General features: G+C 72.1%; 108 protein-coding genes (2 of these 108 running past the window's edge). 53 read left to right on the top strand and 55 right to left on the bottom strand.

What is annotated here, in order from left to right:
* The 5 genes from A3862_RS22050 to A3862_RS22030 all read left to right on the top strand — a co-directional run.
* Positions 1-1,150 carry the 3' portion of a geranylgeranyl diphosphate reductase gene (locus A3862_RS22050; protein ID WP_043353930.1) on the top strand. The gene continues 77 nt to the left of window position 1, outside the view, so the window shows 1,150 of its 1,227 coding nt (coding positions 78-1,227); the start codon falls outside the window, past its left edge; the stop codon is at positions 1,148-1,150.
* The gene (locus tag A3862_RS22045; RefSeq protein WP_043757065.1) at positions 1,147-1,641 is read left to right on the top strand and encodes a TspO/MBR family protein; all 495 of its coding nucleotides are present in this window, start codon (positions 1,147-1,149) and stop codon (positions 1,639-1,641) included. The genes A3862_RS22050 and A3862_RS22045 overlap by 4 nt, the downstream gene beginning before the upstream one ends.
* Positions 1,641-1,994, top strand: a complete 354-nt coding sequence (locus A3862_RS22040) for a hypothetical protein (RefSeq protein WP_043353938.1) — start codon at positions 1,641-1,643, stop codon at positions 1,992-1,994. The genes A3862_RS22045 and A3862_RS22040 overlap by 1 nt, the downstream gene beginning before the upstream one ends.
* 31 nt (positions 1,995-2,025) lie before the next feature.
* Positions 2,026-3,618 carry a c-type cytochrome gene (locus tag A3862_RS22035; protein WP_043353934.1) on the top strand — a complete coding sequence of 531 codons (1,593 nt, stop codon included), beginning with the start codon at positions 2,026-2,028 and terminating at the stop codon, positions 3,616-3,618.
* A gap of 131 nt (positions 3,619-3,749) precedes the next feature.
* Entirely contained in the window at positions 3,750-3,923 is a 174-nt protein-coding gene (locus A3862_RS22030) for a YqaE/Pmp3 family membrane protein (protein WP_012318839.1), read from the top strand.
* Between the two features lie 4 nt (positions 3,924-3,927).
* Here A3862_RS22030 and A3862_RS22025 read toward each other — a convergent pair whose 3' ends face one another.
* Complete coding sequence (locus A3862_RS22025) at positions 3,928-5,445, bottom strand: L,D-transpeptidase family protein (protein ID WP_043383066.1); 1,518 nt, start codon at positions 5,443-5,445, stop codon at positions 3,928-3,930.
* A 161-nt stretch (positions 5,446-5,606) separates the two neighbouring features.
* Positions 5,607-6,770, bottom strand: coding sequence for an MFS transporter (locus A3862_RS22020; RefSeq protein ID WP_043757069.1), 1,164 nt, complete (start codon positions 6,768-6,770; stop codon positions 5,607-5,609).
* A gap of 274 nt (positions 6,771-7,044) precedes the next feature.
* On the opposite strand from A3862_RS22020, the gene A3862_RS22015 reads away from it, so the two are divergent.
* Complete coding sequence (locus A3862_RS22015) at positions 7,045-7,965, top strand: LysR family transcriptional regulator (protein WP_043761120.1); 921 nt, start codon at positions 7,045-7,047, stop codon at positions 7,963-7,965.
* A gap of 78 nt (positions 7,966-8,043) precedes the next feature.
* On the opposite strand, the gene A3862_RS22010 is transcribed toward A3862_RS22015, so the two are convergent.
* The 4 genes from A3862_RS22010 to A3862_RS21995 form a co-directional block, all read right to left on the bottom strand.
* Positions 8,044-8,775, bottom strand: coding sequence for a DUF1796 family putative cysteine peptidase (locus A3862_RS22010; RefSeq protein ID WP_043757072.1), 732 nt, complete (start codon positions 8,773-8,775; stop codon positions 8,044-8,046).
* On the bottom strand, positions 8,772-9,734 hold the full coding sequence (locus A3862_RS22005) for an acetyl-CoA carboxylase carboxyltransferase subunit alpha (RefSeq protein ID WP_043757075.1): 963 nt from the start codon (positions 9,732-9,734) through the stop codon (positions 8,772-8,774). The genes A3862_RS22010 and A3862_RS22005 overlap by 4 nt, the downstream gene beginning before the upstream one ends.
* Positions 9,735-9,891: 157 nt before the next feature.
* Positions 9,892-11,265, bottom strand: coding sequence for a PleD family two-component system response regulator (locus tag A3862_RS22000; protein ID WP_043383055.1), 1,374 nt, complete (start codon positions 11,263-11,265; stop codon positions 9,892-9,894).
* Positions 11,266-11,437: 172 nt separating this feature from the next.
* Complete coding sequence (locus A3862_RS21995) at positions 11,438-11,806, bottom strand: response regulator (RefSeq protein ID WP_043353956.1); 369 nt, start codon at positions 11,804-11,806, stop codon at positions 11,438-11,440.
* 80 nt (positions 11,807-11,886) lie between these two features.
* On the opposite strand from A3862_RS21995, the gene A3862_RS21990 reads away from it, so the two are divergent.
* A complete protein-coding gene (locus A3862_RS21990; protein WP_043353976.1) occupies positions 11,887-12,183 on the top strand; it encodes a DUF3572 domain-containing protein in 297 nt (98 codons plus the stop codon).
* A 296-nt stretch (positions 12,184-12,479) separates the two neighbouring features.
* On the opposite strand, the gene A3862_RS21985 is transcribed toward A3862_RS21990, so the two are convergent.
* Together A3862_RS21985 and A3862_RS21980 are read right to left on the bottom strand one after the other, a co-directional pair.
* Positions 12,480-13,391 (bottom strand): cell envelope integrity EipB family protein, encoded by a 912-nt coding sequence (locus tag A3862_RS21985; protein WP_043353960.1) that lies wholly within the window; start codon positions 13,389-13,391, stop codon positions 12,480-12,482.
* Between the two features lie 108 nt (positions 13,392-13,499).
* Positions 13,500-15,365: an ABC transporter ATP-binding protein gene (locus A3862_RS21980; protein WP_043383052.1), complete on the bottom strand. Its 1,866-nt coding sequence runs from the start codon at positions 15,363-15,365 to the stop codon at positions 13,500-13,502.
* Between the two features lie 380 nt (positions 15,366-15,745).
* On the opposite strand from A3862_RS21980, the gene A3862_RS32525 reads away from it, so the two are divergent.
* Positions 15,746-16,042 carry a helix-hairpin-helix domain-containing protein gene (locus A3862_RS32525; protein ID WP_244538785.1) on the top strand — a complete coding sequence of 99 codons (297 nt, stop codon included), beginning with the start codon at positions 15,746-15,748 and terminating at the stop codon, positions 16,040-16,042.
* Positions 16,043-16,270: 228 nt separating this feature from the next.
* On the opposite strand, the gene trpB is transcribed toward A3862_RS32525, so the two are convergent.
* Positions 16,271-17,512, bottom strand: coding sequence for a tryptophan synthase subunit beta (trpB, locus tag A3862_RS21970; RefSeq protein ID WP_043353967.1), 1,242 nt, complete (start codon positions 17,510-17,512; stop codon positions 16,271-16,273).
* Positions 17,513-17,654: 142 nt separating this feature from the next.
* Here trpB and msrA point away from each other — a divergent pair, with 142 nt between their 5' ends.
* A complete protein-coding gene (msrA, locus tag A3862_RS21965; protein WP_043757081.1) occupies positions 17,655-18,371 on the top strand; it encodes a peptide-methionine (S)-S-oxide reductase MsrA in 717 nt (238 codons plus the stop codon).
* A gap of 22 nt (positions 18,372-18,393) precedes the next feature.
* Here the strand turns inward: msrA and A3862_RS21960 are convergent, their stop codons facing one another.
* Together A3862_RS21960 and A3862_RS21955 are read right to left on the bottom strand one after the other, a co-directional pair.
* Positions 18,394-19,338 (bottom strand): prephenate/arogenate dehydrogenase family protein, encoded by a 945-nt coding sequence (locus tag A3862_RS21960; protein ID WP_043353972.1) that lies wholly within the window; start codon positions 19,336-19,338, stop codon positions 18,394-18,396.
* Positions 19,331-20,458, bottom strand: coding sequence for a pyridoxal phosphate-dependent aminotransferase (locus tag A3862_RS21955; RefSeq protein ID WP_043383046.1), 1,128 nt, complete (start codon positions 20,456-20,458; stop codon positions 19,331-19,333). The genes A3862_RS21960 and A3862_RS21955 overlap by 8 nt, the downstream gene beginning before the upstream one ends.
* A 480-nt stretch (positions 20,459-20,938) precedes the next feature.
* Here A3862_RS21955 and A3862_RS21950 point away from each other — a divergent pair, with 480 nt between their 5' ends.
* The 8 genes from A3862_RS21950 (at position 20,939) to cysC (ending at position 26,508) form a co-directional block, all read left to right on the top strand.
* On the top strand, positions 20,939-21,235 hold the full coding sequence (locus A3862_RS21950) for a hypothetical protein (RefSeq protein WP_043355896.1): 297 nt from the start codon (positions 20,939-20,941) through the stop codon (positions 21,233-21,235).
* Between the two features lie 158 nt (positions 21,236-21,393).
* The gene (locus tag A3862_RS31620) at positions 21,394-21,561 is read left to right on the top strand and encodes a hypothetical protein (protein WP_164706390.1); all 168 of its coding nucleotides are present in this window, start codon (positions 21,394-21,396) and stop codon (positions 21,559-21,561) included.
* A gap of 91 nt (positions 21,562-21,652) precedes the next feature.
* Positions 21,653-21,823 carry a hypothetical protein gene (locus A3862_RS21940; protein ID WP_236961430.1) on the top strand — a complete coding sequence of 57 codons (171 nt, stop codon included), beginning with the start codon at positions 21,653-21,655 and terminating at the stop codon, positions 21,821-21,823.
* Between the two features lie 125 nt (positions 21,824-21,948).
* Positions 21,949-22,110 (top strand): hypothetical protein, encoded by a 162-nt coding sequence (locus A3862_RS31615; protein WP_158498448.1) that lies wholly within the window; start codon positions 21,949-21,951, stop codon positions 22,108-22,110.
* Between the two features lie 157 nt (positions 22,111-22,267).
* Complete coding sequence (metX, locus tag A3862_RS21935) at positions 22,268-23,473, top strand: homoserine O-acetyltransferase MetX (protein ID WP_043355903.1); 1,206 nt, start codon at positions 22,268-22,270, stop codon at positions 23,471-23,473.
* A gap of 98 nt (positions 23,474-23,571) precedes the next feature.
* Positions 23,572-24,270: a methionine biosynthesis protein MetW gene (gene metW / locus A3862_RS21930; protein WP_043355923.1), complete on the top strand. Its 699-nt coding sequence runs from the start codon at positions 23,572-23,574 to the stop codon at positions 24,268-24,270.
* A gap of 386 nt (positions 24,271-24,656) precedes the next feature.
* Positions 24,657-25,778, top strand: a complete 1,122-nt coding sequence (locus tag A3862_RS21925) for a hypothetical protein (protein ID WP_043383043.1) — start codon at positions 24,657-24,659, stop codon at positions 25,776-25,778.
* A gap of 82 nt (positions 25,779-25,860) precedes the next feature.
* Positions 25,861-26,508 (top strand): adenylyl-sulfate kinase, encoded by a 648-nt coding sequence (gene cysC, locus A3862_RS21920; protein WP_043383157.1) that lies wholly within the window; start codon positions 25,861-25,863, stop codon positions 26,506-26,508.
* Between the two features lie 138 nt (positions 26,509-26,646).
* On the opposite strand, the gene A3862_RS21915 is transcribed toward cysC, so the two are convergent.
* The 3 genes from A3862_RS21915 to A3862_RS21905 are packed head-to-tail and all read right to left on the bottom strand — an operon-like array spanning position 26,647 to position 29,000.
* Positions 26,647-27,990 carry a sensor histidine kinase gene (locus A3862_RS21915; protein ID WP_043757087.1) on the bottom strand — a complete coding sequence of 448 codons (1,344 nt, stop codon included), beginning with the start codon at positions 27,988-27,990 and terminating at the stop codon, positions 26,647-26,649.
* Positions 27,987-28,655: a response regulator transcription factor gene (locus tag A3862_RS21910; RefSeq protein ID WP_043355909.1), complete on the bottom strand. Its 669-nt coding sequence runs from the start codon at positions 28,653-28,655 to the stop codon at positions 27,987-27,989. The genes A3862_RS21915 and A3862_RS21910 overlap by 4 nt, the downstream gene beginning before the upstream one ends.
* Positions 28,656-28,667: 12 nt before the next feature.
* Positions 28,668-29,000, bottom strand: a complete 333-nt coding sequence (locus tag A3862_RS21905) for a PepSY domain-containing protein (RefSeq protein ID WP_043757091.1) — start codon at positions 28,998-29,000, stop codon at positions 28,668-28,670.
* Positions 29,001-29,114: 114 nt separating this feature from the next.
* Here A3862_RS21905 and A3862_RS21900 point away from each other — a divergent pair, with 114 nt between their 5' ends.
* Together A3862_RS21900 and A3862_RS21895 are read left to right on the top strand one after the other, a co-directional pair.
* Entirely contained in the window at positions 29,115-29,705 is a 591-nt protein-coding gene (locus A3862_RS21900; RefSeq protein WP_043757094.1) for a thermonuclease family protein, read from the top strand.
* A 155-nt stretch (positions 29,706-29,860) separates the two neighbouring features.
* Entirely contained in the window at positions 29,861-30,109 is a 249-nt protein-coding gene (locus A3862_RS21895) for a hypothetical protein (RefSeq protein WP_043757099.1), read from the top strand.
* Positions 30,110-30,320: 211 nt separating this feature from the next.
* Here the strand turns inward: A3862_RS21895 and A3862_RS21885 are convergent, their stop codons facing one another.
* Both A3862_RS21885 and A3862_RS21880 read right to left on the bottom strand, forming a co-directional pair.
* Positions 30,321-31,307: a catalase family peroxidase gene (locus A3862_RS21885; RefSeq protein ID WP_043757105.1), complete on the bottom strand. Its 987-nt coding sequence runs from the start codon at positions 31,305-31,307 to the stop codon at positions 30,321-30,323.
* A gap of 284 nt (positions 31,308-31,591) precedes the next feature.
* Positions 31,592-33,937, bottom strand: a complete 2,346-nt coding sequence (locus A3862_RS21880) for a lytic transglycosylase domain-containing protein (protein WP_043383026.1) — start codon at positions 33,935-33,937, stop codon at positions 31,592-31,594.
* Positions 33,938-34,137: 200 nt separating this feature from the next.
* Here A3862_RS21880 and dapA point away from each other — a divergent pair, with 200 nt between their 5' ends.
* The 3 genes from dapA (at position 34,138) to A3862_RS21865 (ending at position 36,253) form a co-directional block, all read left to right on the top strand.
* Complete coding sequence (gene dapA, locus A3862_RS21875) at positions 34,138-35,037, top strand: 4-hydroxy-tetrahydrodipicolinate synthase (protein ID WP_043383024.1); 900 nt, start codon at positions 34,138-34,140, stop codon at positions 35,035-35,037.
* Between the two features lie 11 nt (positions 35,038-35,048).
* The gene (gene smpB, locus A3862_RS21870; protein WP_043355930.1) at positions 35,049-35,522 is read left to right on the top strand and encodes an SsrA-binding protein SmpB; all 474 of its coding nucleotides are present in this window, start codon (positions 35,049-35,051) and stop codon (positions 35,520-35,522) included.
* Between the two features lie 161 nt (positions 35,523-35,683).
* Positions 35,684-36,253 carry a peroxiredoxin gene (locus A3862_RS21865; protein WP_043757109.1) on the top strand — a complete coding sequence of 190 codons (570 nt, stop codon included), beginning with the start codon at positions 35,684-35,686 and terminating at the stop codon, positions 36,251-36,253.
* Positions 36,254-36,257: 4 nt separating this feature from the next.
* Here the strand turns inward: A3862_RS21865 and A3862_RS21860 are convergent, their stop codons facing one another.
* From A3862_RS21860 to rpoZ, 3 genes are all read right to left on the bottom strand, one after another.
* Positions 36,258-36,896 (bottom strand): LabA-like NYN domain-containing protein, encoded by a 639-nt coding sequence (locus A3862_RS21860; RefSeq protein WP_043383019.1) that lies wholly within the window; start codon positions 36,894-36,896, stop codon positions 36,258-36,260.
* Between the two features lie 354 nt (positions 36,897-37,250).
* On the bottom strand, positions 37,251-39,506 hold the full coding sequence (locus A3862_RS21855) for a RelA/SpoT family protein (RefSeq protein WP_043355937.1): 2,256 nt from the start codon (positions 39,504-39,506) through the stop codon (positions 37,251-37,253).
* A gap of 202 nt (positions 39,507-39,708) precedes the next feature.
* Entirely contained in the window at positions 39,709-40,119 is a 411-nt protein-coding gene (rpoZ, locus tag A3862_RS21850) for a DNA-directed RNA polymerase subunit omega (RefSeq protein ID WP_010685409.1), read from the bottom strand.
* Between the two features lie 294 nt (positions 40,120-40,413).
* Between rpoZ and fabD the strand changes: the two genes are divergently transcribed.
* The 5 genes from fabD (at position 40,414) to A3862_RS31180 (ending at position 45,384) form a co-directional block, all read left to right on the top strand.
* A complete protein-coding gene (gene fabD, locus A3862_RS21845) occupies positions 40,414-41,358 on the top strand; it encodes an ACP S-malonyltransferase (protein ID WP_043355941.1) in 945 nt (314 codons plus the stop codon).
* A 17-nt stretch (positions 41,359-41,375) separates the two neighbouring features.
* On the top strand, positions 41,376-42,113 hold the full coding sequence (gene fabG / locus A3862_RS21840) for a 3-oxoacyl-[acyl-carrier-protein] reductase (protein ID WP_043355943.1): 738 nt from the start codon (positions 41,376-41,378) through the stop codon (positions 42,111-42,113).
* A gap of 332 nt (positions 42,114-42,445) precedes the next feature.
* Complete coding sequence (locus tag A3862_RS21835; protein ID WP_007559070.1) at positions 42,446-42,685, top strand: acyl carrier protein; 240 nt, start codon at positions 42,446-42,448, stop codon at positions 42,683-42,685.
* Positions 42,686-42,868: 183 nt separating this feature from the next.
* Positions 42,869-44,128, top strand: coding sequence for a beta-ketoacyl-ACP synthase II (fabF, locus tag A3862_RS21830; RefSeq protein WP_111473994.1), 1,260 nt, complete (start codon positions 42,869-42,871; stop codon positions 44,126-44,128).
* A 179-nt stretch (positions 44,129-44,307) separates the two neighbouring features.
* Entirely contained in the window at positions 44,308-45,384 is a 1,077-nt protein-coding gene (locus tag A3862_RS31180) for a DUF7946 domain-containing protein (protein ID WP_124263009.1), read from the top strand.
* 18 nt (positions 45,385-45,402) lie between these two features.
* Here the strand turns inward: A3862_RS31180 and A3862_RS21825 are convergent, their stop codons facing one another.
* The 4 genes from A3862_RS21825 to A3862_RS21810 all read right to left on the bottom strand — a co-directional run bounded on the left by A3862_RS21825 (position 45,403) and on the right by A3862_RS21810 (position 48,894).
* The gene (locus A3862_RS21825) at positions 45,403-46,113 is read right to left on the bottom strand and encodes a YidB family protein (protein ID WP_111473993.1); all 711 of its coding nucleotides are present in this window, start codon (positions 46,111-46,113) and stop codon (positions 45,403-45,405) included.
* A 74-nt stretch (positions 46,114-46,187) separates the two neighbouring features.
* Positions 46,188-46,388, bottom strand: a complete 201-nt coding sequence (locus A3862_RS21820; RefSeq protein WP_043355950.1) for a hypothetical protein — start codon at positions 46,386-46,388, stop codon at positions 46,188-46,190.
* A gap of 84 nt (positions 46,389-46,472) precedes the next feature.
* Complete coding sequence (locus A3862_RS21815) at positions 46,473-46,742, bottom strand: hypothetical protein (protein ID WP_043757120.1); 270 nt, start codon at positions 46,740-46,742, stop codon at positions 46,473-46,475.
* An 85-nt stretch (positions 46,743-46,827) separates the two neighbouring features.
* Entirely contained in the window at positions 46,828-48,894 is a 2,067-nt protein-coding gene (locus A3862_RS21810; RefSeq protein ID WP_111473992.1) for a hypothetical protein, read from the bottom strand.
* A 212-nt stretch (positions 48,895-49,106) separates the two neighbouring features.
* On the opposite strand from A3862_RS21810, the gene A3862_RS21805 reads away from it, so the two are divergent.
* The 3 genes from A3862_RS21805 to A3862_RS21795 all read left to right on the top strand — a co-directional run bounded on the left by A3862_RS21805 (position 49,107) and on the right by A3862_RS21795 (position 50,971).
* Positions 49,107-50,141: a hypothetical protein gene (locus A3862_RS21805; protein WP_111473991.1), complete on the top strand. Its 1,035-nt coding sequence runs from the start codon at positions 49,107-49,109 to the stop codon at positions 50,139-50,141.
* 79 nt (positions 50,142-50,220) lie between these two features.
* Positions 50,221-50,469 (top strand): hypothetical protein, encoded by a 249-nt coding sequence (locus A3862_RS21800; protein WP_043353533.1) that lies wholly within the window; start codon positions 50,221-50,223, stop codon positions 50,467-50,469.
* 148 nt (positions 50,470-50,617) lie between these two features.
* A complete protein-coding gene (locus A3862_RS21795; protein ID WP_043757128.1) occupies positions 50,618-50,971 on the top strand; it encodes a hypothetical protein in 354 nt (117 codons plus the stop codon).
* Between the two features lie 29 nt (positions 50,972-51,000).
* Here A3862_RS21795 and A3862_RS21790 read toward each other — a convergent pair whose 3' ends face one another.
* Positions 51,001-51,228, bottom strand: a complete 228-nt coding sequence (locus A3862_RS21790) for a hypothetical protein (protein ID WP_043382998.1) — start codon at positions 51,226-51,228, stop codon at positions 51,001-51,003.
* 385 nt (positions 51,229-51,613) lie between these two features.
* Between A3862_RS21790 and A3862_RS21785 the strand changes: the two genes are divergently transcribed.
* The gene (locus A3862_RS21785) at positions 51,614-51,865 is read left to right on the top strand and encodes a hypothetical protein (protein WP_043382995.1); all 252 of its coding nucleotides are present in this window, start codon (positions 51,614-51,616) and stop codon (positions 51,863-51,865) included.
* Positions 51,866-51,916: 51 nt separating this feature from the next.
* Here A3862_RS21785 and A3862_RS21780 read toward each other — a convergent pair whose 3' ends face one another.
* Entirely contained in the window at positions 51,917-52,258 is a 342-nt protein-coding gene (locus tag A3862_RS21780) for a hypothetical protein (RefSeq protein ID WP_236961428.1), read from the bottom strand.
* 380 nt (positions 52,259-52,638) lie between these two features.
* Here A3862_RS21780 and A3862_RS21775 point away from each other — a divergent pair, with 380 nt between their 5' ends.
* Positions 52,639-52,857: a hypothetical protein gene (locus tag A3862_RS21775; protein ID WP_210274712.1), complete on the top strand. Its 219-nt coding sequence runs from the start codon at positions 52,639-52,641 to the stop codon at positions 52,855-52,857.
* A 112-nt stretch (positions 52,858-52,969) separates the two neighbouring features.
* Here A3862_RS21775 and A3862_RS21770 read toward each other — a convergent pair whose 3' ends face one another.
* The 5 genes from A3862_RS21770 to A3862_RS21750 all read right to left on the bottom strand — a co-directional run bounded on the left by A3862_RS21770 (position 52,970) and on the right by A3862_RS21750 (position 55,449).
* A complete protein-coding gene (locus A3862_RS21770) occupies positions 52,970-53,269 on the bottom strand; it encodes a PilZ domain-containing protein (RefSeq protein ID WP_043353543.1) in 300 nt (99 codons plus the stop codon).
* 253 nt (positions 53,270-53,522) lie between these two features.
* Positions 53,523-53,705, bottom strand: coding sequence for a hypothetical protein (locus A3862_RS21765; RefSeq protein WP_043353544.1), 183 nt, complete (start codon positions 53,703-53,705; stop codon positions 53,523-53,525).
* A 260-nt stretch (positions 53,706-53,965) separates the two neighbouring features.
* Positions 53,966-54,340 carry a hypothetical protein gene (locus A3862_RS21760; protein ID WP_111473990.1) on the bottom strand — a complete coding sequence of 125 codons (375 nt, stop codon included), beginning with the start codon at positions 54,338-54,340 and terminating at the stop codon, positions 53,966-53,968.
* Positions 54,341-54,466: 126 nt separating this feature from the next.
* Positions 54,467-54,742 (bottom strand): hypothetical protein, encoded by a 276-nt coding sequence (locus tag A3862_RS21755; protein WP_043353563.1) that lies wholly within the window; start codon positions 54,740-54,742, stop codon positions 54,467-54,469.
* A 239-nt stretch (positions 54,743-54,981) separates the two neighbouring features.
* Positions 54,982-55,449: a MucR family transcriptional regulator gene (locus A3862_RS21750; RefSeq protein WP_043353547.1), complete on the bottom strand. Its 468-nt coding sequence runs from the start codon at positions 55,447-55,449 to the stop codon at positions 54,982-54,984.
* A 325-nt stretch (positions 55,450-55,774) separates the two neighbouring features.
* On the opposite strand from A3862_RS21750, the gene A3862_RS21745 reads away from it, so the two are divergent.
* The 5 genes from A3862_RS21745 to A3862_RS21725 all read left to right on the top strand — a co-directional run bounded on the left by A3862_RS21745 (position 55,775) and on the right by A3862_RS21725 (position 57,335).
* Positions 55,775-55,975: a hypothetical protein gene (locus A3862_RS21745; protein ID WP_425285088.1), complete on the top strand. Its 201-nt coding sequence runs from the start codon at positions 55,775-55,777 to the stop codon at positions 55,973-55,975.
* Between the two features lie 34 nt (positions 55,976-56,009).
* On the top strand, positions 56,010-56,195 hold the full coding sequence (locus tag A3862_RS21740) for a hypothetical protein (protein ID WP_043353550.1): 186 nt from the start codon (positions 56,010-56,012) through the stop codon (positions 56,193-56,195).
* A 50-nt stretch (positions 56,196-56,245) separates the two neighbouring features.
* Entirely contained in the window at positions 56,246-56,500 is a 255-nt protein-coding gene (locus tag A3862_RS21735; RefSeq protein WP_043353551.1) for a hypothetical protein, read from the top strand.
* A gap of 117 nt (positions 56,501-56,617) precedes the next feature.
* On the top strand, positions 56,618-56,851 hold the full coding sequence (locus tag A3862_RS21730) for a DUF6894 family protein (RefSeq protein WP_043353552.1): 234 nt from the start codon (positions 56,618-56,620) through the stop codon (positions 56,849-56,851).
* A 58-nt stretch (positions 56,852-56,909) separates the two neighbouring features.
* Positions 56,910-57,335, top strand: coding sequence for a hypothetical protein (locus A3862_RS21725; protein ID WP_043353555.1), 426 nt, complete (start codon positions 56,910-56,912; stop codon positions 57,333-57,335).
* A 242-nt stretch (positions 57,336-57,577) separates the two neighbouring features.
* Here the strand turns inward: A3862_RS21725 and A3862_RS21720 are convergent, their stop codons facing one another.
* Positions 57,578-58,588 carry a sensor domain-containing diguanylate cyclase gene (locus A3862_RS21720; RefSeq protein ID WP_111473989.1) on the bottom strand — a complete coding sequence of 337 codons (1,011 nt, stop codon included), beginning with the start codon at positions 58,586-58,588 and terminating at the stop codon, positions 57,578-57,580.
* 302 nt (positions 58,589-58,890) lie between these two features.
* The gene (gene thrS / locus A3862_RS21715) at positions 58,891-60,918 is read right to left on the bottom strand and encodes a threonine--tRNA ligase (protein WP_111473988.1); all 2,028 of its coding nucleotides are present in this window, start codon (positions 60,916-60,918) and stop codon (positions 58,891-58,893) included.
* 418 nt (positions 60,919-61,336) lie between these two features.
* Here thrS and A3862_RS21710 point away from each other — a divergent pair, with 418 nt between their 5' ends.
* Entirely contained in the window at positions 61,337-62,242 is a 906-nt protein-coding gene (locus tag A3862_RS21710; protein WP_043757143.1) for an NAD(P)-dependent oxidoreductase, read from the top strand.
* A 132-nt stretch (positions 62,243-62,374) separates the two neighbouring features.
* Here A3862_RS21710 and A3862_RS21705 read toward each other — a convergent pair whose 3' ends face one another.
* From A3862_RS21705 to A3862_RS21695, 3 genes are all read right to left on the bottom strand, one after another.
* Positions 62,375-62,611, bottom strand: a complete 237-nt coding sequence (locus A3862_RS21705; protein ID WP_043382977.1) for a DUF6894 family protein — start codon at positions 62,609-62,611, stop codon at positions 62,375-62,377.
* 72 nt (positions 62,612-62,683) lie between these two features.
* Positions 62,684-64,603 carry an ABCB family ABC transporter ATP-binding protein/permease gene (locus A3862_RS21700; RefSeq protein ID WP_043757145.1) on the bottom strand — a complete coding sequence of 640 codons (1,920 nt, stop codon included), beginning with the start codon at positions 64,601-64,603 and terminating at the stop codon, positions 62,684-62,686.
* Between the two features lie 85 nt (positions 64,604-64,688).
* On the bottom strand, positions 64,689-64,883 hold the full coding sequence (locus tag A3862_RS21695; protein ID WP_043383150.1) for a DUF1127 domain-containing protein: 195 nt from the start codon (positions 64,881-64,883) through the stop codon (positions 64,689-64,691).
* Positions 64,884-64,987: 104 nt separating this feature from the next.
* Here A3862_RS21695 and A3862_RS21690 point away from each other — a divergent pair, with 104 nt between their 5' ends.
* A complete protein-coding gene (locus A3862_RS21690) occupies positions 64,988-66,322 on the top strand; it encodes an aminotransferase-like domain-containing protein (RefSeq protein WP_043761123.1) in 1,335 nt (444 codons plus the stop codon).
* 299 nt (positions 66,323-66,621) lie between these two features.
* Here the strand turns inward: A3862_RS21690 and A3862_RS21685 are convergent, their stop codons facing one another.
* On the bottom strand, positions 66,622-68,148 hold the full coding sequence (locus A3862_RS21685) for a LysM peptidoglycan-binding domain-containing protein (RefSeq protein ID WP_111473987.1): 1,527 nt from the start codon (positions 68,146-68,148) through the stop codon (positions 66,622-66,624).
* Positions 68,149-68,368: 220 nt separating this feature from the next.
* Here A3862_RS21685 and A3862_RS21680 point away from each other — a divergent pair, with 220 nt between their 5' ends.
* The 3 genes from A3862_RS21680 to A3862_RS21670 all read left to right on the top strand — a co-directional run bounded on the left by A3862_RS21680 (position 68,369) and on the right by A3862_RS21670 (position 74,413).
* The gene (locus A3862_RS21680; protein WP_043347456.1) at positions 68,369-68,965 is read left to right on the top strand and encodes a TIGR00730 family Rossman fold protein; all 597 of its coding nucleotides are present in this window, start codon (positions 68,369-68,371) and stop codon (positions 68,963-68,965) included.
* A 56-nt stretch (positions 68,966-69,021) separates the two neighbouring features.
* Positions 69,022-70,788, top strand: coding sequence for a methanol/ethanol family PQQ-dependent dehydrogenase (locus tag A3862_RS21675; RefSeq protein ID WP_043347454.1), 1,767 nt, complete (start codon positions 69,022-69,024; stop codon positions 70,786-70,788).
* 409 nt (positions 70,789-71,197) lie between these two features.
* Complete coding sequence (locus A3862_RS21670; RefSeq protein WP_043757147.1) at positions 71,198-74,413, top strand: autotransporter domain-containing protein; 3,216 nt, start codon at positions 71,198-71,200, stop codon at positions 74,411-74,413.
* Here A3862_RS21670 and A3862_RS21665 read toward each other — a convergent pair.
* Positions 74,397-75,317: a LysR family transcriptional regulator gene (locus A3862_RS21665; protein ID WP_043757148.1), complete on the bottom strand. Its 921-nt coding sequence runs from the start codon at positions 75,315-75,317 to the stop codon at positions 74,397-74,399. The two genes, A3862_RS21670 and A3862_RS21665, sit on opposite strands and share 17 nt — an antisense overlap.
* A 92-nt stretch (positions 75,318-75,409) precedes the next feature.
* Between A3862_RS21665 and A3862_RS21660 the strand changes: the two genes are divergently transcribed.
* Positions 75,410-76,279, top strand: a complete 870-nt coding sequence (locus tag A3862_RS21660) for an aldo/keto reductase family oxidoreductase (protein ID WP_043757149.1) — start codon at positions 75,410-75,412, stop codon at positions 76,277-76,279.
* Between the two features lie 157 nt (positions 76,280-76,436).
* Here A3862_RS21660 and A3862_RS21650 read toward each other — a convergent pair whose 3' ends face one another.
* From A3862_RS21650 to A3862_RS21620, 7 genes are all read right to left on the bottom strand, one after another.
* On the bottom strand, positions 76,437-77,666 hold the full coding sequence (locus A3862_RS21650; RefSeq protein ID WP_043347444.1) for an ABC transporter substrate-binding protein: 1,230 nt from the start codon (positions 77,664-77,666) through the stop codon (positions 76,437-76,439).
* 245 nt (positions 77,667-77,911) lie between these two features.
* Positions 77,912-78,799, bottom strand: a complete 888-nt coding sequence (locus tag A3862_RS21645) for a 3-keto-5-aminohexanoate cleavage protein (protein ID WP_043757151.1) — start codon at positions 78,797-78,799, stop codon at positions 77,912-77,914.
* A 16-nt stretch (positions 78,800-78,815) separates the two neighbouring features.
* Complete coding sequence (locus A3862_RS21640) at positions 78,816-79,574, bottom strand: SDR family NAD(P)-dependent oxidoreductase (RefSeq protein WP_043347437.1); 759 nt, start codon at positions 79,572-79,574, stop codon at positions 78,816-78,818.
* The gene (locus tag A3862_RS21635; RefSeq protein WP_043757154.1) at positions 79,571-80,521 is read right to left on the bottom strand and encodes a 3-hydroxyacyl-CoA dehydrogenase family protein; all 951 of its coding nucleotides are present in this window, start codon (positions 80,519-80,521) and stop codon (positions 79,571-79,573) included. The genes A3862_RS21640 and A3862_RS21635 overlap by 4 nt, the downstream gene beginning before the upstream one ends.
* Positions 80,522-80,583: 62 nt before the next feature.
* Positions 80,584-81,435, bottom strand: a complete 852-nt coding sequence (locus A3862_RS21630; protein ID WP_043757156.1) for an AAA family ATPase — start codon at positions 81,433-81,435, stop codon at positions 80,584-80,586.
* 231 nt (positions 81,436-81,666) lie between these two features.
* The gene (locus A3862_RS21625) at positions 81,667-82,308 is read right to left on the bottom strand and encodes a hypothetical protein (RefSeq protein WP_043347422.1); all 642 of its coding nucleotides are present in this window, start codon (positions 82,306-82,308) and stop codon (positions 81,667-81,669) included.
* On the bottom strand, positions 82,305-83,564 hold the full coding sequence (locus A3862_RS21620; RefSeq protein WP_043347420.1) for a hypothetical protein: 1,260 nt from the start codon (positions 83,562-83,564) through the stop codon (positions 82,305-82,307). The genes A3862_RS21625 and A3862_RS21620 overlap by 4 nt, the downstream gene beginning before the upstream one ends.
* Positions 83,565-83,878: 314 nt before the next feature.
* Here A3862_RS21620 and A3862_RS21615 point away from each other — a divergent pair, with 314 nt between their 5' ends.
* Positions 83,879-85,723, top strand: coding sequence for a cation:proton antiporter domain-containing protein (locus A3862_RS21615; protein WP_043347418.1), 1,845 nt, complete (start codon positions 83,879-83,881; stop codon positions 85,721-85,723).
* A gap of 751 nt (positions 85,724-86,474) precedes the next feature.
* Entirely contained in the window at positions 86,475-87,449 is a 975-nt protein-coding gene (locus A3862_RS21610) for a helix-turn-helix domain-containing protein (protein ID WP_236962128.1), read from the top strand.
* Between the two features lie 32 nt (positions 87,450-87,481).
* On the opposite strand, the gene A3862_RS21605 is transcribed toward A3862_RS21610, so the two are convergent.
* Positions 87,482-87,889 carry a hypothetical protein gene (locus A3862_RS21605; protein ID WP_043347415.1) on the bottom strand — a complete coding sequence of 136 codons (408 nt, stop codon included), beginning with the start codon at positions 87,887-87,889 and terminating at the stop codon, positions 87,482-87,484.
* Between the two features lie 335 nt (positions 87,890-88,224).
* On the opposite strand from A3862_RS21605, the gene A3862_RS21600 reads away from it, so the two are divergent.
* A complete protein-coding gene (locus A3862_RS21600; RefSeq protein WP_043757158.1) occupies positions 88,225-89,400 on the top strand; it encodes a vWA domain-containing protein in 1,176 nt (391 codons plus the stop codon).
* 219 nt (positions 89,401-89,619) lie between these two features.
* On the opposite strand, the gene A3862_RS21590 is transcribed toward A3862_RS21600, so the two are convergent.
* Complete coding sequence (locus A3862_RS21590) at positions 89,620-89,940, bottom strand: 2Fe-2S iron-sulfur cluster-binding protein (RefSeq protein ID WP_043347410.1); 321 nt, start codon at positions 89,938-89,940, stop codon at positions 89,620-89,622.
* Positions 89,941-90,074: 134 nt separating this feature from the next.
* Positions 90,075-90,395: an Hpt domain-containing protein gene (locus A3862_RS21585; RefSeq protein ID WP_043347408.1), complete on the bottom strand. Its 321-nt coding sequence runs from the start codon at positions 90,393-90,395 to the stop codon at positions 90,075-90,077.
* A gap of 290 nt (positions 90,396-90,685) precedes the next feature.
* On the opposite strand from A3862_RS21585, the gene A3862_RS21580 reads away from it, so the two are divergent.
* Positions 90,686-98,155 carry a hypothetical protein gene (locus A3862_RS21580; protein ID WP_111473986.1) on the top strand — a complete coding sequence of 2,490 codons (7,470 nt, stop codon included), beginning with the start codon at positions 90,686-90,688 and terminating at the stop codon, positions 98,153-98,155.
* A 216-nt stretch (positions 98,156-98,371) separates the two neighbouring features.
* On the opposite strand, the gene A3862_RS21575 is transcribed toward A3862_RS21580, so the two are convergent.
* The gene (locus A3862_RS21575; protein ID WP_053608474.1) at positions 98,372-98,812 is read right to left on the bottom strand and encodes a DUF1489 family protein; all 441 of its coding nucleotides are present in this window, start codon (positions 98,810-98,812) and stop codon (positions 98,372-98,374) included.
* Positions 98,813-98,960: 148 nt separating this feature from the next.
* Positions 98,961-100,088, bottom strand: a complete 1,128-nt coding sequence (locus A3862_RS21570; RefSeq protein WP_043757162.1) for a hypothetical protein — start codon at positions 100,086-100,088, stop codon at positions 98,961-98,963.
* A 137-nt stretch (positions 100,089-100,225) separates the two neighbouring features.
* Here A3862_RS21570 and A3862_RS21565 point away from each other — a divergent pair, with 137 nt between their 5' ends.
* The 5 genes from A3862_RS21565 to A3862_RS21545 all read left to right on the top strand — a co-directional run bounded on the left by A3862_RS21565 (position 100,226) and on the right by A3862_RS21545 (position 105,293).
* The gene (locus tag A3862_RS21565; protein ID WP_043757163.1) at positions 100,226-101,401 is read left to right on the top strand and encodes an MFS transporter; all 1,176 of its coding nucleotides are present in this window, start codon (positions 100,226-100,228) and stop codon (positions 101,399-101,401) included.
* A 48-nt stretch (positions 101,402-101,449) separates the two neighbouring features.
* Entirely contained in the window at positions 101,450-102,604 is a 1,155-nt protein-coding gene (locus A3862_RS21560) for an ABC transporter permease (RefSeq protein ID WP_043355836.1), read from the top strand.
* Between the two features lie 10 nt (positions 102,605-102,614).
* Complete coding sequence (locus A3862_RS21555) at positions 102,615-103,400, top strand: ABC transporter ATP-binding protein (protein WP_170861809.1); 786 nt, start codon at positions 102,615-102,617, stop codon at positions 103,398-103,400.
* Positions 103,401-103,507: 107 nt separating this feature from the next.
* Complete coding sequence (locus A3862_RS21550; protein ID WP_043355838.1) at positions 103,508-104,590, top strand: MlaD family protein; 1,083 nt, start codon at positions 103,508-103,510, stop codon at positions 104,588-104,590.
* A 121-nt stretch (positions 104,591-104,711) separates the two neighbouring features.
* Positions 104,712-105,293, top strand: a complete 582-nt coding sequence (locus A3862_RS21545; protein ID WP_043382003.1) for an ABC-type transport auxiliary lipoprotein family protein — start codon at positions 104,712-104,714, stop codon at positions 105,291-105,293.
* Between the two features lie 7 nt (positions 105,294-105,300).
* Here A3862_RS21545 and A3862_RS21540 read toward each other — a convergent pair whose 3' ends face one another.
* From A3862_RS21540 to thiE, 3 genes are all read right to left on the bottom strand, one after another.
* Positions 105,301-105,927, bottom strand: coding sequence for a helix-turn-helix domain-containing protein (locus tag A3862_RS21540; RefSeq protein WP_043355842.1), 627 nt, complete (start codon positions 105,925-105,927; stop codon positions 105,301-105,303).
* A 124-nt stretch (positions 105,928-106,051) separates the two neighbouring features.
* A complete protein-coding gene (thiD, locus tag A3862_RS21535) occupies positions 106,052-106,867 on the bottom strand; it encodes a bifunctional hydroxymethylpyrimidine kinase/phosphomethylpyrimidine kinase (protein ID WP_043757169.1) in 816 nt (271 codons plus the stop codon).
* The gene (gene thiE, locus A3862_RS21530; RefSeq protein WP_111473985.1) at positions 106,864-107,574 is read right to left on the bottom strand and encodes a thiamine phosphate synthase; all 711 of its coding nucleotides are present in this window, start codon (positions 107,572-107,574) and stop codon (positions 106,864-106,866) included. The genes thiD and thiE overlap by 4 nt, the downstream gene beginning before the upstream one ends.
* Before the next feature lie 199 nt (positions 107,575-107,773).
* Here thiE and A3862_RS21525 point away from each other — a divergent pair, with 199 nt between their 5' ends.
* The gene (locus A3862_RS21525) at positions 107,774-108,769 is read left to right on the top strand and encodes an NUDIX hydrolase (RefSeq protein WP_043355850.1); all 996 of its coding nucleotides are present in this window, start codon (positions 107,774-107,776) and stop codon (positions 108,767-108,769) included.
* Between the two features lie 421 nt (positions 108,770-109,190).
* Here A3862_RS21525 and A3862_RS21515 read toward each other — a convergent pair whose 3' ends face one another.
* The 3 genes from A3862_RS21515 to A3862_RS21505 form a co-directional block, all read right to left on the bottom strand.
* Positions 109,191-109,472, bottom strand: a complete 282-nt coding sequence (locus A3862_RS21515; protein WP_051976039.1) for a DUF333 domain-containing protein — start codon at positions 109,470-109,472, stop codon at positions 109,191-109,193.
* 14 nt (positions 109,473-109,486) lie between these two features.
* Entirely contained in the window at positions 109,487-110,305 is an 819-nt protein-coding gene (panB, locus tag A3862_RS21510) for a 3-methyl-2-oxobutanoate hydroxymethyltransferase (RefSeq protein WP_043355852.1), read from the bottom strand.
* Positions 110,306-110,485: 180 nt separating this feature from the next.
* Positions 110,486-110,759 carry the final stretch of a rhodanese-like domain-containing protein gene (locus A3862_RS21505; protein ID WP_043355854.1) on the bottom strand. 323 nt of this gene lie beyond the right edge of the window, so 274 of the gene's 597 nt are visible here — the last part of the coding sequence; the start codon falls outside the window, past its right edge — the gene reads right to left on this strand; the stop codon is at positions 110,486-110,488.

Raw genomic sequence — 110,759 nt, 5'->3', positions numbered from 1 at the left:
CACGGCGGCCACCGACCTGGCCCGGGCCGGCCACGCGGTTCTGCTCCTCGACAAGCCCGGCCGGATCAAGCCCTGCGGCGGCGCGATCCCGCCGCGGCTGATCCGCGATTTCGCGATCCCCGATGCGCTCCTCGTCGCCAAGATCCGGTCCGCCCGGATGGTGGCGCCGAGCGGCAAGGCCGTCGACATGCCGGTGGGCGAGGGCTTCGTCGGCATGGTCGACCGCGAGCATTTCGACCCGTGGCTGCGCGCCCGCGCGGAAGAGGCCGGCGCCGACCTGCGCGACGCCGCCTACGACCGGATCACCCGGCCCGACGACGGGGTGCCGCTCGTCCACTTCACTACCGGGACCGGCGCGGATCTCGCCCGCCACGCCGTCCGGGCCCGCCTCGTCATCGGCGCCGACGGCGCCTGCTCGCCGGTCGGCCGGGCGGAGGTGCCGGGCCACGCCAAGATGCGGCAGGTCTTCGCCTATCACGAGATCCTGCGGGTGCCGGAGGCCGGCACCCCCGGGGCCGAGGCCGTCGAGGCGACCCGCTGCGACGTCTACTACCAGGGCCGCCACTCGCCGGATTTCTACAGCTGGATCTTCCCCCATGGGGATACGCTCAGCATCGGCACCGGCAGCGCCAGGAAGGGCTTCTCGCTCCGCTCCTCGATCCGGGCCCTGCGCGCGGCGACCGGCCTCGACCACGCCGAGACCGTCCGCCGCGAGGGCGCGCCGCTGCCGCTGAAGCCCCTGAAGCGCTGGGACAACGGCCGGGACGTGCTGCTCGCGGGCGACGCCGCGGGCGTCGTGGCGCCGGCCTCAGGCGAGGGCATCTACTACGCGATGCTCGGCGGCCGGCTCTCGGCCGAGGCCGCCGCCGCCTTCCTGCGGACCGGGGACGCGCGCGCCCTGGCCGGGGCGCGCAAGGCCTTCATGAAGCTGCACGGGCGCGTGTTCTGGATCCTCGGGATGATGCAGTGGGTCTGGTACCGCAGCGACGGGCTGCGCGAGCGCTTCGTCTCGATCTGCCGGGACAAGGACGTCCAGCAGCTCACCTGGGACAGCTACATGAACAAGGAGCTGGTCCGGGCGAAGCCCGCCGCCCACGCGCGGATCTTCTTCAAGGATCTCGCCCACCTGTTCCGCTGGGTCTCCCCGTGAGCCTCGCCGTCGACCTGGGGCCGCCGACGGTGGCCGCCGCCGCCGCCGTGCTGGTGGCCGTGGCCGGCGGCCTCGCGACCACCACGGACGGCTGGTACCGGCGCCTGCGGGTCCCGGCCTGGAAGCCGCCGGACTGGGCCTTCGGCCCGGTCTGGACGGTGATCTTCGCGCTCACCACCACCGCCGGTGTGCTCGCCTGGAACGGCGACGCCGATCCCGCCGCGCGGGGTGTCCTCCTGGCCGCCTACGCGGTGAACGGGGTTCTCAACATCGCCTGGAGCGTGCTGTTCTTCCGGTTCCGGCGGCCCGACTGGGCGCTGGCCGAGGTGGCGGCCCTGTGGCTGTCCATCGCCGTGCTGATGCTGGTCACCGGCCGGGTCAGCCTCGGCGCCGGGCTGATGAACCTGCCCTACCTCGCCTGGGTCAGCGTCGCCGCCTGCCTGAACCTGCGGATCGTGCGCCTCAACGCGCCCTTCGGGCAGCCGGCGTGATGGAGGGTCTGCTGGCCCCCCTGTTCGCCTCGGGCCGGATCGTCGACGGCATCCTCCTGCTGGTCGCCGGGGAGGCGCTCGTCCTCGCGTGGCTCGTCCGCCGCCGGGGCGGCCCGCCGCTGCCGTCCCTTCTGGCGAACCTCGCCTCCGGGGCCGCCCTGATGCTGGCCCTGCGGGCGGCGCTGGTGGGCGCCGGCTGGATCGCGGTCGCCGCCTGGATGCTCGCCGGGCTCGTCGCCCATCTCGCCGATCTCGGCCTGCGGTTCCGGACGGCCACGGCACAACGCCGCAGCCCGGCGCCGGCCGGAACAACGCCGCGAACGGCCGCGTTCACGCGCGGCACACGAATCTGAATTACTCTAAGTTCGGGATGGGAGACGCGGCATGCAGCGCACGAGAGCCCTCTCCTCCGGCCGCGTGTCGGCCCCGATCCTGGCGAGCCTGTTCCTGGCCGCGCCGGCGCTGGCGCAGGACGGGTCGGCCGACCAGATCGAGCGGGGCAAGTACCTCGTGACCATGGGCGATTGCGCGGCCTGCCACACGGCGCCGGGCGGCAAGTACCTCGCCGGCAACTATGCCCTGAACATGCCCTTCGGCGTGATCATGACCCCCAACCTCACCCCCGACAAGGAGACCGGGCTCGGCGACTACACCTATGCCGACTTCGAGAAATCGTTCCGGCAGGGCTACAGCAAGCATGTCGGCTACCTGTACCCGGCCTTCCCCTTCGCTTGGTACACCAAGGTCACCGACGAGGACACGAAGGCGATCTGGGCCTACCTGCAATCGCTCCCGCCGGTGAGCGAGAAGCGGCAGGAGAGCCAGATCCCGTTCCCGTTCAGCGTCCGCACGGCGCTGGTGACGTGGCGCACCGCCTTCTTCACCGAGGAGCGCTTCAAGCCCGACCCGAACGCCAGCGCCGAGGTGAATCGCGGCGGCTATCTCGTGGAGGGGCTCGGCCACTGCGCCATGTGCCACAACGAGAACAAGCTCGTCGGCAATTCGAGCTTCGCCGGGCGCTTCGGCGGCGGCGTGATCGACGGCTGGTACGCCCCCAACATCACGCCCGACGGGCATCAGGGCATCGGCGCCTGGACCGACGAGCAGGTGGTGACCTATCTCAAGACCGGCACCGCCCCGGGCAACCGGCCGGGCGTCGCCGCCGGGCCGATGCGCCAGACCATCATGGAATCCCTCTCCAAGGTGAAGGAGGAGGATCTGAAGGCGATGGTCGCCTACCTGCGCACGGTCCCGGCCAAGCAGACCTACAAGCCGAAGGATCTCGCCGCCTTCGACACCGCCGACGCGCCGGGCGCCTCGACCTACCTGACCTACTGCTCCTCCTGCCACCAGCCCGACGGCAAGGGCATCGAGGGCGCGGTGCCGGCGCTCGCCGGCAACACCTCGGTCCAGTCCGAAGGGCCCGAGACGGTGCTGCGGGTGATCTATGGCGGGCTCGCGGCCCAGAGCGGCCTCGCCCCGATGGTGGCGATCGGCCAGCAGATGACCGACGTCGAGGTGAGGAACGTCACCGACTACATCCGCAACTCCTGGGGCAACAAGGCGCCGGTGGTGACCGGCGACAAGGCCTCCGAGGCGCGCGCCGCCACCAAGACCATGCTGGCCGGCACCGCCCCCTGCGCGGAGATCGAGCAGGACAAGCTCAAGGCCGCCTTCGACAAGATCGGCATCCAAGAGAGCCTGAAGGGGTTGAAGCAGCAGGACTTCGTCCCGACGCTCGTCCGGCTGGTGCAGCAGGTGAAGGCGGAGCCCACGGGGGTCACGGACGACGACATCGTCAACGGCCTGACCACGGCGTTCTGCAAAGTCGGCCGCGACGACCCGCAATACGGCAACCCGAGCTGGCCCGCGGTGATCGGCACCTTCGCCAACGTCGCCTACAGCCAGGTGAAGCATCCGGAGAAGCAGGCGGCCAACGTGCCGTCCGCGACAACGCCGCCGCCGGCGAAGAACTGAGGCGCCACGCCTCAGGCCGCCGCTCCGGGCTCCGATACGGGGCACCGGAGCGGCGCGAACAGTCCCGGGAACGGAGAGGCGCGCCCGTCGTTTGAGCGAGGATCCCTCAGGAACCTCGTCCGGGAGTGTCCGTGTCCAGCCTCGTCCGCATCCTGCTCGCGATCTTCTTTCCGCCGATCGCGGTTCTCGTCACCACGGGCTTCGGCCTGCAGTTCCTGCTGAACATCCTGCTGTGGATCCTCGGCTGGCTGCCCGGCACGGTCCACGCCCTGTGGCTGATGAACCGCGACCGGCCGCTGGTCTGAGCCGTCAGGGCTTCCGGCCCTCGGGCTCGCCCTTCCGGAGGGCGGGCTTCGCCTCGACCTTGCCCTCCGCCTTCGCCTCGGCCTTGCCGTCGATCTTGCCCTCGACCTTGGCGGTCTTCACCGCGTGGGCCTTGGCGGCCTTCGGCGCGACCTTCTCGGCGGCGTGGGCGAGCTTCACCGGCTCCGGCACCACCGCGGCGTCGACCGCCGGGGTCGGGGGTGCCGCCGGGGCCGGCTTGTCCTTGGCGAAGAGCTGGCCGAACAGCTTCTGGTAGCTGCTTGGGTCGCCGTCCGCGTCGGCGACCGCGATCCGCGCGGGCTTCTCGGGCAGCGCCGCCGTGGTCTCGACCTGCGCGTTGGGATCGGCGCGGTTCGCCATGAGCGTCGTGACCGCCGGCTTCGCGGGCTCCCGCCCGCGCCCCTTGCCGTCGGCCTTCGCGGCCCGGGCGGGGGCCGCCGGCTCGGCGCCGGCCAGCATCACCGGCTGGCCCTTCGGCGTGACCTCGATCTCCTGCGGGCCCGCCGCCAGGGTCTCGGGCCGGCTCACGTCGCCGAGATTGTGCCGTCCGTATTCCTTGGCGTCGTAAGGCAGGACCGTCTCGGTCCCGCCGAGGCTCGCGAAGGCGCTCGTGTTCTGCGGGCGGAAGACCGGGTTCTGGCCGCCGTCCTGGTAGACGACCCGCACCGCCGGCGTGCCCTTGGCGACGAGGTCGGCGACCGCGCGGGCGTCGTGCGCGCTCTTCTCCGCCACCAGCGGGTCGACATGGGGCTTGCACGAGCCGGCCGCCGCGTCGGCCCCGCCGAACACGTATTTGGTCCCGCACTGGCCGACCTTCGGCTCCTCGTGCAGGGCCTCGAAATAGTCGGACCCTTCCTTGAGGTTCTGCCAGAAGGCGATGTTCGGGTCGTTGCGGAACTTGGCCATGTTCTCGGCCGTCATCCGGAACGGATAGGACTGGAACTGGAAGCTGCGCTGGCCGCCGATGAACGCCTCGCGGGCGACGGCGTAGATCTCCGCGATGGTGGCGTCGGTCATGGCGAAGCAGCCCGCCGACGAGCAGGTGCCGTGCACCATCAGGTACTTGCCGGTGCGCCCGTTGGCCCGGTCGACGGCATTGGGGAAGCCGGTATCGAACGAGAGATAGTACGAGGAATTCGGGTTCATCAGGCCCGGGGTGATCGTATAGAAGCCCTCCGGCGCCTGCCGGTCGCCCTCGCGGGTCTTGGGGCCGAGCTGGCCGGACCAGCGGCAGATCGGGTAGGTCTTCAGCAGGGCGTAACGGCCGTCGCCGCCCCGCTTCCAGATCTCCATCTCCGCTTCCTTCTTGAAGGTGCGGATCAGGATCGGGTCGGATTGCTGCATCCCCTTGGATTGCATCAGGGCGACCGTCTGGGGGGCGACCGGCGCGAGGCTGCGCGCGCTCGGGCCGTTGATTCCGGAGCCGTCCTGGCAGGCGGCGAGCGACAGGGCCAGCAGGGACGCTGCCGCCAGCAGTCGCGCGGTCGCGAGACGCGCCGTCATGGGGAACCTCGATCGTCTTACGCGCGCCCGCGGGCCTTGCTGGCCGCGTCGGGTGCCACTCCCCAACCCAATAGGCTCGTTAAGCTTGCGCCTTCCTTACCGCAAGGACGCGGGTGCAACACTGGATTGTTATCCGGTGTGGAGAGCCTGCGGCGCAGGCCCTATCCACAGGCGGCCGGGACCGCGGCGGGGCGACCCAGCCAGAGCACGAGGACGAGGCCGGCCAGCGCCAGGGCGGCGCCGGCCAGGGACACCGCCGGGTAGCCGAGCCCGGCATCGATCGTGGCGCCGCCGACGGCAGCCCCGACCGCGTTGCCGAGGTTGAAGGCGCCGATATTCATGGCCGAGGCGAGGCTGGGCGCGTCCGCCGCCTGCGCCATCACCCGCATCTGGAGCGGGGCCACGCTGGCGAAGCTCGCGACACCCCAGAGGACGATCAGCAACGCCGCGGCGGCCGCCCCGTGCATGCCCCAGGCGAACAGCACGAGGACGACGAGCTGCGCCGCCAGCGCGCCGATGATCGTGCCGTCCACCGAGCGGTCCGCGAGCCGGCCGCCGAGCCAGTTGCCCACGGTCAGGCCGAGCCCGAACAGGACCAGCATCGCGGTGACGAACGGCGCCGTCGCGCCGGTCTCGGTCCGCAGGATCGGCGCGATGTAGGTGAACACCGTGAACATCGCGCTGAACCCCACCATGGTCAGCGCCAGGGCCGCCAGGACGGGGCCGCGGCCGAGGACGCGCAGCTCGGACCACAGGTCGGCGCCCGGTTCGGCCTTCAGCTCCGGCAGGGCGAGCCGCAGCGCCAGCATGGCGACGGCGCCGATCGCGGCGATCCCCCAGAAGGCCGCGCGCCAGCCGAGCATCGCCCCGGTCCAGGCGGCGAGCGGCACGCCGCCGATCGTCGCGATGGCGAGGCCCGAGAACATGGCCGCCACCGCGGCGGCGCGGCGCTCCGGCGGCACGAGGCCGGCGGCCACCACCGCGCCGACGCCGAAGAAGGCCCCGTGGTTCAGCGCAGTGACGAGCCGGCCGGCGACCAGCATGGCGTAGCTGTCGGCGAGGGCCGCCATCAGGTTGCCGAGGGTGAAGATCGCCATCAGCCCGACCAGCAGGCGCCGCCGGGGCAGGCGCGCGGTGGCGAGGGTCACGAGCGGCGCGCCGATCACTACGCCCAGCGCGTAGGCGCTGACGACGAGGCCCGCCGCCGGGATCGATACGTTCAGGTCGGCGGCGATCAGGGGCAGCATGCCCATGGGGGTGAACTCGGTCACGCCGATGCCGAAGGCGCCGACCGCGAGGGCCAGCAGGGGTGGGTTGAGCGCCATGGGGTCCGCATCTCCGTTCGTTCCGGGGAGGCAGGTGGCGGATTCGTCTCCAGGGCAGTAGTACCCGCTCGGGACCAGGATCTGTGCGCCGACGGCACGAATGTGGGCTTGCCGACGGCTCGGCGACGGGGGCATCCTGCGCGGCTCTCCCGAACACGCCCTCATCGTGAGGTGCCCGCGCCGGCGGGCGTCGGAGGGGCGCTCCGGCACCCCAGGATGAGGGCCTCGGGTCGGAGCGCCCGGGATCGGCTTCGGGCATCGCGGGACGGGCATGATGCTGCGCGACAAGGTCGACCGGGCGGGCGAGATGGCGGTGTTCGTGGCGGTGGCGGAGGCCGGCAGCCTGTCGGGGGCGGCGCGCCGGCTCGGGCTGACGCCCTCCGCGGTCAGCCGGATCGTCGCCCGGACCGAGGCGCGGCTCGGCGCGCAGCTCCTCGTGCGGACGACCCGGACCCTCCGGCTCACCGCCGAGGGCGAGACCTACGGGCGCGCCGCGCGCCGCATCCTGGCGGATCTCGACGAGACCGAAGCCGCGCTCGCCGACCGGGGCTGCCCGCGCGGGCGGGTCCGGGTCAGCGCCGCCACCGCCCATGGCCGGCTCGTGATCGTGCCGCTGCTCGCCGCCTTCGTCGAGCGCCATCCCGGCATCACGGTGGAGATCGACCTCAGCGACGAACTCGCCGACGTGCTCGGCGGCCGGGCCGACGTGGCGATCCGGTTCGGCCCGCTCGCCGACAGCCCGCTCACCGCCCGGCGGCTCGGGGAGACCGGCCGGACGGTGGTGGCCTCGCCGGCCTACCTCGCCCGGGCCGGCACGCCGCGGCGGCCCGCCGACCTCGCCGGCCACAACTGCCTGGATTTCAGCTTCCGCCGCTCCGAGCCCGGATGGCCGTTCCGCATCGACGGGCACGACAGCGTCCTGCCGGTGGGCGGCAACGTCGCCGCCAACAACGGCGAGACCCTGGTCCAGCTCGCCCTGCAGGGCACCGGCATCACCCGGGTCGGCAACTTCCACATCGCCGAGGATCTCGCCGCCGGCCGGCTGGTGCCGCTGCTGGAGCCGTTCAACCCGCAGGACCGCGAGGCGATCCACGCGGTGTTCGTGGGCGGCCCCGCCATGCCGGCCCGGGTGCGCGTGCTGGTGGATTTCCTGGCGGAGCGGATGCGCGGGGTCGCCTTCGGCGCTCACCCGTGAGGCAATTGCCTCGCGCCCGTCCGCGTCGGCGCGATCGTCGCCCTGTCGCGCGCCACGCAGTTCGGGCTTGGCGCCCGCTCAGCCGAACAGCGCCGGCCGCCGCGCCGCCTCGGCCCGGATGATCTCCACCAAGGCCGCGTCGTCGGCCGGGTCGGCCAGCCGCAGGCCGACGGGCTCCGAGGGCGTGTGCACGGTGAGCCAGCGCAGGGATGTCCGCAGGTCGACCGCCTCGGCGACCGCCATGCGCGGATGCCCGGTCTCCAGCTGCAGGAAGGTCAGGTGGTTGCGGCTGGCGCGCTGCCCGAGCAGGTCGTCGATCGCCTCGACCACGTCCCGGGGCGTGTGGAGATGGGTCATCATCCAGAGGCGGTTGTCGGTGCCCGGCGTGTCGAGGGCCCGGCGCAGCCGCCGCACGCCCTCGGCGAGGAAGGCGTAATCCGCCTCGCTCGTCGCCGGGTCGTGGTGGTTGAACACGCATTCGAGGCCGTGCCGCTCCCGGTAGAGGCGGTGGCGCCCCCGCCAGATGCCGGGGCCGCGCCGCTCGAATTCCGGGATGCTCTCCAGCTGGCTCCGGTCGACGAGCGCGGAGAAATCGTCGGCGAGGCAGTCCCGGGCCATGCCGGGCATGGAGAAGATCCAGTCGAGGGGCCCCGACCATTGGCGCAGGTCGAGCGTCTTGAGGACGTGCGCCATCTGGCAGTTGCAGCCGAGGGAGATATGGTTGTGCCGGTCCGGCTCCCGCGCGTCGCGCCGCCCCAGCAGCCGGCCGAGCGCGCCGAACAGCCCCCCCGACGCCCCGGGCTCGCTCACAGGGTCCGGCCGATCGCCAGGAACTTCTCCGCGCGCCGGTCGCGGATCTCGACGGCCGTCAGGCCGTCGAACTGGGCGAGGGCGTCGGCGACGGCGTCGCCCGCGGCCCGGATCGCCGCCTCGCGGTCGCGATGCGCCCCGCCGGTGGCCTCCGGGATGATCCCGTCGATGACGCCGAGGCGCAGCAGGTCCTGGGCGGTGATCTTCATGGCGGTGGCGGCGTCGGCGGCGCGGCCCTGGTCGCGCCACAGGATCGAGGCGGCGCCCTCCGGCGAGATCACCCCGTAGATCGCGTGCTCCAGCATGAGGACCCGGTTGGCGGTGGCGAGCGCGATGGCGCCGCCCGAGCCGCCCTCCCCGATCACCACGGCGACGTTGGGCACGCCCAGCGCGAGGCAGGCCTCGGTGGAGCGGGCGATGGCCTCGGCCTGGCCGCGCTCCTCCGCCTCGATGCCCGGATAGGCGCCGGCGGTGTCGACGAAGGCGAGGACCGGCAGGCCGAACCGGTCGGCGGTCTCCATGAGCCGGACCGCCTTGCGGTAGCCCTCGGGGCGGGCCATCCCGAAATTGTGGCGCAGCCGCGCCTCGGTGGTGGCGCCCTTCTCCTGGCCGAGCACCAGGACCGGCCGTCCGCGGAACCGCCCGAACCCGCCCAGGATCGCCTCGTCCTCGCCGAAGTTCCGGTCGCCGGCCAGCGGGGTGAACTCGGTGATCAGCCCGTCGCAATAGTCCACGAAGTGCGGCCGCTGCGGGTGGCGCGCCACCTGGGTCTTCTGCCAGGGGGTGAGGTTCGCGTAGATCTCCGCCAGCGCCTGGCCGGCCTTGGCCTCGAGCCGGCCGACCTCCTCGGCGATGGAGACCGCGCCGTCGCGCGCGCTCACGGCGCGCAGTTCCTCGAGCTTGGCCTCCAGCTCGGCCACCGGCTTCTCGAAGTCGAGGTAGGTGCGCGTCACCGCCATCGTATCACAGATCTTCCCGGGGTCCGCCGCGCGGGGGCGGCGGGCGCGAGGTGTTGGCGATGGCGGGAGTGGTGTCAACCGGCCTGTTGCCGGACCGGGCCGCCGGCCGGCGGTCCGGGCCCTCGGCCGGCGGCCCGGACAGGCCGCGGCCGGAGTGTCAGGCTGCCTGCGACTCGACCCGGTTCCGTCCGGCCGCCTTGGCCCGGTAGAGGGCGAGGTCGGCGCGCCGGAGCATGTCGGCGGCGCAGAGATCCTCGCCGCGGCGCACGGCGACTCCGATCGAGACGGTCACGGGCACCGTCCGGGTAGCCCCCAGCACCGAGAACGGCACCGCCTCGACCCGCTCGCGGATGCGCTCGGCGATGCCCTGGGCCTCGCCGAGCCCCGCCTCCGGCAGGATCACCACCACCTCCTCGCCGCCGTAGCGCGCCACGATGTCGATGGGCCGGGTGTGCTGGCGGACCCGCTCGGCGAAGCCGCGCAGCACCTCGTCGCCGGCCTCGTGGCCGAAGCTGTCGTTGATGCCCTTGAAGTGGTCGATGTCGAGGATGAGCACGGAGAGCTGGGCCCGGCGGGCGGCCTCGTCGCCGAACAGCGTGCCGAGATGGTTGTCGAGATAGCGCCGGTTGTGCAGGCCGGTGAGCGCGTCGATCACGGCCATCTGGAGCGAGGCCTGCATCGCCCCCCGGAGCGCCTCGGTGAAGCGCTTGCGCTTCACCTGGGTGCGGACCCGGGCCATCAGCTCGTTGCGGTCGACCGGGCGCATCAGGAAGTCGTGCACGCCGAAATCGAGGCCGCGGACGACCCGGGCGCGGTCGTGCTCCTCCGCCAGCATGATCAGCGGCATCGTCCGGGTCCGATCCAGCGACCGGAGCTGGCTGCACAGGCGCAGGCCGTCGAAGCCCGCCAGATCGAGGCTGACCAGGGCGAGATCGAAGGGCGCCTCGGCGGCGAGGTGCAGGGCCGCCTGCGGATCGGGCTCGACCGTGACGACGTGGTGCTGGCGCAGGGCCCCGGCGAGGCGCTCGGCCGATCCGGGGCGGTCCTCGATGAGCAGGATCCGGGCATCGAGGCCGGTCTCGGCGGTGGCCAGCGCCAGGGGATCGCCGATCCCGAATTCGCGCGAGGCGAGCGCGCGCTGGCGCAGCTCGTCGGTCACCGCCTTGAGGCGCACGAGGCTGCGCACCCGGCTGAACAGGGCGGTGTCGTCCACGGGCTTGGTCAGGAAGTCGTCGGCCCCGGCGTCGAGGCCGCGCAGGCGGTCCGCGGGCTGGTCGAGGGCCGTGACCATCACCACCGGGATATGGGCCGTGAGCGGGTTGTTCTTGAGGTGCCGGCAGACCTCGAACCCGTCCATGCCGGGCATCATCACGTCGAGCAGGACGAGGTCGCAGAGGCCCTTCTCGCAGATCGCGATCGCGTCCCGGCCATTCATGGCCGCGAGCGTGTCGAAATATTCCAGGCCGAGCTTCGTCTCCAGAAGCCTGACGTTCGGGAACAGATCATCGACGATCAGGACACGGGCCGACATGCTTCCTCGTAGGGGCGCGGTGGAGCGGCCCGGACCGGGCACCGTGTGCCGTGGCGCGCGCCGCCGGTCAGCCGCAGGGGCCTGGGCGGATACGACAGGACGGACGGTTGAACCGGTCACCCGACCCGGACGGATCGGGTGACCGGTTCAACGGCGCGCCTCGCCGGCGTGGTCACGGCTCAAGATAGGCCCGAACCGTTGCCAAAAACTTCGCAACCGAGATCGGCTTCGACAGGTAGGCCTCGCAGCCGCCCTCGCGGATCCGCTCCTCGTCGCCCTTCATGGCGAAGGCCGTGATGGCGATGACCGGAATGCCCTTGAGGTCGTCATCCTCCTTGAGCCATTTCGTCACCTCGAGCCCGGAGACCTCGGGGAGCTGGATGTCCATGAGGATCAGGTCGGGATGATGGGCGCGGGCCAGTTCGATCGCCTCGATGCCGTGGGCGGTCTTCAGGGTCGCGTAGCCGTTCGCCTCCAGCAGGTCGTTGAACAGCTTCATGTTCAACTCGTTGTCCTCGACGATCAGCACCGTCTTCTTCATGATCCGATGTCCCGGTGCGCGCCGATCATGATTAGTGGGCGGTGAAGCCCCTCCGTCACCTTTGTAGCGTTCACATGTTGATGAATGGCAAACCTCTTCAAGGGGATGAGTCCGCCGAACGGCTCGCCCTGGACGTTCTGTTGTGGATCGCGGGGGACGAGGACCGGCTCCTGCCCTTCCTGGCGGCGAGCGGATTGAGCCCCGACACGCTGCGCGAAAGCGCCCGGGAGCCGGCTTTCCTGGTGGGCGTCCTCGACCACGTGATGGGCGACGAGAACGTCCTCGTCGCCTGCGCGAACGGTCTCGGCGTCAAGCCGGAGCGGATCGCCGCGGCGTGGCAGCGGCTGTCGCCGCGGCCGGATGACGAATGGGCGTGAGGCCTCCGGCGCGACGCGGACCGCTGCGCGCGTCCCGCCCGCGGATCCCGGGCTTGCCGGCGATCCGCGCCCGGCCTGCCCCTGGCCCAGCCCCATGAGCTCCATGAGCCCCATGAGGGACGGGGCCCGGGTGCTGGTCTCTCACGCGGTGGATGGCAGGCGGACGACGTGGGGATCGGCGAGCCCGCGCACAGGGGGGCCGCGACCCAACGCGCGACCCGCCCCCCGATCGGATCGGCGGGCCCGGGAGCCCGGGAGCATGGTCGGAACGGTGCGCGGCCTCTGCCCAACGGCGCTCAGGGCGTGCAGCCCTTCCCCGCGTCCTTGTCGCTCCGCCCCGCCTTGGCGTCGATGTCGAGGGCGGTCATGTCGCCCAGGATGGCGAAATCGCCGTAATCGAGCTTGAGCGCGCCGCTGACGCCGTTCTCGTACAGGTCGAAGCCGAGGGTGTAGATCGGCGTGCGCTCCCCGGCGCCCTCGGTGTAGTAGCTCAGGCGGACCGGCCAGTGCGGCATGCCGGCGAGCGAACCGTCGCGCAGCGGCTTGTCCCGGTCGGAGCCCGCGGCCGAAGCCGGGCCGGTCTCCGTGTGGCCGATCACCGCGAAGGTGTCGTAGATCTTCTTGCCGTCGTCCGAGCCGTCGTAGACCTTGACCGAGAGGGTCGACTGGCCGGCCCGCGCCGCCGCGATCAGGCGGCGCATGTGCTCGCTCGGGAACAGGACCGGCCCCTCCACGGTGAACGGCTTCGGGCCGCCCTTCAGTTTCACCGTGAGGGCGTCGCCCTGCTCGGAGGCGGTCCCGTCCACCGGGGCGGCGGCCTTGTTGTTGGTCAGCGTCGTCGTCTTGAACCGGAACTCGCGCCCCTGCCCGCCCTCGAAGGTGGTGCTGCGCATGTCCGACAGGCGCGTGCCGGTCTCGCCGGAGGACAGTTCCGTCACCTGGCGGGTCAGCATCGTGTAGCCCCGGCAGGCATCCCCCCGGAAGTCGATGACGATGCGCCCGCGGGCGCTCTCCACCGAGCGGGTGCCTCCGCCCTCGGCCAGCGACAGGTCGTAGACCGCCCGATGGTTGGCCAGGACGATCTCGGGCGACGGGGTCGCCGCCTCGGGCTTGGCCGCCGGTTCGGGCCCGGCGGGCGGGGCCGCCTGGGCGTTCCCGGCGCAGACGAGAAGGCCGGCCGTCAGCAGTCGGAAGAGGCGCAGGCGCATGGACAACCTCGATTCGGTCCGCCGCAGATAGCAGGCTCAGGGAATCGGGCAATGCTTGGGCCGGGCCGCGGGGGCGTCCCGAGGGCCTCGCCCCCGCTTCCGGCTCCCCTACCGGTAGCCCTCAGCCTGCAGGGTGAACAGCTCGGCGTAGCGGCCGCGCCGCTCCATCAGGGCGGCGTGGCCGCCCTCCTCCAGGACCCGGCCGCCCTCCAGGACGAGGATGCGGTCGGCCATGCGCACGGTGGAGAAGCGGTGCGAGATCAGCACCGCCGTCCGCCCGGCCGACAATTCCCGGAACCGCGCGAAGACGTCGTGCTCGGCCCTCGCGTCGAGGGCCGCGGTCGGCTCGTCCAGGATCAGGATCTCGGCCTCGCGCATGTAGGCCCGGGACAGCGCGACCTTCTGCCACTCGCCCCCGGAGAGGTCGAGGCCGCCGGCGAAGCGCTTGCCCAGGGGCTGGGCGTAGCCCTCGGGCAGGCGCTCGATCACCGGCGCCGCCAGCCCCCGGGCCGCCGCGGCCGCGATGCGCTCCGCATCCCCGGCGGCCTCGATCCGGCCGACCGCGACGTTCTCGCCCGCCGTGAGGTCGAAGCGGACGAAGTCCTGGAAGATCGCCCCGATCCGCGCCCGCAGCTCGTCGAGGTCGTACGCGGTGAGCGGCACCCCGTCGAGGAGCACCCGGCCCTCGTGCGGGTCGTAGAGCCGGGTCATCAGCTTGACGATCGTGGTCTTGCCGGCGCCGTTGCCGCCGACCAGCGCCACCGTCTCCCCGGCGCGGATCGCGAAGGAGAGGTGGCGCAGCGCCCAGGCCTGCGTGCCCGGATAGCGGTAGCCGACATCCTCGAAGACCAGCCCCTCCCGGATCGGGCGCGGCACCGGCACGGCCTGCGCGGGCGAGCGGATCTGCGGGCGGATCGCGAAGAAGGAGTAGAAGTCGTCGAGGTACTGCGCCTGGCCGGTGATCTGGGTCAGCCCGAGGAGCAGTCCCTCCAGGCCGCCGCGCAGGCGCTGGAAGGCGCCGGCCAGGAAGGCGAGATCGCCCACCGAGAAGGTGCCCGCCACCGTCCGCCAGACGATCACCGCGTAGGCGGCGTAGTAGGCGAGCGTCCCGAGGCTCGCGAAGGCGAAGCCCCAGCCGGCCCGGGCGACGGCGAGGCTGCGGTTCTCGGCGAGCAGTCGGCGCGCCGCCGTCCCGTAGAGGCCGGTCAGGTAGTCCGAGAGGCCGAAGAGCTTGATCTCCTTGGCGGTCTCGACGCTGGCGCCGAGGTAGCGCAGGTAGTCGATCCGGCGGCGCTCCGGGCTGCGGATCCAGGCGAGGCGGTAGCCGGCCTTGGTGAAATGCCACTCGTTGAGGACCGCCGGGACCAGGGCGGCGGCGATCAGCACCACGAGCCAGGGCGTGAAGGCCGCGACGCCGATCGCCAGGGTCGCGAGGGTCAGGAGCCCCTGCAACTGGCCGAACACCGTCCCGATGAGCCCGGTGCGGCCGCTGACCTGCCGGCGCGCCCGCTCCAGCCGGTCCTGCTGGGCGCTGTCCTCGAACTGCGCGAGATCGAGGGCGGCGGCGTGCGCCATCAGCCGCAGGGAGGCGGCGTTGGCGTAGAGGTCGCCGATCAGGGTCTCGGTGAGGTTCGCGAGACGGCCGGTGAGGTCCGAGACCAGGGCGAGGCCGAATTCGGCCGCCACCAGCCCGGCGAGCCGGGCCCGGCCGGGATCGGCCAGCCAGTCCGCCAGCCCCGCCCCTGGCGCCGGCCGGGCATGCTCGGCCACGATCCCGTCGAGGATCAGCTTGGCGAGATACAGCATCAGGACCGGCAGGCAGGCCGCCACGAGGCGCAGCGACAGGCTCGCCGCGAGCAGGCGCGGGCTGGCGGCGGCGATCTCCCGGAACAGGGTCGGCAGGTAGCGCAGGGCGCCCAGGCGCTCCCCGAGCCGCTCGCCTAGGCGTGCGCCGAGCCTCGTCCGCGCGCTCATCCCCTGGGGATTGCTCACCGGATTTCGGACGTGGATTGGACGACGCGCAAAGACAGCATTAACTGTAGATGCATATAGTTTTAATCCTCGTCGAGTGGTGCGTGCTCAGCGGTCCTGCAATCCTCAGAATTTCGGTCCTCCTCATCATTGCCGGCATACTCGCGGCGGTGGTGCAGGTCCTGTTGCCGGGCCCGGCGCCCGGACCGGTATCCCCGCCTGCGCCCTCGGCACCGGCGGTTCCCGAACCCTCGACGGCCCCGCCGCCCGCGCCGGCTCCCGCCCCGTCCGCGGCGGTCGAGCCCGCGCCTTCGCAGCCCGCGCCTGCGCAGCCCGGCAAGGCCCCGGCGCCCGCCGCGCCGTTACAGATGCCGTCCGACGCGATGGCGGTTCCCGCCGACCCTCCGGCCCCGCAGGCGGCGCCTCAACCGCAGGGCGAGGACGCGGCCGGTCAGGCCGAGGTCGAGCGGGCGGAGGACAGCGCCGGGCCCCGGGCCCTGGCCGTGGTCGATCTCAACACGGCCTCCGTGGCGGATCTCAACCGCCTGCGCGGCGGCGGCGCCATCGGCCGGGCGATCGTCGCCAAGCGGCCCTACACCGCGGTGGAGCAGCTGCTGTCGAAGCGGGTGCTCAGCCGGTCGGTCTACGAGAAGATCAAGGATCAGGTGACGGTGCGGTGAGGCGGCCGCGGCCGGCCCGGTGTCACGTGGTGTCGTCCGGGCTCGCCCCTGTCCCGGGCGCGTGCGACGCCAGCGGATGGCGGCCCGGGATCCCGCGCCGGACGTCGCGAAGCGTCCGCCCGAAACGCGCAGGCCCGTTCCGCCGCGCTTCGTCTGCCGGATCCCGGATCGCGGTCCACGGCGTTCCGGGCGTCCGGGAAGAGGGGTGCGTCCCGGAGACGCCGGCCCTCAGAGCGTCGTCCCGAAGATCTCCGCCACCTGCGGGATGTCCTTGTCGCCGCGACCGCAGAGATTGATCACCATCAGGTGTTCGGCCGGGCGCTGCGGCGCCAGTTCCAGAACCTTGGACAGGGCGTGGGCCGGCTCAAGGGCCGGGATGATGCCCTCCAGCATCGAGCAGAGCTTGAACGCCTCGAGGGCTTCGGTGTCCGTCGCCGAGATGTAGGTGACGCGACCCGTCTCGTGCAGCCACGCGTGCTCGGGCCCGATGCCGGGATAGTCCAGCCCGGCCGAGATCGAGTGCGCGTCGGCGATCTGTCCGTCCGCATCCATCAGCAGGTAGGTGCGGTTGCCGTGCAGCACGCCCGGCTTGCCGCCGGTGAGCGAGGCCGCGTGCAGGCCGGAATGAACCCCGTGGCCGGCCGCCTCGACCCCGAAGATCTCGACCTCGCGGTCGTCCAGGAACGGGTGGAACAGGCCCATGGCGTTGGAGCCGCCGCCGATGCAGGCGACCAGCGAATCCGGGAGGCGGCCCTCCTGGGCGATCATCTGCTCCCGGGTCTCACGCCCGATCACCGACTGGAAGTCGCGCACCATGGCCGGATAGGGGTGCGGCCCGGCGACGGTCCCGATGCAGTAGAACGTGTCGGCGACGTTGGTGACCCAGTCGCGCAGGGCCTCGTTCATGGCATCCTTGAGGGTCCGGGTGCCGGATTCCACCGGGATCACCTCGGCACCGAGCATCTTCATGCGGAAGACGTTGGGCGCCTGCCGGGCGACGTCGACCGCGCCCATGTAGACGACGCACTTGAGGCCGAAGCGCGCGCAGAGCGTCGCGGTGGCGACGCCGTGCTGGCCCGCGCCGGTCTCGGCGATGATCCGCGGCTTGCCCATGCGCCGGGCCAGCAGGATCTGGCCCAGCACGTTGTTCACCTTGTGGGAGCCGGTATGGTTCAGCTCCTCACGCTTGAAATAGACCTTGGCCCCCTGCCCGGCCGGAGCCTTGGCGCGCAGGTGCTCGGTCAGCCGCTCGGCATAGTAGAGCGGGCTCGGCCGGCCGATATAGTGGGTGCCGTAGCTCGCCATGTCGGCCGCGAAGGCCGGATCGACCTTGGCGGCCTCGTAGGCGGCTTCCAGCTCCAGGATCAGCGGCATCAGCGTCTCGGCGACGAAACGGCCGCCGAAGATGCCGAAGCGGCCGCGCTCGTCGGGACCGGTGCGGAAGGAGTTGGGCTCGGGGGCGATGGTCACGGGACGGGTCCTGCGGTCGCTGGGGTCGATCTGTTGCGGGTGCGTAGACCCATGCGGGCGCGGCTGCAATGCGGCGTCCCGCCCGCGTAACCGGTTCGGGCCACGGGGCGAACACCCTGTTGGTTTCCGGCAGGAGGATAGAATGGCACATCGCGATCGAATCCGCACGCTCCTCGGGGCCGCCCTCGGGCTCGGACTCGCAGGGGCCGTCCTGCTCCCCCGGCTTCCGGCCTTCGCCGAGGAAGCGCCCCGGCGCCTGCCGGAGGCCGCGACCCGCTCCGCCGAGCCGCCGGGGCCGCGCGTCGCGGTGTTCGCCGGCGGCTGCTTCTGGGGCGTGCAGGGGGTGTTCCAGCACCTGCGCGGCGTGAGCAATGCGGTGTCGGGCTATGCCGGCGGCACCCGTGCGGAGGCCGATTACCGGACGGTGAGCGGCGGCGGGACCGGCCATGCGGAGGCGGTCTCGGTCACCTACGACCCGGCCGCGATCCGCTACGACGAGCTCCTGCGGATCTTCTTCTCGGTGGCCCTCGACCCGACCCAGGTGGATCGCCAGGGGCCCGATACCGGGCACCAGTACCGCTCGGCCCTGTTCCCGCAGGATGCCGAGCAGGCGCGGGTGGCGAAGGCCTACATCGCCCAGCTCGACGCGGCCAAGGCCTATGCGCGGCCGGTCGCCACCCGGATCGAGCCGGCGGCCGCGTTCTACCCGGCCGAGGGTTACCACCAGGACTTCATGGCCCTGCATCCCGGCCACCCGTACATCGCCGCCTACGATGCGCCGAAGCTGGAGGCGCTGCGCAGCCTGTTCCCGGAGCGGACGGCGGCGCAGCCGGTTCTGGTCAACCGCCCGCCGGCCTGAGCGGGCGGCCCGGCGCGGTCCGCTATTCCTCCGGTGGCCGCGGCCGGCCGAAATCCGGGGCTGCGGTCTCCTGGCCCTGCGCCACGATGCTGCGCCGGATCGCCCGGGTGCGGGTGAACATCGCGTGGAGCGCGTCGCCGTCACCCCAGCGCACCGCCTTGGCGAGCGCCGACAGGTCCTCGTTGAACCGTCCGAGCATCTCCAGCACCGCCTCGCGGTTGTTGAGGAAGATGTCCCGCCACATGGTCGGGTCGGAGGCGGCGATGCGGGTGAAGTCGCGGAATCCGCTGGCCGAGAACTTGATCACCTCGGACTGCGTCGCCGATTCGAGGTCCGCGGCGGTGCCGACGATGTTGTAGGCGATCAGGTGCGGCAGGTGGCTGGTGATCGCCAGCACGTGGTCGTGGTGCTCGGCGCTCATCGTCTCGACATTGGCGCCCATCCCCGCCCACAGGGCGCGGACGGTCTCGACCGCCGCCGGATCGGTGCCCTCGGGCGGGGTCAGGATGCACCAGCGGCCCTGGAACAGGGTCGCGAAGCCCGCATCCGGCCCCGAGAACTCGGTTCCGGCGATCGGGTGGCCGGGGACCAGGGCGACGCCCTCGGGCAGGTGCGGCCGGATCGCCGCCACCACGGCGCCCTTCACCGAGCCGACATCCGACACGATCGCGCCGGCTTTCAGATGCGGCATCATCTCGGCCGCCGCGGCGCCGATGGCGCCCACCGGCACGCACAGGATCACGAGGTCGGTGTCGGCCGCGCCCTCCGCCGGGTCGCCCGTGACCGCGTCGGCGATGCCGAGTTCGCGCACCCGGTCGCGCACGGCCTCGTCCCGGTCGACGGCCACGATGGTGCGGGCGAGCCCGTAGCGGCGCGCCGCCCGGGCGATCGAGGATCCGATCAGCCCGAGGCCGACGATGGCGAGACGGTCGACGGCGGGCCTCTCGGCCTTGAGCGCCTCAGGCATGGGTGCTCCCCTGGGCGCCACGCACGAAGTCGCCGAGCGCCGCCAGGAAGGCCGTGTTCGCCTCGGCGCCGGCCACCGTCACCCGCAGGGCGTTGGGCAGGCCGTAGGCGGTGACCCGGCGGGTGATGAGGCCGCGCTCGGTCAGGAACGCGTCGGCATCCGCCGCCGAGCGGCCGGGCGCGTCGGGGAAGTGGATCAGCAGGAAGTTCGCGACGCTCGGCGTGACCGTGAGGCCGAGCGCCCGGGCGCCCTCGGTGAGCTTCGGCAGCCACTCGGCGTTGTGGGCGGCGGCGGCGGCCATGTGCGCCTCGTCGGCGATGGCGGCCGAGCCCGCGGCGATCGCCGGCCCCGAGACGTTGAACGGCCCCCGGATCCGGTTGACCGCGTCCGCCACGTGCGACGGCGCGACCATCCAGCCGATCCGCACGGCGGCCAGCCCGTGGATCTTCGAGAAGGTGCGGGTCATCACCACGTTCTCGGCTTCGAGCGCGAGTTCGAGCCCGGCCGAGTAGTCGTTCGCCCGGACGTATTCGGCATAGGCGCCGTCGATCACCAGCAGCACGTGCGGCGGCAGGCCGGCGTGGAGGCGGCGGATCTCGTCGAAGGGCAGGTAGGTGCCGGTCGGGTTGTTGGGGTTCGTGACGTAGACGATCCGCGTCCGGTCCGTGACCCGGGCCAGGATCGCGTCGACGTCCACGGTGAGGTCGCGCTCGGGCGCCACCACCGGCTCGCCCCCCGAGGCCAGGATGGCGATCCGGTACACGAGGAAGCCGTGCTCCGAGTAGATGCCCTCGGTGCCCGGCCCGGCATACGCGTAGGCCAGCAGCGAGAGCAGCTCGTCCGATCCCGCCCCGCAGACGATCCGCTCAGGATCGAGCCCGTAGCGCCTGGCGATGGCGGTGCGCAGCGCCGTGGCGCGCCCGTCCGGGTAGGTCTCGAGCTTGGCGGTCGCCGCGTGGAGGGCGGCGAGCGCCGCGGGGCTCGCGCCGAGGGGCGTCTCGTTGGAGGAGAGCTTGTAGACCGTGCCGCCGCCGGGCCGCCCGCTCTTGCCGGGCACGTAGGTGTCGATCGCCAGGACGCCGGGGCGCGGTTCCGGACGGGCGGGGCGGAGGGCGGACATTGCGGTGCGACTCGGGATGCGCGGGGTTCGGTCGGTTCCGCGTCCGTCTACAGCATTTCCTTTGCCGGTGAACCCGGGCCCGCTTCAGGGGCGCCGGTCCCGGTGAGCGCGTCCGGATATCCTGAGGCGCAATCACGCAGCCCGGGGCGCCACGCCGGTCGCGCGCCGCCTCGATCCGATCCCGGCGGGACTCGTGGTCCGGGTTCGAGGCTGCACGCCGCGGCGAGGGAAGGCGCGTGGCGTGGCCATTGGTCATGGGATGCGCCGGTCCCGCCGCGTCCGGCAGACCGAGTTCCGCAGGCCGGGGCCACCCGATCCGAGCCCTGTCTCGACCCGGGCGCTCCCGACCGCGCCGACGATTCGAGACGGACCCGATCCGGGATGGATCGGACGGCGCTGCGGCGTCTTGTACGCCCGCACGAAGTCATGGCTCAATGCCGGCGCTCCGCCGGCAGGCGCCCCATGCGAAGGACCCCATTCATGCCCCTCGAACGATACCTGGACGGCGGCGCCCACATCCTCCCCGCCGACGACACGCTGATCCGCTTCGGCATGACCAACGGCCAGCGGGTGATCGCGGTCGAGGTCCCGATCCCCGTGCTGCGTCAGCAATTCGGCGGCGGGGCCGACCTCGCGCCCCTGGAGCTGTTCGCCCGCAACCAGGCGGTGATCGAGGCCGCGGCGAGCCAGGCCTACGACCGGACCGAGACCCCGAACGATCTCCTGGATCTGGGGCCCGAGGATTTCGACACCCGGCCCGCCTCGGCCAAGCTCTGAACGGCAAGCTCTGACGGGCTCGATCCATCCGGGCGCGCCGCGGCAAATCGGCGACGCGCAAATGCCGCGGGGCACTCGCCACGTTTCGGCCTGTTGAACCCGGAGAACGGGGGCGCGTCGGGCGTGCCGCGCCCTGCATGCGCCTGGATGGATCGACGATGCCCGGTGACCTGATCCCCTGCAGCCTGTTCCTGATCGGGATCCTCGTTTCGCTCGCCGCGGATTGTCGCCTGCGCCGTGTCGAGCCGGCGCCCTGGGCCAACGGCTGCATCACGGCCGCCGGGGCCGCCCTGGTCTTCGCGGCCTGCGCGGCTGCGATGCGCTGAGGAACCGCCAGCCCCAGGACGCACTTTCCCACCGGCAATCAGGCGCCGCGCCAGGACGTGCGGCCGGCTGGGCGAGGGATTCATGGTTTCGATGCAGGCCCTGATCGGCTGCGGTCTCGTTCTCACCGGGATATTGATCGAAAGTGCTGCGAGCCGTCACTGGCGGGCGGGCGTCGGCGCGGATCGGCTGGATGCCCGCGCCGCCCTCGCCCTCGGCCTTCCGGCCCTGGGACTGGCCGTGATGGCCGCGCCGCTCGCGTGAGCGGCATCCCCTGCGGCGGCACGGCCCCGTTCCCGGGATCCTGCGTGTCCGGGCGCACCGTCGCGGCCGCCTGCCCGCCGTAGACCTGCGCCATCGCGACGACAGCGCGCGATGGAGGTGTCGAGATGAGCGTCGTTCTCAACTTCGTCCTGGACGGTGCGGCCGGCTTGGTCGAACCCGCATGGCTGCGCGCGCAACGCGCCGTGACCGGCGCCTCAGCGACCGAGATCCGGACGCACGCGTCCGATTGGACATCCGGCGTCCCCGACGGGCAAGACCCCGCCTGAGTAACCCGGCGGCGGCCGCCGGCCTGCGCGCGTTGACGCTCGGGCCCCCGCGCATTACCTCCGCAGGGCTGGCCGCGTCGGGCGAGTGCGGCGCGTCTGGCGGCACGATGCTCTCCCGGTTCGGATCCGAACGGATACACGGTCGTCGCGACCCGCCATGGACACCCAACCGGACACGGCCCTGAGGCCGGACCCGATCGACGAGCCGGCACGGCGCGCGTCCGAGCGCTCGCAGGCGCTCGACCCGAAGAGCCCGGTGGCGCGGTTTTCAGCGGACACGCCGCTGCTCACCGATGCGGGCATCGAACTCGCCCCGTTCCAGATCGCCTACCAGACCGCCGGCACGCTCAACGCCGCGCGCTCGAACGCGGTCCTCATCTGCCACGCGCTCACCGGCGACCAGTATTTCGCCCACACCCACCCGGTGACCGGCAAGCCCGGCTGGTGGGAGACCCTGGTCGGCCCCGGCAAGCCGATCGACACGGACCGCTACTTCGTCGTCTGCTCGAACGTCATCGGCTCCTGCATGGGCTCCACCGGGCCGGCCTCGATCGACCCGGCGACGGGGCGGCCCTACGGGCTGAACTTCCCGCTGGTCACGATCCGCGACATGGTCCGCGCCCAACTGATGCTGCTGGAGCACCTGGGCATCCACGACCTCTTCCTGTGCATCGGCGGCTCGATGGGGGGGATGCAGGTGCTGCAATGGGCGGCCCTCTATCCCGAGCGCGTCTTCGCCGCGATGCCGATCGCCACGGGCCCCCGCCATTCGGCGCAGAACATCGCCTTCCACGAGGTCGGCCGGCAGGCGATCATGGCCGATCCGGCCTGGGCGGACGGGCGCTACCTCGAGGCGGGCACGCGGCCCGCCAAGGGCTTGGGCGTCGCCCGGATGGGCGCGCACATCACCTATCTCTCCGAGCCGGCGTTGCATCGCAAGTTCGGCCGCCGGTTCCAGGGCGGATCGGCGCCGACCTTCTCGTTCAACGCCGACTTCCAGATCGAGAGCTATCTGCGCCACCAGGGCCTGAGCTTCGTCGAGCGGTTCGATGCCAACGCCTACCTCTACCTGACCCGGGCGATGGACTATTTCGACCTCGCCGAGGACCATGGCGGCGTGCTCGCCAACGCCTTCCGGGGGACGAAGACGCGCTTCTGCGTGATCTCCTTCACGTCGGACTGGCTGTTCCCGACCCGCGATTCCCGGGCGATCGTCCATGCGCTGAACGCCGCCGCGGCGCCGGTCGCCTTCGTGGAGGTCGAGAGCGACAAGGGCCACGACGCCTTCCTGCTCGACGAGCCGGCGATGTTCTCGGCCGCCCGCGGCTTCATCGACGCCGCCGCCCGGGCGCGCGGCCTGTGAGCGGCGGGTCCGGCAAGATGATGTTCGGCAAGCTGCCCCTGGGCAAGCACGCTCTGGGCAAGCACGCCCTGGGCAAGCATTCCATGGGCAAGCATTCCATGGGCAAGCATTCCCTCGGACAGGCCCCGCACGGCGCACCCTGGGAGAGCGCGGACGCCCTCCCCCATGCCGGCGAGGGCAACGGCGCCCGGGTCGACCATATCGTCGTGCTCGGCCTCGTGCCGGCGGGCGCCCGGGTCCTCGACATCGGCTGCGGCGACGGCTCGCTGCTGGCGCTGCTGCGCGACCGCCGGGGCATCGACGGGCGCGGGATCGAATTGTCCCGCGAGGGCGTGAATGCGTGCCTCGCCCGGGGCCTGTCGGTGATCCAGGGCGACGCCGACACCGACCTCGCCAACTACCCGGACGGCGCCTTCGACGTGGTGGTCCTGTCCCAGACCATCCAGGCGACCCGCAACCCCCGGGTGGTGCTGGAGCACCTGCTGCGCATCGGCCGGCAGGTGATCATCTCGTTCCCGAATTTCGGGCACTGGCGCGTGCGGTCCGAACTCGCCTTCCGCGGGCGCATGCCGGTCACCGAGATCATGCCGGACGCGTGGTGGGAGACCCCCAACATCCACCATTGCACGATCCGCGACTTCGTCGGCCTGTGCCGCCTGATCGGCGCGCGGATCGAGCACGCGACGGCGCTCGACGCCCGCGGCAGGCCGATGCGGTTCTCCATGCCCTGGTGGGTCTGGAACCTGTTCGGCGCGCAGGGCGTGTTCCTGCTCCGCCGCGAGGACGCCGGAAGCTAGCGCGCGAACGCGGCGCCGCCTCGGCGCCGCGCCCTGCAGGGGCCCTGGATCGCCGTCCGCCGCGCTCCGAGGCGCCGGGATCGGGCCTCGCGTCCCCAGCCCCCTGTCCCGCACGGAGGCTGCGCCGCGCCTCCCTCCGCGCCTCCCTCGGAGGGGCCGGCATGCGCGCCCTGCCCGACGCGCTTTGCCCGACGCGCGTTGCCCGATCCGAAATAGAGCAGAAACGGAGCTTGGCTATTTCTGGTCGCGTTCCCGTGATCGGACCGTGATTACGGATTCGTTTGGCGTTTTCCCGAGACGTGCGCGTCCACGAGGGGTCGTGGACTGTGTCCGGCTGTGCGGAAGACTTGCCGCAATCACGAAATCCAGCAGGGTCGACAGGACACGTGCGCCGCGCGATCGTTCACATCGGGATGCCGCGAACCGGCTCCACCGCGTTTCAGGAGGTGCTGGCCCGCCTGCGCCCCCGCCTCGCCTCGGTCGGGATCTGTTACCCGAACCTCGCCCCGCCGGGCGCCCCCGGCAGCGACGACGTCAATCACTACCGGCTCGGCCAAGCGCTGGACCGCCGCCGCGGCGCCGCGGAGCGCCGCGAGGCCCTCGCGCGGCTCGACGCGATCCTCGCCACCACGCCGGCCGACACGGTCGTGCTCTCGTACGAGGATTTTTCCGTCCAGCGCCCGCTCTGGCGCGTGCCCGAGATCCTGTCCGACCTCTTCGCGCGCCGCGGCTTCGCCCTGGAGGCGGCGCTCGTGGTCAAGCCGCAGGGTGAGCAGCTGGCCTCGGCCTATGCCCTGCGGGCTCAGGTCGTCGCCGAGGGCCGCACGTTCCGCGGCTTCCTGCGCTCCGAGGGCGCGTCCGGGCGCTACGACTACGCGGCCCGGCTCGAGCCCTGGCTGCGTGCCGCCGCAGGGCGCGTCACCGCCCTGCCGTACCGCGACCGCCGGTCCGACGCCCCGCTGCTGGCGCGGCTGGTCGACGGGCTCGGCCTGGGCGCGCGCCTCGCGCCGCTCCTCGGTCCCGCCGACCTGGAATACCGCACGAACCGGAGTTCCGGACCCGTCGCGGTCGAGGCGTCGCGCCGCCTGTACCGGCTCGGGGTCCACCGTCAGGTGACCGGGCATCCCCGCCTGCTCGGCCATGTCCTCGACGAGTGGGCCTGGGCGCGGGGGCTCGATGCCGAGCGGTTCCGCGGCGATGCGCCGGACGGTCTGGCCCGCGTCGCGGCGCGCTACGCGGCCGCAAACGCGCGCTTCGCCGCCGCCTGCTGGGGGCAGTCCTGGGACGCGGTCATCGATCCCGCCCCCGCGGCACCGCCGAACGAACTCGCCGCCGGGCCGATCGCGCCGGAGACGGAGGCGGCGGTCGATGCGCTGGTGCGGGCGGCGACGGCGCAGGCCGCCTTCCGGTCCCCGCCCGCATGGTGGTGGCGGACGGCCCACATCCTGGAGGAATGCCAGGCGCGGCTCGGCGAGGCCGTCGGCTGCCCGGTCTGGCGCGTGCCCTGACGGCCCGCGCCGGCCCCCCGATCCCGTGTCGATGTCCAAAGACCGGCAGCCGCCTCCGCGCACGCTGCCCCAGGCGGTGGATATGTGCGTCTTGCAGAAGATCCCGACCGGCCTCCCTCCGGGCCCCGTGACCTGGCACCCCCTCCAGGCCCGGGAGGCGCGCTGGGCGCGCCTCGGCCAGGTCCCGGTGATCGCGTGGCTCACCGGCCTGTCGGGGGCCGGGAAGTCGACCCTCGCGGTCGAGGCCGACCGGATCCTCGTGGCGGGCGGCCGGCACAGCGCCGTCCTCGACGGCGACAACCTCCGCCACGGGCTGAACGCCGACCTCGCCTTCTCGCCGGAGGACCGCGCCGAGAACGTCCGGCGCACCGCCGAGGTGGCGCGGCTGATGGCCGAATCGGGCGCGGTGGTGATCGTCTCGCTGATCTCGCCCTACCGGGCCGACCGGGCGCTGGCCCGCCGGATCGCCGGCGACATCCCGTTCCTGGAGGTGTTCGTCGATACGCCGCTGGGCCTGTGCGAGGCCCGGGATCCGAAGGGCCTGTACCGGCTGGCCCGCGCCGGCCGCATCCCGGGCTTCACCGGCATCTCGGCGCCCTACGAGGCGCCGGAGCAGCCGGACCTGACGATCACCACGGAGGGCCGCAGCACGGACGCCTGCGCCCGCGCCTTGAGCGCGCGGCTGATGCGGCTGAGCCGGGCCGCCGAGGCGGCGAAGCCGCGGGGGTGAGCGGCGCGACCGGGATCATCCGACGCCGCTCGCGGCCTGTCGAGCGGCGGACGGGCCGACGATCCGAAACCGGGCGCGGGTCCCCTCTCCCGTGCGGGAGAGGGGGCAGGTCGCGCCCGCCAGCGGCTCCGGGTGTCCCTACGCGCCCGGCCAGCTCAGCTCCGCCCGCAGGCCCCCCATCTCCGAGCGCCCGAACTCGAGCTGGGCGCCCGCGGCCTCGGCGACGTCGCGGGCGATGGCGATGCCGAAGCCGGTGCCCGGCCGGCTCTCGTCCCAGCGCTGGCCGCGGCCGATGCCGGCGATCGCCGCCGGGCTCATGCCGGGGCCGTCATCCGCGACGGCGAGGCTCGGGCGGCCGGCGATCGTCCCGGTGACGCGGACCCGGCGGTGCGCCCATTTGCGGGCATTGTCGAGGAGGTTGCCCAGCACCTCCATCAGCTCGCCCTCCTCGCCCGGATAGGCGAGGGTCTCGGGCACCGCCACGTTCCATTCCAGGGAGTCGGCCTCCGGCAACCGGCGCAGGGTCGCGACCAGGCGCTCCGCCACCGGGGCGACCCGGCAGCTTCTCCGGCGCAGGTCGCCCGCGGCGGCGATCCGCGCCCGGGTCAGCGCCCGCTCCACCTGCCCGCCCATGGCCCGCGCCTGCTCGGCGATCTCGGCCGCCAGCGCCGGGTCGGCCGGCCCCGTCCGGCGCGCCAGGGCGTCCAGCACCGCCAGCGGGGTCTTGAGGCCGTGGGCCATGTCGGCGGCGGCGTCGCGGGCGCGGACCAGGGCCCGCTCCTGCGCGTCGAGCAGCCGGTTGAGGTCGGTGACCAGCGGCCGGACCTCGTCGGGGAACTGCTCCGGCAGCCGCGCCCGCCGCCCGGAATGGACCGCCAGGAGCTCCGCCTGCAGCACCCGGAACGGGCCGAGCGCCCGGCGCACGAACAGGCCCATCGCCAGCGTCAGGACGACGAACAGGGCGACGAGGGCCGGGACGAGCAGGCGCAGGAAGGTGGTCCGGCTCGCCGCGAGGCTGCGCCGGTCCTCCGCCACCGCGACCCGCAGCGCGGTCTCGGAGCCCTGCGCGCCGATCTGGACCGGCCGCACCACCGCGATGAGCCTTCCGCCATCGGGCCCGGTCGTGTCGAGGGTGGCGGGGGTCTGCGCACCCGCTCCGGCCCGGCCGAGGTCGAGGCTCTTGTCCCAGAGGGAGCGCGAGCGCAGCAGGTGCGATCCCGCCTCCACCTGCCAGTACAGGCCGCCATAGGGCGTGGCGAAGCGCGGGTCCGGCAGGTCCCGGGACAGCGTCGGCGCCCCGTCCGGCGCGAGGCCGACCCGCCCGGCGATGAGCTTGGCGGTCCGGTCCAGCTCCGCGACGGTGCGGGCGTCGAGCACCCGGTCGAGGATCACCGTGAGGCCGATCCCGGCGAGCACCAGCGCCAGGGCGATCAGGGCGGCCGCCGCGAGGCCGAGCCGGAGGCGGAGGGAGTCGCGCCTCACGATCCACCCGGTCCGGGGACCAGATAGCCGTGGCCCCGCCGGGTCTCGATCACCCCCGGCCCGAGCTTGCGGCGCAGGCGCGTCAGGAGCGCCTCCAGGGCGTTCGCCTCGCGCTCGGTCCCGACCCCGTGGAGGTGGTCGAGCAGCTCCCCCGCCGGCACGACCTGTCCCTGGCGGTGCAGCAGAAAGGCGAGGAGCCGGTATTCCAGGGCGGTCAGCTCCGTGGGCCGTCCGTCGACGCTGACCGCGCGGGTGCGGGTGTCGAGCTCCACCGCGCCGACGCGCAGCACCGGCGAGGCGTGGCCGGCGGTGCGCCGCAGGATCGCCCGGAGCCGCGCCACCAGCTCCTCCATCCGGAACGGCTTGACGAGGTAGTCGTCGGCGCCGGCGTCGATGCCCTCGACGCGCTCGCGCCAGCCGTCCCGGGCGGTGAGGATCAGGACCGGCAGGGCGACGTCGGCGGCGCGCAGGCGGCGCAGCACGCCGAGCCCGTCGAGCCGCGGCAGGCCGAGATCCAGCACCATCGCGTCGTAGGGCTCGGTCTCGGCGCGGAACCACGCCGCCTCGCCGTCCGCCACCACGTCGGCGACGTAGCCGGCCATCTCCAGCCCCTGCCGGATGTCGGCGGCGATGCGCGGCTCGTCCTCGACGATCAGGACGCGCACGGCCCGGCCTCCTCAATCATCGTCGTCCTCGTCCAGGATCTTCAGCGTGCCGGCATCGACCTTCACGGTCCGGCGCTTCCCGTCGGCCCCGAGGATGCGCAGCTTGTACAGCCAGTGCCCCTCGTCGTGCTTGAGATCGACCGACACGACATCCCCCGGAACCGCCGCCCGGGCCGCCTCCAGCACCGCGTCGAGGGGGCGGATCTCGCCCCGCTCCAGGGCCCGGCGGGCGCGGTCGGCATCCTCGGAGGCGTGCAGGGGCCCGCCCGCGAGGGTGGCCAGCAGGCCGAGGGCCAGGACGCGGCCGACGAGGCGGTGGAGGCGGCGGGGCGGGAACGGGCTCATGCGGGCAGCAGGCTTAAGCCGTGCCGCCTGACGGGACGCTGACAGGCGGTGTCAGGGTCGTGGGGCGGCGCTTCGGCACAAGGGCGGCCATAGCCCTTCCGGAGACCTGAGACCATGTCGCTCTTCGTCGGTATCCTCCTCGCCTGCGCGGCCGGCCTCGCCGGCACCCTCCTCTGCCCGGACGACAAGGCCGGCCGCTCGCGCCTGCCGCTCCTCGCCGCGCTGCTGGCGGGCGGCCTGTCCTGGCACGCCCCCGCCCGGGCCGGCGAGATCCTGAGCGGCCCCGCCCAGGTGATCGACGGCGGGACGCTGCGCGTCGGCACCCGCGCGGTCAGCCTGTTCGGGATCGCCGCGCCGGAGGCCGACGCGACCTGCGCGGACGCCCAGGACCGGCCCTACCCGTGCGGCCGGGACGCCGCCCGGGCGCTGGCCGAGCGGATCGGCGGGGCGGCCGTCGCCTGCGAGCCGCGGGGCCATGGGACCGGGGACGCGGCGACGGCGCTCTGCCGGGTCGGCGACGCGGATCTCGGGGCCTGGATGGTGGCGCAGGGCCTCGCCCTGCCCGATCGGGACGTGGCGCCGGATTACGCGGCGGCGGCGGACCGCGCCTGGGGGCGGCGCCTCGGCCTGTGGTCGGGGGTGTTCCAGGATCCCGCCGAGCGGCGGGGCCGGCGCGCCGCCGCGTCTCTCGGCGCTGCCGGGTGACGACCGGCCGACGACCGGCCCTCCCCCGGGAACGCGCCCAGCTGCGCCCGGTTGGACCCTTAGGCCCGTCCGGGGCGCACCTGGAATGGCGCAACTGGCATGGCGCACCTGAAATAGCGCACGTGAAATGGCGCACTTGGACTTGCGGAGGCCCCATGAGGATCCTGAACGCAACAATCCTGCTCGCCGTCCTGCTCACCGGCGCGGCGGCCGCCGCCGAGGGGCAAGGCGGCAAGGCCGACGGACGCACGGATGCCGGCGCGTCCACGACCAGCATGGGCGCCGGCGGCCTCAGCGGCACGGGGGCCATCCGGGACGGCGCCCGCACGGGCTCGGTCGAGAGCAAGGGGCGGACCGGGGACGCGAAGGCGCCGCCCGCCCCGGCGGCCGGGACGAGCCGCTGATCCGGGGCGGATCGAGGGGGGCGTCCGCCCACCCCCGGCCTCATCCTGAGGTGACCGCGTCAGCGGGCCTCGACGGCGGGCTCCAGGGATCGCGCGACGGGCCAGAGGCCGCCTTCGGGGTCGTTTTCGGGGCCATCTTCGGGGCCTCCGCCGCGCTCCGGCACCGCAGCATGAGGCCGCGGGTCCGGGATCCCCATCCGGCCGGGCCGCCCTATTGCGAGCGGCGGCTGAACGAGACCGCGTAGGCCTGGACGCGGGCATCGATCAGCGGATCGTCCGAGACCTCGATCCCGTCGGTCAGGTTGTTGGGCATGAACAGCAGCGCCTTCTCGGCCTCGGCGCTGTCGGGCACCACCGTGCTCACCGTCACGGTGCCGAGATCGACCGTCTTGCGGTCGTCCGGCCAGGGCTTGGTGGCGTCGTTGGTCGGGTCGCCCGGCTCGGCGAGCTGGGCCAGCATCCTGAATTTCGCCGGCGTCTTGGCGACCCGCGGGCCGATCTCGGCCATCAGGAAGTTCGGATCGCGCTTGGCCGCCTCTTCGGGCGGGAGGATCTCCTCGCCCTCCACGGGCACGAAGCGGAACCGGAACGGCTGCCGCTTGCCGGCGGAATCCACGAAGATGAAGGCGTTGACGCCGTTATAGGTCTGCCGGGCGAGGCTCGACGGGGTCTTGGCGGTTCCCCCCGCCGTGGCGGCGGCCGGGTGGGCGGCGGCGAAGCGCTCCAGCGCGGTCGGATGGGCCGCCTTCGGGCCGCTCTCGGCGACGGCCTTCAGGAGGTCGCGGAAGTCCTCGCCCGTGGCGACGGGGAAGTACTTCAGCGCATTGGTGACGACGTCCATCTCCGAGCCGTCGCTCAGCTTGAACTTGAGCGCGAGGCCGTGCGGGTTGGCGTTGGCCGCCCCGTCCGGGATGGTCGGGACGCCGGTGGCGTCCGAGAACCGGATCGTGACCGGCACCGGCGGGCCCTTGAACAGGGACGCCTTGCTGATCCTGGCCGCCTCGGGCGACGGGGTGAAGCTGCCCTCGGCGACCACGCCCTTGGCGTGGTTGGCCCGCGCCCCGGGATGCTTGCCGAACAGCGTGTTCATCACGTCGATCGTCTGCTCGGCGGTGGAGGCCTCCTGGGCCAGGGCCGGAGCGCCGGCCGCGAGCACGGTGCTCAGCAGCAGGGCGAAACCCAATCTCGGATGCAGCATGGGGATCCTCTCGGCGGTGCGGGCTCTCGGGAGCCGGTCAAGGCGGACCGGCCCATCTTCTAGGGAGCCAAGCACGGGAGGCACAACCAAAAGCTATGCCGCGGCGGAGCGGAATGCGGGAAAATCGGGTGTCGGTATCGGAGGGCCGCGGCGCGAACGGGAGAGTCTCGTGCGTCGAGCGGGTGTCGACCCTCCGCGCGCCGTGATGGTCAGCCGCGTGCCGGAAGGGGCGCCCGCGCCCCCTCTCCCGCACGAGAGAGGGGGCCGCGCCTCATTCCGGGACCCTACCGCGCCCCACGGTGGAGGTCGCCGTCGATCAGCAGGGCGCTGCGGCTGTCGAGCCGCGAGCGGTAGACCTGCAGGTTCTCCATCACCCGCTGCACGTAGTTGCGCGTCTCGGTGAAGGGGATGCGCTCCACCCAGTCGATCACGTCGACGTCGCCCCGGCGCGGGTCGCCGTAGGCGTCGATCCACTTCTTCACGTTGCCGCCACCGGCATTGTAGGAGGCGAAGGCGAGCACGTAGGAGCCGCGCCAATCCTCCATCAGCTCGCCGAGATGGGCTTGGCCGAGCTTCGCGCAATAGGCGGGATCGCTGGTCAGGCGGTCGACGTCGAACGCGGCCGAGACCCGGCGGGCGGTGCGTTGCGCCGTGGCCGGCATCATCTGCATCAGGCCCCGCGCCCCCACGCCCGATTGCGCCCGCGGGTCGAACTGGCTCTCCTGCCGGGCGATGGCGTAGACCATGGCCCGCTCCACCTGCGGCACCGCCGTGAAGGTCTCGTAGGTGGGGATGCCGATCGTCGGGTAGGCGTGGGCGTCCAGAGGCAGGCCGCGCTGCACCGCGAGCTTGCCGATCGCCACCAGGGCGCGGGGATCCTTCATGTCGGTGGCGAGGTCGCCGAGCGCCTGGAGCTCGCGCGGGTCGGAGAGGTCCCGGGCGGCGTCGATGTAGAGCGGCAGGGCCAGCTCCTTGATCCCGGCCTCGCCGAGGAGGCGCAGGGCGCGGATGGAGAGCCGGCCCTCGAAGGCCTGCCGTTCGGCCCCCTCGAGGTCCGCGGGCGCCCGCAGGGGCAGGCTCGTCTGGCCGAGCCGCGCCCGGGCCACCTGGCCGTAATAGGCGATCGGCTGGAGGGCCGCCCGCTCGTAGAAGCGCTTCGCCTCGTCCTTTTGCCCGAGCGCCTCGGCCGCCCGACCCTGCCAGTAGGCGGCCCGCGCCAGCGAGATCGGGCTCTCCGCGACCGTGGCCATCCGGGCGAAGTGCTGCGCGGCGCTCGCCGGATCGCCGGCGAAGCGCAGGGCGATCCAGCCGGCGTGGAACTCGGCCTCGATCCGCTTCTCCGGGCTGCGCGCCGCCGGGGCGCTGGCGACCGCGTAGGCGGTCTTGGCATCACCGAGATCGAGGAGCTTGCGCGCCACGATCCGGCGCTCGATCCACCACTCGTCGCCGTCGACCAGCACGTCCGGATTGGTCGGCGCCGTGGCGAGCACGGCGGCGGCGGCCTCGGGCTTGTCGGCCCGGCGGAAATACTGCGCCCGGGAGAAGATGTAGGAGGCGTCCCCGCGCAGCGACGGCGGCACCGCGGCGAGCGCGGCCGCGGCGCCGGAGGACTTGTCCTCCACGGCCCGGCGGGCGCGCACGAGGCTGGCATAGCCACCGCCCGCGTAGCCGGCCGCCCGGCCGGCACTCTCCCAATCGTCCTTCAGGAGCGCCCGCTCCATCCGGTAGCGATGGTCGATCCGGGTGAGCACGTCCGGGAAGGCGTCGAGCACCTTGGCCTCCAGGCTGCGCCCGAAGCTCTCGGTGCGCCAGAGGTCGCGGACCATCTCGGCGGCGTCGGCCTCGCAGCCCTCGGCGCGCAGCGCCAGCGCCAGGGCGAACTTGCCCGGCGCGCTGGCCGGCTTCGCCGTGGCGAAATAGGCCCGGACGATCGCGGGGGATTTCCGCTCGGAGAGCAGCGCCTCCTCGGCCCGGCGGCGCAGCAGCGGGCCGGCCGGCCAGTCCGGATTGGCCCGGACGAAGGCGACCGTGCGGTTGAAGCCGATCCCGGCGCCCGCGCGGATCGCCACCCATTCGAGCAGCGCCTTCGCGGCCGGATCGGTGAAGGTGTCGCGCATCCGGTCGCCGTCCGCGACCCGGCCCTTGCGGTAGAGGTCGATGGCGCCGCGCAGCAGCGTCGGGTCGGTGTCGCCGGAGATCTTCGGCCGCGCGGGATCGGGCACCTCGGGCACCGGGGCCGCCGGGGTGACGGCGGCGTCGGGCAGCGGGAAGGCCACCGGGGCATCCGGGTCGGCGGAGGCGTAGGCCGAGGCCGCGGCCGGCAGCGGCCGTGCGGGTTCCTCGCCCTTGTCGTCGCCGCCGGAGGCGTGGACCGGGTCGAGCTTCAGGGCATCGGCGGCGACCGGGTCGGCGGCCTTCACGGCCTGCATGCCCTGGACCTGGCCGGTGGGGAGGAGCGCGTCGCTCGCCGGCGGTGTGGGTTGCGAGGCCGGGGACTGCGAGGCCGGGAGCGTCGCGGACGGCTCGGGGCCGACCGGGCCGGCGAGCGCGACGCCGACGGTGGCGATGAGCGCCGCGGCGGCGAGGGACGTGCGCTTCGAGGCCGGATGCGAGGCCGCGGATCGGGTCACGATTCCCCCCTTCTGATCACCGGAACGGGAAAGGTCGAGGATGGGGCCGCGACCATTAAGATCGCGTTAACCGTCGCGACGATCTGTTTGCGCGCCGTGGCGCGACCGCCTATGTCTGCCCGTCCGCGCCCGTACGATGCGGACCGCGTGCGGCGCCGAGACCGCCGAAATCCCAACTGGGACCCTTTGGGACGCCTGAGATGACCGAGATGACCGGGAGCCGCCTGCGGGGCTCGCTCACCGCGCTTGTGACGCCCTTCCGCGACGGGGCCTTCGACGAAGCCGCCTTCCGGAAATTCGTGCGCTGGCAGATCGAGCAGGGCAGCCACGGCCTCGTGCCGACCGGCACCACCGGCGAGAGCCCGACCCTCACCCATTCCGAGCACGACCGGGTGGTCGAGGCCTGCATCGACGAGGCGGGCGGGCGCGTGCCGGTCGTGGCGGGGGCGGGCTCCAACTCCACCGCCGAGGCGGTCGAGCGGGCGCAGCACGCCGAGCGCGCGGGGGCCGACGCCGTCCTCGTGGTGACGCCGTACTACAACAAGCCGACGCAGGCGGGCCTCTACGCCCACTTCAAGGCCGTCAACGATGCGGTCGGCATTCCGATTATCATCTACAATATCCCGCCGCGCTCCGTCATCGACATGAGTGTCGAGACGATGGCCCGGCTCTTCGAATTGAAGAACATCGCCGGCGTGAAGGACGCGACCGCCAAGATCGACCGCGTCAGCCAGCAGCGACAGGCCATGGGTGCGAGCTTCATCCAGCTTTCAGGCGAAGATGCGACGGCGCTCGGCTACAACGCCCAGGGCGGCCACGGCTGCATCTCGGTGGTGGCGAACGTCGCCCCGCGTCTCTGCGCCGACCTCCAGGAGGCGACGCTGTCGGGGGACTACGCCAGGGCGCTGACCCTCCAGGACAAGCTGTTCCCGCTCCAGACCGGCCTGTTCGCCGAGGCCAACCCGGCGCCGGTGAAGTACGCGCTCGCCCGGCTCGGCCACATGCAGGAGGAGCTGCGCCTGCCGCTCGTGCCGGTGACGGAGCCCACGAAGCGCATCGTGGACGACGCCTTGCGGCATGCCGGGCTCCTGGTCGACTGAGAGGCACCCGCATGGCCCCGAAACCGGAGCCCAGCCGGCGGATCGTCGCCGACAACCGCGCCGCGCGCTACCACTACACCATCGAGGACACCCTCGAGGCCGGCATCGCGCTGACCGGCACCGAGGTGAAGTCCCTGCGCGGCGGCAAGGCGACGATCGGCGAGGCCTATGCCGGTCCCTCCGGCAACGACCTGATGCTGTTCAACGCCTACATCCCGGAATACCTGGAGGCGAACCGCTTCAACCACGACACCAAGCGCCCCCGCCGGCTGCTGCTGCACCGCCGCCAGATCAACAAACTGATCGGCGCGACCCAGCGGCAGGGCTACACGGTGGTGCCGCTCAAGATCTACTTCAACGACCAGGGGCGGGCGAAGGTCGAGCTGGGCCTCGGCAAGGGCAAGCAGGCCCACGACAAGCGCGAGGCGGTGAAGGAGCGCGACTGGCAGCGCGACCGGGCCCGGCTGCTGCGCGACCGGGGCTAGGTTCCGGGCCTAGGTCCCGGGCCTAGGTCCCGGGACCGGTGGGGCTGAGCCGGATGCGCCGGGGGCGCGGACAGGATCGCCTTGGCGGCGATCCCGCGCCGTCGCATGATCCCGCCTCCGCCTGTGCGGCGGCCCGGACTCGCGCATACGAGGTGCGGCCCATGCCATCCAGCCACGACGTCCTGCCCGACGACCTGCCCGTTCCCGTCGACGACGGCGCGGCCGCCCATCTCTGCGGGATGCGCCTGCCCGACGTGGCGCTCACCGCAACGGATGGACGCACCGTCTCGCTGGCGCGGCTCTCCGGGCGCACGGTCGCCTACGCGTATCCGCGCACCGGCGAGCCGGGGAAGCCCGGCCTCACCCCCGACTGGGACGCGATCCCGGGTGCCCGGGGCTGCACGCCGCAGGCCTGCGATTTCCGCGACCACCACGCCGAGCTGAAGGCCCGGGGCGTGGCCCAGGTCTTCGGCCTCTCGACCCAGACGAGCGCCTACCAGCGGGAGGCGGCCGAGCGCCTGCACCTGCCCTTTCCGCTCCTCGCCGACCCGCACCGGGCCTTCGCCATGGCGGCGCGCCTGCCGGTCTTCGAGGCCGGCGGCGCGGTGCTGCTGCGCCGCCTGACCCTGGTGATCGACGACGGCGTGGTGAGCGCGCTGTTCTACCCGGTCTTCCCGCCGGACCAGAGCGCCCGGCAGGTTCTCGCCTGGCTCGACCGGCCGGGCGCCTGAGGGCCTACTCCTCGGCTTCCGGCTGGCGGATGCCGTAGCGGTTCTCCAGGCCCGGGTTCGTCCGGCCCTCCCCGCGGTAACGGCTCGGCGCCTCGCCGGGCGCCCGGACCGGACGCTCGCCCGGATCGCGCCCGATCCGGCCCGCGAGGCTCGCGAGGTCGACGAACTCGTCGGCCTGCCGCCGCAGCTCGTCGGAGATCATCGCCGGCTGGGTCTGGATCGTGGAGATCACCGTCACCTTGACGCCCCGCCGCTGCATCGCCTCGACCAGCGAGCGGAAATCGCCGTCGCCCGAGAACAGGATCATGTGATCGATATGCGTGCTGAGTTCGAGGGCGTCGATCGCCAGCTCGATGTCCATGTTGCCCTTGTACTTCCGCCGGCCCATCGAATCCGTGAACTCCTTCACGGGCTTGGTCACGACGCGGTAGCCGTTGTAGTCGAGCCAGTCGATCAGGGGGCGGATCGATGAATATTCCTGATCCTCGATCATGGCGGTATAGTAAAATGCGCGCAGAAGGTTCTCGCGCGATTGAAATTCCTTGAGCAGCTTCTTGTAATCGATGTCGAAACCGAGGGCCTTGGTGGTGGCATAGAGATTGGCGCCGTCGATGAAGATGGCGCTGCGTTGGGTTGTGGGCATGAACAGGTCAGATCCCGGAAAATCGTGGGTGACAGGAAATCGTCTGATTAAACGGCCAGGGTCCGCCGACGGCGACTGGCCGGGGCGGTGCTCCGCGATCGGGGGCGCCAAGCTTTGCAATCCAGCGCGTAACGACGCGGTCCGTGTGCGTGCGGCCGCCGCTCTGGCGACCGGACCATTCGTTTCAAACGCGTCCGTGTCAAGCAGAGCACGGAGATGTGCGGCTCTGGAAACCTGGATCAATGGCTCGGGAGATTGATCGAATGGGCATCTGCGCTGAAGAAAGAGGTTTACGGAAGTCGATCCCGTAAACCTCAGATGCGTCGGGGCCCGGCCGTGCGCGGGCACCCGGCCTCAGCCGTTCACACGCTCCACGCTGTTGACCGGGCGCTTGCCGCGCAGCTCGGCGATGATCGCGTTGAGATGCTGGAGATCCCAGACCGACAGGTCGATCGTGATGTCGGTGAAATCCTGGGTGCGCCGCTTCATCGAGATGTTGTCGATGTTGCCGTCGTGGTCGGCGATCACCTGGGCGATCTGGGCGAACACGCCCGGCTCGTTGATCGACTTCAGCGCCAGCCGGGCGGGGAAGCGCTCGCCGCCCAGCGCCTCCGTGTCCCAGCGGACGTCCAGCCAGCGCTCCGGCTCGTTGTCGAAGGCGGCGAGCGCCGCCGACTGGATCGGGTAGACGGTGACCCCGACGCCGGGGGTCAGGATGCCGACGATGCGATCCCCCGGGACCGCGCCGCCATTCGGCGCGAAGGTCACGGGAAGGTCGCCCGCGAGGCCCCGGATCGGGATCGCGTCGCTGCGATCCTCGGCGCCCTCCTTGCCGTCGGCGCCCTGGAAGGTGAGCCGCATGGTCTGGTCGGCCGAGCGGACCAGCCGGCCGGCGCCGTTGGCGGCCCCCTGCGCGGGGGAAGGCCGGCGCTCGTCGCGGTGGTCGGGATAGACGGCGCGGACGACGTCGCCCGAGAACATCTCGCCCCGCCCCACGGCGGCGAACACGTCCTCGGTGGTGGCGCGGGCGAGCCGCGGCAGGGCGCCGCGCAGCTTGTCCTCCGAGAAGGTCTTGGCGGCGCGCTCGAAGGCCCGGTCCAGGATCTGGCGGCCGAGGCCCGCATATTGCCGGCGCACGGCGGCCCGGGTCGCCCGCCGGATCGCCGCCCGCGCCTTGCCGGTCACGACGAGCGATTCCCAGGCGGCCGGGGGCGAGGCGCCGTCGGAGCGGCTGATCTCGACCTCGTCGCCGTTGGCGAGTTCGTGCAGAAGCGGCGCCATCCGGCCGTTGATCTTGGCACCCACCGCCGTGTTGCCGACGTCGGTATGCACGGCGTAGGCGAAGTCGATCGGCGTGGCCCCCCGCGGCAGGGCGATCAGCCGGCCCTTCGGGGTGAAGCAGAACACTTGGTCCTGGAACAGCTCCAGCTTGGTGTGCTCTAGGAACTCCTCCGGGCTGTCGCCCTCGGCGAGGAGTTCGATGGTCCGGCGCAACCATTGGTAAGCGCCGCTCTCGCCGGCGAGCCGCGGATGCACGCTGCCCTCGGCGCGTCCCGGATCCTTGACCAGCTCGGCGCCGACTTCCTTGTAATGCGCGTGGGCCGCGATGCCGTACTCGGCGATGTCGTCCATGGCGCAGGTGCGGATCTGCAGCTCGACGCGCTGGCTCTTCGGCCCGATGACCGTGGTGTGGATCGAGCGGTAATCGTTCTGCTTCGGGGTCGAGATGTAGTCCTTGTAACGGCCCGGAACCATCGGCCAGCTGGTGTGGACGATGCCCAGCGCCGCGTAGCATTCCTGCACGGTGTTGACGACGACCCGGAAGCCGAAGATGTCGGAGAGCTGCTCGAAGGCGACGGACTTGCGCTCCATCTTCGACCAGATCGAGAAGGGCCGCTTCTGCCGGCCGCTCACCTCCGCGGTGATGCCTTGCGCGGCGAGCTTCTCGGTGAGCACCTGCGCGATGGTCTCGACCACGCTCTCGGACTTGGCGGTGAGCCGCGCCAGCCGCTGCGTGATGGTGGCGTAGACCTCCGGCTCCAGGTTGCGGAAGGCCAGATCCTCCAGCTCTTCGCGCAACTCCTGCATGCCCATGCGGCCGGAGAGCGGCGCGTAGATGTCCAGCGTCTCCTGCGCGATGCGGTGGCGCTTGTCCTCCCGCATGTGCTGGAGGGTGCGCATGTTGTGCAGGCGGTCGGCGAGCTTGACCAGCAGCACGCGCACATCCGCCGCCACCGCGAGCAGCAGCTTGCGGAAGTTCTCGCCCTGCGCCGCCTGCTTGGAGACGAGGTCGAGGCGCTTGAGCTTGGTCAGGCCGTCGACCAGGGCGCCGATCTCCGGCCCGAACAGCCGGCGGATCTCCTCCAGCGTCGCCTCGGTATCCTCCACGGTGTCGTGCAGGACCGCGGCCACGATGGTGGCGTCGTCGAGGTGGAGGTCCGTGAGGATCGCGGCGACTTCGAGGGGATGGGCGAAGAACGGGTCGCCCGAGGCGCGCTTCTGCGTGCCGTGCGCCTGCATGGCGTACACGTAGGCGCGGTTGAGCAGCGCCTCGTCGGCGGCCGGATTGTAGCGCTTGACCCGCTCCACGAGCTCGTACTGGCGCATCATCCGCCGGGACGGGGCCGGGGCTTCCTGGGTCGTGCGTGGGGTCGGGATCACGCGCGATTGTTCCGCAACCGCCGGGCCGGCGCCAGCCCCCGGCGGGGGAAAACCCTCCGGCGCCGGGCCGGCCTCGGAACGAGAGAACCCGGCGTCTCCGCCGGGTCCGGTCTCGGTCAGGTCGTGCGCGTCCAGGCCCACGGTGTCCGGCTCACTCGCCCTCGTCGTCGGTCTCGACCGGCGGGGCGAGGTTCTCGAGGCCGCGGAGCAGATCTTCCTCGCTCATGCGGTCGAACTGGACCGCCGCGTCGTCGCTGGAGGACTGGGGCGCCACCGCGGCGGCGGCCGGCGAGCTCGACAGCAGCGGCACGGTCTCGGCCTCCGGCTCGTCCACCTCGACGTATTTCTGCATCGAGTGGATCAGCTGCTCCTTGAGGTCGTCGGCCGTGATCGTCTCGTCGCCGATCTCGCGCAGGGCCACGACGGGGTTCTTGTCGCGGTCGCGGTCGATGGTCAGGGGGGCGCCGGCGGCTAGGAGGCGGGCCCGGTGGCTCGCCAGCAGCACCAGCTCGAAGCGGTTCTCGACCTTCTCGATGCAGTCTTCGACGGTGACGCGCGCCATGCGGGGCGGCTCCTTGGGCTTGAGCGACGGAAGATGTCGGGTATGGCGCCACTCTACACCGGATGCCGTTGTGCAACAAGCACAGCGGGTTGCGCCGGGCGCGCCTCCGGCGAGCGCTGCGGGCCGGGCGCGCCGAGACCCGGGTGCGGCGTCGGTGCGGCGTGGGTGCGGCGTCATGGTGCGGCGCATTGTTGACACCCACGGCCGCGGGTGCGAGTGCGCGCCCCATTCCAGAGTTTCGGCCGACACGGGCGGCGTTCGCGCGCCGAAAGGTGCCGGCGATCAGGACGCAACATGCGCGCACTCATCTTTCCCGGCCAGGGCAGTCAGGCGGTCGGCATGGCGCGGGACCTCGCGGAGGCCTTCCCGCAGGCCCGGGCCGTCCTCGACGAGGTCGACGCCGCCCTGAACCAGAACCTGTCGCGGCTGATGTTCGAGGGGCCGGTCGAGGAGCTGACCCTCACCGCCAACGCCCAGCCGGCCCTGATGGCGGCGAGCCTCGCGGTGCTGCGCGTGCTGGAGGCCGAGCGCGGCCTCGACCTCGAACGCGACGTGGCCTGCGTGGCCGGCCATTCGCTGGGCGAGTACGCGGCCCTCGCGGCCGCCGGCAGCCTGACGATCGCGGATGCCGCCAAGCTGCTGCGCCTGCGCGGCGAGGCGATGCAGGAGGCGGTGGCGCCGGGCGCGGGCGCCATGGCGGCGCTGATCGGCACCGATCTCGACTCCGCCCGATCCGTCGCCGAGGCGGCGGCCGACGAGGCCGGCGGCGGCGCGGTCTGCGACGTCGCCAACGACAACGGCGGCGGCCAGGTGGTGCTCTCCGGCGACCGGCCGGCCGTGGAGCGCGCCATCGGCATCGCCACCGGCCGCGGGATCAAGCGCGCCGTGATGCTCAACGTCTCGGCGCCGTTCCACTGCCGCCTGATGGCCCCGGCCGCCGAGGCCATGGCCCGGGCGCTGGCCGCCGTCGCCCTGAAGGCCCCGCGCGTCACCCTCTACGCCAACGTCGCGGCCGCCCCGGTCTCCGATCCGGAGGCGATCCGCACGGCCCTGGTCGAGCAGGTCACCGGCACCGTGCGCTGGCGCGAGAGCGTCGCCGCCATGGCGGCGACGGGCGTCGACCGGTTCTACGAACTCGGCGCCGGCAAGGTGCTGACCGGCCTCGTCAAGCGCATCGCCCCCCAGGCGAGCGCCACGGCGGTCGGCACGCCCGCCGACGTCGCCGCCTTCGCGCTCTGATCCGACAGGAGCCCCGCATGTTCGATCTCACCGGCCGCAAGGCCCTCGTCACCGGCGCGACCGGCGGCCTCGGCCAGGCGATCGCCCGGGCGCTGCACGCCCAGGGCGCCACCGTGGCGCTCTCGGGTACGCGGCCCGCGGCCCTGGAGGCGCTCGCCGCCGAACTCGGCGAGCGCGCGAGCCCCGTCGCCGCCGACCTCTCCGACAAGGACTCGGTGGAGGGCCTCGTGCCGGCCGCCGAGGCCGCGATCGGCCCGCTGGACATCCTCGTGAACAATGCCGGCATCACCCGTGACAACCTGTTCATGCGGATGAAGGACGAGGAGTGGGAGCAGGTGATCGCCGTCAACCTCACCGCCGCCTTCCGCCTGTCGCGGGCCGCCGTGAAGGGCATGATGCGCCGCCGCTCCGGGCGGATCGTCAATATCGGCTCGGTGGTCGGCAGCACCGGCAATCCCGGCCAGGGCAACTACGCCGCCGCCAAGGCCGGCCTCGTGGGCATGACCAAGGCGCTCGCCGCCGAGGTCGCCTCGCGCGGGATCACGGTCAACTGCATCGCCCCGGGCTTCATCAGCTCGCCCATGACCGACGCCCTCAACGAGAAGCAGCGCGAGGGCATCCTCGCCCGCGTGCCCGCCGGGCGGCTCGGCGAAGGCTCGGAGGTGGCGGCGGCCTGTCTCTACCTCGCCTCCGCGGAGGCGGCCTACGTCACCGGGCACACGCTGCACGTGAATGGCGGTATGGCCATGTACTAGTGTGCGAAGACCGGTCTCGAACCGGCGACGATCGCGCGCGAATCACCCCCGCCGACACGCAAGTGCCACACCCATGAAGGGTTTCTGAACGGGCCCTCGCCAGGGCGGGAACCCTGTGCTACCACGCCCCGCAGCCGTACAGGGGGTTGACGGTTCAGCGGGTTTTCAGTCCAAGGCCCTCCGGCGGGGGCGTCCCGGCTCACGCGCCGGTTCACCTCAGAAGCACGCGCGATCGGACACCGGCCCGTCACAACAAGCCCGCAAGGGCGCGACGCGGCCACGGCACCACCCCGAGAAGACTGACAGACCAAAAGGACGAGGACGGAAGACCGATGAGCGATATCGCTGAGCGCGTGAAGAAGATCGTCGTCGAGCACCTGGGCGTGGAGCCCGAGAAGGTGGTCGAGAGCGCCAACTTCATCGACGACCTCGGTGCCGACAGCCTCGACACGGTCGAGCTGGTCATGGCCTTCGAGGAAGAGTTCAACGTCGAGATCCCGGACGACGCTGCCGAGACCATCCAGACGGTCGGCGACGCCGTGAAGTTCCTGGAGAAGAACTCCGCCGCCTAAAGGCGCCGGGGACCGGGTTTGACGCGGCGCGGGTGAGGCGAAACAGCCCCCGCGCCGTTATGCGTTTCAAGGCTCGGAGGCGTGACGGGTCCCGCCGGGACCGATTCTGCCGCCGAGGGCGTTAGGACGATGCGCGACCGCGGCTCTGCCGGCGGGGCTGCGCCTCAAGACGGGACAGGGCACATGCGGCGGGTGGTGGTCACGGGTCTGGGGATGGTCACGCCGCTGGGCTGCGGGGTGGAGCACACCTGGAGCCGGCTGATCGCGGGCGACAGCGGCGCCGGCCCGATCCGCGGCTTCGAATCCGCCGACCTGCCCTGCCGGATCGCCGCGCAGGTCCCCTTCGGCGACGGCACCGACGGCACCTTCAACCCCGACCTCGTGATGGAGGTGAAGGAGCAGCGGAAGGTCGATCCGTTCATCGTCTACGCGATGGCGGCGGCCGACGAGGCCCTGAAGGATGCCGGCTGGGCGCCGAAGAGCCACGAGGACCAGTGCGCCACCGGCGTGCTGATCGGCTCCGGCATCGGCGGCATCGGCGGCATCTACGACGCCTCCGTGACCCTGCACGAGAAGGGGCCCCGCCGGATCTCGCCGTTCTTCATCCCGGGCCGGATCATCAACCTCGCCTCCGGCCAGGTCTCGATCGCCCACGGCCTGAAGGGCCCGAACAACGCGGTCGTGACGGCCTGCTCCACGGGCGCCCACGCCATCGGCGACGCGAGCCGCCTGATCGCGCTCGGGGACGCCGACGTGATGGTGGCGGGCGGCGCCGAATCGCCCGTGAATCGCCTCTCGATCGCGGGCTTCTCCGCCTGCCGGGCGCTGACCACGGGCTTCAACGACACGCCGGAAAAAGCCTCCCGCCCCTACGACCGCGACCGCGACGGCTTCCTCATGGGCGAGGGCGCCGGCATCGTGGTGCTGGAGGAGTACGAGCACGCCAAGGCCCGCGGCGCGAAGATCTACGCCGAGGTGGTGGGCTACGGCCTCTCGGGCGACGCCTACCACATCACCTCCCCGTCCCCGGACGGCGACGGCGCCTTCCGCTGCATGAGCGCCGCGGTGAAGCGGGCCGGGATTTCGCCGTCCGAGATCGGCTACATCAACGCCCACGGCACCTCGACGCCCATGGGCGACGAGCTGGAGCTGAAGGCCGTGGAGCGGCTCCTGGGCGATGCCGCCGCGAACGCCACCATGTCGTCCACCAAGAGCTCGGTGGGCCACCTGCTGGGCGCCGCCGGCTCGGTCGAGGCGATCTTTTCGATCCTCGTTCTGCGCGACAATGTCATCCCGCCGACGCTCAACCTCGACAACCCCTCGGTCGAGACCAAGATCGATCTGGTGCCGTTCGAGGCGAAGCGGAAGAAGGTGGATGTGGTGCTGTCGAATTCGTTTGGGTTTGGTGGGACGAATGCGAGCTTGGTGATGCGGCGGGTTTGATTCCGTCTGACCTAGCAGCTTAACATTTGCACTTTGAATTTTGCTTCAAAGGTGGTCCTGTTGTGGATGCTGCCTGTTTCGGGCTTTTGAGAAACGCCAACACACGCTAGATTAAAACCTTGAGTTGGGAGCCGCCACCCGGTTGTGCTGCTCCCGCACTAAGGCGCGGCAGCGATTTGATGGCGGAGAGTGTACCTTTTACCTCGGGGGACGCGGAAGTCGTATCACTGATCTACGATGGAAGTCTCGCTAGTAGTGGTCTCTTACAGTTTTACGACTACAGCAGAGCTACTTACGCATTTGCTCGCCTTATAGCGACAATAGAGCATTTTAGAAGAAGCGGTAAGGTTGCACAGAGAATAAATAGCAAAAATTACGTCAATATCATAATCAAGGCGCCTGAGAAGGGCTCTTTTCCATTAGATATTCTGATCCCTATCATCGAAGAGCTGATAAAAGAAGCTCCAAAATTCGCCCACGTTCCGGTGGGGATATTTCTCAAATACATCATGCATTCAGTGACTAGGCTGTTACCGAAGGAGGAGAAGAAGCTTCTTGATCTTGCAAATATTGAATTAGAGCGAGAAAAGCAGCGGACTTTACAGACCTCGGAGGAAACAAAACGATTTCAAGAATTAGGTAAGATGATCGAGTCTGGAAATGTTAATACTCGATTGGCAATGGAAATGCTCCGGCACGCGCAGGCAGTTTCCGACGCTAGAGCCTCAGATCTGATCGGTAATTCAGTAGAATTTCAAGAGATATTAAAAAAACTGGAGGAATACGAGGAGCGAGAAAAGGAATTTGCTCCTTATAAATCGCAACTAGAAAGTATTGGTCCTAATAAATTGGCGAGGCTCACGCGGAAAGTGAGGCCGCAAATAAATGAGATCGGACTTCCTTTGCGCGGCTCTGCCGAGATAGTACAATTTTCTATTGGAGAGAGGCGAGAAAAATTTGCAACATATAACAAGGAGTCAATAAAAGACATAAATAGTCGATTGCTTGATGCTTCAGCCACTGATGCGGAATTAAGATTATTTGCATACGATAGAGACAGTGGTATCGGCAAGTGCGATGTTATCAGTGAAGGTATATATCGCGTTTCATGTGCAACTCCCATCGAGCTTCGTGGCGAATTACGACCAAAGATACTTAAAGCAATCGATAGAGATGCAGTGAAAGCAAGGGTTCGTTATTTTAGGAACAAGGACGGCGGCGTGACATCATTACAGATTGAAGACATCGATCTGTAATTCTTGTGCATGTCGAGATCACCACCCCTGCCGCTCCGCCTCCCCCGGCACCCGCCCCTGCGGCGTGAGCGCGTGCACCACCTCCGGCAGCGCCTGGGCGAGCTGCAACAGCAGCGTCTCGCGGTCCATCCCGGTCTGGCTCTGGAGGGTGTCCACCGTGTCGGGGCCGAGCGCCCGGGCGAGCTGGTCCGGGGCCACCGGGCGGTTGGCGCCGTGGCCGATCCAGGACTCGATCACGTCGCCGAGGCCGCCCTGGCGGAAGCGGTCCACCAGCCCGTCGAGGCCGCCGAGATCCCCCTGCCCCGCCGGGGCGGCGCGGCTCGGGGCCGGGGCGTCGCCGGGGCCGTCGAGCATGCCGGACAGATCCGAGAAATCGCCGGGCGGGAGGGACGGATCCGTCGGCCCCTCTGGGCCCCCGTCGCGGCGGCCGCCATACTGGTCCCAGCCGCCGATATCGCCCCCGTCGTCGGGGCGGCGTCCGCCGGCATCGGCGGGGTGCTGGCCCGGATCGCGGCCGTAGGGGCCGGCGCCGCCGGAGCGGTCGGCCTCGGGGCCCGGCTCGCCCCGTCCCCCGCGCCCGAAGATGTCGCCGAAGCCGCCGCTGGCGCCCTTGGCCAGCAGCAGCATCAACAGCGCCTTCACCAGGGGCGACATGCCCCCGGCGCCCTGCTTCTGCCCGCCGAACACCTGGCCCAGCACGCCGCCGATCGCCGATTCGAGCAGTCCCATGCGCGTCTCCCCCACGGTTCGGGCCGGACGGGCCCCGGCGGACAACCCTCGGGGGCGGGCGCGGGTTGCCTCGCTCAGCGGGCCGGAGGGGTGAGCGCGGCCTGCGTGGTGTGGGTGGCGGTGGTGGCGTCGGCGGGCTCGATCAGCGGCACCGTCGCGGCCGAGAGGATCAGTCCGGCCAGGAACAGGCCGGTGGCGGCGGCGCCGGCGCGGGGGCGCGGCAGGCGGACGGCGCGGCGTTTCGCGGGATGGGGACTTTCGACGGTCCAGGGCATCGCGGCCTCTCCGGGTTCGGGGCGGGCCCTCGGGGCCCTGTTGCCGGATGAACGCCGCCGGGGGGCGGACCGGTTCCCGAACCCTTAATCCCGGACGACGAGGCGGCGCCCCAGCGCCCCGAGGGCGCAGGCCGCGCAGTAGACCGGCAGGATCAGGCCCGCGCCGTCGAGCCACAGACCGGGCAGGCCCGGCACGAACCCGGCGAGCGCCGCCGCGGCCACGAGCCCCGCCACCACGCAAAGTCCCAGCGAGGCGGCGAGCCGGTCCGGCCAGCCGACCAGCGCCCCGACCACGAGGCCGAGCGCGGCCGCCCCGGCGAGCCCGGGCCAGAATCCGGCGAGCAGCAGCGTCACGGCCGTCCGGCCTCCCTGCGGGCGCGATCGCTGCGCGCGGATGGGCGCGGCCCGGCGGCCGGGCGCGGGGCGGAGCGGATGTCCCTCACGGCAGCAGCGCGAAGACGACGGGGCCGGCCGGCCCGTCCGGCCCGGCCGTGACCTGCTCCGGTCGGGCGCCGGCCTGGAGGAGATACTCCACGACCGCCTGGGCGCGCAGGCGCGGCAGGTCGGGCGGCGGCTCCTCGGGGGCCTCGGCGGGCTTCTTCGCCGAAGCCTTGCCGTGCGCGGCCGGCTCCTTCCTGGCGTCCTTCTTGGCCGCTTCCGCCTTGCCGGCCTCGGTCTTGGCGTGATCCGGCTTGCCCCGCGTCTTGGGCGTGTCTCCCTTGGGCGTGTCCCCCTTGGGCGTCTCCGCCTTGGGCGTATCCCCCTTGGGGGGCTCCGGCTTGGAGGATTCCGGCTTGGGGGGCTCCGGCTTGGCGGCGCTGGCGATCTGGGTCGGTGCGGCGGCGGGCGCGCCCTCCCCCGTGGCCGCCGGGCCGGCGGCCGGCGTCGGGGTCGGCTTGGCCGGGTCGGCGGGCCCCGAGACGGCGATGCGCAGCGACGGGCAGGTCTTGGCCAGGGCCGCGAGGGCGTCGAGGGTCGGGTAGAAGGCCGGCGTCAGGACCGCGCCCCCGGCGGGGAAACGCAGGTCGGTGCCGGCCAGGGCGGCGGTGAAGTCGGCGCGGCAGGTGGCGGGGTCGCGCCGCTCGGCGGCGTCCCGGGCCGTGACGGTGGCCTGTCCGGTCCAGCCGGGGGGCAGCGCCTCGGCCAGCCGGTCCGGGGTGCGGGCGGCGCCCTCCCGATAGAGGCTTTCGCCGGTCAGGGTCAGGGCGCGGTCCGAGACCGTGACGGTCCCGTCCGCGAGGTTCGCCACCAGCGGGGCGGCGGCGGCCAGCGCGTCCCCGAGATCCGGCGGGGCGCCGTCGGCGAGGCGGGTGCGGTCGATGACCGGTTCCCGGAACAGGCGCGGGCGCAGGGCGGCGAGCACCCGCTCCCGGGTCGCGGTGTCCGGCAGATGCCCGGTGAGGAGCACGGAATCGGCGGTCCGGCGGATCGCCACCCGGTAGGGCGAGAGCGGCCGCGCCGTGAGCGCCACCGGCCCGGCTGCCACGCCGGCGGGCCGGCCGTCGCGCATCAGCGCCTCGGCGTCCGGGAGCGCCTGCCCGTCGATGGCGTCGCCGGTCACCGAGACCGCCCCGTCCTGGAAGACCACGCGCCCGGACTGGATCAGCTCGGCGAGCTTGAACGCGAAGGCGATGAGGCCCTTCGGGTCGATGGCGGGGTCGAGGCCCCGGGCCGCCAGGAGCCGGTCCTCCACGGCGCCGCCCGCCGCCGCCTCGGTGGCCGCGCGCAGGGCGGCCTCGCGGTCTGCGGCCGAGGGGGTGAAGCCGTCGAGGACGACGCCCCGGCCGGATTTCTCCACGGCGAACCGGTACGCGGCCACCTTGGGCGGCAGGATCTCGATCCGCCCGATGCTGAAGCCCTCCGGCGGGTCCGAGAGCGCCGCCCGCAGGGCCTCGTAGGCCGGCACGTCCAGGGCCTCGCCCGAGAGGCTGAGCACGGTGTCGCTGAGGGCGGCCCGCCCGCCCTTGGCGAGGCCGGAGAGCCGGGCCGCCAGGAACGCGGCCGCGCTGGCGAAGTCCGGCGGCGCCCCCCGGGCGGCCCGGGCGGTGTCGTCGAGGCCTGTGCCGGGATGGAGGGCGCCGGTGATCCGCGCCTCCAGGGCCCGCCGGCCGATCTCCACCGGGCGGCTGCCCTCCAGGGCGATCCGGTTCGGGCCGGTGCGGATCGCCGCCCACTGGAAGGGCGCGGCGGTCTCCACGATGCCGACCTCGGAGACGATGCGGCGGGGGCCGTCCAGGGCCGCGAGGCGGGACAGCACGGTGGCCCGTTCGGCGACGTCCGGCGCCTCGCCGGCGGCCACGAGGTCGCGGCCGCTGGCCTCCAGGCGCAGCCAGGGCTCGCCGGTGGCGGTGGCCGTGCCGGATGTCACCGCCGCCCCCTCGGCCTCGAGTCCCTCGGCGATCCGCGGGGCGGCGTAGAGGGTCGCACTCGCCCAGATCAGCGCGAGGGCCGGCAGGCCGGCGAGCCAGCCGGCGCTGCGCAAGCCTGAGGCGAGGGTTTCGGGCAACGGTACGATCGCAGGTCGGGGCGCAGGTCCGGGCGGATCCGCCGCCGAGACCACACCGCCTTTCCGGCAGCATGAAGGCCGACGGTGCTCTTTCCGCGCCTGCGGCGGGCGTTCCGCGTCGGTGCGCCGCCGGAACCGGCCGGACGCCCCTCTGTTTCTCGGCAACAAATCTGTCCGGCTTTGTCTTCGTCCGCCGGCCTGCGGAGCGTGCCATGCGGTCCATCCTCGCCGCCCTGCTGCTGCCGATCGCCATCCCGGCTTCGGCGCAGAGCCTGTCGGCCACCGCGACGGTGCCGAGTTCGGCCTCGCCGGAGCCGATCACGCCCATCGCCAATCCCGGTCAGCTCAGCCTCGGCGGCGGCACCACCACCGGCCCGTTCCCGACCGTCTCGGCGCAGACCGGCGGCTTGGTGAATGCCGGCCAGCTCAGCTTCGGCAGCGCGGGCGGCGGCGGCCGCATCGGCGCCTCGGGCGGGCGGGCGGCTGGGCAATCGGCCGGGACTGCCATCGGCACATCGGCCGCGGGATCGACCGGTGCGGGCCAGCTCGGAACCTTGGGCTCGGCCGCGACCGGCGGCGCAGGCGTCTCCGGCTCCAGCCTCCGGACCGGGGGGACGATCGGCGCCAGCGGCCTGCGCAGCGGATTCGGCACCGCGTCGCGTTCGGGGCTGGGCGCGTCACCGGGGAGCACCCTGTCGCTGACCAGCGGCACGATCGGTCTGGGTGGCGGGTCTGGCCTCTCCCTGGGCCTGGGATCCGGCGGCACGACCCGCACGGGGCAGACGACCGCCCTGACGGGCGCGGGCTCCCTCAACGGTCTCGGCAACGGCACCGCCACGGGGGTCGGCTCTGTCGGGACATCGGGAACGTTGTTCCCTGCGGCTGCGTCGGCCGGTCTCGCAGGCGGGACCGCCGACGCGGCCGCGATCGGAGCGTCCGGCACCACCCTGTCCAGCGTCGGGCTGTTCGGCGTGTTCAGGCTCGGGACCGGCGCGGCCGTGAGCCCGGGCGCGGGCGCCTCGATTTCCGGAGCGGCCGGCGCGGGGGGCGTCGGAACGGGCGGGGCCGGGATCGTCGGGGCGAGCGGGCTCCGCGCGGACGATCCCGCACAAGCGGCCCGCACGCTCCCGTCCGGCGGAGGGGCGTTCGGCGGGGCCGGCATCGGCGGTGCGGCGGCCGCGCCGGTCCGGACCGGCGACCTCTGCGGCGATCCCCTGGCCGAAGCCTGCCTCGGCGGCGGCTTCTGAGCGCCTCCCGGGCCCGGAACCGGGCCGAACCGATGCCGTTCATCCTGTTCCGGCACCTGGGCCGGGACAGGAGGCAGAAATGAGCGTCATTCTGGGCCGCGTCTCTTTCGCGGCCGTTCTCGTTCTCGGCGTCTCGGGCGCAGCCCTGGCGCGCGATGCCGGCCCCAAGGCGCAGGGCGCCCATGGCGCGACAGGCCTGCACGGGATCGGTTTCAACGAGCCGAAATTCCGGTCGCACCTGCAGACCGGCAAGAATCAGCCCTATACGTGGCCGGTCAGCGACCGCTATCGCCCGGTCTCGCAGCCCTATTACGGTCGCGCTTACTGAGCCGCCCGGAGACCGCTCCGTCGAATGGATGAGTGGCGCCGCGTCGGCCCCCGCGTCACACAGGGGCCGGACCGGGGCCCGTCATCGGGATTGGCGGGCACAGGCGCGGCTTTCCGTGCCGTGCCGGCTTCCAAGCCTGGAGAGTGTGATGCATCCGCTGACCCGGCTCGTCCTCGCAGGCCCCATCGTCGCTCCCCTCGTCGCCGCCTCCCTGCCGGGTCGTGCGGGCGAGTTCGCGCCGACGGCTCCGGTTCCCGGCATGGCCCTGACGCAGCCCGATCCGGGGATGGCCAACGGCGCTCCCGCTCCCGTCCTCCCGGCCCAGCCCGCACCGGTCGCGGCGGCGCCGGCACCGGCGCCGGTCCAGGCCGACCCGACCGGGGGGCGCCGACGTCCCACGGGGCTGGGGAGCGGATTTTCATCCCTCGAAGGGCGGCTTCCGAACCAGCGCACCGGTCTGCGACACCCGCACGTGGTGCGCGACATCTGCATCGGCTGCTGATCGTGACTGCAAGACCCGCGTCGCCCCGGCTATTGCAGGGATCGCGAGCGGGAATGCGCCTGGATCCAGCGCGGTGAGAGGATGTCACCGGCCTCGGTGATGATCCACGGCTGGGCGTCGTCGGACGCGATCGCCTCGAGCGCAACCGCGAGGGCTTCGCGCAGCGTCGCGAACGGGCGCCCCTCCGCGGAACGACCGGTCGCGCGTGCGGGCCAGATGGTGAGTTCGGCCCTTTTGTCGAGATCGGAGGGCGTCATCGGCGCATCCGTGATGCTTGGCATGGTGTGTGGGTCTACCGGGCCTGTGTGACGGGCATCTGGCGCCGGAGGCCGCCGATCCGGGTGCGCCCGTGCGGCTGCGACGAACCATCCGGCGCCCGGATCAGAAATTAAATGATGCGCGCGTCCAAGTTATATTTGAGAACCGGCCAATGGAAGTTTAGTTCATTTGCATCGAATGCATGGGCATTTAATTGTCGGCCTGCTCAGGCCCTCCAGAAAGCCCGGGAACATTGCAAAACCGTGCCGTCGTAGCGATATGGTGCAATGCGAAAAACGCATGCCGCATCGCACAAATCCGTGGTCTCATGCGCTGGTCGATCGCAATCCGCGGTCGACGCTGCGATCGAAACGGAGACGCACCATGCGCACGATCCTCATCCTCGCGTCGGCCGCGCTCACCTCGGCCGCCTTCATCGGCCCGGCCGCCGCCGACGATCACCTGCACCTGACCCCGCCGCTCTATCGGGAGCAGGCCCGGCCTGCCCAGCAGATCCGTGCGATCCACGACCTGACCACCACGCCTCAGCCCGTGGCGGCGCCGGCGACCGTCAGCCGGACGGTCTCGGCCCTTGGCCGACCGATGGTCCAGGCCTCCGTCGAGGCGAGTCGCTGAGCCCGCCGCCGGAGACGGAGCGCCCCGGGCGCCTCTGTCTCCGGCCCTGACTCAGACGATGTGCAACGCCTGAGCGGCTGCCGCCGGCGATACGCCGCGACGGATCAAGCGCCGCGTCCGCGCCCGTTGATCGCGTTCGGCACTGAGGGCGGCTCCGGCCGCCCGATATCCCTCGAGCCACAGTTCCGCCCAGGCATACTGCATCGCCATCACGAGCAATGCGGCATTCTCGGCCTGCCGCAGGCTCAGCCGCAGGCCCTCATCCGCCAGGCGGCCCACCTCCCCGTACATCATTGCCAACTCCGCGTCCGAAGACGGCCGGCAGCGCCGCGACGGGCCGCCCGCCCACGCGCCCAGAGACCGGGCGCGGATGGCTCTGTACACATCCTGCACGGCGTCATCGCGGCATCGAGCGCCTGCCCGCGGGTGCGGGCGGGATCGGCCGAATCGTGAAGCGCGTCGATGAGCTCCCGATGGCCCTGCGGGCCTGTGCGAGGCCGGTCCCGGCGAAGGCGCGTGTCCGGGTCGGACCCGCCTGGCGACGCATCCTCGCCCAGGCGGGTCGGCCGCACGAGCACGGAGGTCCAGGGATCGACCGTACCGTGCAACGACCGGTCGGATCTCGGTTTCGCGTCTCACGGGCGAATCCCGCGCGCCGGCGGGCCGATGATGGCCCATCGCTCCGTGTTGAGGGCCCGCCCTGCGCGGAACGACGCGACGGGCCCCCGTGTCTCTCACGATGGCGGGAGGCGCGATGCGGGACGCGCCTCTATATGGGAGGTGAGAGCAGGGAGAGAGACGTGTTCACCGTCAAGGGGATTGATCCGTCCGGGCGCGTCATGACGTTCGCCTGCGGGACTGACGAGCAAGCCATGGAGAAGACCTGGGAACTGGCCCGGCGCGGCTTCCGCGAGATCACGGTCGCCGACCCGAAGGGCAAGGAACTGTCCGCGGCCGCCTTCGAGCGCTCTCTGAACATCGATTGGGACTGACGCGAGCCGGCTCCACGGTGCCCCGGCGCGCCGACCGGCGCGATGATCCGATGCGAAGGGCCACTTCGGGCCGCGCGGCCTCGCTGCGGGGCGGACCGGCCTTCGGCCGCCTTCAGGCCCGCTCCAGCTCGTGAAGCATCGTCCAGCCGCCCGACCGAGCCGTCTCGGGTACGTCCGCGGTCGCCCCGATCTCGTCCGCCTTGCGCCAGATGGCCTGGCAGACGAGGATCTCGTTGCTCGCGTCGATACTGAGGATGAAGCGATCCGGCACGATCTCGGTGTCCGGAAGCGCGATCCGCACGCCGCCGGCCGACCGATCGTAGACGATGCAGGGCAGGCTTCGATGCTCGTCCACCGAGATGCTGCCGGTCTCGTTCAGGATCGTGCGCGGAGCGCTGCGTCGTTCGAACATCACCGCCTCGACAAACCTCTGTCCGACAGGATCGGACACCCGGGTTCAGACAGGGTTTGCGAAATGCATCGAATTGTCGGGATGCCCGCCGAACTGTGAATTCAGCGGGCTTCGGGCGCGGTGCGATCGGGCGACCGCGTGGCCTGTGCCGCGCCGGCCGCCCAGCAGAAAGGGGGCGATGAAGCCGTGACCGGCGTGTCGGCCTCGTATGCGTCGCACCGGTCGCGGCTTGCGTATCGATCCGGTGCCGGTCCTAGCCGGTGACGACCTCGACGAGGGTGGTGAGAAAGCCCAGGGCGACCGCGCCGATGCCGCTCATGAAGGCGACATCCCACCCGGCGAATTCCTTCGACTGGGGCGCGCGCATGAAGGCGAACAGCGTGACGGCAGCCCCGCATAGGACGAGGGCGAGGGCCAGATAGAGCGGTCGGGACATGGCGTTTCCTTCTCCGCCGGTCTCGCGGCCCTTCGGGCTCTTGTACGGACGAGTGCGACCGGCTTGATCTGTTCAGTTTCATCCGTCGTCAAAACATGACAGACGAAGAACGGGCGAACAAGATCATAATCTGTTCTGCATTGCGGAACATAAAGTCGGTCTGCCGCCCTCATCTATTCTGGGCGCGGGCCTCGTGGAAGATCTGTCGCGAGGGCTGTCGATGTCGTGGGGGCTGAGCGCAGGGCCGGCCCCCAGCGGGCTCAGTCGATGAAGACGCGGACGCCGTCTGTATTCAGGATCTCGCGTTGATCGGCGCACCATTGCTCCGCACCCACCGCGGCGATCTCCTCCGCGACGCGCCGGCCTTCCGCGGCGATGACGGTCTGCGCCTGCCGGTGGCCGAGGGAAACGTCGAGTGCCCGGCGGACCGTGCGGGACAAGCCTTCGGAGACCGTATCATCGACGGTGTAGAACTTGCGGCAGTAGAGAACGATGCCGGCTTGCGCGCCGACGATCCGCACGAGACCCGCGATCGTCTCGGTGCGCGTGGCGTCCTTCGGGTCTTCGGCCGCCGCAGCCGCGGCGGGCAGGACGGCCGCGGCCAGTAACGCGGGGAGCAGAAGAGCACGAGTCATCCGGAGGCCTTCCTTCGGTCCGGGACCGGACCACGCCTCTGGAACGCCGCAGCGGGCGGACAGTGCCCGCGCATCCGCGCGGCCCTGTGGGCTCGTTTCGCGGGCGCACCCGCGAGAGCCCGTCGCTCACTTCCGGGCGGCCATCATGTCATGGGTCAGGACGGTCAGCTTGCCGATCAGGTTGCTGATGTCGGAGCCCTTGCAGGACCATTGCGTGCCGATCGCCTCGCCGTCCGCCGAGACGGAGACCACCGCCACCGAGCGCAAACGGCCCTCGCGGGCCAGCGCCAGCTGATCCTGCAACACGGCGATGATCGACGCGGTGTCCTCGTCCGCGACCGCGGGCGCGATATGCGCCGGGAACGGCACGACCGAACTCGTCATCGTCTGCTCTCGCTTCATCTCGCCGAACCCCTCGGTAACATCCCTGGGCTCCGGCGTGCGCATCAGCTTTGTGCAGAGTGTGGCAGCTTGTCCGTGTCCTGCGATGTCTTGGAGGCGTGTGGCGGTGATGCAACGGTTTCGGTGCGTTCCGGCGGCCAAAGGCTGCGGGCCGTTCCGGCCGCAGCGGCGCGATGCGCGTGGCTCCGCGGAGCGTTGCGGGGGCGCCCCGCATGGGGCACCCCCGGAGATGTCCGCCTTCAGGCTGCCTTGCGGCCCTTGCGCTCACGCTCGGCCATGGCGCCGGGCTGGCCCAGGCCGATCGCCTTGGCGAGGGCGGAGCGCTGCTCGGCGTAGCTGGGGGCGACCATCGGGTAGTCGGCCGGAAGGCCGTAGCGGTCCCGGTAGCTGCGCGGATCGAGGCCGTGGCTGGTCAGGTGACGCTTCAGCGTCTTGTAGGTCTTGCCGTCGATGAAGCTGACGATCCCGTCCTGCCGGACCGACTTGCGGATCTGGGCCGCGCTCGGCTTCTCGATATCGGCCTGGGGCGCCGCCCCGGTCTCCGGCGTCAGGGTCCCGGCGACGAGCCCGCTGATCGCGCCGTGCACCCGCGCGATCAGGGCCGGCAGCTCCGAGGCCGGAACCGGATTGTTCGACACGTAGGCGGCGACGATGTCGCCCGCCAGCTCGATGAAATTCGAGTTGGGCCCTGTGGTTTCCTCTGTCACTGCAAGATTCCTGATGTGCCCCTCACGAGGGATCTGCTACTTTTGAGCGCTGAATGCAAGTTACAAAAGCGTTTGGCGCGGGGCATCCTGCGGATGACTGGCGTGCGCGCGGCGGACAGCTGGAAGGTAGATCTGGCAATCGGCGATGGAGAACTTTCTTGCGCGGCCCGGCGAAGCCTATCGACTGCGGTAGTGTTTCCACTCTGCGGAACGACCAGAAGGCGAGTCTCGCGGCTTCGGAGCTTGCGCGTCTCTGTCGGCCGGGGGCTGCATCGTCTTCTGCGGTGACGCGGCGGCCGGGGCGTGGCATGGCGCGGCCATGCTGATGCTCGTGCTTCTCATCGCCCTGCTGGCCGTCGTGGTCGTGATGATCGTCCTCCGGCGGTGGACCGGGCGCCTCGCTTCGCTCGCGACGCTGCTGGCCGGAGCGATCGCGGTTCTGTGGCTCGCCGAGGTCGGACTGCTTCCGGGCACCCAGGGGCCGCTGACGGCGCAACGCCCCCTCGTTCCGGGGCTCGACCGGTAACGGTCCGGTAAGCGTGCCGGCGCGAGCATGGGCCATGCCCACGCTCTCCGCCCCGCGCCTGCTCACGTTCCTGGTGTCGGCCGTGTTGATCGGCCTTGCCGTCGCCAGCCTGTACACGCGCATCCCCATGGTCGGTAAAACGGTCGTGGCGCACCGGCAATGGTTCTTCATCGGTGCCTACGTCCTGCTCGCCCTTGGGGTGACCACACGCAGCCTGTAGGCGAGCGAGCCGTCGGCCTCGCGATCGCCGGCTGCGCCGAGGAGACCGGAATGACCCTGAGGACCACCTTCCTCGTGCAGCCGTTCGAGCTGCATCGGAAACGCCTGCGGCCCGCCCGTCAGGAGCCCGCCCAGAGCGAGTTCGGCGCCCTCAAGAAGGCGGAGGCGCTGGCCGCCCGCATGCCGGGCGCGGCGGCCCTCAAGATCGTCGCGGACGACGAGACCGGAGAACTGGAAGGCGTCACGATCCTCGGCCAGTTCGGGGAGGTTCCGGAAGATTTTGCCGAGACTCTTCTGGGGAACTGATCCCGGCCGCGTCTCGGGATGCGACACGGAGGACCGCGCAGTGCGGCCCGCGGGAAACTACGTAGAAACACCGGCGGTCGATACCTGCGCGCTTCCGCGCTCGCTGAGCCCGCATCCGTGCCCCGCTATTTCATCGATCTCCACGACGGCGCCAACCTGATTCGCGATCGGGACGGCTTCGATCTGCCCGATCTTGCCGCGGCGCGGGCGAAGGCGGTTCGATTGCTGACCCGGGTCGCGCAGGGGCTGACCGATCCGGTGCAGCGGCAGGACTACGTCATCGCCGTGCGCGACGAGCAGGGCGCGGTCCGCCTGCGGCTGCGCCTCTCTTACGATGTTGAAACCGGCTGACGGCGCGCCCTCCGGCGCGGTGTCGGAGGCCGGCACGGGTCCAAGACAGGGGCATCACATGCGACGTTCGACAGGTCCGGCCCGTGCCCTCGCGGCAGCGCTCATGCTTCTCGGCTCGGCCGGATGGGCGACGGCGCAGACCGCACCGCCCCCGCCGGCGGGCACGGCTTCGGCCACGGCCGACAACGCCGTGATGCTGACGGTCTTCCTGCGCCACGACCAATCGCGCCCGCTGGCGGACCTGAACGCGCAGCTCGCCCGGCAGGGATTCTACAAGGCCTTCCCGCCTCCGGGCATCGAGGTCGTCTCCTGGACCGTCGTCATGGGGATCGGGCAGATCATCGTGCTGCGGCTGCCCGCATCCCGCCTGCGCGAGGTCAACCGCGTCCTCGAGGACACGGCCTGGGGCGCGTATCGCACCGAGTTCTACCCGACCTACGATTACAAGGCCGTGGGCCTCGGGGAGCACGAGAAGGCGCGCTGAGCGCCTCCCCGCCCGCAGGTCCGGCGGCGCCGCTCAGACGAAATGCGCCGGCAGGGACAGGGCCTGCGCGTACAGGGTCAGCGCGATGGCGCCACCCGCCAGGGTGAGGGCCAGGGTGATGCGGTTGGTCCAGCTCATCGTCGATCTCCCTCCGGCTCGCGACTGTCTTCGCGGTATGGGGAAGAGATAAGCCCAAGCTTTCGCGGCGGGCGTGCTCCGCGGCACGTCGGGGTGCGGCCGCCTCAGGCCGGGGCTCCGCGTCCGGTATCCGTCGGCCCGAGAATCAGCGCTTCGTCCCACAGGCACGGATGGCCGAGCCGCTTGGCCGTGTACATCGCCGCGTCGGCCCGCTCCGCCAGGGCCTGCGCCCGCGTGGCGTGCAGGGGTGCGCAGGCCACGCCGATCGCGGCGCCCACGCGGATCGGGGATCCCGCACCGAGATCGTAGGGGGCGGCGAGGCGCGCGTGGAGGTGCAGGGCGAAGCCGAGCGCCGGCGCCGGCGCCGCGTCGCCCAGGAGGATGGTGAACTCGTCGCCCCCGAGCCGCGCGGCGATGTCTGCCGCCCCCAACCCCTCCCGGAGGCGCTCGGCCAGCTGCCGCAGGAGCGCGTCGCCCATGGCGTGACCGTGACGGTCGTTGACCGGCTTGAAGCCGTCGAGGTCGATGGACAGCAAGGCGCAGGGCACGCCGTCGCGGCGCGCCAGGGCCCGGTCGAGCCGGGCCGCGAACAGGTAGCGGTTCGGCAATCCGGTCAGCGGGTCGTGGTGGGCCATGTAGCGCAGGAGCGACTCCGTCCGGCGGCGCTCGGTCACGTCCTCCCACAGGGCGGTCCAGCCGCCGCCGGCCTGCGGGTGCAGCGTGCGCGCGATCTGGCGCCCGTCCGGAAGCGTCTGCACCACCGCATCGGTCGTGCCCCGGGCGCGGAGCCGCCGGCACGCCGCCCAGAGCCCGTTCGGATCCCGGTCGGACGGGAGGGGCCCGGCCGCGCTCGCGGCATCGACCTCCCGGGCATGCAGGCCGGGCCGGATCCGGTTCGCGGCCGACCCGAAGAGGCGCCGGAACCCGTCGCTCATGAACAGCAGCCGGTCGGCGGCATCGAACACGCACAGGCCGTGCGGCAGGGAATCCAGGGCCCGGACCAGACCGGGTCCGAGGGTGCGTCCGCGGCCGAGGCCGTCCTGGCGCCGGCCACGGACAGCCCGAGGATAGCGCCGCGCCAGCTTCATCGCCGCCCTGCCCACCCGCGCCGTCATGGCCATTCCCCCGAAGCAACCCGACCACGTCGCGCGGTCGCCGGATCGAGCCGGCTCGGAAATTAATCCCTTGTCCTCATAGAATGGGATTCCTTTCGCCAACCTTGACGAAATCAATTCGCGTTCAACGATCCTTGGCGCGGTCGCACCATCCGGAAGTTGAGACGGTCGCGTGGATGCGCCTCAAGACTGTCCAGGGCCCCGGACGAGGTCCCGGCGCGCGGATGCCGGCCGTCGGCCAAGCCGGTTTCCGCGTCCGCCCGGCGGCGCAGGCCGGGCGGGTCGATCCGGCCGCCGCGCGATCACGGCGCGTCGTGCACGCCGTGATGGCCGTCGAGGACGGTGTCGCTGGTCGGGACCGTCTCGGCCACCGCCTGGGCGCGGCGGATATCCGGGGCGGTCGCCTCCGCCACGAAGGCCGCCACGGCGTCGGTCAGAGGCAGGGTGCGGGTCTGCTGGCTGCCGAGCCGCCGGATCGAGACCGTCCGCTCCTCCGCCTCGCGCTTCCCGAGGGCGAGGAGGACCGGCACCTTGGCCAGCGAGTGCTCGCGGACCTTGTAGTTGATCTTCTCGTTGCGGAGATCCGCCTCGACCCGCAGGCCGGCCCGCTCCAGGGTTCGGATGACGTCCCGGGCGTAGGCGTCGGCCTCGCCGGTGATCGTCGCCACCACCACCTGCACGGGCGCCAGCCAGAGCGGGAAATGCCCGGCGAAATGCTCGATCAGGATGCCGGTGAAGCGCTCCATCGAGCCGCAGATCGCCCGGTGGACCATGACGGGCGGCTTCCTCGCGCCGTCGGCGTCGATGTAGAAGGCGCCGAACCGCTCGGGCAGGTTGAAGTCCACCTGCGTGGTCCCGCACTGCCAGTCGCGGCCGATGGCGTCGCGCAGCACGTACTCGAATTTGGGCCCGTAGAACGCGCCCTCCCCCGGGTTCACCGCGGTCTTGATCCGGCCGGCCGACTGCTCCTCGATCTGGGCCAGAACCCGGGTCATCACCTCCTCGGCATGGTCCCAGAGGGCGTCGGAGCCGACGCGCTTCTCGGGCCGGGTCGAGAGCTTCACGACGATCTGGTCGAAGCCGAAATCCGCGTAGGTCGAGAGGATCAGGTCGTTGATCTTCAGGCACTCGTCGGCGAGCTGGTCCTCGGTGCAGAAGACGTGGGCGTCGTCCTGCGTGAAGCCGCGCACGCGCATCAGCCCGTGCATGGCGCCCGACGGCTCGTAGCGGTGCACGATCCCGAACTCGGCCATGCGCAGGGGCAGGTCGCGGTAGGATTTCAGGCCGTGCTTGAAGATCTGCACGTGGCCCGGGCAGTTCATCGGCTTGAGGGCGAACCAGCGCTTGTCCTCGGCCTCCTCGCCGGCCGACTGCGCGGCGAACATGTTCTCCCGGTACCAGCCCCAGTGGCCGGAGGTCTCCCACAGGGCCTTGTCGAGGATCTGCGGGGCGTTCACCTCGGCGTAGTCGCCGCGCAGGCGCCGGCGCATGTAGGCGATCAGCTCCTGGAAGATCGTCCAGCCCTTGGCGTGCCAGAAGACGACGCCCGGCCCCTCCTCCTGGAAGTGGAACAGGTCCATCTCGCGGCCGAGGCGGCGGTGGTCCCGGCGCTCGGCCTCCTCCAGCCGGTGCAGGTAATCGTCGAGGTCGGCCTGGCTCGCCCAGGCGGTGCCGTAGATGCGGGTCAGCATCGGGTTGTTCGAATCACCGCGCCAGTAGGCGCCCGCGACCTTCATCAGCTTGAAGGCGGTGCCGACCTTGGCGGTCGAGGTCATGTGCGGGCCGCGGCAGAGGTCGAACCACTCGCCCTGCCGGTAGATCTTCAGATCCTCGCCCGGCGGGATCGCGTCGACCAGCTCGACCTTGAAGCCCTCGCCCTTGCCGGCGAACAGGGCGCGCACGTCCTCGCGCGTCCAGACTTCCTTGGTGAAGGGAGTATCGCGCGCGATGATCTCGCGCATCTTCGCCTCGATCTTCGGGAAGTCCTCGGGCGTGAACGGGGTCTCGCGATGGAAGTCGTAGTAGAAGCCGTTCTCGATCACCGGGCCGATCGTGACCTGCGTCTCCGGCCAGAGCGCCTGCACCGCCTCGGCGAGCACGTGGGCGCAATCGTGTCGGATCAGCTCCAGGCTGCGCGGGTCGGTGCGGTCGAGGAACTCGATGCGGGCGTCGCCCGCGATCGGGTCGTCGAGGTCGGCGACCGTGCCGTCGAGCGCCATGGCGACGGTGCGCTTGGCCAGCGACTTGGCGATGCCCTCGACCACGGCGCGGCCGGTGGTGCCGGCGGCAATCTCCCGGGTGTTGCCATCGGGGAAGGTGAGGATCGGCATGGTTCGAGCGTCTCCGGGCTCAGTCCTGCATACGCGGCAGGTAAGCAATTTCGGGGGAGCGGCCGTGTAGACCGATTTCTCGGGCGAGGGAACAACGGCGCGGCGCAACTCCACGCATCCCTGGCCCCCGTCCGCCGTTCCGGTGCGCCTGATCGTCCCCGCGCGGCCGCGCTGGAGGGCGGGACGCGAGCACAGGGAATTCGGGTCCCCTCTCCCGCACGGGAGAGGGGACCGGCGCAGGTGTCCCGACCGGAGCAGCCTCCGGAGCCGGGTCCCGCTGCGCGGCCCTGAAATGACGCGCGTCCCACGAATGCCGGAGACGGGGCTGGAAGACGGCCCCGTCCGGCGACATGCTGGCGCGGCGCCTCCCCCCGTACGGACGGGCGGGCGGCCGGACACCCGGAACAGGGACACCCGCATGGCCGCGCGCCTCGCCCTTCTCGGCCTCGGCGCGATGGGGCATCCCATCGCCCGCAACCTCGCGGCCAAGCGGGACTCCGACGCCGAGACGCTCGTCGCGATCGATTGCGATCCGCGGCGCCTCGCCGGTCTCGACACGCCGGGGCTCGTCGCCACGACCGATCCCGGTCAGGCCGCCGGCGCCGACGTGCTGTTCCTGTGTCTGCCGGACGGCGACGCGGTCGAGGCGGCGCTCTTCGGCACCGGCGCCTTGGCGGAGCGCCTCGCCCCCGGGGCAGTCGTGGTCGACCTCAGCACCATCGCCCACGCCAAGGCCCTGGCGATCGGCCGCGCCGTGGCGGCGACCGGGCGCGCCTTCGTCGATGCGCCGGTCTCCGGGGCGCCGGCCGGTGCCGAGGCCGGGACGCTCACCGTGATGTGCGGCGGCGAGGCCGGGGCGGTGGCGCGGGTGCGCCCGCTGCTGGCGCGGATCGGCACGACCATCCTCGCTATGGGGCCGGCCGGGGCCGGCCAGCTCACCAAGACGATCAACAACGTGCTCTACGACATCAACATCGCGGCGCTCGCCGAGGTGCTGCCGATGGCCGTCGCCCTGGGGCTCGACCCGGATCAGGTCGCCCAGGTGGTCACCACGGGCACGAGCCGGAGCTACGCGGCGCAGTTTTTCGTGCCGCGCATCCTCCAGGGCCGCTTCGACGAGGGTTATCCGATGGGGGCGGCCTACAAGGACCTCGTCGCCGCGGCGGCGATCGCCGCGGAGAACGGCTTCCCGATGCCGGTCACCGCGGCCGCCACCGTCACCTACCAGACCGCCCTGCGCCAGGGACACGGCGACCGGGACAAGGGCGCCATGGTCCTGCCGTTCGAGGCGCTGCTCGGGGTCCGGGTGCGGTCGCGGTCCTAGGGGATTGCCCCGGCGGAGCGGCCGCGAAGGAGGGCTTCAGGGATCGCGCGCCCGGCCGGAGGCCTCCTTCGCGGCCTTCGCCGCGCTCCGGCACCGCGGGACGCGGGCGCGGATGCGAGGCATCCCGCGGGATCAGGGCAGCTCCAGCACGTCCTTGAGGGGGACCACCGCCAGCACCGCACCCGACGCGTCGGCGATCTCGAAGGACTGGCCGGCCAGCACCGCGCCGTCGACGCGCTGGATCTCCAAGAGCGCGCGGGCGGAGCGCTCGGCCTCGGCGCGGGCGGCGTCGAGGTCGGCCAGGTCGGCGCCGTCGAGATCCTCGATCAGCCACTGGCCGTCACGGATGTGGAGATAGAAGTGCGGCATGTCCGGCAAACGGCCGCTGCCGCCTCCGGTTGCACCCGGGCCGCTCGGCACGGTCCGCTTGTGTCCGTCCGGTCACTCCGCGGCTTCGGTCTCCGGCAGGGCCGCCTGCCCGGGCCGGGGCGCCACCGGTGCGTCGGCGCGCTGCAGAACCTCCAGGGCCGCATCGGCCTCCCGCTGGCGGTCCCAGAGCGCCGCGTAGACGCCCCCGGCCTCCAGCAGCTCCGCATGGGTGCCGCGCTCGACGATGCGGCCGTGGTCGAGGACCAGGATCGCGTCGGCGTTGACCACCGTGGACAGCCGGTGGGCGATCACCAGGGTGGTGCGGCCGCGGCTGACCCGGTCCAGCGCCGACTGAATCTCCGCCTCCGTGAAGGAATCGAGCGCCGAGGTCGCCTCGTCGAGCACAAGGATCGGCGGCGCCTTGAGGATGGTCCGGGCGATGGCGACCCGCTGCTTCTCGCCGCCCGAGAGCTTCAGGCCGCGCTCGCCCACCGGCGTGTCGTAGCCCTCCGGCAGGCTCGAGACGAAGCGGTCGATCTGCGCGAGCCGGGCCGCCTCGCGCAGCTCCGCGTCGGTGGCGTCGGCCCGGCCGTAGCGGATGTTGTAGCCGATCGTGTCGTTGAACAGCACCGTGTCCTGCGGGACCATGCCGATGGCTGCCCTCAGGGATTCCTGCGTCACCGCCGCGATGTCCTGCCCGTCGATGCTGATCCGCCCGCCCTGCGGCTCGTAGAACCGGAACAGCAGGCGCGAGAGCGTCGACTTGCCCGCCCCCGAGGGCCCGACCACCGCCACCGTCTGGCCCGCCGGTATCGCGAAGGAGACGCCGCGCAGGATCGGCCGCTCCGGATGGTAGGCGAAACGGACATCCTCGAACCGCAGCGTGCCGCCCGCCACCGCGAGCGGCGCGGCGCCCGGCCGGTCGGCGATCTCGGGGTTCTGCCCGAGGATGCGGAACATGTCGTCGATGTCGATGAGCGCCTGTTTGATCTCGCGGTAGATCATGCCCATGAAGTTGAGGGGCATCGAGAGCTGCACCAGCATGGTGTTGGCGAGCACGAAGCCGCCGATCGTGGTGCGCCCGGCCAGGATGTCCCGGGCGGCGAGCCACATCACCACGGTCATGCCCAGGGTGAAGATCACCGCCTGCCCGGCATTGAGCACCGCCAGGGACACGTAAGTCTGCGTCGAGGCCTTCTCGTACCGCGCCATCGACTCGTCGTAGCGGGCGGCCTCGCGGCGCTCGGCGCCGAAATACTTGACGGTCTCGTAATTGAGCAGCGAATCGACCGCCTTGGTGTTGGCGTCCGTGTCCGAGGCGTTCATCCGGCGGCGGATGGCGATCCGCCACTCGGTCGCCTTGTAGGTGAAGGCGAGATAGGCCGCGACCGTCACGAAGGCGGTCGCCGCGTAGGTCCAGCTGAACTCGTAGGCCAGCACGCCGAGCACCAGCACGAACTCGACGATGGTCGGCACGAGCGTCAGCACCATCAGGCGCGACAATTCCTCGATGCCGGCGCGGCCGCGCTCCAGCACCCGGGTGAGGCCGCCGGTCTTGCGCTCCAGGTGGAAGCGCAGGGACAGCCGGTGCATGTGCTCGAAGGTCTGGAGCGCGAGGCGCCGCACCGCATGCATCGCCACCTTGGCGAACAGACCGTCGCGCACCTGGGTCAGCGCCGACATGGCGATCCGCGAGACGCCGTAGAGGGCGATCAAGAGCATCGGCGCGGCGAGCAGCCCCGTGGGCACCGGTGCGTCCTTGCCCCCCACGGCGGCGACCAGCGCGTCGGTGACCCACTTGAAGGTGAACGGCGTCACCATCGTCACCAGCTTGGCGGCGAGCAGCAGGCCGAAGGCCAGGAAGACGCGGCGCTGCAGGTCGGGCCGGCCATGGGGCCAGAGATGCGGCCAGAGCCGGCGGTAGGTGGCGATCAGGCCGGGGCGCTCGGCCGGGAGAGGCGGCCCGGCCTGAGGCGCGGTCTTGTCGGTCATGCGGGTTCTGTCGGGAGGGAATGCTGAGTCCCGCATATAGGCGCGGGGCGGCGCGGGATCACCCGCGCTGCGCGCAGGGCACCCGTCACGCCCGCCAGAACGGCTTCGCGATCTCGATGCGCAGCGCCCACGGCTCCAGGCCGGCATCCCGGGCCTGATCGGGGTGGAGCGCCGCGAGGGCGCGCCGGGTGCGGATCCGATTCAGCCACGTCCGGAGCAGGGACGGGCGCGCGGCGGGGCGGCGAAGGGCGGGTGACGAAGACAATGTGACGGCGGGCATCGCGGTCGATCCGATGGCGGGGATGCAGTCCGGCCGGGATTGCTGGCGGAGCATTGATCCGATACACATCTCGGATCAATCGAAACATTGACCTCGGAGCAATGATGCGCGCCGCGGATTACCGCTCCGTCGCCGACGCGATCGCCGCCGACATTGCGGCGGGCCGGCTGCGCCCCGGGGCGCGGCTGCCACCGCAGCGGGACTTCGCCTACGCCCGGGGCATCGCGGTCTCGACGGCGAGCCGGGTCTACGCGGAACTGGCCCGCCGGGGGCTGGTGACCGGCGAGGTCGGGCGGGGCACCTATGTCCGCAGCGATCCGGGGCAGGTCGGCCTGCTCCGGCCGGAGCCGCCCGCGGCGGCCCTCGACCTGCAGCGGACCCATTCGCGCCTGCCGGAGCAGGAGGCGGTCCTGTCCGAGACCCTGGCGGCGCTGGCCCGCAGCGGCGCCGAGATCGGCTTCAGCCAGTACGGGCCCGCGGGCACGCCGCGGGCGCAGGCCGTCGCCGCCGGGTTCCTGGCCCGGGAGGGCTACGCCCCCGATCCCGCCGATATCCTGTTCACCGGCAACGGCCGGCAGGCGCTCGCCGCCGCCCTGGCGGCCCTGGCGGCGCCCGGCGAGCGGATCGGCTGCGAGCCCCTGACCTATCCGGGGGTGAAGGGCATCGCGGCGCGGCTCGGGATCACGCTGATCCCGCTGGCGATGGATGCCGAGGGTGTCTGTCCCGAGGCGCTGCTCCAGGCCCACCGGGCGACCCCGCTGAGCGGCGTCTATCTCCAGCCGACCCTGCACAATCCCCTCGGCGCCACGATGGGGCCGGCGCGGCGGGCCGCCCTGGCGGAGGTCCTGGATCGCACCGGGCTCATCGCCATCGAGGACGCGGTCTACAGTTTCCTGGCCGAGGCGCCGCCGTTGGCCGGCCTCGTACCGCACCGGGTGATCTTCGTGGACAGCCTGTCGAAGCGGGTGATGCCGGCCCTGACGGTCGGCCTGATCGCCGCGCCGCCTGCCCTGACCGACCGGCTCGCCGCCTCCGTCCGCCAGGGGGCCTGGACGGTGCTCGGCCTGTCGCTCGCGGCCGGCATGCACTGGATGGCCGGGGGCTCGGCGGCGGCGCTGGCCGAGGCCAAGCGCCACGATGCGGCGGCCCGGCAGGCTCTGGCCCGGGCCGCGCTCGCCGACCTCCGGGTGGTCGGCGATCCGCAAGCCTACCACCTCTGGCTGGAACTGCCCGAGACGTGGCGGGCCGAGGCCTACGCGGCCGCGGCCCTGCGCCAGGGCATCGCCCTCCTCCCGGCCTCGGCCTTCGCGGTCCATCCCGGCCACGCGCCGAACGCGGTGCGCCTCGCCCTGGCCTCCCCGTCCCGCGCGGACCTCGACGGGGCGCTGCGCAGCCTGCGCCGCCTGGCGTTTGCGGGCGACGATCAGGTCGTGGAGTGAGGCGGGTCTGCGGACGGCGCCGGTGCCCGTCGTTACCCGGCTCTGCCCGGGCTGTGCCCCCCGCGGTCACGGCGGTGCGCGTGACGACGGTTCGGCGGCATCGACCGGAGGCGGTCCGGGCGCCTTGCGCGCGGGGACCCGTCCCGTCCCTGGGCTTCACCCCGAACGGCGATCGGGATTCCGGAGCCCTCCTGCGAGGCCCGCGCGCGGGCACCCCAGGACGAGGTCGTGGTCTGGAGCTCCGGCGTTTCAGGCCGCCCCGGCGGCCCTGAGGACGGTCGGGCAGGCCCCGAAGCCGCTCAGCCGCGCTTGTCGGCGGGGAGCACGAAGATCTGGCCCGGATAGATCAGGTCCGGATCGCGGATCTGGTTCTGGTTGGCGTCGTAGATCACCGTGTAGCGCTCGCCCCGGCCATAGGTGCGCTGGCTGATGCGCCACAGATTGTCGCCGCGGGTGATCCGGGCCGTGCTGATCTCCGGCACGAACACCGTCCCGGCCCGGTTCGGCCCCGCCATGTCGGCCACCAGGGGGCTCGATCCGGCGGCCGGGGGCGAGGCCGCGGCCGGCCGGTCCCGATCGGCCCCGTCGCGGGCGTCGCCGGCCCGCGCGTCCGGGGCCCGCGCCCCGTCCTGGGCGGCCGAGGGCGCGGGCTCGGCGGGTTCCCGGGCGGCGAGCTGCGCCGGCTCGGGCACCGACAGGGGCACCGCCGCGCGGCTGGCGACCTTGCCGGTGGCCGGGTCGACCTCATCGATCCGCACTTGGTACTGGCCGGACTTGAGACCGCGCCCGATGGTGAAGGTCGCCCGGCCGTCCGGCCCGATGCTGCCGGGGGCGATCAGCGTGTCGTTGAGGTAGAGCTGGATCCTGGCTCCCGGCGTACCGGTGGCCGTCACGAACAGGCGGCCGTTCCCCTGCACGTCCACGCTGACGATCCGGGTCGGCGCCGACCCGGGCGCCGCGGCCTCGCGGGTCTCGCCGCTCCCGGCCGGCCGCGCGGCCTGCGCAGGGTCGGCGGCCCTGGAGCCGGGCTCGGTGCTGGGCTGAGAGCCGGGCTGAGAGCCGGGCTGAGAGCTGGGCTTGGATCCGGCCCTGCCATCCGCCTTGCCTCCCGCCTTGCCTCCCGCCTTGGCGTCGGCCGTCGCGCCGGGGGCGCCGGGCTGCGACAGCACTACGGTCGCGGCGTCCGGGGCGGTCAGGGCCACCAGGGGCTGGCGATCCCGGCCGGGGGCGACATCCACCGCGACGCTCTGCTGCGACTCGGTCGCGCGCCCGTCCTTGCCGGTCATGCGCAGGCGGAGGGTGCTGGCCCCCGCCGGCAGGGCCGGCGGCACGATCGCGAACTGGCCGTTGGCGTCGGCCTTGGCCCGGGCCACCGGCCTGCCGTCGACCAGCATCTCGATCCCGGCATCCGGCGCACCGCGGCCGGCCACCACGGCGTCGCCGTTCGGCTCGACCCGGACGATGTCGAAGCGCGGCGCCTCGGCGGCGTCCGGCAGGCGCGCATCCGGGCTTGGGCCGGCCTGCGGCGCTCCGGGTGCGGCGGCGCGGGGATCCTGCGGGCGGGCGGCCATGTTGCCCGCCCCCGGCGCCGGGCTCGCCCGGCCCGGCTTGTCGTCGCGAAAGTCGATGGTCGGGTCGGGGCGACCGGCCACGGCGCCCGGATCGGTCAGGCCGCGCAGGCTGGCGCTCGGCGCGGGGGCGTCCGGACCGGGCCGACCGGTGAGCCGCCGCAGGGAATCGCCGCCGAACAGCGCCAGCACGAGTCCCAGTCCGCCGAGAAGGCCGGCGAGCGCCAGGGCGAGACTGCGCCGCACCTGTCTCGACATCGCCACGAAGGCCTCCCCTGATCCTGCCGCCGCCCGTCGGGCCGCCCCGCGCGAAAACCGTCGACGGCGCCGCCCATAATACCGTACATGGTCCTGACACCAAGCCGTCCCGCCGTCCAGGCGGGCGAATCCCCCGCGAATTCAGCAGTTTGGCGCGTGGAGTGCCGGGCGCGGGGCGTGTTCTGGACGGCTCGCAACGGACGCGCGAGGAGGGCGCCGGATGGCCCCGGTGAGGACAGTCTGTGTCTATTGCGGCTCCGGCTTCGGCCGCGACCCGGCCTTCCGCGAGGCCGCGGAGGTCCTCGGGACCGCGCTCGCGCAGGCGGGGATGCGCCTCGTCTACGGCGGCGGCGATGTCGGCCTGATGGGAACGGTCGCCCGGGCGGCGCTCGCCGCCGGCGGCCACGTCACCGGCATCATCCCGGATTTCCTCCAGGCGCGGGAGCACATGCTGGCGGACGTCCAGGAGACCGTGGTGGTGCCCGACATGCACACCCGCAAGCGCCTGATGTTCGAGCACTCGGATGCCTTCGTGACCCTGCCGGGCGGCATCGGCACCCTGGAAGAGCTGGTCGAGCAGCTGACCTGGGCGCAGCTCGGGCGGCACCGGAAGCCGGTGGTGCTGGTCTCGGTGGCGGAGTTCTGGGCGCCGCTGCTCGCCCTGTTCGAGCACATGCGCGGCCACGGCTTCATCCGCGAGGGCCTCGACCTGAGCTACCTCGTCGCCCGTGAGGCGGCCGAGGTGGTGCCGATGCTCCGCACGGCCGGCCACGAGCCGGATCCCCAGGCCGAGACCATCGTCCAGCAGCGGATGTGAGGCGGTCCGGGCGGGATCCGGTGCGCCGGCGACCGCGCGGCGGGAGGATTTTCAGGATGCGCGCTTCCCTCCTCGCGGCCCTGCCGCTCGCCGGCCTCGCCGGCGCGGCCTCGGCCGGACCCGCGCCGGTCCTCCAGACCCTGGACTACGCCAACACCCGCTATTCGGATCTCGCCCAGATCGACGCCGGCAATGTCGGGCGCCTGAAGGTCGCCTGGACCTTCTCCACCGGCGTCCTGCGCGGCCACGAGGGCGCGCCGATCGTGGTCGGGCACGTGATGATCGTGCACACGCCCTTCCCCAACGTGGTCTACGCCCTCGACCTCGACCATGACGGCCGAATCCTGTGGCGCTACGCCCCCCGGCAGGAGGCCGGCGTCATCGCCGTCATGTGCTGCGACACGGTCTCCCGCGGGCTGGCCTACGCGGACGGGCGGCTGTTCCTGCAGCTGGCCGACACCACCGTGGTCGCCCTCGACCCCGAGACCGGCCGGGTGCTGTGGTCGGTGAAGAACGGCGATCCGGGCCGGGGCGAGACCAACACCGCTACGGTCCTGCCGGTCCACGGCAAGCTCATCGTGGGGCTCGCGGGGGGCGAGTACGGGGCGCGCTGCCACGTCACCGCCTACGATCAGGCGACGGGCCGGCGCCTCTGGCGCGCCTACGCCACCGGGCCCGATGCCGACATGCTGGTCGATCCGGAGACGACGACCGAACTCGGGCGCCCGATCGGCAAGGATTCCTCTCTGACGAGCTGGGAGGGCGACCAATGGCGGACCGGCGGCGCCTGCAGCTGGGGCTGGTTCTCCTACGATCCCGACCTGAACCTCGTCTATTACGGCACCGGCAACCCCGCGACCTGGAACCCGTCCCAGCGCCCCGGCGACAACCGCTGGTCCATGGCGATCATCGCCCGCGACGCCGACACGGGCATGGCCCGCTGGGTCTACCAGATGACCCCCCACGACCAGTGGGACTATGACGGCGTCAACGAGATGATCCTCACCGAGCAGGTGATCGCCGGCCGGTCGCGCAAGGTGCTGACCCATTTCGACCGGAACGGCTTCGGCTACACGCTCGACCGCGCAACGGGCGAAGTGCTGGTGGCGGAGAAGTTCGATCCCACGGTCAACTGGGCCAGCCGGATCGTGATGGACCCCGCCGCCCCCGATTACGGCCGGCCGGTGGTCGACAAGCGCTACGCGCCCGGGGAGGCCGACGAGGAGGAGGTGACCAAGAACATCTGCCCCGGGGCGCTGGGCGCCAAGAACCAGCAGCCCGCGGCCTACTCGCCCCTGACCCGGCTGTTCTACGTGCCGACCAATCACATGTGCATGGATTACGAGGCGTTCCGGGTCACCTACACGCCCGGCCAGCCCTATGTCGGCGCGACGCTCACCCTGCACCCGCCGGAGGGCTCGGACCGGACCGGGGCGTTCATCGCCTGGGACGGCGCCAAGGGCCGGATCGCCTGGACGATCCCGGAAGCCTTCTCGGTCTGGTCGGGGGCGCTGGCCACCGCCGGCAACGTGGTCTTCTACGGCACGCTGGAGGGCTACCTGAAGGCGGTCGATGCCCGGGACGGGCACGAGCTCTACCGGTTTAAGACGCCGTCCGGCATCGTCGGCAATGTCACCACCTACCTGCACGACGGGAAGCAGTACGTGGCGGTGCTCTCCGGGGTCGGCGGCTGGGCCGGGATCGGTCTGGCGGCCGGGCTCACCGATCCCGCCGACGGTTCGGGGGCGGTCGGCGGCTACGCGGCCCTGTCGCAATACACGGCGCCGGGCGGGCAGCTCACGGTGTTCGAACTGCCGAAGTAGGCCCGGCCGCCGGTCCCGGCGGCATCCGCACGCGCCGCCGGGCGATTCGCACGGCATCCCGCCGGGTCGCTTCGGCGCCGGATCCGCCCGGGCGCAATCCGGGCCGCCTCCCCTGCCCCGCCTGGCCCCGACCCCTGCAACCGCGTCCGGCCTCGGGCGCGGCTGTTCAGGTGCGGCCGCACGTGCGCGGCAATCGAAGGCCGAAACCCAGTTCTTGACGAATATTGCGATAGACTAAATCCGGTTATATTCGTGCAGGCTCCAAAAATAAGCCGACTTACAGAGTGTTGCTCTGAGGATACGAATCAAGAAGACGTCAGATTTTGAACGAAATATGACGATTTTCTATCGATGATCTTGGATATGGGGCGCGCGACCGGCCGGACGGGGCGGTGTCGGGGAGCGCATCATGAAACGGGGATATGGGGTCTCAATCGCCGCTCTGGCGGTCGCGATGCTCGGTTCGGGCGCCCAGGCACAGACGCCCGGTGCGGGCAACGGCGTCGACATCCTGTCGGGCTTCGGGCGGATCTGGATCCCCGGACGGACCTACGACACCGGATCGCCCACGGCCCTCGGGGCGCCCCTCCTGCTGCGCAACATCCAGATCGTCGCCGAGCGGGCGCGGGAGCGGACTCTCGCGCAGGAGGTCGCCGCCTATTACGACGACCGCCGCAACCAGAGCTACAGCGTCATCGACGGCCTCGGCCCGCTGACCCAGGCCTATCTGGCGGGGTCCGGGGCGACCACCACGATCCCGGCCTTCGACGCGACCACGTCCCGCGTCCAGTATGTCGACCAGGGCACCGGCGCCGGCGTGACGACGTCGCCCCTCGGGAAGGTCGTGCAGCTGGTCAACGTGTTCCGGACCAACGCCTCCACCAGCCCGGCCAAGGACGCCTACAGCTACCCGCGCCCGTGGCGGCAGAGCCTGAACGGCGAGAGCCTTGGCTTCGTCGTGCCGCCCTCCCTCGTGCCGGAGAAGAGCCCGACGCCCGCGACGGATGGCGGCTTCCCGAGCGGCCACACCAACGCCGCCTACCTCTCGGCCCTCGCCCTGGCCTACGCGGTCCCGCAGCGGTTCCAGGAACTGCTCACCCGCGCCAGCGAGCTCGGTGACAACCGCATCGAGGCGGGGATGCACTCGCCCACCGACGTGATCGGCGGCCGCGTGCTGGCGACCTACTTCGCCATCCGGGCGCTCAACGACCCGGCCAACGCGACCCTGCTGGCGGACGCCGTCGCGCAGGCCCAGAGCTACCTGAGCCAGGCCTGCGGCGGGCCGGTGGAACGGTGCGCCCACGCCGCGGTCGATCCCGCCACCGACCGCTTCTCCGATTCTGCGCGCAACAAGGCCGCCTACACGGCGCGCCTCACCTACGGTCTCCCCTCGGTCGGACCCACCAATCTGCCGCCGGTGGTCCCGACGGGCGCCGAGGCGCTGCTCGCGACGCGCTTCCCCTACCTCACGGCGGCGCAGCGCCGCGACGTGATCGCCACCACCGAGCTGCCCTCCGGCGGGTTCCTCGACAACGGCCTGGGCTACGACCGCATCAACCTGTTCGCCGCCGCCGACGGCTACGGGGCCTTCAACGGTCCCGTCAGCGTCACCCAGGATGCGGCCAAGGGCGGCTTCTCGGCCTACGATGTGTGGCGCAACGATATCGGCGGCGCGGGCAGCCTCGAGAAGCTCGGCAGCGGCACCCTGGTGCTGGCCGGCGCCAACACCTACGCGGGCGGCACGACGATCGGCGGCGGGACGCTGGTCGGCCATGCCGGCGCCTTCGGCACGGGCGCGATCGTCGACAACGCGGCCCTCGTGGTCGATCAATCCGTCGACGGGACGCTGCCCAACGCCATCTCGGGCTCCGGGACCCTGTCCAAGACCAATTCAGGCACCCTCACGCTCACCGGCCTCAGCACGCTGAGCGGCGCCACCACGGTTCAGGCCGGGCGGCTCGCGGTGAACGGCTCCCTCGCCAACTCGGTCGTGTCGGTGCTGCCGGGGGCGGAGCTCGGCGGCTCCGGCACGGTGGGCGGGATCGGCGCGCTCTCGGGGGGCACCGTGTCTCCCGGCAATTCCATCGGCACGCTCACCGTCGCCGGCAATGCCGCCTTCGCGGCCGGCTCGACCTACCGGGTCGAGGCCAACGCCGCCGGCCAGGCCGACCGCATCGCCGCCACCGGCAGCGCCACCCTGTCGGGCGGCACCGTCCAGGTGCTGGCCGCCTCGGGCGCCTACAACCCGCGCACCACCTACACGATCCTCTCCGCCGCCGGCGGCGTCTCGGGCCAGTTCGCCGGCGTGACCGCGAACCTCGCCTTCCTCAGCCCGGGCCTGCGCTACCGGACCGACGCGGTCGACCTGACCCTCACCCGCAACGACGTGCCGTTCGCCGCGTCAGCCACCAGCCGCAACGGCATGGCGGCGGCCAACGCCGTCCAGGCGGCCGGCCCGGGCCGGCTCTTCGACGCGGCGGTCGCCTTCACCACGGCCGAGGCCGGCAACGCCTTCCGGGCGCTGGCGGGCGACATCCACGCCGGCACCGTGTCCACCGCCTACGAGACCGCGTTCTTCGTGCGCGAGGCGGTGCTCGACCGCCTGCGCTGGGGCAGCCCCGGCACCGGCCTCGATTACGGCACCCTGCCGGCCGCCTACGCGGCCGACCTGCCGGGGCGCCAGCCGGTGGTGGCGGGCGTGCCGGTGCGGACGCTCGACCCGCAGGTGTTCGGGCTCTGGGGCCAGGGCTTCGGCGCCTTCGGCACGGCCGAGGGCGGCGGCAACGCGTTCAACCTCGACCGGCAGATCGCCGGCTTCGCGGCGGGCGCGGATGTCCGCGTGTCGAACGGGCTGCGCGTCGGCGTGGTCGGCGGCTACACGGAGGCGTATCTCGACAGCGCCGGCCGGACGGGCGGCACGAGCCGGGCGGAGAGCGCCACGCTCAAGAGCGGCTTCGGCGGCCTGTATGGCGGCTATGAGGTCGGGCCGTTGTCGGTGCGGCTGGGAGCGCTCTACGCCGGGACCGACACGCGCACCCGGCGGGCGGTGCTGTACGGGCTGTCGGACACGCTGAGCGGCCATGGCGGCGGCTATACGGTGCAGGGCTTCGGCGAGATCGGCTGGAGGATCGCGCTCGGCCAGCCGGCTCCGGCGGCTCTGGTGTCGAGGGACGGCGTCGCGGTGCCGGTGCCGCCGGCGGCCTCCTACGTCGAGCCGTTCGTCGGCGGGGCGTATGTCGGCATCCGGCGGGACGCCTTCGCGGAGACCGGGGGCGCGGCGGCGCTGGCGAGCGTCGCGCGGGACTACGATCTGGGCGCGGCGACCGTGGGGGTGCGGGCGCAGACGGGCCTGGAGCTGGGGTTGGGTCTTCCGGTGACGCTGCGGGGTCTGGTCGGCTACCGGCGGGCCTTCGGCGACGTGGTGCCGACGGCCCTGCTGCGGTTCGGCACGGGCCCGGCCTTCCTGAGCGCGGGCGTGCCGATCGACCGGGACGCGCTGGTGGCGCAGGTCGGGCTCGATCTGGCGGTGGCGCCGAACGCGAGCCTGGGTGTGGCCTATACCGGCCAGACCGGCGCCCGCGCCCAGGATCAGGCCGTGAAGGGCACCTTCACCCTCCGGTTCTAGCGCGCGACGCCTGCGCGCCGACGAAATCCACGAAGGCGCGCAGGGGCGCCGGCAAGAGCCGCCGGCCCGGATAGTAGAGGAACGGGCCGGAGAAGACCTGCCACCAGGGTTCCAGCACCGGCTCCAGGGCGCCGCTCGCGAGCTGCGGGCGCAGCCAGTCCTCGAAAAGGTGGACGATCCCGGTACCCGCGACCGCGGCTTCCACCGCGAGGTCGCTGGCGGCGACCCGCACGATCAGCGGCCCGGACGGGTCCACCCGGACGATGTCGCCGTCGCGCTCGAACTCCCAGGGCGCCGTCAGGGCGCCGCTCGGGAACCGGCCGAGCAGGCAGGCATGGGCGAGGAGGTCGCGCGGATGCTCCGGCCGGCCGCGCCGGTCGAGATAGGCCGGGGACGCGGCGGTGGCGAAGCGCTGCCGCCGCGGGCCGATCGGCACGGCGATCATGTCCTGCTCCAGCCGCTCGTCGTAGCGGATCCCGGCGTCGCAGCCCGCCGCCAGCACGTCGACGAACCCGTCCTCGACGACCACCTCCAGGCGGATCTCCGGGTAGGCCGCCAGGAAGGGCGGCACGAGGGCCGGCAGCACGAGCCGCGCCGCGCTCAGCGGCACGTTGAGCCGCAGCGTCCCGGCCGGCCGGTCGCGGAACCCGTTCACCACGTCGAGGGCGGATTCCACCTCGGCCAAAGCCGGGCCGAGCCGCTCCAGCAGGCGCATGCCCGCCTCGGTGGGCGCGACGCTGCGGGTGGTGCGGTTCAGGAGGCGCACGCCGAGCCCCGTCTCCAGCCGGCGCACCGCCTCGCTGAGGCGCGACGCGCTCCCGCCCCCGGCGCGGGCGGCCTCGCGGAAGCCGCCGGCCCGCGCCACGGTCACGAAGGCGGCGAGGTCCGTGAGATCCTGGGTCATTGTTCGAAGATCCGCACAGCCCGTGCCGATTGTCACCGCTTATCTGTCGAATCGCTGGCGTCTACATCCGGGACGCGAACAGGAGATCCGTCATGACCGACATCGCGCAGGCCGGCACGTTCCAACTCGGCGACCGCAGGGTGAAGCGGCTCGGCTACGGGGCCATGCAACTCGCCGGGCCGGGCGTGTTCGGGCCGCCCAGGGACCGCGCCGCCGCCATCGCGGTGCTGCGCGCGGCCGTCGCCGCGGGCGTCGACCACATCGACACCAGCGACTTCTACGGGCCGCACGTCACCAACCAGATCATCCGCGAGGCGCTGCACCCCTACCCGGACGACCTCGTGATCGTCACCAAGGTCGGCGCGAAGCGCGGGGCCGACGCCTCGTGGAACCCGGCCTTCTCGGCCGCGGAGCTGACGCAGGCGGTCCACGACAACCTGCGCAACCTCGGCGTCGAGGCCCTCGACGTGGTCAACCTGCGCCTGATGTTCGACGTCCACGGGCCGGCGGAGGGCCCGGTCGAGGCGCCGCTCACCGTGCTGGCCGATCTCCAGCGCCGGGGGCTGATCCGCCGGATCGGCCTGAGCAACGCCACGCCGCGTCAGGTCGCGGACGGGCGCCGGATCACCGACATCGTCTGCGTGCAGAACCAGTACAATCTCGCCCACCGGGGCGACGACGCCTTCATCGACGCCCTCGCGGCTTCCGGCACCGCCTACGTGCCGTTCTTCCCGCTGGGCGGGTTCAGCCCGCTGCAATCGGGCACCCTGTCGGAGGTGGCCGCCGGGCTCGGCGCGACGCCGATGCAGGTGGCGCTCGCGTGGCTGCTGCGCCGGTCGCCCAACATCCTGCTGATCCCGGGGACGTCGTCCCTCGGCCACCTGCGCGAGAACCTCGCGGCGGCGGAGCTCAGCCTGCCGGAGGAGGCCATGGCGGCGCTCGACCGGATCGGGGCGGCGTGAGAGGCGCTCATCCGACCCCCGCCCTCATCCTGAGGTGCTGGAGCGAAGCGGAAGCCTCGAAGGAGCCCTCCCGATACCGCCGCGATCCCTGGAGCCCTCCTTCGCGGCCGCTGCGCGGCACCTCAGGCTGAGGGGTTTGGTGGGATAGCTCGGGCCCCTACTTCGCGGTCATGCCGGCCACCATCGGGCAGCCGCCCTCGCTCATCGGGCGGAAGGCCTGCTCGGCGGGGATCGTCTCCAGCACCTTGTAGAGGTCCCACGCGCCCTTCGACTCGGAGGGCGCCTTGGCCTCGAACAGGTACATCGGGTGGATCTTGCGCCCGTCCGGCCGGATCGTCCCCTTGCCGAACAGCGGGTCGTCGGTGGGCATCTCCTTCATCTTGGCCACCACGGCGGCGCCGTCCTTGGCCGAATGCAGGGCCGCCACCGCCTTCAGGTAGTGCAGCGTGCTGGCGTAGACGCCCGCCTGGTACGAGGTCGGCTTCTTGCCGGGCATGCGCTTCTCGAACCGCTCCGCGAAGGCGCGGGTGCCGTCGTTGAGGTCCCAGTAGAACGAGGCCGTGAAGTCGAGCCCCTGCGCCACCTCCAGGCCCAGCGAGTGGATGTCGGTGATGGCGATCAGCAGGGCGGCGATCTTCTGGCCGCCCTGGCGGATGCCGAACTCGTGCGCCTGCTTGATGGCGTTGGCGGCGTCGAGGCCGGCATCGGCGAGCCCGATCACCTGCGCCCCCGAGGCCTGGGCCTGGAGGAGGAACGAGGAGAAGTCCGGGTTCGGGAAGGGCGTGCGCACGCCGCCGACGACCGTGCCGCCGTTCTTCTCCACCACGGCCTTGGTGTCGCGCTCCAGGGCGAGGCCGAAGGCGTAGTCGGCTGTGATGAAGTACCAGGTCTTGCCGCCGCGCTTGAGCATCGCCTTGCCGGTGCCGTTGGCGAGCGCCGCCGTGTCGTAGGTCCAGTGCACGGTGTTGGGCGTGCAGGCCGGGCCGGTGAGGTCGGCTGTGCCGCCCCCCGAGTTGATGAAGGCCTTGTTCTTCTCCTTGGTGATCTGCGCGATGGCGAGCGCCACCGAGGAGGTCGGCACGTCGAACACCGCGTCGACGCCGTCGCGGTCGTACCATTGCCGGGTGACGGAGGCGCCGACATCGGGCTTGTTCTGGTGGTCGGCGGAGACGACCTCGACCTTCAACCCCTGCGCCTCCGGCTTGAAGTCCTCGACCGCCATGCGGGCGGCCACCACCGAGCCCTCGCCGGTGGAATCGAAGTAGACGCCCGAGCGGTCGTTCAGGACGCCGATCTTCACCGGGACGAGGTCGGCCGCGAAGGCGGCGCCGGCGCCGAGCGCGCACAAGCTCCCGAGCAGTCGCGCGACGTGGTGGCGGACCGTCATGTCTCTCTCCCTGTTTGTCCGAACGCGGCGGCGTTGATCGCCGCTCGGTTCTTCTCAGGGTGCAGACTATCCGGGGGGGATCGCGGTCGATACGGCAACGCGTGAGGATGCGGGCGTTCCGTCAGGGGCCGCCTTCCCCGCCCGCGACGACGCTTCGGTGATCGCGGACGGGCATTCGCTTCTCCGAGGCGCCACCCCGTCTTCGCTGCGCACGTGATGACGGGTGAGCGGCGGCGACCGGACTCTCAACCGCCCCGCGGCGCCAGCCCGAAGATCGCCCGCGCCTGATCGGGCGTGGCCGGCGCACGGTCGATATGGGCCAGCAGGCTCACGGCCTTCTCCACCAGCGCGGCGTTGCTCGGCGCGAGCGTGCCGCGGGACAGGTACAGGTTGTCCTCCAGCCCGACGCGGACGTTGCCGCCCATGCCGGCGGCGACCGCGAGGATCGGGAACTCCTCCCGGCCGATGCCGAAGGCCGACCAGACCGCGTCCTCCGGCAGCCGGGCGCGCATCGCCACCAGGGCTTCCGGTGTCGCCGGCGCTCCCCAGGGAATGCCGAGGCAGATCTGGAACAGCGGCGGGCGGGCCAGATGCCCCTCGGCGATCAGGTGCCGGGCCAGCTCGATCTGGCCGAGATCGAACACCTCGATCTCCGGCTTCACCCCCGCCGCCCGGATGTGACCCGCCATCGCCCGCAGGTGGCCGGGGGTGTTGAGGAACAGGTGCTCGCCGAAATTCATCGTGGCGACGTCGAGGGTGCAGATCTCGGGTGTGAGTGCCGCCACGTGCCGGGTGCGGGCTTCCGGGCTCACGAAGGTGGTGCCCGGGCCGGCGACGGCCGGATCGGGATCGCCGGGCACGAACCGGCCCCCCGCCCCCGTGGTCAGGTTGAGGATCACGCTGTCGTTCTGGTCGCGGATCCGTTCCACCACCTCGCGGTAATGGGCCAACTCCATGCTGGGCGCGGCGGTCTCGGGATCGCGGACGTGGATGTGGACCACCGCGGCCCCGGCGGCGGCGGCCTCGAGGGCCGACTCGGCGATGGCTTTCGGGCTCACCGGCACGGCCGGGTTCTTCTTCGGCGTGTCGAAGGAGCCCGTGAGGGCACAGGTGATGACGGTGGTGCTCGACATCGTATCCTCCCCGGGCTCAGATCGCCCCGCCGTCGACCGTGATCGTCTCGCCGGTGATGTAGGCCGCCCCCGCCGCGAGGAAGAAGATCGTCTCGGCGATGTCCTCCGGCCGGGCCATGCGGCCGAGCATCGTGCGCTCCACCGTCGAGGCCTTGCGTGCCTCCGACCAGGGCTCGGTCCAGGGCGTGGCCACGAGGCCCGGCGCCACCGCGTTGACCCGCACGTCGGGCGCCAGCGCCCGGGCGAGGCTGCGGGTCAGGTTGATCAGCCCGGCCTTGCTGGCCGCGTAGGCCACCGAGGAGCCCCGCCGCCCGAGCCCGGCCACCGAGGCGGTGTTGACGATGGCGCCCCGGCTCGCCTTGAGGGTCGCGGCCGCGGCCCGGGCGCAGCGGAACGGCCCGAGGAGGTTGGTCGCCAGGATCGTGGCCCAAAAATCCTCACTCATCGCGTCGAGATCCTCGAAGGCGATGGGCGTGGTCGTGCCCGACGTTCCGGCATTGTTGACGAGCACGTCGAGGCCGCCGAGCCGGTCGATCCCGGCCGCCACCATCGCCTCGGCCTCGCCCGCCCGCGACACATCCCCGGGCAGCGCGAGCACCGAGAGCCCCGTCCCGGCAAGTCGCGCGGCCTCGGCGGGACCGCGGGGATCGTCGGGCAGGTGGTTCAGCGCCACCGCGGCGCCGTTCCGGGCGAAGATCTCGACGGTCGCCAGCCCGATGCCCGACGAGGCTCCGGTGACGAGGACGCGCCGTCCGGACAGGTCCGCTCCGATCATGATCCCTCCATCCGGCCGATCCCGGCCATCGCCGCCTTGAGCGCCAGGAGCTTGCGGTCGCGCTCGCGGAACAGCTCCGCGGGCGCCCGGCCGCCCCAGTCGAAATAGCCGCGCCCCGCCATCACCCCGGTCCGGCCCGCGGCGCAGAGGGCGTCGAGGGTCTCGGAGCGGGTGCGCGGCGGCGGCGGCGCGTAGCTGCCGTTGGCCAGCGCGCGCTGCGTCAGTTCCAGGCCGGTGAAGTCGGCCTTGGCGAGGTGGCCGAGGATCGGGATGCGCAAGGAGAGCCCGTGGATGATCGCCTCGTCGATGTCCCGCGGCGCGGCGACGTCCTCGTCGAGGAGCCGGAACACCTCGGCGCTGATCGCCTGCTGGATGCGGTTGGCGATGTAGCCGGGAATGAAGCGCTTCAGCACGATCGGGACCTGCCCGAGGCCGCGCACGAGGTCGGCCATGGCGGCGACCACCGCCGGATCCGTGCCGGGCCCCGGGACCACGTCGACGAGGTCGACGATGTAGGGCGGCGTGTACCAGTGCAGGATCAGCGCCCGCGCCTGCCGGGCCTCCGGGATCAGCGGGAACACGTCGAGATAGCTGGTGTTGCTGGCGAGGATCACGTCGGCCGGGCAGAGCCGGTCGAGCTCGGCGAACAGGGCGCGCTTGGCCTCCGGATTCTCGGTGATCGCCTCGATGACGAGGCCGGCGCCCGCCACCGCCGCGTCCAGCGTCGCCTCGACCCGGACGGCCCGTGCCAGTCGCCCGGCATCCCAGCCCGCGGGCGCGGCCCCTGCCTCCTGCAGGGTGGCCAGCGCCGATTCCATCAGGCCGGGCACCCGCGCGCGGGTCTCCGGTGACGTGTCGGTGATCCGCACGCCGTGGCCGCCGAGCGCCAGCACCAGGGCGATGCCGTGCCCCATCACGCCGCCGCCGACGATCGCGATCTCGCCCATGCCGCACGCTCCGTCCCTGTCCCGGGCTCCTCTGGCGGGAGTCCTCGGGTCTTCACGCGAATTCAGCCGCCGCGCTGGTCCCGGCGCATCATGAAGGCCAGCTTCTCGAAGAGGCTGACATCCTGCTCGTTCTTCAGGAGCGCCCCGTGCAGGGGCGGGATCAGCTTGCGGCTGTCCTGCTCGCGCAGGGTCTCGGGGGCGATGTCCTCGGAGACGAGGAGCTTCAGCCAGTCGAGCAGTTCCGAGGTCGAGGGCTTCTTTTTCAGGCCCGGCACCTCGCGCATCGCCAGGAAGGTCCGCAGGGCCTCCTCGACGAGGCGGTGCTTGATGCCCGGATAGTGGACGTCGACGATGCGCTGCAGCGTCTCGGCGTCGGGGAACTTGATGTAGTGGAAGAAGCAGCGGCGCAGGAAGGCGTCCGGCAGCTCTTTCTCGTTGTTCGACGTGATGATCACGATCGGCCGGCGCACGGCTTTGACGGTCTCGCCGGTCTCGTAGACGTGGAACTCCATCCGGTCGAGTTCGGTGAGGAGGTCGTTGGGGAACTCGATATCGGCCTTGTCGATCTCGTCGATCAGCAGGACCGGGCGCTCGGGCGCGGTGAACGCCTCCCAGAGCTTGCCGCGCCGGATGTAGTTCCCGATCTCCGAGACCCGGGGATCGCCGAGCTGGGAGTCGCGCAGGCGCGAGACCGCGTCGTACTCGTAGAGACCCTGCTGCGCCTTGGTGGTCGACTTGATGTTCCAGACGATCAGCGGCGCACCGAGTCCCCTGGCGATCTCCTCGGCCAGCACCGTCTTGCCGGTGCCGGGCTCGCCCTTCACCAGGAGCGGGCGTTCCAGCACCACCGCGGCGTTGACCGCCGCGGTGAGGTCGGGGGTCGCGACGTAGGTCTCGGTTCCGGAAAAGCGCATCGCGGTCTCGGAGAGAGGGGCTTGAGCCCAGGGGTAACGCGGCGCGCAGCCGGGCCGCAAGCGCGGCGCCGGATCCGACCCGCGTCCGCATTCTGCGAGGCCCGCGTCAGCGAGCCCCGCAGGAAGGCTTTTGGGGAACGCGCGGCCGGATGGAGGCCACTTCCGAGACCTCCGCTGCGCTCCGGCACCTCAGGATGAGGGTGGAGATCCGAGCTCAACCTCGGGACCTGGTCAGCCCTTCTCGTGCCAGACGCAGTTCCGGGCCAGGATCTCCAGGTTCACGTCCGACTTCTGCGGCTGCGGCAGGGTCTTGCCGTCCATGGCGAGGTCGATCTTGATCTCGACCTGCCCCTTCGCCTCGGCCGTGCGGCGGGAGAAGTAGCAATATTGCTGGTAGGGCTGGTCGGCGCTGTCCTTGAAGTTCCAGCCGGTCACGATCTGCCCGTCGAGATAGGGCACCTGCTTGAACACCGTGAAGGTGGTGTTCACCGTCGCCTTCGAGGCCGGGGCCGCGTCGCTGCCGAGCTGCGCCTTGGTGGGGGTCGGCGACGCGGATGCCTTGGGCAGGCCTTCGAGCTTCAAGACGTTGTCGGTCAGCGTGACTTCGCCCTTGGTCTTCAGGGTCACGTCCGAGAGGGCGGCCTGCATGGCGGCGGCGATCTTCTCCGCCGCGGTGTCGAACTGGTTGAGCGTCGCCCAGCCATAGGCCGCCGCCCCGATGCCGATCCCGGCGAGGCACGCGAAGGCGCCGAAACCCAGCGCCCGGAACAGGAAGGCCCGGGCGGCGACGTAGCTCGAATCCGCCCGCAGGCGGGAATTCACCTGCTGGGCGAGGGCGATATTCTCGGGGGTCCCGCTCGCGACGTAGTTCATGCGCCGGCTCCAGCGGCAGGGAGGGTCTGGCCCGGATGGGCCTGGTTGGGCAGCGCCTGCTGGCCTTGCGCCGGGCGGTTCATCGGGATCACCGCCCCCGAGGCGTTGGCGGCCCGCGGCAGGATCGGCTCAGGGTTCGAACGCAGGGCGTCGGCGATCGCGTCGAGCATGTACGGCGCCGCTTCCGGGTTCACGGCGGCGCCGAGGTCGTCCTCGTCCATGAAGGTCCGGCGGGTCGAGACCGCGCAGAGGGCCAGGATCGTCGACGCGAAGGCGGCGCAGACCGCGGGCAGGAATACGAAGATCCGCAGGAAGGCGTGGACCTGGCTCTCGGTCACGTCGATCGGGTCGACGCCGTAGACCATGGCGGTGAAGGAATGGAGCTGCGAGCGGTTGACCGCGTTGCGGTAGCCCTGCTCGGCATCGGCCACGCGCCGGTCGGCGGCGCCGGGATCGAGGGCGGCGCGGGCCTTGCGGGCCTCCTCCAGGTCCTTGATCATCCCGGCGCGGTCGGCGGACGCCTTGGCGACACCCTGCGACAGGGCGGCGACCCGCGGATCGGCCACGCATTTCAGGTTCTGGTACTTCCGGCCCTTGCTGTTGGTGCCGAAGACCCGCTCGCAGCGCTGGGCCGGCAGGCCGGCGAGCTGCTGGGCGTTGTCGGCGGAACGCTTCTCGATCTGGTCGAGCTCGGCCGTGTACTGGGCCACGCGTTCGTCCGCCGCCTTGATGCGGTCGCCGATCGTCGCACGGTCGGCCTGGGCGTCCTTCAGGGCCGTCTTGGTCCGGGCCGCCTCCATCAGGCGGGGATGGAACATCATCTCGCCGAGCTGCGACACCGACTTGGTGGTCACGCCCGCCGCGAAGATGATGCCCAGCACCGCCAGCCCGCGCACGAAATGCGAGCGCTGGGTGCGCGCCAGGATGCCCAGCGGCACCCGGCACAGCTCCACCGCGGCGTAGACCAGGGGCGCCAGCAGCATGAAGTAGAAGGCGTGCCAGTCGCCGTCGCTGTAGACGCCTGCGAACAGCCACGCGCCCCAGAGCGAGGCGCCGATCACCATGAACTCGACGAGGTACGCGATTGCCACGTAGCCCCACTTGATGCGGTAGCCCTTCTCGACGTGGCGCTGGTGGCGCCAGCGGTCCGACTCAAGCTTCCACTCGCGCTTCTCGCGCTCGCGATCGCGGCTGGGGGGCGCTGTCGGACCGGAGAATATCGATTTGATGGAGATCATCGGCCTCGTCGCATCCATCCGGTCCAGTTCCGGGCAGGGCCCGGCCGAGCTTAACCCCCGGTTAACTCAGGCGTGTATGTGCCCATTGTGCCGATTTTGAGCCGCGTTGCACACACCCGCCGTACACATCCACCGGGTGATCGCCCGCAGCATCGCCCCGGTGGCGGAAATGTCTCACCCGATCGATGTATCCGGCTTGTGTCGGAGCGCACCTGCGCCGGCCCGTTCCCGGCCTGAAAGCGGTTGCCCGCAGCACGGCGACGACCCATGATCGCGAAGCCGTGATCGGCGTCCCCCCGCAGCCCCGAGAGACGAGGTTCGATCCGCCGCCGATGCCAGAGGTCCATGCCGGCTCCTACAAGGAAGCGATCCTGTTCCTCGTCACAGCGGGCATCGTGGTGCCGCTGTTCCACCGCCTGCGGATCTCGCCGGTGCTCGGCTTCATCGGCGCCGGCGCCCTGCTCGGACCCTTCGGCCTCGGCCGGCTGGCCGACACCTATCCCTCCGTTCACCTCTTCACCATCGGCAACCGGGCCGAGATCGCGCACCTCGCTGAATTCGGCGTGATCTTCCTGATGTTCATGATCGGGATCGAGCTGTCCTGGGAGCGCCTGCGGGTGCTGCGCCGGCTGGTCTTCGGCCTCGGCTCCCTGCAGGTGGGCTGCTCCGCGCTGATCCTCGGGGCGATCCTGTACGGGCTCGGCGTGCCGCTCACCGGCGCGGCGATCGTCGGCATCGGCCTCGCCCTGTCCTCCACCGCCGTGGTGCTGCCGGTGCTGGCCGAGCAGAAGCGGCTGAACGCGCCCACCGGCCGCACCAGCTTCGCGGTCCTGCTGTTCCAGGATCTGGCGGTGGCGCCGGTCCTGTTCGCCATCGCGGTGCTCGGCCGCGACGACGGCGGCGACAAGGGCTGGGCGCTGGCCATGGCGCTCGGGCAGGCGGCGATCGCGCTGGTCCTGATCGTGGTGGCGGGCCGCCTCGCCCTGCGCCCGCTGTTCCAGCTGGTGGCGCGCACGCGCTCCACCGAGCTGTTCATGGCCGCCTGCCTGCTGGTCATCGTCGGCACGGCGCTCACCGCGGCGGCGAGCGGCCTGTCGATGACGCTCGGCGCCTTCGTGGCCGGCCTTCTGCTGGCCGAGACCGAGTACCGCCGGGCGATCGAGGCGACGATCGACCCGTTCAAGGGCCTCCTGCTCGGCGTGTTCTTCGTCTCGGTGGGCATGAACCTGGACCCGGCCCAGCTCATGGCGAGTCCCGGCGCGATCCTCGGATTGTCCCTGGCGCTGGTCCTGATCAAGGCCGCCGTGGTGATGATGGCGGCTCCGGTCCTGAAGATCCCCCGGCCCGTGGCGCTGGAGACGGCGCTGCTGCTCGGGCCGGGCGGCGAGTTCGCCTACGTGCTGATCGGCGGCGCCATGGCCACCGGGCTCGTGCCGGAGGAGGTCGGCGCGGCCGCCCTCGTGGTGACCACCGTCACCATGATCATGATCCCGGCGCTCGCCGCCGTCGGCCGGCGGCTCAAGATGCGGGCGACGGCCAGCGCCCAGGCCGCCGCCAAGGCCGAGCCGGTGCCGGAGCGGGTGGACAACCGGGTGATCGTCGCGGGCTTCGGCCGCGTCGGCCGGCAGGTCGGCGAGATGCTGGAGCGGCACCAGATCCCGTACCTCGCCCTCGATTCCGACGCCGCGCGGGTGGCCGAGCAGCGCCGCGCCGGGGCGCCGGTCTATTTCGGCGACAGCGGCAGCACCGAGATGCTGCGCCGCTGCGACATCGCCACGGCCCGGGCCCTGGTCGTCACCCTGGACAACCCGCGCGCCGTCGAGGCGGCGGTGGTGGCGGCCCGGGCCGAGCGGCCGGACCTGACCATCGTGGCCCGTGCCCGCGACGCCCGTCACGCGTCGTCCCTCTACGAACTCGGCGTCGACGACGCGGTGCCGGAGACGATCGAGGCCTCCCTGCAGCTCTCGGAGGCCGTGCTGGTCGATGTCGGCGTCCCGATGGGGCTCGTCATCGCGTCGATCCACGAGCGGCGCGACGAGTACCGGACCCTGCTGAAGAAGCGCGAGAACGAGGCGAAGCCGATCTTCCGTGCCCGCCGCACGGTGGGCAAGGCTCTGGGCAAGCCGCCGGCCAAGCGCGAGCCCGAGCGCCAGGAGGCGGCCGGCCAGGAGGCGTGACAGGAGGCATGACAGGAGGCGTGACAGGAGGCATGACAGGAGGCGTGAGCCGCAGCCCTGCCGAACCAGCGGGGCGCTGCCGCGGTGGTGCGTCCGTTGTCCGTCTGCGGAACCGGAGAGCGCGCCGATTCCGCCGCCCGACCAAGGTCAGGATCACGACTGCGTGGCTGTCCCAGGCCCGGTTGCGGGTCCTGCCACGTCCAACGCCGGCCGCTTCCCAGCTTCAGCCAAGTCGTGCTGCGGCGGCGGCCGGCAGGCGCAGGAGACGTCGAAATCTTTCGACGCGATTGATTCGAACAGAAAGCGGCGCCAAATTTTTTTCGCGTGAAGTCTGTAGTGCGTGCTGCTAGGGGTCGCGTGTTCAAATACGATATTACGGAATATTTGCCTAAGTAATTCTTTGTTTGGCTGACATCGATTCGATCTCTGCGAATTTTGTCTTCGCCCGCAGGTGCCTCTGAGGGCGCGGTGCGATTGCAGGTGAGATTGGCTCAAGATTTCGCCATGTAGGATTGCGGCATTCGACCGGTGCGCGTCTGATGCGAGGTGAAGCCCGTGATGGCTAAAAGCGGTCTCCTGATGTTCTGCGCGTCACGTAACGTTCAACCGGCGGCGCAAGACCGGCTCGCCATCCGGGTCTTCCCGCCGATCCGTGCGTGCGGCGTCGAGCGAGGTCGCGATGTATGAGGGGGACGGCCGATTTCCGCGGGTCGGCGGTGATCGGGACATATCAGAATACGCGACCGTGCGGATGAACACGGACGCGGTGCCGCTCCAGACACGTTTCGATTACTGGGTTGAGGCATGCCGAACCATGTTCGGCAGTTTCGAGTTCGTGGATCTGGACCGAAAGAACTTTCGCGCCGCGTTGAACACTCTGACCGTCGACAACCTCACGATCGCGCACTACGTCGGATCGCCCCACGCCATGGTCCGGACGCGGTCTCACATCCGGTCGTCGGATAACGATTTCTATCTCGTCATCCTGGCGTCGGAGCGGACCTTCAATCTGGATCACGGTCAATACCATCGATCCAGTACCGGCGGGATCTCGCTCCTGGACAACACTCAGCCCTTCCTGGGTGCCCATCCTGAAGGCTTGGATATCATCAATGTCTTCATCCCGCGGGCCGTGCTGGAGCTGGCGATGGGGCCGGCCCGGTGCCTGACGGGATTGTCGATCGACGCGACGCAGACCAGCTTTCCTATCATCGTCTCGTACCTGTCCGCGCTGATCAAGCACGGCGCAACCCTCGATCCGGCCTGCCAGGCGCGCGTGGCTGCGATTGCCGTCCAACTCATCGCGGCCGGCTTTGCGGAGAAAGTGGAGTCCGACGCGCCCCGGTCCCTGGGCGGCGCCGCGATCCTGAGCCGGGCGCGGGCTTTCATCATCGACCATATCGGCGTCGAGGGCCTGTCGATCAACGATGTCGCGGCCGCGCTCAATATCTCGGTCCGCCGGCTTCAGGAGGTGGCCAGCGCGGAGAACATCGCACTGATGGACTGGATGTGGGAGCGCCGTCTGCAATTGGCGCACGCGAAGCTGGCCGATCCGGTCAACGGCGTCGTGCCGGTCGGCCTGATCGCGTATCAATGCGGGTTCGCCAGCCAGGCGCACTTCTCCCGCCGCTTCAAGGAGCGCTTCGGGCAGACGCCGACGGAGTACAAGGTCGCGTCCGGACTCACGCGGGCGGCACGCGCCGCCGCGGCGGCCGGCATGGCCTGAAGCGGGCCGGTGCGCGCAAGCCGCGGATGCCGTCAGATCAGGGCGGGCTGCGCGTCCTCGTGCTTGGGCCGCCGCGTCACGCGGCTGCGCGGCGCCGGCTCGAACCCGTCGGCGAAGCTGCACCGGTAGACCAGCTCGTCCGCCGGCCCGAGGCCGGTGACCAGGGGCACCGTCACGGTGTCGCCGGAGAAGCGCCAGCCGCGGGCGCCCTTGTCCCAGTAGAGCCAGACCGTGCCGGGATAGCCGCGCAGGGTGAAGACCGCCGCCTTGCGCGACAGGGCCTGCACCGCCCGAGGGGCATACATGCCCTTGTCGCGATACGCGTCCCGGGTCGCCTCCGGCTGGCGATCCATGAAGGTGTTGCGCACCAGCTGAATCGTCGCCCCCGGCTTCCCGAGAAACCGCTTGAATTCCGTCAGATTCCGCAGGATGACCGCCATCGCAGGTCTCCTCGCCAGTCCGGTCCGGACCGCGTCGCCGCGTCCGCACACACTCGATGCCCCGAGTTGAGCGATTCCCATGACCGAATGAGTGACCGGGCGAGGCTTGTCCGGGCACATATCAACAGATTCGACAACTTATACCCAGGTTATGAGTCCCATCGGCCCGGAGAGACTCGCTTCGGCCCGAGATCCGGCCGCGTCGACGACGATGAATCTTGTCGACCATCGCCGAAGACTCGAAATCCGGCCCAGAAAGTCCTGCGCCGCCCGGCGCGGCCTTGGCCGATTCGCGCGGGCTTGACCCAGGCGCCCGGCTGGCGCGTTCTCCCGGGATGCTGCTGCAGTTCTTCACGGCCCTCCGGGACGCCAAGGTCCCCGTCTCCCTGAAGGAGTACCTCATCCTGCTCGGCGCCCTGGACCGGGGCCTCGCCGGGCACGATGTCGAGGCGTTCTACTTCCTGTCGCGGACGGCGCTCGTGAAGGACGAGGCGCATCTCGACCGGTTCGACCGGGTGTTCGGCACGGTGTTCAAGGGGCTTCAGACCCTCGGCGAGGCGGTCGAGCCCGCGGCGATCCCCGAGGAGTGGCTACGCAAGCTCACCGAGAAGTACCTGACCGAGGCCGAGAAGGCGGAGTTGAAGGCGCTCGGCTGGGACACGCTGTTCGAGACCCTGAAGCAGCGGCTCGCCGAGCAGAAGGGGCGCCACCAGGGCGGCTCGAAATGGATCGGCACCGGCGGGACGTCGCCCTTCGGCGCCTACGGCTACAACCCCGAGGGGATCCGGATCGGCCAGGACGGGAACCGCAACTTCCGGGCGGTGAAGGTCTGGGACAAGCGGGAATTCAAGGATCTCGACGACGACCGCGAGATCGGCGCGCGCAACCTACGCCTCGCCCTCCGGCGCCTGCGCCGCTTCGCCCGGACGGGGGCGGCCGAGGAACTCGACCTCGACGGCACGATCCGGGCGAGCGCCCGCCAGGGCTATATCGACGTGAAGCTGCGGCCGGAGCGGCGCAATGCCGTGAAGGTGCTGCTGTTCCTCGATGTCGGCGGCTCGATGGACTGGCACATCGCGCAGGCGGAGGCGCTGTTCTCGGCGGCGCGCTCGGAGTTCAAGCACCTCGCGCATTACTACTTCCACAACTGCCCCTACGAGGCGGTCTGGACCGAGAACCGGCGGCGGCACGAGGCGCAGACGCCGCTGCTCGACGTGATCCGCACCTATGGCAGCGACTACCGGCTCGTCTTCGTGGGCGACGCCTCGATGAGCCCCTACGAGATCGCGACGCCGGGCGGCTCGGTGGAGCACTGGAACGCGGAGGCCGGCGCCGTCTGGATGCAGCGGCTCCTCGACCATTTCCCGAAGGCGGCGTGGCTGAACCCGGTGCCCGAGACGCACTGGGGCTACACCCAGTCGATCGGCATGATGCAGCGGCTGATCGCCGGCCGGATGTTCCCCCTCACCCTGGACGGGCTCGACGCGGCGGCCCGGGCGCTGGTGCGGTGAGGCTCGGTATGCCCCGGCTTCGTCGCGCCGATCCGCGGCCTCATCCTGAGGTGCCCGCGTCTGCGGGCCTCGAAGGCGGGCGCGAGGGACCGCGGCGCTGACTGGAGGGCTCCTGCGAGGCCTCCGCTGCGCTCCGGCGCCTCAGGATGAGGGTGCGGCTGGGAGGATCGGGACGCTCCGCGACATCGTGGCCCGGCCGCTCCGCGATCGGAGGGCCTGTCAGCCCTGCTGGGACGGCGTCGTCACCACGAGTCCGTCGAGCGCCGGGGTGATCTTAATCTGGCAGGACAGGCGGGAATTCTCGCGGACGTCGCTGGCGAAGTCGAGCATGTCCTGCTCCATGTCCTGGGCCTTGCCGACCACCTCGATCCACGCGTCGGCGACGTAGACGTGGCAGGTGGCGCAGGCGCAGGCGCCGCCGCACTCCGCGTCGATGCCCGGCACGTTGTTGCGCAGAGCCGTCTCCATCACGGTCGCGCCGACGCTGCCTTCGACGGTCCGCTCCGTCCCGGCGTGGTCGACGTAGGTGATCTTGGGCATGCTGGGGGCTCCGGGCTCGCGTCGAGCGCACTCTGTCCGACGGGCGGCGTGCCTGCTTGGCGGCTGGAAACGCGGAATGCAAGCGCGGCATTAGACACCGGTCCCGGATCGATCGCCGCATTGCGGCGACCCCGTCAGGCCCGGGCCTCCGCGATCTCCGCCAGCGCCTGCGCGACCGCGTCGGCGAGGTCGTCGACCGGCACGGGCCCGGTGCCGTCCCGCAGGCGCGCCTCCGCGGCATCCGCCAGGGCCCGCACGCGCACGGCCCCGACGCCGGCGGCCGAGCCCTTCAGGGTATGGGCGAGGTCGGCGCGCGCGTCCCGCGGCACGGCCGGGTCGGCGAGGCGCGGCAGGATCGACCGGCACTGGCCGGCGAACAGATCCAGGACCTCACGGGCCAGCTCGGCGTCGCCACCGGTCTGGGCGTCCAGTTCCGCGGGGTCGATGGCCTGCATGCTCGGGCTCCCGGCATCCGGATTCGTCGGGGATTGCGGATCTGATCCACACAATTCACCCCCTGATTCGCCGGGTGGGGATCGCGCCGGACCCCTCCCGTGCGGCAGGATGGTGGACGCGGTGAGCGACGGGCGCGGTAACCATTCGGTTAACGTTTTCTGGGGCCAGTCGAGGGCTCGGGTATCGGCAGTCGCTGCCTGAGTTTAGTCTTGTAATGGTAAACGGGGCGTTGCGTCTCCGGCATCAGCCTTCCCCAAGGCGTCGGTGAACCCGTGTAACGAGGCGTTGAATGGCGACCGAGAAGAAGCTGAAGGACCCGGCCGAGGCCGCGCTCTCTGCGATCGAGCAGGCGCTGAACCTCGACGCCCTGACGCCGAACGGCACCGATGGCCGCGCCGAGCCGCGCCTGCCCGATGTGGGTGACGCCGAGCCGCTGCTCGACGGCGGCCTCGATGCCGCCGGGCGGACCATGCCGCCGCGCCTCGATCTCGACCCGCCGCTCGCCTCCGACCTGCCGCCGCCGGGCCTGGACCGCCCGCGCCGCGAGGGCGGGCTCCTGCCCCCCGACCGCTCGCTGGTGGCCAACGACGACCGGCGCAACATCGGCATCCTGCAGCAGACCCTGCGGGTGCGCTCCTCGCCCAAGCCCTACCTGCTCGCGCTCGCCGCCGGCGCCGTCTGGATCGGCGCCCTGGTGCTGATCGCGTGGTCGAAGTCCGAGGGCGACCTGCGCGCCGTCGTGTCGGGGCTCTCCGCCCTGCAGGCGAGCGTCGGCGCCGCGGCGCTGTTCGGCCCGGTGGTGCTGTTCGTGATCGCCGCCATGCTGGCGGTGCGCGCCCAGGAGATGCGCCTCGTCGCCCGTGCGGTGGGCGAGGTCGCGGTGCGTCTGGCCGAGCCCGAGAGCTTCTCCACCGACGCGGTCCTGACCATGTCGCAAACCGTGCGCCGCGAGGTGGCGGCGGTGGGCGACGGCGTCGAGCGGGCGCTCGCCCGGGCCGGCGAGCTGGAGACCCTGGTCCGGGGCGAGATCGCCACCCTGGAGCGGGCCTATTCCGACAACGAGATCCGCATCCGCTCCCTCGTGGACGAGCTGGTGGCCCAGCGCGAGGCGATCGTCACCAACGCCGACCGGGTGCGCAGCGCCATTGCCGGCTCCCACCAGAGCCTGAGCCAGGACCTGGAAGGCGCCTCGGACCGGATCGTCTCGGCCGTGACCGGCGCGGGTGAGCGGGTGACCGGCGCCCTGGAGACCCGCGGCGCCGCGATCACCGCCTCCCTGGGCGAGGCCGGCGACCGGGTGGTCAACCTCATGACCGCCCGCGGCAGCGACCTCGTCGACACCCTCGCGGCCACCAGCCAGGAGGTGCGCGGCGCCATCCAGGAGGTCGGCGAGACCCTGACCCGCAGCTTCGAGGATCGCGCCGGCGCGGCGACCGGCGCCTTCCAGGCCGCCGGCACCACCCTGGCCGATCGCCTGTCCGAGAATGCCGGCGCCCTCACCCGGACCCTGGAGGAGACCGGCAGCCGCGTCAGCGACGCGCTGGAGCGCCAGGCCGGCACCGTGCGCGAGAGCTTCGAGCGATCCGTGACGGGGCTGGAATCCGTCTTCCTGTCCCGGGGCTCGGAGCTGACCGAGCGCTTCGGCGCGATGGGCGCCGACATCACCGCCCGCTTCGCCGAGACCGGCTCGGCCCTCACCCAGGACATCGCCGGCCGCGGCCTCGCGCTGCGCGCCGAGATCGAGAGCGCCGGCCTGTCGGTCGCCGAGACGATCGAGGGCCGCGGGCGCGATGCCCAGGCTGCCCTGGCGCTGGCGGCCAGCGGCGCCGGTGAGACCCTGACGGCCCGTGCCGGCGCCGTGCGCGACGACCTCGTCGGCACCGCCGAGCGGATCGCCGAAGGGCTGTCGGAGCGCGGAAGCGCCCTCGCCGAGCGGATGGACGGCATCGCGGCGCGCCTCGACGAGACCGTGACGGTCCGGGCCGCGGACCTGGAGCACCGGGTCGCCGCCGCGGCTGAGCAGGCCGGCGGCAGCATCGCGCACCGGACCGAGACGGTGGCGGCGCGCCTGGAGGCCGCCTTCGCGGCCCTGGGCCAGGGCTTCGAGGCGGGGGCCTCCTCGGCGGTCCAATCCCTGCGGGGCACCGTCGAGAGCCTGTCGGGCGAGATCGACGGCCGCACCGCCGAGGCGGTCGCGGCGCTCCAGCGCGGGGCCGAGGCGGCCACCAGCGCCCTGCGCGGCACGACCGACGAGGCCACCGGCGCGGTCGAGGCCCGGACTTTGGAGGCCGTGCGGGTGTTCGAGCGCCGGGTCGCGGATTCCGCCACCACCCTGTCGGCGCGCACCGAGGAGGCCGCCGCGGCTCTGCGCGCCGCCGCCGATCAGGCCGGCCAGGCCGCCGAGACGCAGACGCGGGATGCCGCCGCCCGGCTCACCGCGGCCCTGGAGACCCTGCGCACCGCCTCCGGCGAGGTCACCGGCGCCGTGGAGGCCGAGACCGCGATCCTCACCGCCAGGTTCCGCGACGCCGCCGACCGCGCCGGCACGGAACTCGGCGAGCGCGGCACGGCCGCCGTATCGGCCGTCCGCGCCGCGCTCGACGACCTCAACCGCGAACTCGCCGCCCGGACCGGCGACGCCACCGGCAGCCTCGCCGAGGCCGCCCGCGCGATCTCGGCCGACCTCGCCGCCCGGATCGGCGAGATGGAAGCGGCCTTCGGCGCGCATGGCCGCGGCGTCGCCGAGCTGCTCGCCAGCCATGCCGACGAGACCCAGGCCCGGATCAGCGGCACCGGCCGCGACATCGTGCTCGCCGTGGCGAGCCAGGGCGCCCGCATCGCCGACACCCTCAGCCAGACCGGTGCGAGCTTCGCCGAGACCGCCGACGGCCGGGTCCGGGCGATCGACGAGACGCTGGGCAGCCGCCTCGCCGCCCTGCAGGAGACCATCGCCCGCGGCGACATCCTGGCCGACCGGATCGGCCGTGACACCGCCGCCCTCGGCGAGACCGTCGGCGCCCGTCTGGAGGAGATGGACCGGCTCCTCACCGGCAAGGGCGAGGCCGTGGCTGAGACGATCACGGCCCGGGCCCGCGAGGCCGGCAGCCTGATCGAGACCCATCTCGGGGGCCTGGAGACGCGCTCCGCGGAGCGGGCCGCCGCGATCGCCGCCACCGTGGCCGACCTCGTCGGCCAGATCGACGGTCATCTCGGAAGCCGCACCAGCGCGGCGGACGAGGCGCTGCGCGCCCGGACCGACGAGATGGCGCGGGTCATGGCCGAGGGCCATCGCGGCCTGATGGAGATGCTGGAGGGCCGCACCAACGGCCTCGGCCAGGACATCGCCCGGCACACGGGCGAGATCGCTCGCCGGATCGAGGAGAGCGCCGGCCATTTCGACACCGGCGTCATCGGCCGCCTGCAGGCGATCGCCGAGACCCTGGACGAGCGTGCCCGCCTCGTGGACGAGAGCTTCGGCGTGCAGGCCTTCGAGGCGATCCGCCTCATCGAGGCGCGCACCCGCGCGGTGGACGAGGAGCTGGCCGGCCGGACCCGCGACCTCGTGGCGATGATCGCCGATCGGACCGGCGGCCTCGACGGCGCCATGGCCGAGCGCGTCCGCGCCCTCACCGGCACCATCGAGGAGGCCACCCGCGGCCTCGAGTCCGCGCTGGCGAACCGTGCGGAGTCGATGGTCCGGCTGGTGGACGAGCGCACCGAGAGCGCCGACGCGGCTTTGACCGCCCGCACCGAGGCCGTGCACGCCGCCTTCGCCGAGCGCGCCGACCTCCTCGGCCGTCTCATCGACGAGCGCATCGCCGCCATGTCGGGCGAGCTCGACGAGAAGGGCCGCGCCGTGTTCGGGGCGATCGGCGGCCGGATCACCGAGCTGGCCCGCCTGCTCGACCGCGGCGGCACCTCCCTCGCCGAGCTGATCGACCAGCGCGGCGACAGCGTGCTCGCCAAGCTCCAGCAGACCATCGCGGATGCCGAGCGGATGCTCGATGCCGGCGAGGGCCGCCTGGGCCACACCCTGTCGAGCCGCACCGCCGACATCAGCGGCCTGCTCGACGAGGGCGTGCGCTCGGTCCACACCCTGCTGGACGACCGGACCAACCAGATCCGCGTCATGCTGGACGACCACGCCGGCACCCTGGCCGCCACCCTCGACGGCCGCATGGGCCCGATCCACGCCGCGCTGGACGGCCGCGGGCAGGCGCTGGTCACCGCCCTGGAGGGCGCGTTCGGCTCCGCCAGCGGCGCCCTGGACGAACGGACCCGCCAGCTCGGCAGCCTGTTCGACGAGCGGCTCGGCCATCTCGAGAGCCTGGTCGACGGCCGCGGCAACCGCCTCGCCGACACCCTCACCGCCCGGGCCCAGGCCCTGCGCACCCTGTTCGAGGAGGCCCAGGCGGCCCTCGACGGCGTGGTCGAGGGCGGCGGCGGCCGCTTCGCCGCCACGGTCGATGCCCGCATCCAATCCCTGCGCGCGGTGCTGGAGGAGGCGCCCGCCGCCGTCTCGGCGCTGGTCGAGACCCGCGAGCGCCAGCTCGCCGCCACCCTCGACGCGCGCACGCAGCGCCTGCAGACCCTCTTCGAGGAGGCTCAGGCCGGCCTGCGCGACCTCGTGGACGGACGCGGCCAGGACGTCGCCGACGCCATCGCGGCCCGGACCGAGGGCCTGCGCGCGACCCTCGACGCGGCACCCGCCCAGATGGCGGACCTGCTGGATTCCCGCCTCTCGGACCTTCAGGGCCTGTTCGAGCGGGCGCAGGGCGAGATCGACCGCCTCGTGGACAACCGCGGCCGCCAGATCGCCGGGACCATCGAGCACCGCACCCAGGCGCTCCAGGCGACCATCGAGGGGGTGAACCCGGCCATCGCCGGCCTGCTCGAGGAGCGCGAGAACCGGCTCGCCGAGACCCTCAAGGAGCGGACGGGCGAGCTGCAGACCCTGTTCGATCGGGTGCAGAACCGCCTCGGCGCGCTGGTCGAAGGTACCGGCCGCGACGTGTCCGAGCGGGTCGACGCGCGCATCGAGACCCTGCGGTCGACCTTCGAGCAGGCGCGCGCGTCCATCGAGGGGCTTCTGGAGGACCGCAGCCAGGCCCTGGTGGCGGCGGCCGAGGGCCGTACCGGCGCCCTCGTGGAGGTCTTCGACACCCGGCTGCGGGATCTCGACGGCGTCGTCGAAGGTCGCACCGGCGCCCTGGTTCAGACCTTCGACGCCCGGCTGCGCGACCTCGACGGCGTCGTCCGAGGCCGTACCGGCGCTCTGGTCGAGACCTTCGACACCCGGCTGCGCGATTTCGACGGCGTCGTCGAGGGTCGTACCGGCGCCCTGGTCGAGGCCTTCGACACCCGGCTGCGGGATCTCGACGGCATCGTCGAGGGCCGCACCGCGGCCCTGGCGCAGGCCGTGGAGGCGCAGAGCGAGGCCCTGGCCCGTGGCGTCGACGCCCGCGCCGATGCCTTCACCCAGCGCATCGACAGCCGCATGCGGCTGTTCGCGACCCTGGTGGCGCAGCGCGCCGACACCCTGGCCACCGCCTTCGACGACCGCCACGAGGCCTTCGCGGGCCTGATGGACGAGCGCACGGCGTCCCTGGTCGCCGCCCTCGACGAGCGGGCGCGGGCCCATGCCGAGCAGGTCGACGCCCATAACGCGGCGCTGGCCGAGACCCTCAGCCGCCGCGAGGCCGCGCTCGCCGGCCTGATCGACGCCCGCACCGAGGCCCTCGGGGCCGGGTTCGAGCGCCGTGCCACGGCGCTCGGCGCCCTGGTGGATGCCCGCGGCGAGGCCCTGTCCCGCCGCCTCGCCGAGAGCGCCGAGACCCTGGTACGCGCCATCGAGGAGCGCGGCGGCGCGCTCGTCGCCAGCGTCGAGGGCAGCGGCCGCGCGGTCGGCGACAGCCTGGAGGGCCATGTCGAGCGCCTGCGCGGCGCCATCGACGGGCCGATGATGGACCTGTCCCGGGCGCTCGCGGACCGGGCCGAGGCGATCGAGCGGGCGCTCGCCGAGACCGGCGTGCCCCTGGCCGAGAGCCTGCGGGCGCGGACCGAGGAACTGGCCGTGCAGTCGCGGGCCTCGGCCGAGCTGCTGCGCGCCGCCGTCGAGGACGGCGCGGGCCGCACCCTCTCGGAGCTGTTCGAGACCAACGACCGGATGGGTCGCGAACTCGGCAGCCTGCTGCAGCGGATCGAGGCCGCCAACACCGCGCTCACCGACCTCGTGGCCGGGGCCGACACCAACCTCGGCGCGATCGAGCGGGGTCTCGCCGGCCGGATCGAGCAGGTCCAGGGGGCCCTGGAGCGCATCGCCGCCGAGACCGGTCGCGCCAGCGCCGGCGTCTCGGCCCAGGTCGAGGCCCTGCGCGGCGCCGCCGACGGGGCGCTCAGCGAGGCCTCGCGCCTCGCCGAGACCCTCGACGGCCGCGGCCGTTCCCTCGGCGAGCAGACCGCCGCGCACGTGGCGGCCCTCGACCGGGCCGCGGCCTCCCTGGCGGCCATTGAGGAGCGCCTGGACTCGGCCCTGTCGGGCCGCGAGACCAAGCTCACCGAGGCGCTGGCCACCTTCGAGGCCCGGGCCGCCGCCCTGGAGCAGAACGGCAACGCCCTGGCGCAGACCATCGAGCAGACCCTGCGCGCCGCCGAGGAGCGGGCCCGCAGCGTCGGCGAGTCCCTGGCCCAGTCGGCCCAGGGCGCCGGGGCCTCGGTGACGAGCGCCTTCGCCGACCTGAAGGACAGCGCCAGCGCCGAGGGCGAGAAGGCCGCCCAGGGCGTCCGGCAGGTCATCGAGGAGGCGGCCCGCGAGATGCGCAGCGGCTTCCAGGAGGCCCAGGCCAGCTTCGGCGATTCCTTCTCGGCTCTGCGCGAGATGGCGGGCTCGATCCGCGGCGAACTCGACGCGACCCGCGCCGAACTCGCCAAGGGCGTCCTCGAGCTGCCGCGCGAGACGCAGGATGCCACCGGCGAGATGCGCCGGGTGGTGGCGGACCAGATCAAGGCGCTCAACGAGCTGTCGTCCCTGGTCTCCCGCTCCGGTCGCTCGGTCGACGTCGCCCAGCCGCAGGCCCAGCCCCAGCGCCGGGTCGCGGAAGGCGGGGGCCGCGCCGTCGCGGCCGCGGCCCCCGCGGCCGCGCCTTCGGTCGCGCCTTCGGCCGCACCGGCGGCCTCCGCCGCCCCGGCGCTCCCGGCCCCCGCGGCGGCGCCGCGCGCCGCCCCGGCCCGGATCGAGGCGCCCCGCCCCTCCGCGACCGCCCGCCCGGCACAGGCCGGCGACAAGCGCGGCTGGCTGTCCGACCTGCTGACCCGCGCCTCGCTGGACGACGACGAGGAGGAGGTTCCCGCTGCCGACGCGCCGGCCCCCGCACAGCCGGCCCGCCGGCCCGCGGTGGCGGCCGCCGAGACCGGGCGGATCGCCCTCGACACGATCTCGACCGACATCGCCAAGATGATCGAGCATCGGACCGCGGTCGACCTGTGGGAGCGGTACCGCCGGGGCGAGCCGAACCTGTTCGACCCGCGGATCTACACGCCGCAGGGCCGGGCGACCTTCGCGGAGATCCAGCGCCGGTACCGGTCGGATGCGGAGTTCCGCCGCAGCGTCGACCGCTACGTCAGCGAGTTCGAGCGCCTGCTCGGCGACGTGGTCAAGAACGACAGCGACGCCAAGCGCACCGATGCCTACCTGACCTCCGAGACCGGCAAGGTCTACACGATGCTGGCCCATGCCAGCGGGCGCTTCGACGGGGCGTAGGACGGATCCCGCCGGGGCCGAGATCGGCTCCGGCGGCTTGCAGGCCGGGGTGAGAGCTGTCCCACCCTCCCCCTCACCTGAGGGGTCCGCGGCAGCAGGCCTCGCAGGGATGCAGGGATCGCGGCGCCGTCTGGAGGACTTCCTTCGCGGCCACCGCCGTGCGCCGGCGCCTCAGGAGGGCGTGCGGGGGACTGAGCGGTGGGGGGCGCTACATCCTCACAGCAGGCCGAGGCCGACCAGCTCGCGCCGCAGGGCCTCGGGCATCTCGGCGAGGTCCCCCGACGCCTCGGCGCCGAGGTCGGCCGGCGCGTCGCGCGCCGTGAGGTAGCGCCAGCCCTGGAAGGGCCGGCAGGGCCGGGGCGCCACCGGGACGAGGCGCGGATCGAAGACCAACCGGCAGCGCGGGATGCCGTCCTCGCCGGTCAGCGGTTCGATCGCGGTGATCGCCTGCCGGCAGGACAGAGTCCCCCGGATCACCCAGTAGATCGAGCCGCGCCCGGTGATCTCCCGGTGACGCTTGGGCAGGGTGCGGGTGACGTGGAACGGGGCCGCGGGCCGGCCGTCCCGGAGCGCCTCCTCCCGGAACCGGGCCTGCCGGGCCTCGAGGTCGGCGATGGTGGCGGGGCCGACGCAGAGCTTGATCAGGTGCAGGGCCACGGACGTGCTTGCTCGGGATTGCCGGGGGCGGCCCTGATAGCAGGGTCCGCGTCGGGACGCGCCTGCCGAACCGCCTCAGGCGGATGCGGCGGCGCGGTCTTCCATGCGCGCGGATGGCCGGCGCCGCGTCGGCCTCGCTCGGAAGTCGTCAGGCGAACAGGGCGAGCCGCTGCTCCGGCGTCAGCGCCGCGATCTCGGCGAAGCTCAGGGCCGGATCCTCCGGCGGCATGGCCGGCTCGGGGGCCGCCGCGACGGCCTCGCCCCAGGCCAGATCGGCCATATCCGCTCCGAGCGGGGCGTGGGGCTCCGGCGCGGCGTCGGGCTCCGGCGCGGCCTCGGCGAAGGTGCCGGTGTCAGGGGGCGAGACAGTCTCGGGCTCGTCGGCCAACCCGGGAACGGTGTCCAGGTCGGCCACCAGGTCGGCCACCAATTCGATCTCGTCGACCGGCGCCGCGACGGCCTCCGGCTCGGAATCCGCGACCCGCTCCGGTGCTTCCGCATCCGGCTCGGCCTCCGCCGAGACCGGGAGGAACACCAGATCCTCGTGGAGCGCCGGGCTGCCGGGGCGCGCCACGAGGGCGGCCACCGTGATGGCCGGTACGTCCATGGCGATGTAGCGGTCGACGTCGCTCTGGTTCAGATCGGCCGGCTCGCCGGCCGGCCGCGCGCTCCGGTGGGGCGGCACCCGCACCGCGTCCTCGCCCCAGATGGCGATCATCGCGGAGACCCGGTCCTCCAGGTAGCGCAGGGTGTAGACGATCCGGGCGGTGCGCTGCGCGGTCAGGTCCTGGAAGGAGCAGGCGGTGTAGATCGCGGTGGCGTGGCGGTCGAGGGCGTCGCAGGCCTGCGCGTCGGCCCCATGCTCGCGGAGGGTCCAGGCCGCCTCCTGGATCGACTCGGCGGCGCTGAGGATGTCGGAGGTGGCCTGCTCGGTCTCGCGCACGATGGCGTCGAGGGCGAGCGACGCCTGCGTCAGCCGGGTCTCGTCGCTGTTCGGGGCGTTGAGCGCCGCGATCTCGCCCTTGGTCCGGCTGATCGCGTCGGCCATGTCGAGAAGGTTGCCGCGCAGGTGGCCGAAAGCCTCCTGCCCGCGGTCGGCGGTGACGCTCCGCTCCAGCCGTGCGATCGCTCCGAGCAGCACCTCGGTTTCGGGGCCCCGGTTGCGCCGGGCGTATTCGGCGAGGAACCAGCGGCCGCGCTCGCTGGCGCTGATCGTCGCCTCAATCGCCTCGTACTCGGCCGACGCATGCGCGCTCGGAGTCACGGAACCGAACATGGGCCTCTCTGGACGCTGGCGGCGGGCGCGGTAGCGGCCCGCCCAGGTGCGCGCCAATCCCCGGGAATTTGACAGACTCCCTTTAACGGGCGCTTACGGACGGCCTACGCCCCCCGCCCCTCCCGTCGAGACCCGCCTTGCCCCGCCCGTCCGGCCCGGCGCGCCTGTCGCTGCTCTACGCCGTGGTGTTCACCGAGATCGGCATCGCGATGCCGTTCATGCCCCTGTGGCTCGACGCCCTGGGCCTCGATGCAAGGGTGATCGGCCTCCTGCTCGCGCTGCCGATCGCCACGCGGATCGCCGCCACGGCCCCGCTCATGAGCCTGCTCGACCGGGGCCTGGGCCCGCGCCGGCTGATCCTGCTCGGCAGCCTCGCGCTCAGCCTGACCTACGCGTTGATGCCCGCCGCAGCCGGGATCGCCTGGCCGTGGCTCGCCGCGCTCATCGTGCTCAACGCGGTCGCCGGCGCGCCCCTCGTGCCCTGCATCGACTACCTGACCCTCGCGGCCGTGCGCGGGGATTCCCGCCTCGCCTATTCGCGGATCCGGATGGCGGGCTCCGTCGCGTTCCTGCTGGCGAACCTCGCGGGCGGAGTGCTTCTGACGGCGCTGGGCGGGCGGCTCGCCGTGCCGCTGCTGCTGACCGGCCTCGCCCTCGGCGCGGCGCTGGTGGCGTGGCGCAGCCGCGCGGTGGCGGCCCTGCCGCCGTCCGCGGCGGGAGCCGGCCGGCCGCGGCTGCCGCTGAAGCTGTGGCTATGCATCGGCGCGGCGGCCGCGATCCAGGCGAGCCACGGGGCGATCTACGGGTTCGGCAGCATCTACTGGATCAGCCAGGGGATCCCGGCGGCCTGGGTCGGCTCGCTCTGGGCGACCGGGGTGCTCGCCGAGATCGCCCTGTTCGCCGCTCTGCCCGCCATGCCCGCCGCCTGGCGCAGCCCGGTGCGGCTCCTCGGTGCCGGGGCCGTCGCGGCGATCCTGCGGTCGGTCGGCATGTTCCTCCTCGGCGACCATCTCGCCGCGCTGGTGCCGCTGCAATGCCTCCACGGCCTGACCTTCGGGGCGACGCAACTCGGCGCCATGGCGGCGGTCTCGGCCTACGCCCCGGACGGCGCCCGGGGCCGGGCGCAGGGCACGCTCAGCGCGGTCAATGCCGGGATCTCGGTGGTCGCGACCCTGGGCAGCGGCGTCGCCTACCGGGCCGGCGGCCCCCTCGCCTTCCTGCTCATGGCGCCGCTCGCCGCCGCGGGCCTGGGGCTCGCCCTGGCCTCACGCCGCGCTTCAGGGGTGAGGTTGGAGACGGATCGTCAACCGTAATGTCGTCATAACCGCCGGGCAGGGTGGTGCCTCGATCGAGGAGTATGGGTGTTGCTGAGCGAGGGCACTGTTCCCGGCGCCTTGGCCGGCGCCGCGCTGCGGGACCGGACGGCCGACGGCCGTCTGACGCTCGACGGCCGCTGGACCGCCGACCAGGGCCCGGCCGTCGAGGCCGCGGCCGCGGGCATCGCGGCGGCCGGCCGCGCCGGGCCGGTGGCGGTCGACCTGTCGGCCATCGAGCGCCTCGACACCCTCGGCGCCTGGGTTCTGGAGCGGACCCGCGCCGAGATCGAGCAGGCGGGGGGCGCCCTCACCTATCTCAACGCACGGCCGGAGCACCGCACCCTTCTGGGGGAGGTTCGCCTGCGCGAGCCGGACGCGCCGCCGCCCCGGCGGCACGGCCCGGTCGTCGGCCTTCTCGATGCCACCGGGCGCCAGACGGTGCAGGGCGGCCATGAATTCGTCACCGCCCTCGCCTTCCTCGGCGAGCTGATCGCCGCCTGCGGACGCGTCGCCCTGCGGCCCGGCACGTTCCGCGGCAACGCCCTGATCAACCAGATCCAGCAGGTGGCGCTCAACGGCACGCCGATCATCGTGCTGATCTCGTTCCTGGTGGGCGGCATCGTCGCCCAGCAGGGGATCTTCCAGCTCCAGCGCTTCGGCGCCCAGACCTTCGTGGTCAACCTGATCGGCCTGCTGATCCTGCGCGAGATGGGCGTGCTGCTCACCTCGATCATGGTCGCCGGCCGCTCCGGCTCGGCGATCACCGCCGAGATCGGCTCCATGCGCATGCGCGAGGAGGTGGACGCGCTCCGGGTCATGGGCCTCGACCCCGTCGAGATTCTGATCGTGCCCCGGGTGCTCGCCCTGATGATCGGCCTGCCGATGCTGACGCTGATCGGCGACCTCGCGGCGCTCGCCGGCGGCGGCCTCACCGCGATGCTCTATGGCGGCCTGACCCTCGACCAGTTCCTGGTCCGGCTCCAGGCGGCGGTGGGCGTCCACCACGTCATGGTCGGCCTGATCAAGGCGCCGTTCATGGCGCTGACCATCGGGGTGATCGCCACGATCGAGGGTTTCGCGGTCGAAGGCTCGGCGGAATCGCTCGGCCGCCACGTCACCGCGTCGGTGGTGAAGTCCATCTTCATGGTCATCGTCCTCGATGGCCTGTTCGCGGTGTTCTTCGCCGCGATCGACTTCTGAGGCCGACCCGATGACCGCCCCCGCCCCGATCATCCGCGTGCGCGACCTCGTGGTCGGATTCCGCGACCGCAACATCCTGAAGGGTCTGAGCCTCGACATCCGCGCCGGTGAGATCCTCGGCTTCGTCGGGCCCTCGGGCCAGGGCAAGTCGGTGCTCACCCGGACGATCCTGGGCCTCAACCCGAAGCGGGCCGGCACGATCGAGGTGTTCGGCCGGGACGTCGACGAGCTCACCTACGCGGAGCGGCGCCGGATGGAGCAGCGCTGGGGCGTGCTGTTCCAGCAGGGGGCCCTGTTCTCGGCGCTCACCGTCAAGCAGAACATCCAGGTGCCGATGCGCGAGCACCTGAACCTGTCCGAACGCCTCCTCGACGAGTTCGCCCGGCTCAAGATCGAGATGGTCGGCCTGAAGCCCGATGCGGCCGACAAGCTGCCCTCGGAGCTGTCGGGCGGCATGATCAAGCGCGCGGCGCTCGCCCGCTCCCTGGCCCTCGACCCCGAGATCCTGTTCCTCGACGAGCCGACCTCGGGCCTCGACCCGATCGGTGCCGGCGAGTTCGACGACCTCGTCTCGACCCTCAAGGAAACGCTGGGCCTGACCGTCTTCATGGTCACCCACGACCTCGACAGCCTCTACACCGCCTGCGACCGCATCGCGGCGCTCGGCGACGGCCAGATCATCGCCGCCGGCACGATCGACGAGATGCTGGCGAGCGACCATCCCTGGCTGCGCTCCTACTTCCACGGCAAGCGCGCCCGGACCATCGCGACGGGCGGCGCCTCGGCTCATGCCTGACCCGATGCCTGATCACCGTCCCACCCAGATCCCGCCCTGCTCCCCTCCGGGGGCCGGGGCCACAGGCCCGGCCGCATCCCCGCCGGCCAGAACCGCAGGTTGAGCGCATGGAAACCCGCGCGAACTACGCCCTCATCGGGGCCTTCACCATCGCCGTCATCCTGGCGGGCTTCGGCACCGTGCTGTGGCTCTCCGGCGGCTCCTCGCGGCAGGTCAGCCAGATCGTCCGCATCGTCTTCTCCGGCTCGGTCGGGGGGCTCTCGCGCGGATCGAGCGTGAACTTCAACGGCATCAAGGTCGGCGAGGTCACCGATATCCGCCTCGCTCCGCAGGATCCCCGCCGGGTGCTCGCCACGATCAAGGTCGATCCCGCGACCCCGCTCCGGGCCGACACCCGCGCCCGCCTCGACTCGGCGATGCTCACCGGCGTCTCGGTGATCTCCCTGTCGGGCGGCAACGCCGACGCGCCGGTGCTGACCCCGATGGCCAACGGCGAGCCGCCGACCATCTTCGCCGATTCCTCCGACATGCAGGACATGATGGCGCTGGCCCGTCAGGTGGCGCAGCGGGCCGACGACATGCTCGCCCGCCTGGACAGGCTCGTCTCCGCCAACGAGGGGGCGATCAACCGGTCGCTGTCCAATGTCGAGACCTTCTCCAAGACGCTCGCCGATGCCGGCCCCAACATCTCAGCCCTGGTCAAGGCGGTGGACGGCGCGAAGCTCGGCCGGGTAATCGACAATGCCGACCGCTTCTCGGCAGCCCTGTCCAAGGCCAGCCCCGACATCGAGGCGGGCCTGCACGACGCCCGGCTGCTCGCCGGCAAGCTCAGCGCCTCGGCCGACAAGATCGACGCGGTGCTCAACGGCGCCGAGAGCTTCCTGGGCTCGGCCTCCGGCCAGGAGGGCTCCAGCACCTTCGCGGAGATCCGCGCGGCGGCGATCTCGGTGCGCGACGCCGGCAAGGCGTTCCGGACCATGTCGGAGAACCTCGACAAGCGCACTGCCAGCATCGCGACCAGTTTCGGACGGCTCAGTGGCACCGGCCGCCGGGAGGTGGAGGCCCTGTCGGGGGACGGGCAGCGGACCCTGAGCACCCTCAACCGCACGGTGCGCAGCCTGGAGCGCGACCCGAGCCAGGTGATCTTCGGCGGCAAGCCATCGTTGCCCGAATACAACGGTGGGCGCTGAAAGCGCGCGGCGCCGGACGGATGTGTCCCGGCGCACGGCACGGATGCCGCAGCGGATTAGTTTTAACCGCATAGCTTTTACAGCTCCGCTGCTCGCCGGCGGAGTTTCTCAGGTCATGTGTATGGTCCGCTCGTCCCACATCCTCGCCGCCGCGCTGTTCGCCGCCCTCCTGGGCGGCTGCGGCGGCGGTGTGGCGCCCCTCACCTTCGACCTCGCGGCGCTGCCCCCCGCGGGCCGGCCGATCGCGGCCGGCCGTTCGATCGTGGTGTCGGAGCCGGTGGGGATCCAGCCCTTCGAGGCCGACCGGATCATCGTGCGCGAGAACGGCGGGGCGCTGTCCTTCCTGGGCGGCGGCCAATGGGCCGACCGGCTGCCGCGCCTGATCCAGACGCGGCTCATCCAGAGCCTGGAGAATTCCGGCCGGCTCCGCTCGGTGAGTCGCCCCGGCGACAAGGTCGTGGCCGACTACCAGCTGATCAGCGAGATCCGCGCCTTCGATGTCCAGGCCGCGACCGGCGAGGCGGTGGTCGACCTGTCGCTGAAGCTCGTGGCCGACGGCACCGGCAAGGTCGCCGCCGCGCGGATCTTCACGGCCCGGGTCCCGGTGTCCAAGATCGATGCCGGAAACGGCGCTCGCGCCCTCGATCAGGCGCTGGTGACCGTGCTCGCCGACGTGGTGCGGTGGGTGAACAGCGGGCGGTGAAACCGCCTCACTCCATCACGGCGGCCTTCATGATCACCACCATGGTGGCCCGGGCCGGGCCGTCCGTGCAGCGGATGAGGTGGGGCCGGTCGCAGCGGTAGCGCAGGGTCTCGCCGGCCCGCGCGCGCTGCACGCTGCCGCCGATCTCGACCTCGAACGCGCCCTCGGCGACCGACAGCGATTCCACCGAGCCGCGCTGGTGCGGGTCCGAGTCGAGGACGCCGCCGAGATCCGCCGTGACCTCGTACCATTGCAGCCACTCGATCGTCTTGAGCCAGCCGATGATCGCGAGCCGCACCTTCCCGTCCTCGGAGACGAGGATCGGCGTGTCGGCCCGGGAGGTCTTCTCGATGAAGGGCTCCTCGTCGCCCGCCGCCAGCACCCGCTCGATGGACACGTCCAGCGCCTGCGACAGGCGCCAGATGGTCGCGAGGGTCGGATTGGTCTCGTTGCGCTCGATCTGGCTGATGATCGATTTGGCCACGCCGGACTGCTCGGCGAGTTCCGAGAGCGACAGGTTGTAGGCCTTGCGCAGCCGCTGGATGGTCTTGCCGAGCTGCCCGGAGAGCGCCTGCGCGCCGGTCAGCAGGTCGCGCCCGCGCCCCCGGTCGGGCCGTTCCGCCTGATCCTGCATCGTCACCGGTCCGCCTGTACCGTTCCGTTATCCGAACGATCGTGCGCTTCTTCAAACGCAATCGCCGCCCGGTTGCAAGGCGGCGGGCGGCTGGGGCGCGGGAAAGTGCCGGCTCGGGCGCGGCCTACGACCAGAGGGCGTGGAAGTGGTGGACCGGCCCGTGGCCCGTCCCGACCGCGAGCTGGTCGGCGGCGGCGAGGGCGGCCGTGAGGTAAGCCTTGGCGGCCGCCACCGCCTCAGGCAGATCCAGGCCCTGGGCGAGTCCCGCCGCCACCGCGGCCGAGAGCGTGCAGCCGGTGCCGTGGGTGTTGGCCGTCGCGATTCGCGGCGCCGAGAGGGTCCGCAGGGTGCCGTCCGCCGTGACGAGGTGGTCGATGCTCTCGCGCCCCACGCCGTGGCCGCCCTTGATCAGCACCGCCCGGGCGCCCAGCCCCACGAGCCGCCGGGCCTGGGCCACGATCGTCGCCGCGTCCGTGGCGACGGCCTCGCCGAGGAGCACCGCCGCCTCCGGCAGGTTGGGGGTGATCAGATCGGCCCGCGGCAGCAGCCGCTCGCGGAGCGTCGCCACGGCCGCGTCCGCGATCAGCCGGTCGCCGCTCGTGGCGACCATCACGGGGTCGAGGACGACCGGGATAGCCCCGGCGTGGCGCGCCAGCCCCTCGGCCACGGCGGCGATCACCGCCACCTGCGACAGCATGCCGATCTTCACGGCCTTCACGGCGAGGTCGGAGAACACGCTGTCGATCTGCCGGGTGACGAAGTCCGGCGGCACGTCGTGGATGCCCTGGACCCCCGTCGTGTTCTGCGCGGTCAGCGCCGTGATCACGCTGGCCCCGTAGACGCCGAGCGCCGAGAAGGTCTTGAGGTCCGCCTGGATGCCGGCGCCCCCGCCGGAATCCGAGCCCGCGATCGTCACCGCGATGGGCGCGGGGTCGCTCATCGCGAGGCCGCCCGCTCCGCCAGGGCGGCGTCGATCCGCGCGCGCAGGTCGCGGGCGCGCTGGCGCACCGAGTCCGCGCCGAACAGGGCGGTGATCACCGCGACGCCGTCCGCCCCCGCGGCGATCACCGCGGCGGCGTTGTCCAGGCCGATCCCCGCGATGGCGCCGAGCGGCAGGTCCGCCCCGCGGGCGAGGCGGGCGCGGAAGGCGATGCTGGCAAAGCCGTCGAGGCCCACGGGCGGGTCGGGATTGTCCTTGCTGGTGGTGGCGAACACGCCGCCGATGCAGGCGTAGTCGACGGGAAGCCGGTACAGCTCGTCCGCCTGGGCGGCCTTCTTGAGGGTGAGACCGATGATCGCGCCCTCCCCCAGGAGGCGGCGGGCATCCGCCGGATGGAGGTCGCTCTGGCCGAGATGCACCCCGTCCGCGCCTGCGGCGAGGGCGAGGTCGACGCGGTCGTTGACGAGGACCGGGACCCGGCCGCCCACGGCTTCCAAGATCGCCCGGATCCGCCCCAGGGCGGCGCGGGCATCGGCGATGTCCTTCTCGCGGTACTGGAGCAGGGTGCAGCCCCCGGCCACCGCTTCGGCGCCGAGTTCAGCCAGCCGCGCCCCGTCGGCGCCGCAGACGCCGACGTCGAGGAGGCCGTAGAGTCGCAGGTCGACCGCCTGTCTCCCGGTCGATGCGGCGCTGGCGCTGGCTGGCATCGCTGTCGCTGTATCCTCGTTCCGGCAGAACCGCCCCGGCGGCGTCCGCGCCGGTCCCTCCCTGTTTGGGCAGGCATCGGCGCGTTGGCAAGCGCACGGGGCCGCTCCGTCCGACAGCGGCGTTGACGCGCGGCGATCCTGTCCCCCTATAGGTGGGATCCGCTCCGGCGCGTCCCGGGGGAGAGGCGGTCGAGGAACGATGAAGGGTGCCGCGGCGCAGACGGATGCGCGGGGGGCGCAGGCCTCGCCGGAGCGCTCCTCCGTAGGCCTCGTCGCGGTGATCGTCGCCGCGACCAAGGGGGAGCCGCGCGCCCTGACGATCCGCGTGCCCGACCAGGCACCGGGCCGGGGCGACGGCCTGCCGGCCGGCCCGCTGGTCCCCGAACACGCGACCCTGGAACGGGGCCTGCGCGCCTGGGTGGAGCGGCAGACGCACCAGCGTCTGGGCTACGTGGAGCAGCTCTATACCTTCGGCGATCGGGACCGCTCCGGCACGGCGAACCTGTCCGGCGTGCATTCGCTCTCGGTGGCCTATCTGGCGCTCGTTCGCGAGGAGCGGCCGGCCGGCTTGGCCGAGGCCGCGTGGCAGAACTGGTACCGCTACCTGCCCTACGAGGATTTCCGCCAGGGGCGCCCCCGCCAGCTCGACGCCATCGAGGCGCGGCTCGCCGCCTGGGCGTCCGAGCCCGAGGAATGTGCTACCCGGACCCGCCGCCTGGACCGCCTCGGCCTGACCTTCGGCATGAACGGCGGCACGTGGAACGAAGAGCGTGTCCTGGAGCGCTACGAGTTGCTGTTCGAGGCCGGTCTGATCCCGGAGGCGAAGGGCAATCCCGGTCCGGCCCTCCCGAACGACCCGACCGGCGTGCCCATGGCCTTCGACCACCGGCGGGTGCTCGCCACCGCGATCGGCCGGCTCCGGGGCAAGATCAAGTATCGCCCGGTGGTGTTCGAGCTGATGCCGCCGGAATTCACCCTGCTCCAGCTCCAGCGCACCGTTGAGGCCCTGTCGGGAACGCAGCTGCACAAGCAGAATTTCCGCCGTCTCGTGGCGCAGCAGGGACTGGTGGAGGAGACCGAGAGCGTCACCAGCGGCGCCGCCGGCCGGCCGGCGCGGCTCGTGCGCTTCCGCCGGGAGGTGCTGCTGGAGCGGCCCGCCCCGGGGTTGCGGCTGCCGTCGCGGCGGGTGGGCTGACGAACGGGATCGATCCTACCGTCGCGCCAGGATGCCGAGGCCCGGGCCGGCGGTGCGCCGTAGGTCCCCCAGGCCTTCAGCCTGTCCTGGCCGGCCCGGCCGTCGAAGACGCGGTCGGCGAAGCTGTCGGTGCGCCCCTCCGGCAGGCCGGACGGGATGGCGTTCGTCAGGACGAGGGTGTGGAAACCGGCCTCCGGATGGAGCGACACGAGGATCTGCGCGCCGGTGCTGAAGGCGCCGGCATGGCTCCAGGCGAGGCCGTGGCGACCGTACGCGCTGGTCCAGCGTTGGTCGCCCCGTGTCGGATTCTCACCGCAGGTGTGGTCGTCGGCCGGTACAGACCGCGCCCGCGCCGGCCGTCACGGCATCCTCGAACGGGCGCGGCGCGTTCGGGATTCGCATGCGCCCGCGCGTGGCCGGGCTATCGGAACGGGTTGTCGTCGGCCGGGGGCTTCACGCCATGGAGCATCCGGTAGAGCGTCCATTCCTCGACGATCTTGTTGCCCGGCAGGGAGCAGAGCCCGATCGCGCCCCCATCCGGCAGCTTCGCGATGATCGACCGTCCCCCCATCGTTGCGCAGAAGGCGGAGGCCGGGTTTTCCAGCGCCTGCGCCGGTCCCGGTCGGGCGATGGCGGCGCACAGCGCGAAGGCGATGACGAGCCTCTCGGCGCGACCGCCCGACGGCAGGATCGGAGGGGACATCGGCCGCCCCTGCCCTACCCGTAGGTGTGGTCGTCGGCCGGGAACCGCCCGGCCCGGACCTCCTCCGCGTAGGCTTTCACGGCCTCCTCGATATGGTTGCGCAGGCTGCCGAACTGGCGCACGAATTTCGGCGTCCGCTCGGACAGGCCGAGCATGTCCTCCAGCACGAGGATCTGGCCGTCGCAGACCGCGGAGGCGCCGATGCCGATCGTGGCGGCCGTCACCCGGGGCGAGGTCGCGATGGCGCGAGCCACCGGCTCGACGATGCCCTCCAGCACGATCGCGAAGGCGCCGGCCTCGGAGATGGCGCGGGCATCCTCCAGAAGGCGGCGCTCGTCGTCGGGCCCCCGGCCCTGGACCTTGAAGCCGCCCATCGTGTTCACAGCCTGCGGGGTGAGGCCGATATGCCCCATCACCGGTACGCCGCGCTGGACCAGGAACGCCACCGTCTCGGCGAAATGGGCTCCGCCCTCCATCTTGATCGCGCCCGCGCCCGTCTCTTTCAGCACCCGGGACGCGTTGAGGAACGCCTGTTCCCGGCTGGCCTCGTAGGAGCCGAACGGCATGTCGACCACGACGAGCGCCTTCTCGGTGCCGCGGATCACCGCCTGGGCCTGGAGGATCATCATCTCCAGGGTCACGGGGATCGTCGATTCCATCCCGTGCATGACCATGCCGAGGGAATCGCCCACGAGGATGAAGTCGCAATAGGGATCTACGATGCCGGCCGTGTGGGCGTGGTAGGCGGTCAGCGCGGTGATCTTGCGCCCCTCGGCCTTGCGCTTGCCGATATCGATCGCCCGGAGCCGTCGGGACTGCACGACCTGCGACATGATTCAGATCCCTTCCGGCACCGAGGGCAAGCGCCGGTCCCCTCTCCCGTGCGGGAGTGGGACAGGATGAGGGGGTGACTCGTCCGGAAAGACCTGTTCCCTCACCCCAACCCTCTCCCGCTCAGGAGAGGGGGCGCGTCCCGTTTCATGCGTCCCTCTTACACCGCCCGGCGCCGCGGGTCAGCGCCCCGCCTGTGGCTCGGCGCCCGCCTTCCAGGCCGGATCGACCTGCAGGTTCGCGGTCTCGTGCGTCTCCTGCCAGCCCTCGACGCCCTGGGGGAACCAGCGCACGCCGGTATAGCCCTTCAGGATGAGGCGCTTGGCGGCGTTCCAGCTGCCCCAGCACTCCACGTGGCAGAACACCACCACCGGGCGAGCCTTGTCGCCGCCCGTCAGCGCGGCGACCCGGTCGTAGAACAGCGCCTCGCGCGCGGGCGCCAGGGGCTCGGCGCCG

Origin of the sequence: Methylobacterium sp. XJLW (assembly GCF_003254375.1) — a bacterium.
Lineage (GTDB): Bacteria > Pseudomonadota > Alphaproteobacteria > Rhizobiales > Beijerinckiaceae > Methylobacterium > Methylobacterium fujisawaense.
The sequence above is the reverse complement of the archived record's forward strand: the minus strand, read 5'-3'. Positions and strand labels throughout refer to the sequence as shown.

Excerpts from the sequence above, each read along its gene's own strand:
- A3862_RS21835 (WP_007559070.1), top strand. The coding sequence starts at position 42,446 with ATGAGCGATATCGCTGAGCGCGTGAAGAAGATCGTCGTCGAGCACCTG.
- A3862_RS21985 (WP_043353960.1), bottom strand. The coding sequence starts at position 13,391 with ATGCGCCTGCGCCTCTTCCGACTGCTGACGGCCGGCCTTCTCGTCTGC.
- A3862_RS21955 (WP_043383046.1), bottom strand. The coding sequence starts at position 20,458 with ATGTCCGCCCTCCGCCCCGCCCGTCCGGAACCGCGCCCCGGCGTCCTG.
- A3862_RS21950 (WP_043355896.1), top strand. The coding sequence starts at position 20,939 with ATGCCCCTCGAACGATACCTGGACGGCGGCGCCCACATCCTCCCCGCC.
- A3862_RS21645 (WP_043757151.1), bottom strand. The coding sequence starts at position 78,799 with ATGTCGAGCACCACCGTCATCACCTGTGCCCTCACGGGCTCCTTCGAC.
- A3862_RS21805 (WP_111473991.1), top strand. The coding sequence starts at position 49,107 with ATGCGGTCCATCCTCGCCGCCCTGCTGCTGCCGATCGCCATCCCGGCT.
- A3862_RS21525 (WP_043355850.1), top strand. The coding sequence starts at position 107,774 with ATGAAGGGTGCCGCGGCGCAGACGGATGCGCGGGGGGCGCAGGCCTCG.
- A3862_RS21860 (WP_043383019.1), bottom strand. The coding sequence starts at position 36,896 with ATGCCCACAACCCAACGCAGCGCCATCTTCATCGACGGCGCCAATCTC.
- A3862_RS21760 (WP_111473990.1), bottom strand. The coding sequence starts at position 54,340 with ATGACTCGTGCTCTTCTGCTCCCCGCGTTACTGGCCGCGGCCGTCCTG.
- A3862_RS21770 (WP_043353543.1), bottom strand. The coding sequence starts at position 53,269 with ATGTTCGAACGACGCAGCGCTCCGCGCACGATCCTGAACGAGACCGGC.
- A3862_RS21690 (WP_043761123.1), top strand. The coding sequence starts at position 64,988 with ATGCGCGCCGCGGATTACCGCTCCGTCGCCGACGCGATCGCCGCCGAC.
- A3862_RS21635 (WP_043757154.1), bottom strand. The coding sequence starts at position 80,521 with ATGGGCGAGATCGCGATCGTCGGCGGCGGCGTGATGGGGCACGGCATC.
- thrS (WP_111473988.1), bottom strand. The coding sequence starts at position 60,918 with ATGCCGATCCTCACCTTCCCCGATGGCAACACCCGGGAGATTGCCGCC.
- A3862_RS21775 (WP_210274712.1), top strand. The coding sequence starts at position 52,639 with ATGGGAGGTGAGAGCAGGGAGAGAGACGTGTTCACCGTCAAGGGGATT.
- A3862_RS21640 (WP_043347437.1), bottom strand. The coding sequence starts at position 79,574 with ATGATCGGAGCGGACCTGTCCGGACGGCGCGTCCTCGTCACCGGAGCC.
- A3862_RS21630 (WP_043757156.1), bottom strand. The coding sequence starts at position 81,435 with ATGCGCTTTTCCGGAACCGAGACCTACGTCGCGACCCCCGACCTCACC.
- A3862_RS21825 (WP_111473993.1), bottom strand. The coding sequence starts at position 46,113 with ATGGGACTGCTCGAATCGGCGATCGGCGGCGTGCTGGGCCAGGTGTTC.
- A3862_RS21990 (WP_043353976.1), top strand. The coding sequence starts at position 11,887 with ATGAATGGCAAACCTCTTCAAGGGGATGAGTCCGCCGAACGGCTCGCC.
- A3862_RS21650 (WP_043347444.1), bottom strand. The coding sequence starts at position 77,666 with ATGACGGTCCGCCACCACGTCGCGCGACTGCTCGGGAGCTTGTGCGCG.
- A3862_RS21580 (WP_111473986.1), top strand. The coding sequence starts at position 90,686 with ATGGCGACCGAGAAGAAGCTGAAGGACCCGGCCGAGGCCGCGCTCTCT.
- A3862_RS21725 (WP_043353555.1), top strand. The coding sequence starts at position 56,910 with ATGCGACGTTCGACAGGTCCGGCCCGTGCCCTCGCGGCAGCGCTCATG.
- A3862_RS22020 (WP_043757069.1), bottom strand. The coding sequence starts at position 6,770 with ATGGCGCTCAACCCACCCCTGCTGGCCCTCGCGGTCGGCGCCTTCGGC.
- fabG (WP_043355943.1), top strand. The coding sequence starts at position 41,376 with ATGTTCGATCTCACCGGCCGCAAGGCCCTCGTCACCGGCGCGACCGGC.
- A3862_RS21555 (WP_170861809.1), top strand. The coding sequence starts at position 102,615 with ATGACCGCCCCCGCCCCGATCATCCGCGTGCGCGACCTCGTGGTCGGA.
- dapA (WP_043383024.1), top strand. The coding sequence starts at position 34,138 with ATGACCGAGATGACCGGGAGCCGCCTGCGGGGCTCGCTCACCGCGCTT.
- metX (WP_043355903.1), top strand. The coding sequence starts at position 22,268 with ATGGACACCCAACCGGACACGGCCCTGAGGCCGGACCCGATCGACGAG.
- A3862_RS21790 (WP_043382998.1), bottom strand. The coding sequence starts at position 51,228 with ATGACGCCCTCCGATCTCGACAAAAGGGCCGAACTCACCATCTGGCCC.
- A3862_RS21900 (WP_043757094.1), top strand. The coding sequence starts at position 29,115 with ATGTCGCTCTTCGTCGGTATCCTCCTCGCCTGCGCGGCCGGCCTCGCC.
- A3862_RS21665 (WP_043757148.1), bottom strand. The coding sequence starts at position 75,317 with ATGACCCAGGATCTCACGGACCTCGCCGCCTTCGTGACCGTGGCGCGG.
- A3862_RS21800 (WP_043353533.1), top strand. The coding sequence starts at position 50,221 with ATGAGCGTCATTCTGGGCCGCGTCTCTTTCGCGGCCGTTCTCGTTCTC.
- A3862_RS21675 (WP_043347454.1), top strand. The coding sequence starts at position 69,022 with ATGCGCGCTTCCCTCCTCGCGGCCCTGCCGCTCGCCGGCCTCGCCGGC.
- A3862_RS21980 (WP_043383052.1), bottom strand. The coding sequence starts at position 15,365 with ATGAGCGCGCGGACGAGGCTCGGCGCACGCCTAGGCGAGCGGCTCGGG.
- msrA (WP_043757081.1), top strand. The coding sequence starts at position 17,655 with ATGGCACATCGCGATCGAATCCGCACGCTCCTCGGGGCCGCCCTCGGG.
- A3862_RS21765 (WP_043353544.1), bottom strand. The coding sequence starts at position 53,705 with ATGTCCCGACCGCTCTATCTGGCCCTCGCCCTCGTCCTATGCGGGGCT.
- A3862_RS21615 (WP_043347418.1), top strand. The coding sequence starts at position 83,879 with ATGCCAGAGGTCCATGCCGGCTCCTACAAGGAAGCGATCCTGTTCCTC.
- A3862_RS21705 (WP_043382977.1), bottom strand. The coding sequence starts at position 62,611 with ATGCCGCACTTCTATCTCCACATCCGTGACGGCCAGTGGCTGATCGAG.
- A3862_RS21995 (WP_043353956.1), bottom strand. The coding sequence starts at position 11,806 with ATGAAGAAGACGGTGCTGATCGTCGAGGACAACGAGTTGAACATGAAG.
- A3862_RS31620 (WP_164706390.1), top strand. The coding sequence starts at position 21,394 with ATGCCCGGTGACCTGATCCCCTGCAGCCTGTTCCTGATCGGGATCCTC.
- smpB (WP_043355930.1), top strand. The coding sequence starts at position 35,049 with ATGGCCCCGAAACCGGAGCCCAGCCGGCGGATCGTCGCCGACAACCGC.
- A3862_RS21585 (WP_043347408.1), bottom strand. The coding sequence starts at position 90,395 with ATGCAGGCCATCGACCCCGCGGAACTGGACGCCCAGACCGGTGGCGAC.
- thiD (WP_043757169.1), bottom strand. The coding sequence starts at position 106,867 with ATGAGCGACCCCGCGCCCATCGCGGTGACGATCGCGGGCTCGGATTCC.
- A3862_RS22035 (WP_043353934.1), top strand. The coding sequence starts at position 2,026 with ATGCAGCGCACGAGAGCCCTCTCCTCCGGCCGCGTGTCGGCCCCGATC.
- A3862_RS21820 (WP_043355950.1), bottom strand. The coding sequence starts at position 46,388 with ATGCCCTGGACCGTCGAAAGTCCCCATCCCGCGAAACGCCGCGCCGTC.
- A3862_RS22015 (WP_043761120.1), top strand. The coding sequence starts at position 7,045 with ATGCTGCGCGACAAGGTCGACCGGGCGGGCGAGATGGCGGTGTTCGTG.
- A3862_RS21940 (WP_236961430.1), top strand. The coding sequence starts at position 21,653 with ATGCAGGCCCTGATCGGCTGCGGTCTCGTTCTCACCGGGATATTGATC.
- A3862_RS21670 (WP_043757147.1), top strand. The coding sequence starts at position 71,198 with ATGAAACGGGGATATGGGGTCTCAATCGCCGCTCTGGCGGTCGCGATG.
- A3862_RS21960 (WP_043353972.1), bottom strand. The coding sequence starts at position 19,338 with ATGCCTGAGGCGCTCAAGGCCGAGAGGCCCGCCGTCGACCGTCTCGCC.
- A3862_RS21660 (WP_043757149.1), top strand. The coding sequence starts at position 75,410 with ATGACCGACATCGCGCAGGCCGGCACGTTCCAACTCGGCGACCGCAGG.
- A3862_RS21855 (WP_043355937.1), bottom strand. The coding sequence starts at position 39,506 with ATGATGCGCCAGTACGAGCTCGTGGAGCGGGTCAAGCGCTACAATCCG.
- A3862_RS21625 (WP_043347422.1), bottom strand. The coding sequence starts at position 82,308 with ATGAACTACGTCGCGAGCGGGACCCCCGAGAATATCGCCCTCGCCCAG.
- A3862_RS22000 (WP_043383055.1), bottom strand. The coding sequence starts at position 11,265 with ATGTCGGCCCGTGTCCTGATCGTCGATGATCTGTTCCCGAACGTCAGG.
- A3862_RS21545 (WP_043382003.1), top strand. The coding sequence starts at position 104,712 with ATGGTCCGCTCGTCCCACATCCTCGCCGCCGCGCTGTTCGCCGCCCTC.
- A3862_RS21695 (WP_043383150.1), bottom strand. The coding sequence starts at position 64,883 with ATGCCCGCCGTCACATTGTCTTCGTCACCCGCCCTTCGCCGCCCCGCC.
- A3862_RS21785 (WP_043382995.1), top strand. The coding sequence starts at position 51,614 with ATGCGCACGATCCTCATCCTCGCGTCGGCCGCGCTCACCTCGGCCGCC.
- A3862_RS32525 (WP_244538785.1), top strand. The coding sequence starts at position 15,746 with ATGGCGGTTCCCGCCGACCCTCCGGCCCCGCAGGCGGCGCCTCAACCG.
- A3862_RS21605 (WP_043347415.1), bottom strand. The coding sequence starts at position 87,889 with ATGGCGGTCATCCTGCGGAATCTGACGGAATTCAAGCGGTTTCTCGGG.
- A3862_RS21600 (WP_043757158.1), top strand. The coding sequence starts at position 88,225 with ATGCTGCTGCAGTTCTTCACGGCCCTCCGGGACGCCAAGGTCCCCGTC.
- metW (WP_043355923.1), top strand. The coding sequence starts at position 23,572 with ATGGGCAAGCATTCCCTCGGACAGGCCCCGCACGGCGCACCCTGGGAG.
- A3862_RS21570 (WP_043757162.1), bottom strand. The coding sequence starts at position 100,088 with ATGTTCGGTTCCGTGACTCCGAGCGCGCATGCGTCGGCCGAGTACGAG.
- A3862_RS21905 (WP_043757091.1), bottom strand. The coding sequence starts at position 29,000 with ATGAGCCCGTTCCCGCCCCGCCGCCTCCACCGCCTCGTCGGCCGCGTC.
- A3862_RS21550 (WP_043355838.1), top strand. The coding sequence starts at position 103,508 with ATGGAAACCCGCGCGAACTACGCCCTCATCGGGGCCTTCACCATCGCC.
- thiE (WP_111473985.1), bottom strand. The coding sequence starts at position 107,574 with ATGCCAGCCAGCGCCAGCGCCGCATCGACCGGGAGACAGGCGGTCGAC.
- A3862_RS21895 (WP_043757099.1), top strand. The coding sequence starts at position 29,861 with ATGAGGATCCTGAACGCAACAATCCTGCTCGCCGTCCTGCTCACCGGC.
- A3862_RS21515 (WP_051976039.1), bottom strand. The coding sequence starts at position 109,472 with ATGTCCCCTCCGATCCTGCCGTCGGGCGGTCGCGCCGAGAGGCTCGTC.
- fabF (WP_111473994.1), top strand. The coding sequence starts at position 42,869 with ATGCGGCGGGTGGTGGTCACGGGTCTGGGGATGGTCACGCCGCTGGGC.
- panB (WP_043355852.1), bottom strand. The coding sequence starts at position 110,305 with ATGTCGCAGGTCGTGCAGTCCCGACGGCTCCGGGCGATCGATATCGGC.
- A3862_RS21610 (WP_236962128.1), top strand. The coding sequence starts at position 86,475 with ATGAACACGGACGCGGTGCCGCTCCAGACACGTTTCGATTACTGGGTT.
- cysC (WP_043383157.1), top strand. The coding sequence starts at position 25,861 with ATGTGCGTCTTGCAGAAGATCCCGACCGGCCTCCCTCCGGGCCCCGTG.
- A3862_RS21885 (WP_043757105.1), bottom strand. The coding sequence starts at position 31,307 with ATGCTGCATCCGAGATTGGGTTTCGCCCTGCTGCTGAGCACCGTGCTC.
- A3862_RS21710 (WP_043757143.1), top strand. The coding sequence starts at position 61,337 with ATGGCCGCGCGCCTCGCCCTTCTCGGCCTCGGCGCGATGGGGCATCCC.
- A3862_RS21735 (WP_043353551.1), top strand. The coding sequence starts at position 56,246 with ATGACCCTGAGGACCACCTTCCTCGTGCAGCCGTTCGAGCTGCATCGG.
- A3862_RS21755 (WP_043353563.1), bottom strand. The coding sequence starts at position 54,742 with ATGAAGCGAGAGCAGACGATGACGAGTTCGGTCGTGCCGTTCCCGGCG.
- rpoZ (WP_010685409.1), bottom strand. The coding sequence starts at position 40,119 with ATGGCGCGCGTCACCGTCGAAGACTGCATCGAGAAGGTCGAGAACCGC.
- A3862_RS22005 (WP_043757075.1), bottom strand. The coding sequence starts at position 9,734 with ATGGCGGTGACGCGCACCTACCTCGACTTCGAGAAGCCGGTGGCCGAG.
- A3862_RS21680 (WP_043347456.1), top strand. The coding sequence starts at position 68,369 with ATGGCCCCGGTGAGGACAGTCTGTGTCTATTGCGGCTCCGGCTTCGGC.
- A3862_RS21620 (WP_043347420.1), bottom strand. The coding sequence starts at position 83,564 with ATGGATGCGACGAGGCCGATGATCTCCATCAAATCGATATTCTCCGGT.
- A3862_RS22040 (WP_043353938.1), top strand. The coding sequence starts at position 1,641 with ATGGAGGGTCTGCTGGCCCCCCTGTTCGCCTCGGGCCGGATCGTCGAC.
- A3862_RS21795 (WP_043757128.1), top strand. The coding sequence starts at position 50,618 with ATGCATCCGCTGACCCGGCTCGTCCTCGCAGGCCCCATCGTCGCTCCC.
- fabD (WP_043355941.1), top strand. The coding sequence starts at position 40,414 with ATGCGCGCACTCATCTTTCCCGGCCAGGGCAGTCAGGCGGTCGGCATG.
- A3862_RS21745 (WP_425285088.1), top strand. The coding sequence starts at position 55,775 with ATGCTCGTGCTTCTCATCGCCCTGCTGGCCGTCGTGGTCGTGATGATC.
- A3862_RS22025 (WP_043383066.1), bottom strand. The coding sequence starts at position 5,445 with ATGACGGCGCGTCTCGCGACCGCGCGACTGCTGGCGGCAGCGTCCCTG.
- A3862_RS31180 (WP_124263009.1), top strand. The coding sequence starts at position 44,308 with ATGGCGGAGAGTGTACCTTTTACCTCGGGGGACGCGGAAGTCGTATCA.
- A3862_RS21740 (WP_043353550.1), top strand. The coding sequence starts at position 56,010 with ATGCCCACGCTCTCCGCCCCGCGCCTGCTCACGTTCCTGGTGTCGGCC.
- A3862_RS31615 (WP_158498448.1), top strand. The coding sequence starts at position 21,949 with ATGAGCGTCGTTCTCAACTTCGTCCTGGACGGTGCGGCCGGCTTGGTC.
- A3862_RS21720 (WP_111473989.1), bottom strand. The coding sequence starts at position 58,588 with ATGACGGCGCGGGTGGGCAGGGCGGCGATGAAGCTGGCGCGGCGCTAT.
- A3862_RS21685 (WP_111473987.1), bottom strand. The coding sequence starts at position 68,148 with ATGTCGAGACAGGTGCGGCGCAGTCTCGCCCTGGCGCTCGCCGGCCTT.
- A3862_RS21590 (WP_043347410.1), bottom strand. The coding sequence starts at position 89,940 with ATGCCCAAGATCACCTACGTCGACCACGCCGGGACGGAGCGGACCGTC.
- A3862_RS21865 (WP_043757109.1), top strand. The coding sequence starts at position 35,684 with ATGCCATCCAGCCACGACGTCCTGCCCGACGACCTGCCCGTTCCCGTC.
- A3862_RS21540 (WP_043355842.1), bottom strand. The coding sequence starts at position 105,927 with ATGCAGGATCAGGCGGAACGGCCCGACCGGGGGCGCGGGCGCGACCTG.
- A3862_RS21700 (WP_043757145.1), bottom strand. The coding sequence starts at position 64,603 with ATGACCGACAAGACCGCGCCTCAGGCCGGGCCGCCTCTCCCGGCCGAG.